112 protein-coding genes, 6 tRNA genes and 1 pseudogene (2 of these 119 running past the window's edge) are annotated in these 108,994 nt (G+C 67.4%); 77 read left to right on the top strand and 42 right to left on the bottom strand.

Features of this window, described 5'->3' with window-relative positions; genetic code table 11:
- Positions 1–20: the 3' portion of a PAS domain-containing protein gene (locus WFQ67_RS12875; protein ID WP_337057077.1), read on the top strand. 3,352 nt of this gene lie to the left of the window's left edge; the window shows 20 of its 3,372 coding nt (coding positions 3,353–3,372); the start codon falls outside the window, past its left edge; it ends in the stop codon at positions 18–20.
- Between the two features lie 115 nt (positions 21–135).
- Positions 136–630, top strand: coding sequence for a DUF1543 domain-containing protein (locus tag WFQ67_RS12870; RefSeq protein WP_173179140.1), 495 nt, complete (start codon positions 136–138; stop codon positions 628–630).
- On the opposite strand, the gene WFQ67_RS12865 is transcribed toward WFQ67_RS12870, so the two are convergent.
- Together WFQ67_RS12865 and atzF are read right to left on the bottom strand one after the other, a co-directional pair.
- Positions 617–1,348, bottom strand: coding sequence for a GntR family transcriptional regulator (locus tag WFQ67_RS12865; protein ID WP_442969587.1), 732 nt, complete (start codon positions 1,346–1,348; stop codon positions 617–619). The genes WFQ67_RS12870 and WFQ67_RS12865 overlap by 14 nt on opposite strands.
- On the bottom strand, positions 1,345–3,159 hold the full coding sequence (gene atzF / locus WFQ67_RS12860) for an allophanate hydrolase (RefSeq protein WP_337057075.1): 1,815 nt from the start codon (positions 3,157–3,159) through the stop codon (positions 1,345–1,347). The genes WFQ67_RS12865 and atzF overlap by 4 nt, the downstream gene beginning before the upstream one ends.
- A gap of 239 nt (positions 3,160–3,398) precedes the next feature.
- Here atzF and WFQ67_RS12855 point away from each other — a divergent pair, with 239 nt between their 5' ends.
- Together WFQ67_RS12855 and WFQ67_RS12850 are read left to right on the top strand one after the other, a co-directional pair.
- Positions 3,399–4,655: an HD-GYP domain-containing protein gene (locus tag WFQ67_RS12855; RefSeq protein WP_337057074.1), complete on the top strand. Its 1,257-nt coding sequence runs from the start codon at positions 3,399–3,401 to the stop codon at positions 4,653–4,655.
- 391 nt (positions 4,656–5,046) lie between these two features.
- The gene (locus WFQ67_RS12850; protein WP_337057073.1) at positions 5,047–6,639 is read left to right on the top strand and encodes a malate:quinone oxidoreductase; all 1,593 of its coding nucleotides are present in this window, start codon (positions 5,047–5,049) and stop codon (positions 6,637–6,639) included.
- A 171-nt stretch (positions 6,640–6,810) separates the two neighbouring features.
- On the opposite strand, the gene WFQ67_RS12845 is transcribed toward WFQ67_RS12850, so the two are convergent.
- From WFQ67_RS12845 to WFQ67_RS12835, 3 genes are all read right to left on the bottom strand, one after another.
- Positions 6,811–7,413: a flavin reductase family protein gene (locus tag WFQ67_RS12845; RefSeq protein ID WP_337057071.1), complete on the bottom strand. Its 603-nt coding sequence runs from the start codon at positions 7,411–7,413 to the stop codon at positions 6,811–6,813.
- An 82-nt stretch (positions 7,414–7,495) separates the two neighbouring features.
- Entirely contained in the window at positions 7,496–8,137 is a 642-nt protein-coding gene (locus WFQ67_RS12840; RefSeq protein ID WP_337057070.1) for a DUF1109 domain-containing protein, read from the bottom strand.
- A complete protein-coding gene (locus tag WFQ67_RS12835) occupies positions 8,134–8,700 on the bottom strand; it encodes a sigma-70 family RNA polymerase sigma factor (protein WP_173180247.1) in 567 nt (188 codons plus the stop codon). The genes WFQ67_RS12840 and WFQ67_RS12835 overlap by 4 nt, the downstream gene beginning before the upstream one ends.
- A 202-nt stretch (positions 8,701–8,902) precedes the next feature.
- On the opposite strand from WFQ67_RS12835, the gene WFQ67_RS12830 reads away from it, so the two are divergent.
- From WFQ67_RS12830 to WFQ67_RS12815, 4 genes are read left to right on the top strand one after another with little or no spacing between them, the layout of a single operon-like run.
- Positions 8,903–9,175 carry a BufA1 family periplasmic bufferin-type metallophore gene (locus WFQ67_RS12830; RefSeq protein ID WP_021217973.1) on the top strand — a complete coding sequence of 91 codons (273 nt, stop codon included), beginning with the start codon at positions 8,903–8,905 and terminating at the stop codon, positions 9,173–9,175.
- Between the two features lie 16 nt (positions 9,176–9,191).
- A complete protein-coding gene (gene bufB / locus WFQ67_RS12825; protein WP_337057069.1) occupies positions 9,192–10,031 on the top strand; it encodes an MNIO family bufferin maturase in 840 nt (279 codons plus the stop codon).
- Complete coding sequence (locus WFQ67_RS12820; RefSeq protein ID WP_337057068.1) at positions 10,028–10,813, top strand: DNA-binding domain-containing protein; 786 nt, start codon at positions 10,028–10,030, stop codon at positions 10,811–10,813. The genes bufB and WFQ67_RS12820 overlap by 4 nt, the downstream gene beginning before the upstream one ends.
- Positions 10,814–10,826: 13 nt before the next feature.
- Positions 10,827–11,291, top strand: coding sequence for a DoxX family protein (locus WFQ67_RS12815; protein WP_213625285.1), 465 nt, complete (start codon positions 10,827–10,829; stop codon positions 11,289–11,291).
- Positions 11,292–11,298: 7 nt separating this feature from the next.
- On the opposite strand, the gene WFQ67_RS12810 is transcribed toward WFQ67_RS12815, so the two are convergent.
- Together WFQ67_RS12810 and WFQ67_RS12805 are read right to left on the bottom strand one after the other, a co-directional pair.
- The gene (locus WFQ67_RS12810; protein ID WP_337057066.1) at positions 11,299–11,895 is read right to left on the bottom strand and encodes a chalcone isomerase family protein; all 597 of its coding nucleotides are present in this window, start codon (positions 11,893–11,895) and stop codon (positions 11,299–11,301) included.
- A 73-nt stretch (positions 11,896–11,968) separates the two neighbouring features.
- Positions 11,969–12,865, bottom strand: a complete 897-nt coding sequence (locus WFQ67_RS12805; protein WP_337057065.1) for an alpha/beta fold hydrolase — start codon at positions 12,863–12,865, stop codon at positions 11,969–11,971.
- A gap of 124 nt (positions 12,866–12,989) precedes the next feature.
- Between WFQ67_RS12805 and WFQ67_RS12800 the strand changes: the two genes are divergently transcribed.
- Together WFQ67_RS12800 and WFQ67_RS12795 are read left to right on the top strand one after the other, a co-directional pair.
- Complete coding sequence (locus WFQ67_RS12800) at positions 12,990–13,754, top strand: DUF2092 domain-containing protein (RefSeq protein WP_337057064.1); 765 nt, start codon at positions 12,990–12,992, stop codon at positions 13,752–13,754.
- A 91-nt stretch (positions 13,755–13,845) separates the two neighbouring features.
- Positions 13,846–14,478 (top strand): hypothetical protein, encoded by a 633-nt coding sequence (locus WFQ67_RS12795; protein WP_337057063.1) that lies wholly within the window; start codon positions 13,846–13,848, stop codon positions 14,476–14,478.
- A 180-nt stretch (positions 14,479–14,658) separates the two neighbouring features.
- On the opposite strand, the gene WFQ67_RS12790 is transcribed toward WFQ67_RS12795, so the two are convergent.
- Entirely contained in the window at positions 14,659–15,573 is a 915-nt protein-coding gene (locus WFQ67_RS12790; protein ID WP_337057062.1) for a LysR family transcriptional regulator, read from the bottom strand.
- A gap of 159 nt (positions 15,574–15,732) precedes the next feature.
- Between WFQ67_RS12790 and WFQ67_RS12785 the strand changes: the two genes are divergently transcribed.
- The 6 genes from WFQ67_RS12785 to hppD all read left to right on the top strand — a co-directional run bounded on the left by WFQ67_RS12785 (position 15,733) and on the right by hppD (position 21,651).
- Entirely contained in the window at positions 15,733–17,070 is a 1,338-nt protein-coding gene (locus tag WFQ67_RS12785) for a nucleobase:cation symporter-2 family protein (RefSeq protein WP_337057061.1), read from the top strand.
- A gap of 39 nt (positions 17,071–17,109) precedes the next feature.
- Complete coding sequence (locus WFQ67_RS12780) at positions 17,110–17,616, top strand: nucleoside deaminase (protein ID WP_337057060.1); 507 nt, start codon at positions 17,110–17,112, stop codon at positions 17,614–17,616.
- Positions 17,613–17,969 carry a hydroxyisourate hydrolase gene (locus tag WFQ67_RS12775; RefSeq protein WP_213625293.1) on the top strand — a complete coding sequence of 119 codons (357 nt, stop codon included), beginning with the start codon at positions 17,613–17,615 and terminating at the stop codon, positions 17,967–17,969. Before WFQ67_RS12780 ends, WFQ67_RS12775 begins: the two co-directional genes overlap by 4 nt.
- A gap of 231 nt (positions 17,970–18,200) precedes the next feature.
- Positions 18,201–19,517: an MFS transporter gene (locus WFQ67_RS12770; RefSeq protein ID WP_337057059.1), complete on the top strand. Its 1,317-nt coding sequence runs from the start codon at positions 18,201–18,203 to the stop codon at positions 19,515–19,517.
- A 257-nt stretch (positions 19,518–19,774) separates the two neighbouring features.
- Positions 19,775–20,410, top strand: a complete 636-nt coding sequence (gene maiA, locus WFQ67_RS12765; RefSeq protein WP_173180262.1) for a maleylacetoacetate isomerase — start codon at positions 19,775–19,777, stop codon at positions 20,408–20,410.
- 164 nt (positions 20,411–20,574) lie between these two features.
- Positions 20,575–21,651, top strand: coding sequence for a 4-hydroxyphenylpyruvate dioxygenase (gene hppD, locus WFQ67_RS12760; protein WP_213625296.1), 1,077 nt, complete (start codon positions 20,575–20,577; stop codon positions 21,649–21,651).
- A gap of 168 nt (positions 21,652–21,819) precedes the next feature.
- Here hppD and WFQ67_RS12755 read toward each other — a convergent pair whose 3' ends face one another.
- Complete coding sequence (locus tag WFQ67_RS12755; protein ID WP_337057058.1) at positions 21,820–22,608, bottom strand: IclR family transcriptional regulator; 789 nt, start codon at positions 22,606–22,608, stop codon at positions 21,820–21,822.
- Positions 22,609–22,710: 102 nt separating this feature from the next.
- On the opposite strand from WFQ67_RS12755, the gene hmgA reads away from it, so the two are divergent.
- On the top strand, positions 22,711–24,003 hold the full coding sequence (hmgA, locus tag WFQ67_RS12750; RefSeq protein ID WP_213625298.1) for a homogentisate 1,2-dioxygenase: 1,293 nt from the start codon (positions 22,711–22,713) through the stop codon (positions 24,001–24,003).
- Positions 24,004–24,006: 3 nt separating this feature from the next.
- Entirely contained in the window at positions 24,007–25,302 is a 1,296-nt protein-coding gene (gene fahA / locus WFQ67_RS12745; RefSeq protein ID WP_213625299.1) for a fumarylacetoacetase, read from the top strand.
- Positions 25,303–25,339: 37 nt separating this feature from the next.
- On the opposite strand, the gene WFQ67_RS12740 is transcribed toward fahA, so the two are convergent.
- From WFQ67_RS12740 to WFQ67_RS12730, 3 genes are all read right to left on the bottom strand, one after another.
- On the bottom strand, positions 25,340–25,954 hold the full coding sequence (locus WFQ67_RS12740; RefSeq protein WP_173180267.1) for a LysE family transporter: 615 nt from the start codon (positions 25,952–25,954) through the stop codon (positions 25,340–25,342).
- A gap of 78 nt (positions 25,955–26,032) precedes the next feature.
- A complete protein-coding gene (locus WFQ67_RS12735) occupies positions 26,033–26,824 on the bottom strand; it encodes an AraC family transcriptional regulator (protein ID WP_213625301.1) in 792 nt (263 codons plus the stop codon).
- 48 nt (positions 26,825–26,872) lie between these two features.
- On the bottom strand, positions 26,873–27,616 hold the full coding sequence (locus WFQ67_RS12730; RefSeq protein WP_337057057.1) for a sulfite exporter TauE/SafE family protein: 744 nt from the start codon (positions 27,614–27,616) through the stop codon (positions 26,873–26,875).
- Between the two features lie 109 nt (positions 27,617–27,725).
- Between WFQ67_RS12730 and WFQ67_RS12725 the strand changes: the two genes are divergently transcribed.
- Both WFQ67_RS12725 and WFQ67_RS12720 read left to right on the top strand, forming a co-directional pair.
- Positions 27,726–28,613: a LysR substrate-binding domain-containing protein gene (locus WFQ67_RS12725; RefSeq protein ID WP_337057056.1), complete on the top strand. Its 888-nt coding sequence runs from the start codon at positions 27,726–27,728 to the stop codon at positions 28,611–28,613.
- A gap of 210 nt (positions 28,614–28,823) precedes the next feature.
- Positions 28,824–29,834 (top strand): ABC transporter substrate-binding protein, encoded by a 1,011-nt coding sequence (locus WFQ67_RS12720; protein WP_213625304.1) that lies wholly within the window; start codon positions 28,824–28,826, stop codon positions 29,832–29,834.
- Between the two features lie 57 nt (positions 29,835–29,891).
- Here WFQ67_RS12720 and WFQ67_RS12715 read toward each other — a convergent pair.
- The 6 genes from WFQ67_RS12715 to WFQ67_RS12690 form a co-directional block, all read right to left on the bottom strand.
- A tRNA-Gly gene (locus WFQ67_RS12715) sits at positions 29,892–29,967 on the bottom strand.
- 7 nt (positions 29,968–29,974) lie between these two features.
- A tRNA-Glu gene (locus WFQ67_RS12710) sits at positions 29,975–30,050 on the bottom strand.
- A gap of 32 nt (positions 30,051–30,082) precedes the next feature.
- Positions 30,083–30,158 (bottom strand) — tRNA-Gly (locus WFQ67_RS12705).
- Positions 30,159–30,165: 7 nt separating this feature from the next.
- A tRNA-Glu gene (locus tag WFQ67_RS12700) sits at positions 30,166–30,241 on the bottom strand.
- Positions 30,242–30,273: 32 nt separating this feature from the next.
- Positions 30,274–30,349, bottom strand: a tRNA-Gly gene (locus WFQ67_RS12695).
- A gap of 28 nt (positions 30,350–30,377) precedes the next feature.
- Positions 30,378–30,453: transfer RNA gene (locus tag WFQ67_RS12690), tRNA-Glu, on the bottom strand.
- Between the two features lie 232 nt (positions 30,454–30,685).
- Here WFQ67_RS12690 and WFQ67_RS12685 point away from each other — a divergent pair.
- The gene (locus tag WFQ67_RS12685; protein ID WP_337057055.1) at positions 30,686–31,453 is read left to right on the top strand and encodes a hypothetical protein; all 768 of its coding nucleotides are present in this window, start codon (positions 30,686–30,688) and stop codon (positions 31,451–31,453) included.
- Positions 31,454–31,482: 29 nt separating this feature from the next.
- Positions 31,483–32,145 carry a glutathione S-transferase family protein gene (locus tag WFQ67_RS12680; RefSeq protein WP_213625306.1) on the top strand — a complete coding sequence of 221 codons (663 nt, stop codon included), beginning with the start codon at positions 31,483–31,485 and terminating at the stop codon, positions 32,143–32,145.
- 63 nt (positions 32,146–32,208) lie between these two features.
- On the opposite strand, the gene WFQ67_RS12675 is transcribed toward WFQ67_RS12680, so the two are convergent.
- Positions 32,209–32,691 (bottom strand): GAF domain-containing protein, encoded by a 483-nt coding sequence (locus tag WFQ67_RS12675; RefSeq protein WP_213625307.1) that lies wholly within the window; start codon positions 32,689–32,691, stop codon positions 32,209–32,211.
- Positions 32,688–33,575: an ATP-binding protein gene (locus WFQ67_RS12670; RefSeq protein WP_337057054.1), complete on the bottom strand. Its 888-nt coding sequence runs from the start codon at positions 33,573–33,575 to the stop codon at positions 32,688–32,690. The genes WFQ67_RS12675 and WFQ67_RS12670 overlap by 4 nt, the downstream gene beginning before the upstream one ends.
- 55 nt (positions 33,576–33,630) lie before the next feature.
- On the opposite strand from WFQ67_RS12670, the gene WFQ67_RS12665 reads away from it, so the two are divergent.
- Entirely contained in the window at positions 33,631–35,997 is a 2,367-nt protein-coding gene (locus tag WFQ67_RS12665) for an ATP-binding protein (RefSeq protein ID WP_442969585.1), read from the top strand.
- Here WFQ67_RS12665 and WFQ67_RS12660 read toward each other — a convergent pair.
- From WFQ67_RS12660 to msrB, 3 genes are all read right to left on the bottom strand, one after another.
- The gene (locus tag WFQ67_RS12660; protein WP_337057052.1) at positions 35,978–36,448 is read right to left on the bottom strand and encodes a MarR family winged helix-turn-helix transcriptional regulator; all 471 of its coding nucleotides are present in this window, start codon (positions 36,446–36,448) and stop codon (positions 35,978–35,980) included. The genes WFQ67_RS12665 and WFQ67_RS12660 overlap by 20 nt on opposite strands.
- Entirely contained in the window at positions 36,445–36,930 is a 486-nt protein-coding gene (locus WFQ67_RS12655) for a glutathione peroxidase (protein ID WP_173178228.1), read from the bottom strand. The genes WFQ67_RS12660 and WFQ67_RS12655 overlap by 4 nt, the downstream gene beginning before the upstream one ends.
- A 109-nt stretch (positions 36,931–37,039) precedes the next feature.
- Entirely contained in the window at positions 37,040–37,438 is a 399-nt protein-coding gene (msrB, locus tag WFQ67_RS12650; RefSeq protein ID WP_173178229.1) for a peptide-methionine (R)-S-oxide reductase MsrB, read from the bottom strand.
- Between the two features lie 147 nt (positions 37,439–37,585).
- On the opposite strand from msrB, the gene WFQ67_RS12645 reads away from it, so the two are divergent.
- The 4 genes from WFQ67_RS12645 (at position 37,586) to htpX (ending at position 40,968) form a co-directional block, all read left to right on the top strand.
- Positions 37,586–38,797 carry a pyridoxal phosphate-dependent aminotransferase gene (locus WFQ67_RS12645; RefSeq protein ID WP_173178230.1) on the top strand — a complete coding sequence of 404 codons (1,212 nt, stop codon included), beginning with the start codon at positions 37,586–37,588 and terminating at the stop codon, positions 38,795–38,797.
- Between the two features lie 11 nt (positions 38,798–38,808).
- A complete protein-coding gene (locus WFQ67_RS12640) occupies positions 38,809–39,555 on the top strand; it encodes an SDR family NAD(P)-dependent oxidoreductase (RefSeq protein WP_337057051.1) in 747 nt (248 codons plus the stop codon).
- A gap of 2 nt (positions 39,556–39,557) precedes the next feature.
- On the top strand, positions 39,558–40,010 hold the full coding sequence (locus WFQ67_RS12635; RefSeq protein ID WP_173178232.1) for a hypothetical protein: 453 nt from the start codon (positions 39,558–39,560) through the stop codon (positions 40,008–40,010).
- Between the two features lie 85 nt (positions 40,011–40,095).
- Entirely contained in the window at positions 40,096–40,968 is an 873-nt protein-coding gene (htpX, locus tag WFQ67_RS12630; RefSeq protein ID WP_213625311.1) for a protease HtpX, read from the top strand.
- Positions 40,969–41,032: 64 nt separating this feature from the next.
- Here htpX and WFQ67_RS12625 read toward each other — a convergent pair whose 3' ends face one another.
- Positions 41,033–41,689, bottom strand: coding sequence for a thiopurine S-methyltransferase (locus WFQ67_RS12625; protein WP_213625312.1), 657 nt, complete (start codon positions 41,687–41,689; stop codon positions 41,033–41,035).
- A gap of 100 nt (positions 41,690–41,789) precedes the next feature.
- On the opposite strand from WFQ67_RS12625, the gene WFQ67_RS12620 reads away from it, so the two are divergent.
- Positions 41,790–42,557, top strand: coding sequence for a DODA-type extradiol aromatic ring-opening family dioxygenase (locus tag WFQ67_RS12620; RefSeq protein WP_337057049.1), 768 nt, complete (start codon positions 41,790–41,792; stop codon positions 42,555–42,557).
- Positions 42,558–42,676: 119 nt separating this feature from the next.
- Here the strand turns inward: WFQ67_RS12620 and WFQ67_RS12615 are convergent, their stop codons facing one another.
- Complete coding sequence (locus WFQ67_RS12615; RefSeq protein ID WP_173178235.1) at positions 42,677–44,356, bottom strand: DEAD/DEAH box helicase; 1,680 nt, start codon at positions 44,354–44,356, stop codon at positions 42,677–42,679.
- Between the two features lie 360 nt (positions 44,357–44,716).
- On the opposite strand from WFQ67_RS12615, the gene WFQ67_RS12610 reads away from it, so the two are divergent.
- Together WFQ67_RS12610 and WFQ67_RS12605 are read left to right on the top strand one after the other, a co-directional pair.
- Complete coding sequence (locus WFQ67_RS12610; RefSeq protein ID WP_337057048.1) at positions 44,717–45,508, top strand: crotonase/enoyl-CoA hydratase family protein; 792 nt, start codon at positions 44,717–44,719, stop codon at positions 45,506–45,508.
- Between the two features lie 20 nt (positions 45,509–45,528).
- Entirely contained in the window at positions 45,529–46,263 is a 735-nt protein-coding gene (locus tag WFQ67_RS12605) for an alpha/beta fold hydrolase (RefSeq protein ID WP_244862909.1), read from the top strand.
- Here WFQ67_RS12605 and WFQ67_RS12600 read toward each other — a convergent pair.
- Complete coding sequence (locus WFQ67_RS12600; RefSeq protein WP_173178238.1) at positions 46,218–46,964, bottom strand: spermidine synthase; 747 nt, start codon at positions 46,962–46,964, stop codon at positions 46,218–46,220. The two genes, WFQ67_RS12605 and WFQ67_RS12600, sit on opposite strands and share 46 nt — an antisense overlap.
- 177 nt (positions 46,965–47,141) lie before the next feature.
- Between WFQ67_RS12600 and WFQ67_RS12595 the strand changes: the two genes are divergently transcribed.
- The 3 genes from WFQ67_RS12595 to WFQ67_RS12585 all read left to right on the top strand — a co-directional run bounded on the left by WFQ67_RS12595 (position 47,142) and on the right by WFQ67_RS12585 (position 50,636).
- Complete coding sequence (locus tag WFQ67_RS12595) at positions 47,142–48,470, top strand: flavin-containing monooxygenase (protein WP_337057047.1); 1,329 nt, start codon at positions 47,142–47,144, stop codon at positions 48,468–48,470.
- Between the two features lies 1 nt (position 48,471).
- Positions 48,472–49,206, top strand: coding sequence for a sulfite exporter TauE/SafE family protein (locus WFQ67_RS12590; RefSeq protein ID WP_337057046.1), 735 nt, complete (start codon positions 48,472–48,474; stop codon positions 49,204–49,206).
- Positions 49,207–49,274: 68 nt separating this feature from the next.
- A complete protein-coding gene (locus tag WFQ67_RS12585) occupies positions 49,275–50,636 on the top strand; it encodes a class II 3-deoxy-7-phosphoheptulonate synthase (RefSeq protein ID WP_263150078.1) in 1,362 nt (453 codons plus the stop codon).
- A 60-nt stretch (positions 50,637–50,696) separates the two neighbouring features.
- On the opposite strand, the gene WFQ67_RS12580 is transcribed toward WFQ67_RS12585, so the two are convergent.
- From WFQ67_RS12580 to WFQ67_RS12570, 3 genes are all read right to left on the bottom strand, one after another.
- Positions 50,697–51,305, bottom strand: a complete 609-nt coding sequence (locus WFQ67_RS12580) for an FMN-dependent NADH-azoreductase (protein WP_173178241.1) — start codon at positions 51,303–51,305, stop codon at positions 50,697–50,699.
- Between the two features lie 126 nt (positions 51,306–51,431).
- Positions 51,432–52,439: an alpha/beta hydrolase family protein gene (locus tag WFQ67_RS12575; RefSeq protein ID WP_213630615.1), complete on the bottom strand. Its 1,008-nt coding sequence runs from the start codon at positions 52,437–52,439 to the stop codon at positions 51,432–51,434.
- A 157-nt stretch (positions 52,440–52,596) separates the two neighbouring features.
- Positions 52,597–53,103: a DUF1993 domain-containing protein gene (locus tag WFQ67_RS12570; RefSeq protein WP_213625318.1), complete on the bottom strand. Its 507-nt coding sequence runs from the start codon at positions 53,101–53,103 to the stop codon at positions 52,597–52,599.
- A gap of 174 nt (positions 53,104–53,277) precedes the next feature.
- Here WFQ67_RS12570 and WFQ67_RS12565 point away from each other — a divergent pair, with 174 nt between their 5' ends.
- The 6 genes from WFQ67_RS12565 (at position 53,278) to WFQ67_RS12540 (ending at position 58,551) form a co-directional block, all read left to right on the top strand.
- Positions 53,278–54,186: a LysR substrate-binding domain-containing protein gene (locus tag WFQ67_RS12565; protein ID WP_213625319.1), complete on the top strand. Its 909-nt coding sequence runs from the start codon at positions 53,278–53,280 to the stop codon at positions 54,184–54,186.
- A gap of 114 nt (positions 54,187–54,300) precedes the next feature.
- Entirely contained in the window at positions 54,301–55,500 is a 1,200-nt protein-coding gene (locus WFQ67_RS12560; protein WP_337057045.1) for an MFS transporter, read from the top strand.
- A 10-nt stretch (positions 55,501–55,510) separates the two neighbouring features.
- On the top strand, positions 55,511–55,858 hold the full coding sequence (locus WFQ67_RS12555; protein WP_173178245.1) for an MmcQ/YjbR family DNA-binding protein: 348 nt from the start codon (positions 55,511–55,513) through the stop codon (positions 55,856–55,858).
- Between the two features lie 84 nt (positions 55,859–55,942).
- Positions 55,943–56,251, top strand: coding sequence for a DUF2834 domain-containing protein (locus tag WFQ67_RS12550; protein ID WP_111260384.1), 309 nt, complete (start codon positions 55,943–55,945; stop codon positions 56,249–56,251).
- Between the two features lie 3 nt (positions 56,252–56,254).
- The gene (locus WFQ67_RS12545) at positions 56,255–56,833 is read left to right on the top strand and encodes a putative glycolipid-binding domain-containing protein (RefSeq protein ID WP_337057044.1); all 579 of its coding nucleotides are present in this window, start codon (positions 56,255–56,257) and stop codon (positions 56,831–56,833) included.
- Between the two features lie 152 nt (positions 56,834–56,985).
- Complete coding sequence (locus tag WFQ67_RS12540; RefSeq protein ID WP_173178247.1) at positions 56,986–58,551, top strand: methyl-accepting chemotaxis protein; 1,566 nt, start codon at positions 56,986–56,988, stop codon at positions 58,549–58,551.
- Positions 58,552–58,605: 54 nt separating this feature from the next.
- Here the strand turns inward: WFQ67_RS12540 and WFQ67_RS12535 are convergent, their stop codons facing one another.
- The 5 genes from WFQ67_RS12535 to kynB all read right to left on the bottom strand — a co-directional run bounded on the left by WFQ67_RS12535 (position 58,606) and on the right by kynB (position 64,456).
- Positions 58,606–59,610 carry a virulence protein RhuM/Fic/DOC family protein gene (locus tag WFQ67_RS12535; protein ID WP_337057043.1) on the bottom strand — a complete coding sequence of 335 codons (1,005 nt, stop codon included), beginning with the start codon at positions 59,608–59,610 and terminating at the stop codon, positions 58,606–58,608.
- 74 nt (positions 59,611–59,684) lie between these two features.
- A complete protein-coding gene (locus WFQ67_RS12530) occupies positions 59,685–61,145 on the bottom strand; it encodes an amino acid permease (protein ID WP_337057042.1) in 1,461 nt (486 codons plus the stop codon).
- Between the two features lie 34 nt (positions 61,146–61,179).
- Positions 61,180–62,487: an OprD family porin gene (locus tag WFQ67_RS12525; RefSeq protein ID WP_442969584.1), complete on the bottom strand. Its 1,308-nt coding sequence runs from the start codon at positions 62,485–62,487 to the stop codon at positions 61,180–61,182.
- A gap of 68 nt (positions 62,488–62,555) precedes the next feature.
- The gene (gene kynU, locus WFQ67_RS12520; RefSeq protein WP_213625325.1) at positions 62,556–63,806 is read right to left on the bottom strand and encodes a kynureninase; all 1,251 of its coding nucleotides are present in this window, start codon (positions 63,804–63,806) and stop codon (positions 62,556–62,558) included.
- 8 nt (positions 63,807–63,814) lie between these two features.
- Entirely contained in the window at positions 63,815–64,456 is a 642-nt protein-coding gene (gene kynB, locus WFQ67_RS12515; protein WP_337057040.1) for an arylformamidase, read from the bottom strand.
- 130 nt (positions 64,457–64,586) lie between these two features.
- Here kynB and WFQ67_RS12510 point away from each other — a divergent pair, with 130 nt between their 5' ends.
- Positions 64,587–65,063 carry an Lrp/AsnC family transcriptional regulator gene (locus tag WFQ67_RS12510; protein ID WP_337057039.1) on the top strand — a complete coding sequence of 159 codons (477 nt, stop codon included), beginning with the start codon at positions 64,587–64,589 and terminating at the stop codon, positions 65,061–65,063.
- A 7-nt stretch (positions 65,064–65,070) separates the two neighbouring features.
- Here the strand turns inward: WFQ67_RS12510 and WFQ67_RS12505 are convergent, their stop codons facing one another.
- Positions 65,071–65,688 (bottom strand): alpha/beta family hydrolase, encoded by a 618-nt coding sequence (locus tag WFQ67_RS12505; protein WP_213625328.1) that lies wholly within the window; start codon positions 65,686–65,688, stop codon positions 65,071–65,073.
- Between the two features lie 111 nt (positions 65,689–65,799).
- Here WFQ67_RS12505 and ccoN (WFQ67_RS12500) point away from each other — a divergent pair, with 111 nt between their 5' ends.
- The 14 genes from ccoN (WFQ67_RS12500) to hemN all read left to right on the top strand — a co-directional run bounded on the left by ccoN (WFQ67_RS12500) (position 65,800) and on the right by hemN (position 79,620).
- Positions 65,800–67,224, top strand: a complete 1,425-nt coding sequence (gene ccoN / locus WFQ67_RS12500) for a cytochrome-c oxidase, cbb3-type subunit I (protein ID WP_111260392.1) — start codon at positions 65,800–65,802, stop codon at positions 67,222–67,224.
- A gap of 11 nt (positions 67,225–67,235) precedes the next feature.
- A complete protein-coding gene (gene ccoO / locus WFQ67_RS12495) occupies positions 67,236–67,847 on the top strand; it encodes a cytochrome-c oxidase, cbb3-type subunit II (RefSeq protein ID WP_173178255.1) in 612 nt (203 codons plus the stop codon).
- A 6-nt stretch (positions 67,848–67,853) separates the two neighbouring features.
- Positions 67,854–68,039: a cbb3-type cytochrome oxidase subunit 3 gene (locus WFQ67_RS12490; protein ID WP_111260393.1), complete on the top strand. Its 186-nt coding sequence runs from the start codon at positions 67,854–67,856 to the stop codon at positions 68,037–68,039.
- Positions 68,036–68,974: a cytochrome-c oxidase, cbb3-type subunit III gene (gene ccoP, locus WFQ67_RS12485; RefSeq protein ID WP_213625329.1), complete on the top strand. Its 939-nt coding sequence runs from the start codon at positions 68,036–68,038 to the stop codon at positions 68,972–68,974. Before WFQ67_RS12490 ends, ccoP (WFQ67_RS12485) begins: the two co-directional genes overlap by 4 nt.
- A 441-nt stretch (positions 68,975–69,415) precedes the next feature.
- The gene (gene ccoN / locus WFQ67_RS12480; RefSeq protein WP_213625330.1) at positions 69,416–70,855 is read left to right on the top strand and encodes a cytochrome-c oxidase, cbb3-type subunit I; all 1,440 of its coding nucleotides are present in this window, start codon (positions 69,416–69,418) and stop codon (positions 70,853–70,855) included.
- Positions 70,856–70,857: 2 nt separating this feature from the next.
- Positions 70,858–71,469, top strand: a complete 612-nt coding sequence (gene ccoO, locus WFQ67_RS12475; protein WP_111260396.1) for a cytochrome-c oxidase, cbb3-type subunit II — start codon at positions 70,858–70,860, stop codon at positions 71,467–71,469.
- Between the two features lie 5 nt (positions 71,470–71,474).
- Positions 71,475–71,663, top strand: a complete 189-nt coding sequence (locus WFQ67_RS12470; RefSeq protein ID WP_111260397.1) for a cbb3-type cytochrome oxidase subunit 3 — start codon at positions 71,475–71,477, stop codon at positions 71,661–71,663.
- On the top strand, positions 71,660–72,634 hold the full coding sequence (ccoP, locus tag WFQ67_RS12465) for a cytochrome-c oxidase, cbb3-type subunit III (protein WP_263150091.1): 975 nt from the start codon (positions 71,660–71,662) through the stop codon (positions 72,632–72,634). Before WFQ67_RS12470 ends, ccoP (WFQ67_RS12465) begins: the two co-directional genes overlap by 4 nt.
- Before the next feature lie 133 nt (positions 72,635–72,767).
- Positions 72,768–74,183, top strand: coding sequence for a cytochrome c oxidase accessory protein CcoG (gene ccoG / locus WFQ67_RS12460; protein ID WP_173178259.1), 1,416 nt, complete (start codon positions 72,768–72,770; stop codon positions 74,181–74,183).
- A 14-nt stretch (positions 74,184–74,197) separates the two neighbouring features.
- Positions 74,198–74,698 carry a FixH family protein gene (locus tag WFQ67_RS12455; RefSeq protein WP_173178260.1) on the top strand — a complete coding sequence of 167 codons (501 nt, stop codon included), beginning with the start codon at positions 74,198–74,200 and terminating at the stop codon, positions 74,696–74,698.
- Positions 74,699–74,707: 9 nt separating this feature from the next.
- A complete protein-coding gene (locus WFQ67_RS12450) occupies positions 74,708–77,107 on the top strand; it encodes a heavy metal translocating P-type ATPase (RefSeq protein WP_337057038.1) in 2,400 nt (799 codons plus the stop codon).
- Between the two features lie 60 nt (positions 77,108–77,167).
- Positions 77,168–77,398: a cbb3-type cytochrome oxidase assembly protein CcoS gene (ccoS, locus tag WFQ67_RS12445; RefSeq protein ID WP_173178262.1), complete on the top strand. Its 231-nt coding sequence runs from the start codon at positions 77,168–77,170 to the stop codon at positions 77,396–77,398.
- Positions 77,391–78,074, top strand: coding sequence for a sulfite exporter TauE/SafE family protein (locus tag WFQ67_RS12440; protein WP_337057036.1), 684 nt, complete (start codon positions 77,391–77,393; stop codon positions 78,072–78,074). The genes ccoS and WFQ67_RS12440 overlap by 8 nt, the downstream gene beginning before the upstream one ends.
- A gap of 163 nt (positions 78,075–78,237) precedes the next feature.
- Complete coding sequence (gene hemN / locus WFQ67_RS12435; RefSeq protein ID WP_213625335.1) at positions 78,238–79,620, top strand: oxygen-independent coproporphyrinogen III oxidase; 1,383 nt, start codon at positions 78,238–78,240, stop codon at positions 79,618–79,620.
- 6 nt (positions 79,621–79,626) lie between these two features.
- Here the strand turns inward: hemN and WFQ67_RS12430 are convergent, their stop codons facing one another.
- Positions 79,627–80,112 carry a hypothetical protein gene (locus tag WFQ67_RS12430; RefSeq protein ID WP_244862910.1) on the bottom strand — a complete coding sequence of 162 codons (486 nt, stop codon included), beginning with the start codon at positions 80,110–80,112 and terminating at the stop codon, positions 79,627–79,629.
- A gap of 149 nt (positions 80,113–80,261) precedes the next feature.
- Between WFQ67_RS12430 and fnr the strand changes: the two genes are divergently transcribed.
- The 4 genes from fnr to WFQ67_RS12410 all read left to right on the top strand — a co-directional run bounded on the left by fnr (position 80,262) and on the right by WFQ67_RS12410 (position 83,702).
- Positions 80,262–80,996: a fumarate/nitrate reduction transcriptional regulator Fnr gene (fnr, locus tag WFQ67_RS12425; RefSeq protein ID WP_111260405.1), complete on the top strand. Its 735-nt coding sequence runs from the start codon at positions 80,262–80,264 to the stop codon at positions 80,994–80,996.
- Between the two features lie 52 nt (positions 80,997–81,048).
- Positions 81,049–81,597 carry an adenine phosphoribosyltransferase gene (locus tag WFQ67_RS12420; protein WP_173178266.1) on the top strand — a complete coding sequence of 183 codons (549 nt, stop codon included), beginning with the start codon at positions 81,049–81,051 and terminating at the stop codon, positions 81,595–81,597.
- A gap of 158 nt (positions 81,598–81,755) precedes the next feature.
- On the top strand, positions 81,756–82,727 hold the full coding sequence (locus tag WFQ67_RS12415; protein WP_337057033.1) for a fatty acid desaturase family protein: 972 nt from the start codon (positions 81,756–81,758) through the stop codon (positions 82,725–82,727).
- A 138-nt stretch (positions 82,728–82,865) separates the two neighbouring features.
- Complete coding sequence (locus WFQ67_RS12410) at positions 82,866–83,702, top strand: metal-dependent hydrolase (protein ID WP_173178268.1); 837 nt, start codon at positions 82,866–82,868, stop codon at positions 83,700–83,702.
- Between the two features lie 131 nt (positions 83,703–83,833).
- On the opposite strand, the gene WFQ67_RS12405 is transcribed toward WFQ67_RS12410, so the two are convergent.
- Complete coding sequence (locus WFQ67_RS12405) at positions 83,834–84,565, bottom strand: TetR family transcriptional regulator (RefSeq protein WP_213625337.1); 732 nt, start codon at positions 84,563–84,565, stop codon at positions 83,834–83,836.
- 114 nt (positions 84,566–84,679) lie between these two features.
- Here WFQ67_RS12405 and WFQ67_RS12400 point away from each other — a divergent pair, with 114 nt between their 5' ends.
- From WFQ67_RS12400 to WFQ67_RS12365, 8 genes are all read left to right on the top strand, one after another.
- Positions 84,680–86,245 (top strand): flavin-containing monooxygenase, encoded by a 1,566-nt coding sequence (locus WFQ67_RS12400; RefSeq protein ID WP_213625338.1) that lies wholly within the window; start codon positions 84,680–84,682, stop codon positions 86,243–86,245.
- Entirely contained in the window at positions 86,242–87,129 is an 888-nt protein-coding gene (locus WFQ67_RS12395) for an SDR family NAD(P)-dependent oxidoreductase (protein WP_173178271.1), read from the top strand. The genes WFQ67_RS12400 and WFQ67_RS12395 overlap by 4 nt, the downstream gene beginning before the upstream one ends.
- A gap of 425 nt (positions 87,130–87,554) precedes the next feature.
- On the top strand, positions 87,555–88,463 hold the full coding sequence (locus WFQ67_RS12390; RefSeq protein WP_213625339.1) for a glutamate/aspartate ABC transporter substrate-binding protein: 909 nt from the start codon (positions 87,555–87,557) through the stop codon (positions 88,461–88,463).
- A gap of 194 nt (positions 88,464–88,657) precedes the next feature.
- Positions 88,658–89,404 (top strand): amino acid ABC transporter permease, encoded by a 747-nt coding sequence (locus WFQ67_RS12385; protein WP_213625340.1) that lies wholly within the window; start codon positions 88,658–88,660, stop codon positions 89,402–89,404.
- Positions 89,401–90,069 (top strand): amino acid ABC transporter permease, encoded by a 669-nt coding sequence (locus WFQ67_RS12380; RefSeq protein ID WP_173178273.1) that lies wholly within the window; start codon positions 89,401–89,403, stop codon positions 90,067–90,069. The genes WFQ67_RS12385 and WFQ67_RS12380 overlap by 4 nt, the downstream gene beginning before the upstream one ends.
- Complete coding sequence (locus tag WFQ67_RS12375) at positions 90,066–90,800, top strand: amino acid ABC transporter ATP-binding protein (protein WP_271103278.1); 735 nt, start codon at positions 90,066–90,068, stop codon at positions 90,798–90,800. The genes WFQ67_RS12380 and WFQ67_RS12375 overlap by 4 nt, the downstream gene beginning before the upstream one ends.
- A 94-nt stretch (positions 90,801–90,894) precedes the next feature.
- Positions 90,895–92,802, top strand: a complete 1,908-nt coding sequence (locus WFQ67_RS12370) for a sensor histidine kinase (protein ID WP_337057032.1) — start codon at positions 90,895–90,897, stop codon at positions 92,800–92,802.
- Entirely contained in the window at positions 92,799–94,121 is a 1,323-nt protein-coding gene (locus WFQ67_RS12365) for a sigma-54-dependent transcriptional regulator (protein WP_337057031.1), read from the top strand. Before WFQ67_RS12370 ends, WFQ67_RS12365 begins: the two co-directional genes overlap by 4 nt.
- Positions 94,122–94,257: 136 nt before the next feature.
- Here the strand turns inward: WFQ67_RS12365 and WFQ67_RS12360 are convergent, their stop codons facing one another.
- Positions 94,258–95,007, bottom strand: coding sequence for a 3-oxoacyl-ACP reductase family protein (locus WFQ67_RS12360; RefSeq protein WP_213625344.1), 750 nt, complete (start codon positions 95,005–95,007; stop codon positions 94,258–94,260).
- 144 nt (positions 95,008–95,151) lie between these two features.
- Here WFQ67_RS12360 and WFQ67_RS12355 point away from each other — a divergent pair, with 144 nt between their 5' ends.
- The 3 genes from WFQ67_RS12355 to WFQ67_RS12345 all read left to right on the top strand — a co-directional run bounded on the left by WFQ67_RS12355 (position 95,152) and on the right by WFQ67_RS12345 (position 96,972).
- A complete protein-coding gene (locus WFQ67_RS12355; protein ID WP_337057030.1) occupies positions 95,152–96,126 on the top strand; it encodes a LysR family transcriptional regulator in 975 nt (324 codons plus the stop codon).
- A gap of 88 nt (positions 96,127–96,214) precedes the next feature.
- Positions 96,215–96,457, top strand: a complete 243-nt coding sequence (locus tag WFQ67_RS12350; RefSeq protein ID WP_213625346.1) for a hypothetical protein — start codon at positions 96,215–96,217, stop codon at positions 96,455–96,457.
- A 47-nt stretch (positions 96,458–96,504) separates the two neighbouring features.
- Positions 96,505–96,972, top strand: coding sequence for an SRPBCC family protein (locus tag WFQ67_RS12345; protein WP_213625347.1), 468 nt, complete (start codon positions 96,505–96,507; stop codon positions 96,970–96,972).
- A 69-nt stretch (positions 96,973–97,041) separates the two neighbouring features.
- On the opposite strand, the gene WFQ67_RS12340 is transcribed toward WFQ67_RS12345, so the two are convergent.
- Positions 97,042–97,776 carry a siderophore-interacting protein gene (locus tag WFQ67_RS12340; RefSeq protein ID WP_337057029.1) on the bottom strand — a complete coding sequence of 245 codons (735 nt, stop codon included), beginning with the start codon at positions 97,774–97,776 and terminating at the stop codon, positions 97,042–97,044.
- A 72-nt stretch (positions 97,777–97,848) separates the two neighbouring features.
- Between WFQ67_RS12340 and WFQ67_RS12335 the strand changes: the two genes are divergently transcribed.
- Positions 97,849–98,289, top strand: coding sequence for a MarR family winged helix-turn-helix transcriptional regulator (locus WFQ67_RS12335; protein ID WP_213625349.1), 441 nt, complete (start codon positions 97,849–97,851; stop codon positions 98,287–98,289).
- 37 nt (positions 98,290–98,326) lie between these two features.
- Here the strand turns inward: WFQ67_RS12335 and WFQ67_RS12330 are convergent, their stop codons facing one another.
- Positions 98,327–99,598, bottom strand: coding sequence for an esterase/lipase family protein (locus tag WFQ67_RS12330; protein WP_337057028.1), 1,272 nt, complete (start codon positions 99,596–99,598; stop codon positions 98,327–98,329).
- A 101-nt stretch (positions 99,599–99,699) separates the two neighbouring features.
- Between WFQ67_RS12330 and WFQ67_RS12325 the strand changes: the two genes are divergently transcribed.
- The 3 genes from WFQ67_RS12325 (at position 99,700) to WFQ67_RS12315 (ending at position 101,819) form a co-directional block, all read left to right on the top strand.
- Complete coding sequence (locus tag WFQ67_RS12325) at positions 99,700–100,407, top strand: DUF1963 domain-containing protein (RefSeq protein WP_337057027.1); 708 nt, start codon at positions 99,700–99,702, stop codon at positions 100,405–100,407.
- 77 nt (positions 100,408–100,484) lie between these two features.
- On the top strand, positions 100,485–101,051 hold the full coding sequence (locus tag WFQ67_RS12320) for a DUF4291 domain-containing protein (protein ID WP_337057026.1): 567 nt from the start codon (positions 100,485–100,487) through the stop codon (positions 101,049–101,051).
- Between the two features lie 114 nt (positions 101,052–101,165).
- Positions 101,166–101,819, top strand: coding sequence for a peroxiredoxin (locus WFQ67_RS12315; RefSeq protein WP_213625353.1), 654 nt, complete (start codon positions 101,166–101,168; stop codon positions 101,817–101,819).
- A 49-nt stretch (positions 101,820–101,868) separates the two neighbouring features.
- Here the strand turns inward: WFQ67_RS12315 and WFQ67_RS12310 are convergent, their stop codons facing one another.
- Positions 101,869–102,513, bottom strand: coding sequence for a class I SAM-dependent methyltransferase (locus WFQ67_RS12310; RefSeq protein ID WP_213625354.1), 645 nt, complete (start codon positions 102,511–102,513; stop codon positions 101,869–101,871).
- Between the two features lie 147 nt (positions 102,514–102,660).
- Between WFQ67_RS12310 and WFQ67_RS12305 the strand changes: the two genes are divergently transcribed.
- The 3 genes and pseudogenes from WFQ67_RS12305 (at position 102,661) to WFQ67_RS12295 (ending at position 108,064) form a co-directional block, all read left to right on the top strand.
- Positions 102,661–103,782: an efflux RND transporter periplasmic adaptor subunit gene (locus WFQ67_RS12305; RefSeq protein ID WP_213625355.1), complete on the top strand. Its 1,122-nt coding sequence runs from the start codon at positions 102,661–102,663 to the stop codon at positions 103,780–103,782.
- Position 103,783: 1 nt separating this feature from the next.
- Positions 103,784–106,834: pseudogene (locus WFQ67_RS12300) on the top strand (efflux RND transporter permease subunit); the annotation flags it as partial.
- A gap of 18 nt (positions 106,835–106,852) precedes the next feature.
- Positions 106,853–108,064, top strand: coding sequence for a Bcr/CflA family efflux MFS transporter (locus WFQ67_RS12295; protein WP_337057115.1), 1,212 nt, complete (start codon positions 106,853–106,855; stop codon positions 108,062–108,064).
- Between the two features lie 236 nt (positions 108,065–108,300).
- Here WFQ67_RS12295 and WFQ67_RS12290 read toward each other — a convergent pair whose 3' ends face one another.
- Positions 108,301–108,906, bottom strand: a complete 606-nt coding sequence (locus WFQ67_RS12290; protein WP_337057025.1) for a glutathione S-transferase — start codon at positions 108,904–108,906, stop codon at positions 108,301–108,303.
- Between WFQ67_RS12290 and WFQ67_RS12285 the strand changes: the two genes are divergently transcribed.
- Positions 108,905–108,994 carry the 5' portion of a MarR family winged helix-turn-helix transcriptional regulator gene (locus WFQ67_RS12285; RefSeq protein ID WP_337057024.1) on the top strand. Its footprint extends 495 nt past the window's final position, so 90 of the gene's 585 nt are visible here — the first part of the coding sequence; it begins with the start codon at positions 108,905–108,907; its stop codon lies beyond the right edge, outside the window. The two genes, WFQ67_RS12290 and WFQ67_RS12285, sit on opposite strands and share 2 nt — an antisense overlap.

Below are 108,994 nucleotides of genomic sequence, written 5' to 3'. Positions count from 1 at the left end.
GCAACGCCCCCTGCGCCTGAGCCGACCCTTCGTCCAGGCGCCGGACGGCGCTACCACCCGGACGCGGCGGCGCCTTAACATGGCGACCCCGCCCGGCACAGGATGCCGGGCCCGACCGACCTGCCAGGACCGATAATGCTGTTCGTCGTGATGCTCGGGGGCAAACACCCCCGGGCCAAGATCGAAGTCCATGACGTGGTGTTCGCCTTCGCCGACACCATCGAAGAAACCCACCCGCAATTGCGCCAGGAATGGTTCGGCAGCCCCGCCGGCCTGCACATCGACTCCTGGATGGCCATCGAAGGCGTCGACGGCTACCGCGTCAGCCTGGGGGCCTGCGCTCCCGCCGCCGGTGCGCCGCGACTGTTCTTCATCAACCTCGGCGGCTACGAGCCCGGCGCCTTCGGCGAAGCCCACCGCTACCTCCTGGTGGTGGCACGGGACAAGGCCGAAGCCAAGGAGAAGGGCAAGCGACGCATGCTGGCGAACTGGGACAAGCCCCACACCGACGCCCTGCTGGACGTCGACGACTGCATCCCCATCGACCAGGTGGACGGCCGCTACGTGCAGCTGGTCGAGGGCGAGCACCGGGGCATCACCCAGCGCAGCGACTACGTCATCCTGTCCTGACCGGCGCCCCCGCCGCCTCGCGCTGGCGGGCCGCCCACAGGCGCTGCTGGGTGATGCCACGCACCTGTGCCTTGCTCCGCTCCACGTGCTCGCGCAGTAGCTGCTGCGCCTGCGCACAACACCCGTCGAGCATGGCGGCGAGGATGTGCCCGTGCTCCTCGTAGGTCGCCGCCACCCGCTGCGCCTGGGTGAAATCCAGGCGCCGGACGATGCGGATGCGCTCGCTCAGCTCGCGGTGCACGCGGGCCATCTCGGCATTGCCGGCGGCGGCCACCAACTGGCAGTGGAAGGCCTCGTCGAGCTCCGCCACCGCACGGCCATCGACCAGGCGCTCGCCCTCCTCCACCTGCCAGGTGCGGCAGAGCCCGGACAACGGGCCCGGCCGCTCGCCGGCACGCCGGCACAGGCGCTCCACCGCAGCCAGCTCGAGGACGATGCGCAGATCGTAGAGCGCCTCGAAGCGCTCGAAGTCGAAGGGCCTGACCTGCCAGCCGCTGCGGAAATGCACCTCCAGGTAGCCCTCGCGCTCGAGCCGGTACAGGGCCTGGCGCACCGGAGTACGGCTGGCCGCCATGCGCCCGGCCACCTCGCCTTCGCTGAAGCGGTCGCCGGGCAGCAGGCGGAATTCGGAGATGTCCTCCTTGAGCCGCTGGTAGATGCCGTCCACCAGGCTTTGCGGGCGACCGGCACGCCCTGGCGCAGCCTCCACGCGCCTCAGGCCGGCGCACGGCTGGCGATGTAGGCGCGCCAGCCACCGAAGGCGGTGATGTCCTCGGCATCGGCCAGTGCCCAGGGCTCGCAGATGAAGCCCTTGACCCAGCGCCCGTCCTCCAGCTGCAGGTTGCCGATGCCCAGCGGCGGCGGGATCTCGGCGACGAACTCGCCGAAGCGCGCCAGGGGGATGTCCCACAGCTCGACGATGATCGACGCGCCTTCGGCGGCGCGGGCCAGCCCCGGCTTGGGCGGCACCGAGCCGGGCAGCGCGTGGAGGCGGTAGGTCGGTGCGGTCAGGGTCTGCTCCACCAGCACCGCATCGCGGGTGGTGAGCTGGGCATTCAGCGGCATGCCGGTGAGGTGCGCGCCCACCACCGCCACGCGCACGCTGCCGGGCGCCTGGGTGGGCGCGGCGGCGGGTGCCAGGGGGCGGCCGGTGGCACCCAGGGGCAGGCCGAGGCTCGCCTGCCAGCGCTTGCCCAGGGACGCCAGGGCCCGGTCGTGCCAGGCCGGGGCGATCAGGGTGATGCCGGCCGGCAGGCCGTCGTCGCGGAACCCCGCCGGCAACGCCAGTGCGCTGAGGTCGGCGAGGTTGGTGAAGTTGGTGTAGGTGCCGAACTGGCTGTTGTAGAGCACCGGTTCCGCCTCCATCTGCGCCAGGGTGCGCAGGGTCGGCGAGGTGGGCACCACCAGCGCATCGAAGCCCTCCAGGGCCTGCTCGATGCGCCGCGCCAGTTCGGCGCGGCGGTATTCCGCGCGGTAGGCGTCGCAGGCGCTGTAGCCCAGGCCGTTGGCGACGATACCGCGCACCACCGGGTTGATCGCTTGCGGGGCGCGCTCCAGCATCCCCGCCAGCGCGACGGTGCGCTCGGCCACCCAGGCCCCCTGGTAGAGCTGCTCGGCCAGCTCGCGGAAGGGCGTGAAGTCGATGGGCACCAGCTCCGCCCCGAGCCCGGCCAGGTGCTCCAGGGCACGCTCGAACACCGCCTGGTTGGCGGTATCGCCGAAGAACTCCAACTGCTGCGGCACCGCCAGGCGCGGCCTGGCGCCGATGGCCACCGGGGCGCGCCCGGGGTTGCGCCGCGAATAGGCATCCGCCGCATCGAAGCCGCCGGCGATCTCGGCGACGCATTCGGCGTCCGCCACCGTCAGGGCGAACACCGAGATGCAGTCCAGGGTGCGGCACGCCGGCACCAGCCCGTGGGTGGAGAGCCAGCCCTTGGTCGGCTTGAGGCCGACGATATTGTTGAAACCGGCCGGCACCCGGCCGGAACCGGCGGTGTCGGTACCGAGGGAGAACGCCACCAGGCCGCGCGCCACCACCGAGGCGGACCCGGAGCTGGACCCGCCGCTGACGTAATCGGCATCGAAGGCGTTGGGCACCGCGCCGAAGGGCGAGCGGGTGCCCACCAGGCCGGTGGCGAACTGGTCGAGGTTGGTCTTGCCCACCAGCACCGCGCCGGCCGCCTGCAGGCGCGTGACCACGGTGGCGTCCTCTTCGGCCAGGTAGGCGAACTCGGGGCAGGCCGCGCTGGTGCGCCAGCCGGCCGCATCGATGTTGTCCTTGATGGCGAAGGGCACCCCGTAAAGCGGCAGACGGCTGCGGACGCCGCCCACGGCCACCAGCTGCGCCTCCAGGGTCGCCAGGCGATCACCGAGCTGTGCATCGCTGGCCAGCACGATCCAGGCGGGATCGTCAGCGCGCAGGCCCTGCAGCCATTCGAAGAGGATCTGCGGGGTGATCCGCTCGCTGGCGTAGGCATCGCGCCAGTCATCGAGGGTCCAGCCTTGGGGTTGCCGGTCGGGGGTCTGCATCGGGCGCTCCATCTTGTATCCAAGTTGTGGCGGCAGCCCTGCAACCCGCGGACCAACTATGCTGAACCCCATGAAACCGGGCCGTTCGAACGAGACAGGGAAGGATCGAGCCATGCCCGCGCCATAATTCGGTGCAATCCTGCATGTTTTTGGTGCCCGTCACCGAACGTGCGACGGGGCTGCCCCGGCGGAGGCAAACCGCTAGACTGCCATCACTTAGCCAGTACCCGAGCAACGGAATGACCGCAGCCCCCTCCTACATCACGCCGGACCAGCTTTGCGTCGGCCTCTACATCCAGCTCGAACTGGGCTGGTGGGAGCACGATTTCACCTTCAGCAACTTCAAGATCAAGGATGAAGCGCAGATCAAGGCGCTGCGCGAGCTGGGCCTCAAGCGCCTGCGCTACGACCCGGCACGCAGCGATTGCGAGCCCCTGGACCTGGAACCCGAGGCCCCGCCCGCCCCTCAGGAACCCGAAGTGCCCGCGCCCAGCCCCGAGGACATCGCCCGCCAGGAGCGGGTGGTCAAGCTCAGCAAGCTGCGCAAGCGCCTGGCGGAGGTGGACCGCAAGTTCATCCACGCCAGCCAGCAGGTGAAGCAGCTCAACCAGACCCTGCGCAGCCAGCCCGAAGAGGCCTTGAAGCAGGCCGGCCAGGTGGTCGGCGACCTGGTGGCCTCGGTACTCGGCGAAGATGGCGCGGCCCTGCACAGCATCAACGGCAAGCCCGCCGAGGACGCCTACTTCCACTCGCTGAACGTCACCGTGCTGTCGGTGATGCTCGGCCGCCAGCTCGGCTACGACAGCGAGGCCTGCCACAGCCTCGGCCTCGGCGCCCTGCTCCACGACATCGGCAAGATGGACGTGCCCAGCAAGGTGCTGCTCAAGCCCGAGCCGCTGACCCGCCCCGAGCAGCAACTGCTGCAGATGCACACCGACTTCGGCCTGCGCCGCAGCCAGCAACTGATGCTCGACGACGAGGTGCAGCGGATCATCCACGAGCACCACGAGCACTGCGACGGCAGCGGCTACCCCCGGCAACTGCACGAAGCCGGCATCGGCCGCCTGAGCCGGGTGGTGTGCATCACCAACCACTTCGACAACCTGTGCAACCCGCTCAACCCGCGCGACGGCCTCAGCCCCCACGAGGCCCTGTCGCGCATGTACGGGCAGTACCGCCAGCGCTTCGACGAGGTGATGCTCAAGGCCTTCATCCGCTGCATGGGCGTCTACCCGCCGGGCAGCCTGGTGCAGCTGCAGGACGATCGCTACGGCCTGGTGCTGGGCATGCACCCGACGCTACCGCTGAAGCCGACGCTGATCCTCTTCGAACCCAAGGTGCCGAAGGAGGAAGCGCTGATCGTCAACCTCGAGCACGAAGCGTCGATCGCCATCGCCCGCAGCGTCCGCCCCGCCCAGGTGCCGCCGGAGGCCCTGGAGTACCTCGACCCGCGCCAGCAGGTGACCTACTACGTGGACCCGCGCACCCGGGGCTGAACACCCCTGCGATCGCCGATCGTTCGTACGGCGCCCCGGGGGGGGGCCCGGCCACGACCGGCCGGGCGAAATTCCGCCCGGATTCCCCCAGGCCAGCCCCTGTAATGGCGGACTCCCGCCACTACATGCCGCCGCCAGGCCGCCGGACCCGCGTGGCGCCTGGCCTGCAGCCACCGGGCACGCTCCTTGCTCTATCGGCCGCCCACGGTGGCGAACAGCTACCGGATGCAGGGCGCCGAGGCGCCTGACCGGGGCGCCGCACACGCCCCGGCCACGAAGAATGCAGGGCCGCCAGCCCAGGAAGACGTCACTCCCGCCACCCTGGCCGAGAACCGTCGATCCGCGTGCCCCCGGGGCGGCAGGCCATGCTCGAAATCTGGACGGTTGGTATATGAAGAAACTACTGCTGGCGCTCCTGTGCCTGAGCGTCATGGGCTGCTCCCAGCCCGACTCCTCCGAGAAACCCCTGGACGTGCTGCTGATCGGCGGCGGCATCATGAGCGCCAGCCTCGGCACCTACCTGCACGAGCTGGAGCCCGACTGGAAGATCGAGACCTTCGAGCGCCTGGACCAGGTCGCCGAGGAAAGCTCCAACGCCCTGAACAACGCCGGCACCGGCCACTCCGCCTTCTGCGAGCTGAACTACACCCCCGAGACCGCCGACGGCGGCATCGACATCAGCAAGGCCGTGGCGATCAACGAATCCTTCGAGATCTCCAAGCAGTTCTGGGCCTACCAGATCGACCAGGGCGTGCTGAAGAACCCCCGCGCCTTCATCAACACCGTGCCGCACATGAGCTTCGTCTGGGGCGACGACAACGTCGCCTACCTGAAGAAGCGCCACGCGGCCCTGCAGCACAGCCCGCTGTTCCGCGGCATGCAGTACAGCGAGGACCACGCGCAGATCGCCCAGTGGGTGCCGCTGGTGATGGAGAACCGCGCCCAGGACCAGAAGATCGCCGCCACCCGCATGCCCATCGGCACCGACGTCAACTTCGGCGAGATCACCCGCCAGCTGTTCGGCTCGCTGTCCGAGTCGCCCAACTTCAAGCTCAACCTCGGCCATGAAGTGCGCGACATCGTGCGCAACGAAGACGGCACCTGGAAAGTGGTGGTCGCCGACCTGGCCAAGGGTGGCGAGGAGCGCGCGGTCAATGCCCGCTTCGTGTTCATCGGGGCCGGCGGCGGTGCCCTCAAGCTGCTGCAGAAATCCGGCATCCCCGAGGCCGACGGCTACGCCGGCTTCCCGGTGGGCGGCTCCTTCCTGATGACCCGCAACCAGGACATCGTCGCGCGCCACCACGCCAAGCTCTACGGCAAGGCCTCGGTCGGCTCGCCGCCCATGTCCGTGCCGCACCTGGACACCCGCGTGGTCGATGGCCAGGAGGTGCTGCTGTTCGGCCCCTTCGCCACCTTCTCCACCAAGTTCCTCAAGAACGGCTCGCACATGGACATGTTTAGCGCCATCACCACCGGCAACATCGGCCCGATGACCAACGCCGGCATCGACAACATGGACCTCAGCCAGTACCTGATCGGCCAGCTCATGCTCAACCAGGACGACCGCATGAACGCCCTGCGCGAGTACTTCCCCGATGCACAGGACGCCGACTGGGAGCTGATCCAGGCCGGCCAGCGCGTGCAGGTGATCAAGAAGGACGCCGAGAAAGGCGGCGTGCTGCAGTTCGGCACCGAAGTGGTGAGTGCCGCCGACGGCTCCATCGCCGCGCTGCTGGGCGCATCCCCGGGTGCTTCCACCGCCGCGCCGATCATGCTCAGCGTGCTGGAGAAGACCTTCCCCGAGAAGATGAAGAGCGACGCCTGGCAGGCCCGCCTGAAGGCGATCATCCCCTCCTACGGCCGCAAGCTGAACGATGACCTCGAGCTGACCAACGCCACCCGCGCCTGGAGCCATGAGCGCCTGCAGCTGGACTTCATCCCCGTCCAGCCGGAAGAAAGCACCCCGGCCGCAGCCGCCGAGTGATGCAACTGCCCCGCCCGCTCAGGGCGGGGTATCTCCCCCTGTGGGAGCGAATTCATTCGCGAATGGGTTACCCGGCCATTCGCAGCCAAGTGCCTGCTGAAGGTCTTTCGCGGCTGAAGCCGCTCCCACACCGGGTATCTTCACCTCGCCGCCCTACGGTGCTTGAAGCCCTCACCCCTTGTGCGGCAACTCCTTCCCGCCGACGCCTTCGCCGATCACCAGGTAATGCCCACCCGCCACATGGTGCAGGGTGCGCAGGTCGTCATGCCCCTCGAAATGCCAGCGGCCGTCGCTGAACACCCGCGAATCGGCCCAGGCGGCCACCACCTCGCCGAGGAACAGGTCATAGCGTTCCTGGATGTGCGGCTCTGGCAGCAGGCGGCATTCCAGCCAGGCCACGCAGCCCTCCACCAGCGGTGCCTCGACCTGCTCACCGGAAAAGGTGGCGATGCCATAGGCGTCGAACTTGTCGCGCCCCGCCTCGTCGAGGGTCTGCCCGGAGCTGGAACCGACCGTCTGCACCAGGTCGACCTGGCAGCGCGCCGGCACGTTGAGCACGAAGCTGCCGGAGGCTTCCAGCAGGCGGCGGGTCCAGGTGGACTTGTCGAGCACCACGGAGACCTTGGGCGGCTCGAAGTCCAGGGCCATCGCCCAGGCGGCCGCCATGACGTTGCGCTTGCCGCCATGAGCGGCGCTGACCAGCACGGTGGGGCCGTGGTTGATCAGGCGATAGGCCTTGGCCAGCGGAACGGGACGGCGGTGATCGACGGACATGGCAGGGCTCCGGAGGGCTGCGAAAGGGGACGGCGCAGCCTGCACCAGGGCGAAGCCGGAGAGCAAGCCCGGCGGTGCCGGATCACCAGCGCAGCAGGCGCGGCCCCAGCAGCCAGCCGGCGAGGGTCGGCAGCGCCATGCCCAGCACGTACCAGACGCCCCAGAACGGCACCGCCATCTCCGGGCAGTGCAGGCAGTAGACCAGCGTCGCCAGTGCCCCGGCGAGCAGGCCGCCGGCGGCCCCGGCGAGGCGCAGCCGGGTGGGTGCGAGGCCGCGCAGGGCCCAGTTCACCGCGATGAAAGCCGGCACCGAGAGCAGGGCGATGTTCAGCGGGCAGGTCCGCCACGTGCTGCCGAGCACGACCGCCAGCCTGTCCCCGGCGGGCAGCGCCGCCAGCAGCACCAGGCTCGCCCCCCAGACCAGCACCAGGGGCAACGCGATGGCGGCCCAGCGCACGCCCACCGGCACGCCCGGCCGCGCCAGCCGGCCACTGGCCCAGAGCGCACCCAGCGCCAGCACCATGGGCAGCGCCACCTTGGCCCAGAACAGGGGAGTGGCGGCCACCTCGGCCAGGTCCTTGCGCACGCCGAAGAAACAGGCCATCAGCACCAGCGCCCCCACCAGGCCGCAGCCGAGCGCCAGGGTGAAACGCCGGGCCGAGCGGGCCAGGGGCACCTCCGGGTTGCCGCTGGCGAGCATCGCAATCAGGTCATCGGTCTTCATCGCTTACCTCGAATCATGTCCGCGAGCACCTTGAGCCCGCGGTGTATGCCGACCTTGACGGCAGAACTGGAAAGCCCGGTGAGCCGGGCGGTTTCCTCCACCGAGAGACCCTCCAGCTTCACGTGGATGATCGGCAGGCGCTGCTTGTCGGGCAGCTGCTCCAGCAAGCGCCCCAGGTCACGACTGGCCTCGCCCGGCTCCGCGTCGGCCTCGTCGAACAGGCCTTCCTCGTCCAGCGGGTCGTGCAAGGCCTCGCGCCGGCCACGGGCGCGGAAATGGTCGGCCAGCTTGTAGCGTGCGATGGCCTGCACCCAGGCCGTCACCGGCTGGTCGGCACGGTAGGTGTGGCGGGCGTTGTGCACGGCCAGCAGCACCTCCTGCACCAGGTCCTCGCAATCGCTCGGCTGCCGTAGGCGACGCATCAGGAAGGCCCGCAGGTGGGCGCCGAGCTGGCCGAGGAAATCCCGGTACGCAGCTGCCTCGCCCGCAAGCCCCCTGAGCAGCAGCGCCTGCAGTCCGGCCTCCCGTGCTTCCAGTGCCTCTTGATCACTAGTTCGCTTCATCGACCGCCCTGGTTACACCCCGGATGAAATTCTCCCGCCGTCGGCATCCGCCGCGCTGCGGGCGACACACGTTAGGGCGCGGCGAAAAAAATCTCAAAAAAATTTCGGCGGGCTGTAACCGGAGGCGAGGTGCCGGCGAATTACCCCTCGAGCCACCGGTGAAAGGCCGGTCGCCACCCTCAATGGAAACTGGAGATACGACATGAACAACATCGCTCTCACCGCTGCCGCCCTGGCCCTCGCCACCCTCGCCGGCGGTGCCGTCGCCGCCGACGCCAAGCCCGGCGCCATGGAGAAGTGCTACGGCGTGGCCATGGCCGGGCAGAACGATTGCAAGGCCGGCGCCGGCACCAGCTGCGCGGGCACCTCGAAGAAGGACTACCAGGGCGACGCCTGGAAGAACGTCCCGGCCGGCACCTGCACCTCGATCAAGACGCCCAACGGCATGGGCTCGCTGACCCCGATCAAGTCCTGACCGCCGGCCGTCGACCATGCAACGCCATGCGCCGCTGGGCGCCGGACTGGGCCTCAAGCCCGAGCACTACGAACAGGCCCACGCCTGCACGGCAACGGGCTTGTGGTTCGAAGTGCATCCGGAGAACTACTGGGTCGACGGCGGCCCCCGCCTGGACTGGCTGCAGGCCATAGGCGCACGCCACCCGCTCTCGCTGCACGGGGTTTCGTTGTCCCTGGCGGCGGATTGCCCGCCCGACCCGGCCCACCTGCGGCGCCTGCGCGCCCTGGCGGACCGGGTACGGCCGGCCCTGATATCCGAGCACCTCGCCTGGTCAACCTGGCGCGGTGCCTACAACCCGGACCTGCTGCCCTTTCCCCGTACCGAGGCGGCGCTGGTCCGCATCAGCGACAACATCGCCCGTACCCAGGACGTCCTGGGGCGGCGCATCGCCATCGAGAACCCCAGCCACTACCTGCGCATGGACGGCCACCCGTACCCGGAGATCGACTTCCTCGCCGAACTCAGCCGGCGCAGCGGCTGCGGGCTGCTGCTGGACCTGAACAACGTGCAGGTGAGCGCGCACAACCTGGACTTCGACCCGGCGGGCTACGTGGATGCCTTCCCCGCCGAGGCCATCCTCGAGCTGCACCTGGCCGGGCACAGCCACGACGGGGGCGGTAGCGGGCTGCTGGTGGACTCCCACGACGCGCCCATCGACGAGGCCGTGTGGGCCCTTTACCGGCGCCTGATCGAACGCATCGGCCCACGCCCGACCCTGATCGAGCGCGACGACCACATCCCCCCGTTCGCCGAGCTGCTGGCCGAGCGCGACATCGCCCAGGCCGTGCTGGACGGCCACGGGGAACGGCCATGACGCTATCCCTCGGGGCCTTCCAGGACGCCTTCATCGCGGCGGCCCGTGGCACGCCCCTGGCCCCCGACAGCGCGGAAAGCCGACTGGTGGCCGACCTCGCCCGCCAGGCCGGTTTCGACCTCTACCGCAACACCCTGGCGAAGGGCTGCGTGGACGCCCTGCGGGCCAACTTCCCGGCTGTGGAACGCCTGGTGGGCGCCGACTGGTTCGGTGCCGCAGCGGCGCTGTACGCACGCCAATCGCCGCCGACCTCGGTGCAGTTGCTGGACTACGGCCAGGGTTTCGCCGACTTCCTCGACGCCTTCGAGCCGGCCCGCGAGTTGCCCTACCTGGGCGAGGTGGCGCGGCTGGACCGCCTCTGGGTGGAGGTCTTCGCCGCAGCGGAGCGGCCATCGCTCGCGCTCGGCGACATCGCCGGCCTCGCCCCCGAGGCGCTGGGTGAGCTGTGCCTGCAGCCGAGACCGGCACTGCGCTGGTTCTGGTGCGCCGACATGCCGGCCTACAGCATCTGGCAGCACCAGCGCGAGGAGCGGCCCCTGCCCGACACCCTGGAGTGGCGCGGCGAAGGCGCCCTGCTCGGGCGCAGCGGCGGCCAGGTGACCTGGCAGGCACTGGGCCCGGGAGGCTGCGCCTTCCTCGACGCCTGCGCCCGGGGCCAGACGCTGGATGAGGCCAGTGGCCTGGCCCTGGCCGCCGAACCGGCTCTCGACTTCATCGACCTGCTCGGCCGCCTGCTGGCGGCCGGCGCCTTCACGCCCCTGCTCGCCACGTGCGACACCTGACCGGAGCCCCCTCATGGATACCCCGCACACCCAGCCGATCACGACCGGCCCCATCGCCCCGCGCAGCCTGGCTGCGTGCCTGCACGCCCTGCTCCCCGACGCGTTGCTGTTGCTGGTGGCGCGCCTGGGCATCGCCGGGGTGTTCTTCCTCTCCGGACGCACCAAGGTGGAGGGGGTGCTGAGCATCACCGACAGCACCTACGAGCTGTTCCGCAGCGAATACGCCCTGCCCCTGCTGCCGCCGGAGCTGGCCGCACACCTGGGCACCTATGCCGAACACCTGTTCCCGTCGCTGCTGGTGCTGGGCCTGTGCACCCGCCTCTCGGCACTGGCGCTGCTGGGCATGACGCTGGTGATCCAGGTGTTCGTCTACCCCGACGCCTGGTCCACCCACCTCAGCTGGGCCGGCCTCCTGCTGCTGCTCGTCGGGCGCGGCGCGGGCGCCTGGTCGCTGGACAGCCGCCTGGGCCTGCGCTGACCGGCCGCTAGGGCTGCAGCCTGCAGCAGTCGGAGACCACCGCCGTGCCCGGCTCGAAGGGTGGACGCAGGCCGCCGAGCAACTGCTCGCGCAGCTCCGGGTCCTGGGTGCGGGCACCCAGCCAGATGCCGAAGAAGGTACGCGCGAACAGCGGGTCGCGAACCTCGTGGGGCGGACGCCCGTCGACGTAGAGGCGCCCACCGACACCGGGCAGGTAGACGCCGGTGATGCGCTGGCCGGGCTCGACATCGACGAAGGCGCGCTCCATCTCCGCCTGCCAGGCGCTCAGCCTGGCCGCATCCACCGCCTCGCCACCGAGCCGTTGCAGGTCATCGAGGCTGGCCTCCACCAGGGTCTCGCGGCTGATGGAGCGCCGGTAGGTCAGCTCCAGGGCGAAGGGACGGTCCTCGCCAAGCCCCGCCTCGGTGGCCCACAGCCTGGCGTCGTAGATGTGGAAGCCGTAGGCGCTGAAGGCGCCGCTGCCCACCAGCCGCGCGTCGGGCACGGCCTCGTGCCAGGTATCGGCCAGGGCCTGCGACAGGCCCAGCAGGCCGATGAGCGCGGCGACCAGAAGGCGGCATGGCGAGAAGAAATAGAGGGCCACGGTTGGCTGCTCCTGGGACGTGGATTCGAGCAGTCTCCTGAAGCCAGGTTGCAATATTCCGTTCGCGGCCAACCTAGCGTCGCAACAGCTCCAGCACCGCAGCGACCACATCCTCCGGCGCCTCCTGGGGGATGTTGTGGCCGACGCCGGGCAGCAGCCGGCGCTGGTAGGGGCCGGTGAAATGCACGGCGTCCTCGTCCTGCTCCGGTGGCGGGCCGACGCCGTCGTCCAGGCCGCAGAGGGAGAGGCTCGGTACGCCGATGGCCGGCTGCGCCGCCAGCTGCCGCTCGATGGACTCCAGCGCCGGGTCGCCCGGGGCGTAGCCATAGCGATGGCGATAGGAATGGATCACCACCTCGACGAAGTCCGGGTTGTCGAATGCCTCCGCCGTCGCGGCGTAGGTCGTCTCGTCGAAGCGCCAGGTGGGTGACCACAGCTGCCAGAGCAGCCGGCACAGTGCACGGCGGTTCGCCTCCAGCCCCAGGTGCCCGCGCGGCGTGTGGAAGTAGAACTGGTACCAGTAGCGGAACTCCTGCTCGGGGGCCGCCGGCGTGCCGGAGGCGGCGATGTCCTGGATGTTGTAGCCGTCCCCCGTCACCAGCGCCCTCACCCGCTGCGGCCAGAGCGCGGCGACGATGCAGGCCGCGCGCCCGCCCCAGTCGTAGCCCACCAGCGTCGCGCGCGGGATCGCCAGCGCGTCCATGAAATCCAGCAGGTCACGTCCCAGGGCCGCCTGCTGGCCGGAGCGCGGGGTGTCGCCGCAGAGAAACCGGCTGGGGCCGTAGCCGCGCAGGTAGGGCACCAGCACCCGCATCCCTTGCGCCGCCAGGGCCGGCGCCACGGCGTCATAGGCCCGTACCGAGTAGGGGAAGCCGTGGAGCAGGATCACCACCTCGTCCCCGGCGCCATGCTCTTCATAGGCCAGCGCGAGGCTGGGCGTGTCGACCCTGTGGATCGTCCTCGTCGCCATGAAACCGCTCCTTGCATCGATGATGGGGACAGCTTAGCCAGCCAACGCCCGATCGCCGCTGGAACCAACCTGGCGGCTGCCACACCTAAGGACTATCGACCAGCTCGCGACGAGGTCACCCGCCATGCCCGGCACCGTCCAACGCAGGCTCGCAGTCCTGGCCTTCACCCTGATCGCCTGCAACGCCGGGGCGGCGGATGGGGATGCGCCCGACCCCGGCGCCCTCGACGCCCTGGTGAAGATGGGCGAACACCTGCGCGGCCTGCAGCAGTACGCCCTGGACGCGGAAAGCGACAGCGACCAGTTGCTGGAAAACGGCCAGGCGCTGGTGGTGCATGCCAGCACCCGGTTGCTGGTGAGCGCACCGGACCGACTGCGCGTGGAGGTGACGGGCGCCGAGTACCAGCGCAGCCTGTTCTACGACGGCCAGCACTTCACCCTCTACGACAGCCGCCAGGGCTACTTCGGCCGTGACGTGGCGCCCACCAGCCAGGAGGAACTGCTGGCCCTGCTCGGCGAGCGCTACGGCATCCAGCTGCCGCTGGCCGACCTCATCCAGTGGCACCCGGATACCGCGCAGCGCGTCGGCCTCGACAGCGCCCTGCATATCGGCAGCGAACAGGTCGGCGACCAGACCTGCGAGCACTACGCCTACCGCCAGCCCGGCCTCGATTGGCAGCTATGGCTGCGCCAGGGCGACGAGCCCCTGCCCTGCAAGATGGTGCTGACCCGGCTCGACCAACCCGAACGCCCGCGCCACAGCGTGACCTACCGCTGGGACACCCTGCCGATGGTCGGCCCCGGCGACTTCGTCTTCACCCCGCCGGAGGGCGCGAAGCCGGTGCCGTTGCTGGAGTTGCAGGCGGGGATGGACGGCACGCCGCGATAAGCACGACCCGCCATGGACAGCCCGCAGGCCAAACGGTAATTTCTGCCGCCCGACGCCCTCCCGCCGAGGCGTCCCGACAAGGAGCGTCCCATTGAAATACCTGATCGCCCTGCTGCTGACCCTCGGCCTGTCGGGCTGCCAGACCGACCAGAGCAGCCAGTTCCAGCCCCAGGACATCCCGGCCGCCGGCCCCTACCGGCACGACGGCACCGGTATCGTCTTCCCGACCACCTCCGGCATCTTCCTCCGTGCCCAGATCCTGCGCTTCGACGAGCAGGCCCGGCACATCATGGTCGCCTACAACTCCGAGCTGATCGCCCAGCCCGTCATCCTCAGCGCCTATGTCTACCCGGCGCCGCAGGTCACCTCGTTCGGCTCGCCGGCGGACGTGATCGCCACAGCCAGGCGCCAACTGGCACTCGATCACCTGAGGCAACAGAAGGCGGAAATCCTCGCCTTCCATGAGAACGGCAAGCTGGTGAGCGAACAGCCCGCGACCCTGGCCTACAGGGGCCGGACGATCACCGGCCTGCGTGCGGACTTCGCGTTCGTCGAACCCTTCGCCGGCGAGGTACAGCCCATCCGCTCCTCGCTCTACCTCTTCGAACTGGGCGAGAACATGCTCAAGTTCCGCGTCTCCGCGCCCGCATCGGTGGACAGCGAGGCGGCGGTCAAGGCGATGATCGAAGAGATTGCGGGCAGCTCGGCTGGGGAGCCGCTTTAAGGTTCGGCACTCCACAGGAGGGGTGGACTGGACCCACATCGCTGCGTTGGGCTTCGCACCTCAGCCCGACCGACCGCATCGCCTAGCCTCGCCCCGTAGCCCGGGCTTCAGCCCGGGACGCGCACCGCACCGACGCGCGGCCCTATCAGCACCGAGCGCTGAACCGGGCTGCCGCGCACTTCACAGCGTCGTCGCCCGCCCCTGGCTGTCCAGCTCGAACACCTTGTTGCGCATCAGCCGCTCGCGCAGCCAGCGCTGTGCCTGGCCGCGCCCGTGGCGGCGCTGCCAGAGCAGGTCGACGCCCACCAGCCAGTCGGTGAAGGGGTAGGCGGCGAGCTGCAGCTCCACCAGTTCGCCAGCGGCCAACTCGCGCTGCACCAGTTGGCGCGGCAGGGTCGCCCAGCCGAGGCCGGCCCGCACCATCTCCACCAGCGCCATGTAGCTTTCCGCCTGCCACAGGCGCGTGGCACGCAGGTACTCGCTGCTGGGCAGCTTGCTGGCGTGGGCGCTGAAGGCCAGGCGGCGGTGGGCGTGCAGGTCGGCGAAGCTGACCCCGTCGCGTTGGGCCAGTGGATGTCCGGGATGGGTGACGTGGGCCATCACCAGCTTGCCCATCTGCTGGAACTCCAGCTCACGCGGGTATTCCGGCTGGGAGAAGGCGATGCCCAGCTCCACCTCGCCGCGCTGGAGCATGCCGGCGACATCGCCGCTGTGCGGGTGGCGGACGATCAGGTCGACATGGGGAAAGGCCTGCTCGAACTCGCACAACACCGGCATCACCGTGCTGTAGGGCACCTCGATGGCCAGGGTGAGGTGGGGTTCGGTTTCCCCCGCCAGGCTGTCGGCATGGCCCTGCAACGCCAGGCAGCGCTCCAGCACGGCCTCGGCCTCCAGTTGCAGTTTATGGCCGGCAGCGGTGAGACCGGGAATGCGCGTGGAGCGGTCGAACAGCTCGACGCCCAGGTCGGCCTCCAGGTTGGCGATGGCGGCGCTGACGGTGGACTGGGTGCGCCCCAGGCGCCGCGCCGCCGCCGAGAAGGACCCGGCCTGCACCACGGCGACGAACACCTGCAGCTGATCGAGAGAAAACCGCATCGCACCACCCCTCCAACCATCGATGAAGACGATGGTTATTCATTTGAACCATCGCCATCAAGCCCCTGAAGATGCGGGCGAGCCAGCACTGCCTCCTCGAAACGCTGGGCAACCCGAATCCCATAACAAGAAACGTTGCACCTTCAGGAGAACGCCCCCATGAGCCACCCCACGCCCCATCCCGTCGACCAGCTTCTGCCTGTGCGACAGCTCCTCACCTATGGCCTGCAACACGTGCTGGTGCTCTATGCCGGCGCCGTGGCGGTGCCGCTGATCCTCGGCAGCGCCCTGGGCCTGAGCAATGCGCAGATCGTCCTGCTGATCAACGCCAACCTGCTCACCTCCGGTATCGCCACGCTGGTCCAGACCCTGGGCTTCTGGAAGTTCGGCGCGCGCCTGCCGCTGGTGCAGGCCTGCTCGTTCATCGCCCTGGCGCCGATGATCATGATCGGCAAGGAGTACGGCCTGGCCCAGGTGTTCGGCGCGGTGATCGCCGCCGGTGCCATCACCATCGCCCTGGCGCCGGTGTTCAGCCGCCTGCTGCGCTTCTTCCCACCGGTGGTGATCGGCAGCCTGATCACCATCATCGGCATCTCGCTGATGCCTGCCGCCGCCATCTGGCTCGGAGGCGGCAACCCCGGCGCGGCGGACTTCGGCGCCCCGGCCAACCTGCTGCTGGGCCTGGCCACGGTGGCCATCACCCTGGTGGTGTACGCGCGCTTTTCCGGCTTCATCGGCAATCTCGCGGTGCTCATCGGCCTGCTGCTGGGCAGCCTGCTGGCGGCGGCATGCGACATGACCGACTTCAGCCGTGTCGGCGAGGCGGCCTGGTTCGAGCTCTCCGCCCCCATGGCCTTTGGCGTGCCGCAGTTCTCGCTGACTCCGATCCTGATCATGACCCTGGCGATGCTGGTGATCATGGCCGAGACCACCGGCAACTGCCTCGCCATCGGCCAGCTCACCGGCAGGACGATCGATGCACGCACCCTGGGCAACGCCTTCCGTGCGGACGGCCTGTCGACGGTGATCGGCGGGCTGTTCAACAGCTTTCCCTACAACGCCTTCACCCAGAACACCGGGCTGATCGCCCTGTCGCAGGTCAAGAGCCGCTTCGTGGTGGCCGCGGCCGGCGGGATCATGGTGGCGATGGGGCTGTTCCCCAAGCTCGGTGCGCTGATCGCCGCAGTGCCGACGCCGGTGCTCGGCGGCGGCGCCATCGTGATGTTCGGCATGACCACCGTGGCGGGCATCCAGGAGCTGTCGCGGGTGCGCTTCGAAGGCACGCGCAACGCCATCGTGGTCGCCGTCTCGGTGAGCGTCGGCGTGCTGCCGATGTCCTTCCCCGCCCTCTTCGCCCATGCCCACGGCGCCCTGAAGCTGGTGCTGGAGAGCGGCATCTTCCTCGGCGCCATCACCGCCATCGTTCTCAACCTGCTGCTCAACGGTCGCGAGCGCAGCGAGCCGCACGCCCAGGGCGCGGCCGACCTCGCCGACTGACTTCCCGCGCCCTGCGCACCCACTGCCAAGGAGTCACCCATGACCTTCACCCAACTGGTCCCTGCCGGGGTCACCGAGCTCGATCTGGAGCTGCTGCGCGAGTCCATCCGCCTTTCCCGGGAATCGCGCCAGCGCGGCCGCCATCCCTTCGCCGCCCTGGTGGCCGACCGCGACGGCAGGGTGATCGCCCGTGCCGGCAACAACTCGATGCCGCCGGAAGGCGACCCGACCCAGCACGCCGAACTGGTGGCGGTGGCCGAGGCCGCACGCCTGCTGGGCCCGGAGGCCCTGGCCGGATGCACCCTCTACACCAGTGCCGAGCCCTGCTGCATGTGCGCCGGCGCGGTGTACTGGACCGGCGTCGGCCGGGTGGTCTACGCCCTCTCGGAACATGCGTTGCTGGGGCTGACCGGGGCCCACCCGGAGAACCCGACCTTCTCCCTGCCCTGCCGCGAGGTGTTCGCCCGCGGCCAGCGCCAGGTCACGGTGCTGGGGCCGATGCTGGAACATGAAGCGGCGGTCCCCCACGAGGGCTTCTGGACGTGAAGGGCCTTTCCATCCATGTCGTCGACGTCGCCCGTGGCTGCGTCGCCGAAGGGCTGGAGCTGCGGGTGGAGCGCCTGGAAGGCGAGCGTCGCGAGCTGATCCACGCCGGGCGCATCGGCGCGGACGGCCTGCTCGCCGGGCTGGCCGACGAAGCCGGGCGTTGCAGCGCGGGCGTCTACGAAGTCAGCCTGCGGGTGGCGGACTTCTACCGCGCCCAGGGCATGGTCCTACCCGAGCCGGCCTTCCTCGACCTGCTCGTCTACCGCTTCGGCATCGCCGATACGGGGCAGCACTACCACCTGCCCTTCAAGCTCACCGCCTGGGGCGTCTCCTGCTTCCGGGGCGGTGCCTGAGCCTTTCCGCCACATGCACCGACACCCGCCATGGATATGCCGGCGCACCCCTGCACGAGGGTGCGCTGCGCTAGCTGCTGGAGTTTGACGAGTCGTGCCGACGTCGCTGCCGGCTGGTTGAGGGTCGCATCCGGGGGCTAATGCCACGGACAGGCCCGGTAGGTTGCCGTCAGGGGGACGCAAAGGCCCAGGCCCGATGCGTTTGCGACCATCGGCAGGCTCGGAGCGACCATGACCATCCAGGATATTTCCCACGCCACCTCGTCCGTCGATCCGGCGACCTTGCGCAAGGTCATCGCCGCCTCGGCCATCGGCAACTTCGTCGAATGGTTCGACTTCGCCGTGTACGGTTTCCTCGCGGTGACCATCGCCAGCCTGTTCTTCCCACCGGGCAATGCCTCCCTCGCGTTGCTGCAGACCTTCGCCGTGTTTGCCGTGTCATTCGCCCTGCGCCCGCTGGGCGGGATCGTCTTCGGCATCCTCGGGGACAAGGTCGGGCGCAAGCGCATCCTGGCCATCACGGTGTTGCTGATGGCCGCGGCCACCACCCTGATCGGCCTCCTGCCGACCTATGCGTCCATCGGCCTGCTCGCCCCGCTGCTGCTGGCACTGGCCCGCTGCATCCAGGGCTTTTCCGCCGGCGGGGAGTACGCCGGCGCCTGCGCGTTCGTCATGGAGCACGCGCCTCCCGAGCAGAAGGCCCGCTATGGCAGCTTCGTCCCGGTGTCGACGTTCATGGCCTTTGCCGCCGCCGCCGGCATCGTGTTCGGCATGGGGCTGCTCCTGTCCGAGGCCCAGATGCAGGGCTGGGGCTGGCGCGTGCCCTTCCTGGTCGCCGCGCCCCTGGGGCTGATCGGCCTGTACATGCGCCTGCACCTGGACGAGTCGCCGGCGTTCCGTGCCCTGGCGGCGGCCCCGCAGGCCGCCCACTCGCCACTGAAGGAAACCCTGCAGGGGCACGGCCGCACGATCCTCTGCCTGTCGGCCTTCATTTCCGCCACTGCGCTGTCGTTCTATACGTTCACCACCTACCTCACCACCTACATGCAGGTGGTCGGCGGTGCCTCGCGACCGACCGCCCTGCTCGCCAGCCTGATGGCCCTTTTGTTCGCCGCCTTGCTGTGCCCGCTGGCGGGGCGCTACTCGGACTGGGTCGGGCGTCGGCGCACCATCTTCACGGCATGCGCCTGCCTGGTTATCGCGGTCTATCCGGCTTTCATGCTGGCAGGCTCAGGCAGCCTGCTCGCCTCGGCACTGGGAGCGGCGTTGCTGGCGGTGGGCGCCGTGATCTGCGGCGTGGTGACCGCGGTGCTGTTGTCCGAACAGTTCCCGACGCAGGTGCGCTACACCGCCTCGGCATTTACCTACAACCTGGCGTACACGGCCTTCGGGGGCACCGCACCGCTGGTGGCGACCTGGCTGATCGAGCAGACCGGCGACCGCCTGTCACCGGCCCTCTACCTGATCGCCATTGCGCTGCTGGCGCTGGCCGGTGGCCTGGCACTGCCGGAGTCGTCCCGACGCTCCCTGGACTACCAGCCGGAATGACAGCCGCCGCGCCCCGGCACAGGCCGACGGCGCTCAGCCCCGCAGGCCCGCGCACGGGGCAGGCGCCCTGTCGCTGTCTTGCGGCGGAACATCCCGCCCGCCCGGGGACTCGAACGTCCGGATGCCCAGGCGAGCGGATTATTCGAACGCCGGACTTGCCGCAGCGTCAAAAATTACGCAGAGTGTAAATAAATTATGAAAACAACAGCGTCAGCGGTGAGCCTGCCGACCGACGCGCTGCCCTGCGAGTGCCTGCCATGGACCTGTACACCTACTACCGCTCCACATCGTCCTACCGCGTGCGCATCGCGCTCGCGCTGAAGGGGCTGGAGGTCCGGCACGTACCGGTCAACCTGATCCGCGACGGCGGCGAGCACCACCAGCCGGCCTACCGCGCGATCAACCCCCAGGGCCGCGTCCCCGCCCTGCGCACCGACTCCGGCGAGGTGCTGATCCAGTCACCCGCCATCATCGAATACCTCGAAGAGACCCACCCGCAGCCGCCCCTGCTGCCGGGCGATGCGCTGCAGCGCGCACGCCAGCGCCAGGTCGCCGCGCTGATCGGCTGCGACATCCACCCGCTGCACAACGTCGCGGTGCTCAACCGCCTGCGCAAGATGGGCACCGACGAGGACGGCGTGAACGCCTGGATCGGCCACTGGATCAGCGAAGGCCTGGCCGCCGTCGAAGCACTGATCGGCGACGACGGCTTCTGCTTCGGCGCCCAGCCGGGCCTGGCGGACGTCTATCTGCTGCCCCAGCTCTACGCCGCCCGACGCTTTGCCGTGGACCTGGCGAGCTACCCGCGTATTCTCAGGGTCGAGCGCCTGGCCCTTGAACATCCGGCCTTCCGCACCGCCCACCCGGACGCCCAGGCCGACAAGCCGGCCTGAGGAGCGCACATGCAGACCCTCGGTTTCAAAGTCACCATCGGCGATTTTCTCGCCCGCAGCGTGCGCGGAGTCTCCTGCGCGCCGCCATCGCACGCCTGAATCGCCGCCACACCGACTTTCATCCGATTCAGGCGCCGCCGCGCGCCACTGCAAGGAGCCAGAACATGGCCGACATCTTTGAAAACCCCATGGGCCTGATGGGCTTCGAATTCATCGAGCTGGCATCGCCCGTGCCGAACCTGCTGGAACCGATCTTCGCCAGCATGGGCTTCACCAAGGTGGCCACCCACCGCTCCAAGGACGTGCACCTGTATCGCCAGGGCGAGATCAACCTGATCCTCAACAACGAGCCCAAGAGCCTCGCGTCCTATTTCGCCGCCGAACACGGCCCGTCCGTATGCGGCATGGCCTTCCGCGTGAAGAATGCGCACCAGGCCTACGCCCGTGCCCTGGAGCTGGGCGCCCAGCCGATCGAGATCCCCACCGGCCCGATGGAATTGCGCCTGCCGGCGATCAAGGGCATCGGCGGCGCGCCGCTGTACCTGATCGACCGCTTCGGCGAGGGCTCGTCCATCTACGACATCGACTTCGAGTTCATCGAAGGCGTGGACCGCAACCCCAAGGGCGCGGGGCTGAAGATCATCGACCACCTGACCCACAACGTGTACCGCGGCCGCATGGCGTACTGGGCGGACTTCTACGAGAAGCTGTTCAACTTCCGCGAGATCCGCTACTTCGACATCAAGGGCGAGTACACCGGCCTGACCTCCAAGGCCATGACCGCGCCGGACGGCATGATCCGCATCCCGCTCAACGAGGAGTCTTCCAAGGGCGCCGGGCAGATCGAGGAGTTCCTCATGCAGTTCAACGGCGAGGGCATCCAGCACGTGGCCTTCCTCACCGACGACCTGGTCAAGACCTGGGACGCGCTCAAGGCCCTGGGCATGCGCTTCATGACCGCACCGCCGACCACCTACTACGAGATGCTCGAAGGGCGCATCCCCAACCACGGCGAGCCGGTGGAGCAGCTGCAGAGCCGCGGCATCCTGCTCGACGGCTCCGCCGATGCGAACGACCGCCGCCTGCTGCTGCAGATCTTCTCGGAGACCCTGATGGGCCCCGTGTTCTTCGAGTTCATCCAGCGCAAGGGCGACGATGGCTTCGGCGAAGGCAACTTCAAGGCGCTGTTCGAATCCATCGAACGCGACCAGATCCGCCGGGGCGTGCTCGCCACCGAGTGATTCACCGCCGCAACGAAAAAGCCCGCATCAGCGGGCTTTTTCCATGGGCATCACCCGCGACTCCAGAATGGGTAAGGCGGCATCCCGCGAGCTCTGCGAACTACCACCGCACAGCGCCAACCGCATGGGTTTCGCTTCGCTCTACCCATCCTACGGACCAGGCCTCGCTCACGCCGGGCGAACACCCGCCATGCGCGCGGTGATGGATTCGGCCGCCTGCTTCAGCAACTGCGCCGCCCGGCCGCTGGCTTCGGCCTGGAAGCCACTGGCGGCACCGACCACGGTGATCACCCCGGCGATCTGCTCGCCCACGGCGAACACCGGCGCGGAGAGCGCGTTCACTCCCGGCATCAGCAGCCCATGCACGTGATGCAGGCCGCTGGCGCGGATCTCGGCGATCTGCTTGCGCAGCGCCTTGGCGTCGGGCACGCCGGGCAGGCCGGCCTCCTCCTCGCGCAGCGGCGCCGTCTCGGCGTCAGGCAGGTAGCTGGCGAACACCAGGCCGGTGGAGGAGCCCAGCAACGGCAGCACCGAACCCACGCGGGTGACCAGGGTCACCGCGCGCAGCGGTTGCTCGACATGCACCACGGTCGGCCCCTTGTTGCCCCAGACGGCCAGGAAGCAGGTTTCGTTGAGCGCATCGCGCAGCTCCGACAGCTGCGGCGTGGCGGCCCGCACCACATCCAGCCGGCCGATGGCGGCGAGGCCGACGAACAGCGCCTCACGCCCCAGGCCGTAGTGGTTGGTGGCGGCGTCCTGTTCGGCGAAGCCGCTGGCGATCAGCGCCTGCAGGTAGCGGTGGACCTTGGCCGCCGGCATGCCGACATGCTCCGCCAGGCGTGACAGGGAAGTGGCCGGCGCCAGTTCGGCGAGCCCCTTGAGAATGTCGGTGCCGACTTCAGCCGCCTGCACCTTCTGCCGCTTGGGCGCCTCGGCATCGTCCCGTTGGATGGCCATCTACTACCTCGGTTGGCAATGGAGGCGCTGTTATAGCTTGACCCCCTCAGGCTTTCAAATTACGTTATCCGTAATTCAATTACATAAAACACAGAGGTTCTCATGAGCTCCTCGCTGCCCCTCGCCTACCAGTCCGGCTTCGACAACCAGTTCACCAGCGAAGCGCTGCCGGGCGCCCTGCCCGCCGGGCAGAACTCACCCCAGCGCGCGCCCTACGGGCTCTATGCCGAGCAGTTTTCCGGCACCGCCTTCACCGTGCCCCGCGCCGAGGCCCGCCGCACCTGGCTGTACCGCATCCGCCCATCCGCCGCGCACCCGCGCTTCCAGCGCCTGGAGCGGCAGATCCCCGGCCGCCAGTTGGGCCCGATCGACCCCAACCGCCTGCGCTGGGACGCCCACGACACCCCCGCCGAGCGCACCGATTTCATCGACGGCCTGCTGACCATCGCCGCCACCGCCGACCCCGAACAGGCGTCCGGCGTCAGCGTGCACATCTACCGCGCCAACACCTCGATGCAACGCGTGTTCTTCAACGCCGATGGCGAATGGCTGATCGTCCCCGAACAGGGCCGCCTGCGCCTGGCAACCGAACTGGGCCTGCTGGACGTGGAGCCCCTGGAGATCGCGGTGATCCCGCGTGGCATGAAGTTCCGCGTCGAGCTCCTCGACGAGAGTGCCCGGGGCTACATCTGCGAGAACCATGGCGTCGCGCTGCGCATCCCCGACCTCGGCCCCATCGGCAGCAACGGCCTGGCCAACCCGCGTGACTTCCTCGCCCCGGTGGCGCATTTCGAGGATATCGACGCCCCGGTGACCCTGGTGCAGAAGTTCCTCGGCGAGCTCTGGGCCACCGAACTGGACCACTCGCCCCTGGACGTGGTCGCCTGGCATGGCAACAACGTGCCCTACAAGTACGACCTGCGCCTGTTCAATACCATCGGCACGGTCAGCTACGACCACCCGGACCCGTCGATCTTCACCGTGCTGACCTCGCCCAGCGACACCCCCGGCATGGCCAACGTCGACTTCGTGATCTTCCCGCCGCGCTGGATGGTGGCCGAGAAGACCTTCCGCCCGCCGTGGTTCCACCGCAACCTGATGAACGAGTTCATGGGCCTGATCCAGGGCGCCTACGACGCCAAGGCCGGCGGCTTCACCCCTGGCGGCGCCTCGCTGCACAACTGCATGAGCGCCCACGGCCCGGACAACGCCAGCACCACCGCCGCCATCAACGCGGAACTCAAGCCGCACAAGCTCGATCACACCATGGCGTTCATGTTCGAAACCGGCCGCGTGCTGCGCCCCACCCGCTACGCCCTGGAATGCCCGCAGTTGCAGAACGACTACGATGCCTGCTGGAACGGCATGGCCAAGACCTTCAATGGCAGGAACTGACCGATGACCCAGATAGACCAACGCCGCAGCTGGATAGCCTCCGCCAACGGCCACCCCGACTTCCCCCTGCAGAACCTGCCCCTGGGCATCTTCAGCCCGGTGGGCGGCACCCCGCGCGGTGGCGTGGCCATCGGCGAGCAGATCCTCGACCTCAAGGTCGCCACCACCACCGGCCTGTTCGAAGGTGAAGCGGCGGACGCCGCGCGCGTCGCCGCCGGGGAAGACCTCAACGCCTTCTTCGCCCTCGGCGCCAACGCCCGCCGCGCGCTGCGCCGCCAGCTGCAGGAGCTGCTCGCCGAAGGCAGCCCCGCCCAGGCGCGCCTCGAAGCCCTCGGTGCCGAACTGCTGCCGGCCGCCGTCGACTGCCAGCTGCACCTGCCGGCACGCATCGGCGACTACACCGACTTCTACGTGGGCATCCACCACGCCAACAACGTCGGCCGCCTGTTCCGCCCGGACAACCCGCTGCTGCCCAACTACAAGTACGTGCCCATCGGCTACCACGGCCGCGCGTCCACCGTGTGCGTCTCCGGCACCCCGGTGCACCGCCCCAATGGCCAGACCCTGCCGCCGGGCGCCGAAGTACCCAACTTTGGCCCGAGCAAGCGCCTGGACTACGAACTGGAGCTGGGCATCTGGATCGGCCGGGGCAACGCCATGGGCGAGGCCATCGCCATCGGCGAGGCGGAGCAGCACATCGCCGGCTACTGCCTGCTCAACGACTGGTCCGCACGCGACCTGCAGGCCTGGGAATACCAGCCGCTGGGCCCCTTCCTGGCGAAGAACTTCGCGACCACGGTCTCGCCCTGGGTGGTGACCGCCGAGGCGCTGGAACCCTTCCGTACCGCCCAGCCCGCGCGCCCGGAAGGCGACCCGCAACCGCTGCCCTACCTGCTGGACGCCAACGACCAGGCCCGTGGCGCCTTCGACATCAAGCTGGAGGTGCTGCTGCAGACCGCCGCCATGCGTGAACGCGGCCAGCAGCCGCAGCGCCTGGCCCTGAGCAACACCCAGCACATGTACTGGACCGTGGCCCAACTGGTGGCGCACCACGCGGTGGGCGGCTGCAAACTGCAGCCGGGCGACCTGTTCGGCTCCGGCACCCTGTCCGGCCCCGAGGCCGACGCCTTCGGCAGCCTGCTGGAGAGCACCTTCGGCGGCAAGCAGCCGTTGTCGCTGGCCAGCGGCGAGCAGCGCACCTTCCTGGAAAGCGGTGACGAGGTGATCCTGCGCGCCTGGTGCGAAGGCGAAGGCCGTGTGCGCATCGGCTTCGGCGAGTGCCGCGGCCGGGTGCTCTGACCCCTCCCGACGCGGGCCCATCCGGGCCCGCGCCTCTTCAGGCCAGCCCGCGCAGGGCCAGCGCCGCCATCACCAGCAACAACACCCCGCACAACCCGTGGCTGACCCGGTGCCAGGTCGGCGAGCTGTTGCGCCGCAGCCAGTCCACCAGCGCCGCGCAGAGGAAGCAGCAGGCCAGCGAGGCCGTCATGAAGCCGGCGAAGAACACGCCGGTCTGGGCCATGTCCGGCGCACCGCCGATCATTCCCGCCATCGCCGTGCCCAGGGCGCCCCAGTAGACGATGTTCTTCGGGTTGGTCAGCGAGATCGCCGCGCCGGTGAGCAGCGCTCCGCGCCCTTCGTGCTCGGTGGCGTCCCCCTCCTCCGGCAGTTGCCAGGCATCGCGCAGGCTGCGCAGCCCGAGCCAGGCCAGGTAGGCCGCGCAGGCCAGGGTCAGCGGCACGCGCACCTGCTCCTGGCCGAGCAACAGGGTCAGGCCCGCCAGGCCCAGCACCGCCCAGACCGCATCCCCCACCAGGGAACCGAACTGCACCAGCAGCGCCGGGCGGAAGCCGTGCAGCAGGCCGCGACGCAGGGTTTCGGCGAGCACGGCGCCGGGAGACAGGCAGAAGACCACGCCGAAGGCGAAGGCCGAACAGAACAGCAGGAGCATGGGAACCTCGAGCGATGAACGAGACGGATGGGCGCATTCTGCCCCCGCCCCCGCCGGCGGACTTGGACAGGATTGCACTCAGGCGTTGAACAGGCGCTTCAGCTCGCCGGGGGTGATGCCATAGGCGGCACGGAAGTGGCGGTTGAGGTGGCTCTGGTCGGCGAAGCCCAGGGCATGGGCCGTATCGGTGGCCGACCAGCCGGCACGCAGCAACCCGCGGGCGCGACGGGTGCGCAACTGCATGGCCCATTGCCGGGGGCTGAGTCCGGTGTGCTTCTGGAAGGCGCGCAACAGGTGGAACTTGCACAGGCCCAGCTCGGCGGCCAGCTCATCGAGACTCGGGCTGTCCTGCAGCCGCTCGGCCAGCAACTCCTGCACCCGCGTCACCGGCCCCATGCCTACCGCCGCTGTATCCGGCAGGGGCCCGGCGCTGCGCTGCACCAGTTGCCCGAGCCACAGCAGGAGGCGTTCCTCCGCACGCTCGCGCACCAGGGCGTCGCCGCCCAGCGCCCGCTCCACCGCGTCGGCCAGGCTGGCGGCCAGATCGGGCTGGTGGATGCAGGCGCGCTGGAACTCCACCCGCGCCAGGCCCAGGTCATCGGCCAGTTGCCCGGCGGTCACGTAGAGGCCGACATAGCGCCAGGGCTCGCCCTCCTTCACCCCGCCGCCCTGGATCTGCCCCGGGTTGTAGAGGGTGATGTCGCCCGCACCGGCACGGAAGCTGCGCCGATCCAGCCACACCTGCTCCTCGCCCACCCGATTCACGCCGATGACGCACTCGTCATGGCTGTGCTTGGCGAAGGCGTGGCCGGTGCCGCTGTTGCTGGCGACTTCCAGGCGGCCGAGACAGGCCTGTCGGCTATGGAGCATGGAGGGAACTCGAGGGACGGGAGGCGCCGAGCATAACGCCCCGGCGATTCACCCGGCCAGAAGCATCAACCCGTGCAACAGCGAGTGCGCCCCCAGGGCCAGCAGGCCGAGGAAGAACAGCCGGCGGAACATGGCCTCGCTCAGGCGCCTGCGGATGCGCCGGCCGATTTCCAGGCCCAGCAGGGCCGGCAGCAGCATCAGCCAGGTGAGGCCGAGGTCCGGGCTCTGGCTGCCACCGTGGATGAACAGGCCCAGGCCCAACGCCAGGGCGGCGACGGTGAAGGACAGGCCGAGCGCCTGGATCAGCGCCTCGCGAGGCAGGCCCAACGCCTGCAGGTAAGGCACGGCGGGGACCACGAAGACGCCGGTAAGGCCCGTCACCAGCCCGGTGAGCAGCCCCACCAGCGCCGACCAGGCGCCCTCCCGCCGCTGCGGTGCCCGCGCGCGAAAGGACAACAGCCCGAGCCCGCCATAGACCAGCAGGCAGGCGCCGAGCGCAGCGGGAATCCAGGGGCTGGCCGATTCGACCAGCCAGCGCGTGGTCACCAGGGTGCCCAGGGCCAGCGCCAGCAGCAGCGGCCAGAGGCGACGCAGCAGCGGCAGCACCGCCGGCCCGCCGAACAGTTGCCAGAGGTTGGTCAGAAGCGAAGGCACGAGCAGCAATGCCGAAGCCTCGCCCGGCGTCATCACCACTGCCAGCAGGCCCATCGCCACAGTGGGCAGGCCCATGCCGAGCACACCCTTGACCAGGCCGGCGAGCAGGAAAACCAGAGAGGAGAAGAGCAGCAGCATGGCGGATACCGACAAGGAGGATGGCACCAGCTTGCGCGATGCCGCGCCAGGGCTGAATCTGTGATTCCCGAGCCCAGGCTACGCCCTGGACGAAGCCTGGAAGAACACGATGCGCTACGACCTGATCGACCTGAAGCTGTTCCTCGACATCCTCGACGCCGGCAGCATCACCCGCGGCGCCGAACGCAGCCACCTCGCCCTGGCATCGGCCAGTGCGCGCCTCAAGGGGCTGGAGGAAAGCCTCGGCACAGCGCTATTCGAGCGCCAGCGCCATGGGGTCAGCCCCACGCCGGCCGGCCACGCCCTGGCCCACCACGCCCGTTCGGTGATGCACCAGCTGGAGCTGATGGCCGATGAGCTGGGCGATTTCGCCAGCGGCCTGCGCGCACGGGTGCGACTGCTGGGCAATACCGCCGCCCTGGCCGAGCACCTGCCCGGCGTGCTGGGTGACTTCCTGCTGGCGCACCCGCAGATCGACCTGGATATCGAGGAAAAGCCCAGCCACGCCATCGTCGAAGCGCTCAGCCGGGGCCAGGCGGACCTCGGGGTCCTGGCCAACAACACCGACCTGGCCGCCCTGGAAGCACGCCCCCTGCGCATCGACCGCCTGCTGCTGGTGACGCGCCTGGACGACGCGAGCCTCGATGACGGCCAGCCGCTGCACTTCGAGCAGTTGCTGGACCGCGCCTTCATCGGCCTGGGCCGGGACAACCCGCTGCAGCAGCACATCGCCGGCAAGGCCCTGGAAGCCGGTCGCCACCTCGACCTGCGCCTGCGGGTCAGCGATTTCGACGCGGTGCTGAACCTGGTGGCCCGTGGCGTGGGCATCGCCCTGGTGCCCGAGGCCACCCTGCACCGCTCCCGGGATCGCCATGCGCTGCGCGCCCTGCCCCTGGCCGATGCCTGGGCCACCCGCCAGCTGCACCTCTGCGCACGGCGCTTCGATGCCCTGACGCCGCCCGCCGCCCGCCTGGCCGAGGCCTTGCTCGGCAGCTGACAGGCAAAGAAAAGGCCGCCCGAAGGCGGCCGCAAGTGAATCAGGAGCACGATGTGTAGGCGCAAGACTAGGGCCCCATGACGACCGATTCATGTCGACGAGGTGACCGTTGCATGACGAAAGCCGCGCAGGCGCACAGGGCGCGGGCCGTCTAACCTTCGTTCCCGTAGCGGCGGGCGATGCGCCCCCCGCAAGCGATTGGAGAACCCCATGCGATCGATCAAGCACCTGCTGGGCGGCGCCCTGCTCGCCGGCGCGTTGCTGGCCCAGGGCGCAACGGCGGACCCGCGCGAGCCGATCCACTTCGGCGACCTGACGTGGGAAAGCGGCAGCCTGATCACCGAGATCCTCCGCCTGGTGGTCGAGAAGGGCTACGGCCACCCGACGGACACCCTGCCCGGCAGCACCGTCAGCCTGGAAACCGCACTGGCCCAGGACGACATCCAGGTCATAGGCGAGGAGTGGCCGGGGCGCAGCCCGGTGTGGGTCAAGGCCGAGCAGGAGGGCAAGGTGTTCGCCCTGGGCGACATCGTCAAGAACGCCGACGAAGGCTGGTGGGTACCGGCCTATGTGATTGAAGGTGACGCCGAGCGCGGCATCGAGGCGGCGGCGCCGGGGTTGCGCTCGGTGCAGGACCTGCCGCATTACAAGGCGGTGTTCCGCGACCCGGAAGCGCCGGACAAGGGACGCTTCCTCAACAGCCCCACCGGCTGGACCTCCGAGACGGTCAACAGCCAGAAGCTCAAGGCCTATGGGCTCGAGGGCAGCTACGTGAACTTCCGCACCGGCTCCGGAGCGGCCCTGGACGCAGAGATCACCTCGGCCATCCGCCGTGGCCAGCCGGTGCTGTTCTACTACTGGTCGCCGACGCCCCTGCTGGGTCGCTACAAGCTGATCAAGCTGGAAGAGCCACCCTTCGACGCCGAAGCCTGGAAGACCCTGGCCGACGCCAGCCACCCCAAACCGCGTGGCACCCGCTCACTGCCGGCGCGCCTGGCGATCGGCGTATCCGCATCCTTCCGCCAGCGCTACCCGCACCTGGTGGAGATGTTCGCCAAGGTGGACCTGCCCATCGACGGCCTGAACCAGGCGCTGGCGACCATGAGCGAAAAGCGCCAGCCGCCCCGCGATGCCGCGCGTGACTACCTGCGCGCCCATCCCGATGCCTGGAAGAACTGGCTGCCCGAAGAAGCCCGCGCCAAGGTGGCTGCCGGGCTCTGAGGGGCAAAAGACGCACAAACGAAAACGCCGCTCGAATGAGCGGCGTTTTCGTTTAACTGGAGCGGGAAACGAGACTCGAACTCGCGACCCCGACCTTGGCAAGGTCGTGCTCTACCAACTGAGCTATTCCCGCATGAAACTGGCGTCCCCTAGGGGACTCGAACCCCTGTTACCGCCGTGAAAGGGCGGTGTCCTAGGCCACTAGACGAAGGGGACAGGTAAAACCTGGCAAGCATCGCTTGTGAAACTGGAGCGGGAAACGAGACTCGAACTCGCGACCCCGACCTTGGCAAGGTCGTGCTCTACCAACTGAGCTATTCCCGCGTGAAACTGGCGTCCCCTAGGGGACTCGAACCCCTGTTACCGCCGTGAAAGGGCGGTGTCCTAGGCCACTAGACGAAGGGGACAAACAACACTGGACAAGCATTGCTTGAAAATCTGGAGCGGGAAACGAGACTCGAACTCGCGACCCCGACCTTGGCAAGGTCGTGCTCTACCAACTGAGCTATTCCCGCATTGCAACTACAACGTAACGCCATGAAGTGGCGTCCCCTAGGGGACTCGAACCCCTGTTACCGCCGTGAAAGGGCGGTGTCCTAGGCCACTAGACGAAGGGGACGCGGCCCGGAGCTTACAACAGCTTTTACGCTTTCTTCCGGCCTTCGTCGCTTTTACCCTCAGGCTTCGCGTCGAAGTGGCGCGCATTCTAGGGAGCGTTTTAGCACCCGTCAACCCTTCGGCAAAAAACTTTTAAAATCAAAGGGTTCAGGTCAAAAACTGACACGGAGCTATCAGCAGGGTGGCCAACCCTCTACACTCCCGCAGAAAACGCACACGGGAGCTGTATAAAGATGTCGCCACTCGTGATCACCCTGATGGTGATAGCCGGCCTGGTCGTACTGCTGATCATCGGCTACGCCAACCATATGGTGGAGAACAGCAAGCTGGAGAAAGCGCGCCTGCGCGCCGATCTCAACGACAGGCTGCGCCGTACCAGCGCCCTCTCCGACAGCCTGCCCGGCCAGTTCATGACGCCTGAACTGAAAGTGCAGCTCACCCGCCTGCAACTGCTGTTCTGCGAGCGCCTGCTGCCGCTGGACAAGGGCAATGCACAGCTCAAGGTCAAGGCCGAGGAATTGCGCGGCCTGGTTGCCCAGGGCGAGGCGATGCCGATCCGCAACGCGCCCCTGAAGATCGCCAACGAAGCCCAGGCCAAGGAAATCCGCTTCCAGCTGGAAACCCTGCACGGCCAGCTGACCCGCTCCGCCAAGGATGGGTTCATGCCGGTGAACGATGCCAAGCGCTGGGTCAACGAGATCCGCGGGATGCTGGTGCAGCTGCATATCGAGTTCTTCACCAACCTCGGCCTCCAGGCCCTGCAGGAAGGCCAGCCACGCCAGGCACGCCTGGCCTTCGAGCGCGGCGTGCAGTACCTGCAGAAACAGCCGGAACCCGCCCGGTACCAGAACCAGCTGCAGCAGTTGCAGAACCAGTTGGCCCGCGCCAATGCCCTGGCCCTGGACAAGCAGCCGGCCGCCGACGAACCCAGCGAGCTCGGCGAAGCGCTGAAATCCCTGGACGATGAAGACACCTGGAAGAAGAAGAACATCTACGACTGACAGGCTCCGCTCAGACAAGGACCCCCACGATGAGCATCACCCTCTACGGCGCCCCGCTCTCCCCCTTCGTGCGCAAGGTACGCCTCTTCCTCCTGGAAAAGGGCATCGACTACCAGCTCGAGATCATCACGCCCTTCGGCCAGCCCGCCTGGTACCGCGAGCTGAACCCGCTGGGACGCATCCCGGCGATGCGCGACGGTGACTTCACCCTCGCCGACTCCAGCGTCATCTGCCAGTACCTGGAGGACAAGCACGCCGACCTGCCGCCGCTCTATGGCCGCGACGCCGAGCAGCGCGCCCGGGTGCGCTGGCTGGAGAAGTACGCCGATTACGAGCTGGCACCGCTGACCACCTTCTGCGTGTTCCGCAACCGCGCGCTCAAGCCGACCATGGGCCAGCCCTGTGACGAGGCGGCCGTGCAGGCGGCGCTGCAGGACAAGCTGCCGCAGCATTTCGATTACCTGGAAAGGACGCTGGGCGACGCCGAGTTCTTCGTCGGCGCCCAGCTGACCCTGGCGGACCTGGCCCTGTGCTGCCAGCTGATCAACATGGAGCACGGCACCGAGCTGCTGGACAGCGGCCGCTGGCCGGCCCTGGCGGCGCACTACCAGCGCATCCGCGCGCGGGAGTCGGTGCAGACGGTTCTGCCCGGCGAGCAACGGACCCTGGCCAAGCTCAGCGGCGCGGCCTGACCGCCCTGCCCCGCAGAAACGAAAAAGCCCGGCACTTGCCGGGCTTTTTCATGGCGCAGCCGATCAGCAGTCGGTCAGGCGCAGGAAGATCGCCGCCAGGTGCTCGATGCCGGCCTGGTCCTGCTCCTTGAAGCGGCCGATGCGCGGGCTGTCGAGGTCGAGCACGCCGATCAGCCTGCCGTCCTTCACCAGGGGCACCACCAGCTCGCTGTTGGACGCGCTGTCGCAGGCGATGTGGCCGGGGAAGGCATGCACGTCCTCGACACGCTGGGTCTCGCGGGTGCGTGCCGCAGCGCCACAGACGCCCCGGGTGAAGGGGATGCGCACGCAGGCGACCTTGCCCTGGAAGGGGCCGAGTACCAGCTCTTCCTGCTTGTTGAGGTAGAAGCCGGCCCAGTTCAGTTCGGGCAGCTCGTTATAGAGGAAGGCGGAAAACTGCGAGGCATTGGCGATGAAGTCGCGCTCGTCGGCGAGCAGCGACTCCAGTTGGGCCGCCAGCAGGGCGTAGCCCTCCAGGCCGGCACCGGCTTGTTGCAGGTCGATCATGGGGAAGTCTCCAGCAGCGCCCGGCCAACCCATTGGCGGGCGAATTGATAGGCGCAACGGCCATTGCGGTTGCCGCGCCCGAGGGCCCAGCGGATGGCCGCCTTCTCCAGCTCCTCGCTCCACTCCCAGGCCAGCCCGGCGGGGGCCAGGGACTCGATCCAGTGGCGCACCACGGCGAGGAAGTGCTCCTGGGTGAAGGGATAGAAGGACAGCCAGAGGCCGAAGCGGTCGGACAGGGCGATCTTGTCTTCCACCGCCTCGTTGGGGTGCAGCTCGCCGTCGACCATCTGCCAGTGCTCGTTGTCGCTCTCCTTCTCCGGCACCAGGTGGCGGCGGTTGGAGGTGGCGTAGAGCAGCACGTTGTCCGGTGCGCGCTCGAGGGAGCCGTCGAGCACGCTCTTGAGCACGCGGTAATCACCCTCACCGGACTCGAAGGAGAGGTCGTCGCAGAACATCACGAAGCGCTGCGGCAGCTTGGCCACCAGCTCCACTATGCGCGGCAGGTCGGCGAGATGATCGCGCTCGATCTCGATCAGGCGCAGGCCGACGCTCGCGTGGGCGGCCAGCAGCGCGCGCACCAGGGACGACTTGCCGGTGCCCCGGGCGCCCCACAGCAACGCATGGTTGGCGGGCAGGCCGTCGACGAACTGGCGGGTATTGCGCGCCAGCTGCTCACGCTGTGCATCGACGCCGATCAGGTCGGTGAGGTTGAGGTCGAGGCTCACTTCCAGCGGCTGCAGGTAGCCGCCACGCCCCTCGCGGTGCCAGCGCGCGGCGAGGCAGTCGCTCCAGTCGATCTCGGGGCGCAGGGCGGGCAGCAGGGGCTCCAGGCGCGCGAGCACGGCATCGGCGCGCTCGAGGAAGGCATTCAAACGGGAATCCACAATAAACTCCTTGATTCAGCTCGGAGAGCCGGGCTGTCGGCAGGTGGGATAGGCTATGCTTGGCAGGCCCACGGAACAAGGCCAAATCTTCTCGCCCATGGATATCCCGCTCACCCAACGCCTGTCGTTCAAGCAGGCCAGCATCACCGTGCTGGTGGCGTTCGTACTCGGGACACTCCTCAGCATCATCCAGGTCGGCATCGATTACGCCAGCGAGAACGCCTCGCTGGAGCGCGAGATCAATGCCCTGCTGGAAATCAGCCACAACCCTGCCGCCCGCATCGCCTACAACATCGACGCCGAACTGGCCCAGGAACTGGTGCTCGGCCTGCTGCGCTCCCCGGCGGTGATCCGCGCCGAGATCATCGACAACAGCGGCACCGTGCTCGCCAGCGTCAACCGCCCGCGCACCGAGAGCGACTACCGCATCTTCAGCGACTTCCTGTTCGGCGAGCGTCGCGACTTCCAGGACCCGCTGTACATCGCCCACGCCCCCTCGGAGACCCTCGGCCTGCTGCACCTGGAGGTGGACACCTTCGCCTTCGGCAACCATTTCCTGCGCCGCTCCATGCTCACCCTGCTGTCGGGCTTCGTCCGCAGCCTGTTGCTGTCGCTGATCCTCCTGGTGCTTTTCTACAGCATGCTCACCAAGCCCCTGGTGGGCCTGATCCGCGCCCTCAGCGAAGGCGACTCGCGCAATCCGGTGGACAACCGCCTGCCCTGCCCCCCCGGCCATGAACAGGACGAGATCGGCGTGCTGGTGGATGTGATCAACCGCCAGTTGGCCAACCTCTTCGCCGAGATGGAACAGCGCCGCGATGCCGAGGATCGCCTGACCCAGTACCTCGCCGAACTGGAGAACATCGTCTCGGCGCGTACGGCCGAGCTGAAAGCCACCAACAGCCGCCTCAGCCAGTCCAACCAGGAACTGGACATGGCCCGCACCCACGCCATTGAAACCGCCCAGGCCCGTGCCGCCTTCCTGGCCAACATGAGCCACGAGATCCGCACCCCGCTCAACGGCCTGCTCGGCATGCTCTCGCTGACCCTGGACAGCCCCCTGAACCCCGAGCAGCGCCAGCAGCTGACCATCGCCCACGACTCGGGCAACGTGCTGGTCGAGCTGCTCAACGACATCCTCGACCTGTCCAAGTTCGAGGCCGGCCAGCTTGAGCTGGAGGCCATCCCCTTCGACCTCGGCGTGCTGGTGGAAGACACCGCCAGCCTGCTCTCGCAGAACGCCGCACCCGGCGTGGAACTGAGCTGCCTGATCGACCCCCGCATGCCTTCGCTGGTGGTCGGCGACCCGACGCGGGTCCGGCAGATCGTCAGCAACCTGCTGTCCAACGCCCTCAAGTTCACCCGCTTCGGCCGCGTCGACCTGCGCGTCACGCCCACGGCCGAGGGCGTGACCGTCAGCGTGCGCGACACCGGCATCGGCATCTCCAGCGAGGCCATGCCCAAGCTGTTCCAGCCCTTCGCCCAGGCTGGCGCCGGCATCACCCGCCAGTTCGGCGGCACCGGGCTCGGCCTCGCCCTCACCCGGCGCCTCTGCGAAGCCATGAACGGCAAGCTGCACGTGCGCTCGGAAGAAGGCATCGGCAGCCTGTTCAGTGCCGAGCTGCCGCTGGCCAGCCATGCCAATGCCACGCCGGCACCGGCGTTGCAGGGGCGCGTCATCGCCCTGTGCGCCGCAGGCAGCGGCCTGGCCGAACTGCTGAAGACATGGCTGCCGGCCTGGGGCATCAACTACCAGCGACGCGACGTCGACACCAGCCTGGCGGGCCAGGTGTTCGACCAGGTCATCACCGACTCGCCGGAACACCTGCAGCGCCTGCGCGGCGAAAGCACGGCGCCGATCCTGCTGATCACCGGCTACGGCAACTTCATCCAGGGCGAACAGGCCACCCCGCTCGCCCCCCTGCAGCAGCTGGCCCGACCGCTGGCCCGCTCGGCGCTCTACCAGGCGCTGCGCCGCAGCCTGCAGGCCCAGCCGGACGAACCCGCACCCACGCCGCCCCCCAAGCAGCGCCTGGCGCGCTCGGCACGCGTGCTGCTGGTGGAAGACAACGCGGTGAACCAGTTGGTGGCCAAGGGCATGCTCGGCAAGCTGGGTTGCGAGGTGCTGATCGCCGCCCACGGGGGCGAGGCCCTGCAGATGCTCGCCGAGGAGCCCGTGGACCTGGTGCTGATGGACTGCAACATGCCGATCATGGACGGCTACGAGGCCACCCGGCGCATCCGCCAGAGCGGCAACTGGCCGGGCCTGCCCATCGTCGCGCTGACCGCCAACGCCCTGCCGGACGAACGCGAACGTTGCCGCGCCGCCGGCATGGACGACTACCTGGCCAAGCCCTTCCGCCGGGAAGAGCTGGTCGCCCTGTTGGACAACTGGCTGCCGGCTACCCAGCCAACCCAGTGAAGCGCCCGAGCAGTTCGGACAACCGGCTGCGCAGCTCCACCATCTCGTTGAGGTCCAGGCCGCTGCTGCAGATCAGCTCCGCGCGCAGCGCCGGCACCTGCTCGCGCAGCGCGACGCCGGACTCGCTCAACCCCAGATGCACCTCGCGCTCGTCATGGGCCGCACGACGGCGCAGCACATGGCCGAGCTGCTCGAGGCGCTTGAGCAGCGGCGTCAGGGTGCCGGAGTCCAGCATCAGACGCTCGCCCAGGGCCTTCACCGTGGGCTGCTCGGGCGGCGTGGCGTGCCACTCCCAGAGCACCAGCATGACCAGGTACTGCGGGTAGGTCAGGCCCAGCTGTTCGAGCAGGGGCCGGTAGCCACGGATCACGGCGCGCGAGGCGGCGTAGAGCTTGAAGCACAGCTGGTTGTCCAGCAGCAGGTCGGCGTCGGGCGATTCGGGCAGGGTCATTTCAGCAGCGCTTCGATCTCGGCGGTGAGCTCTTCTGGCTTGGTGGTCGGCGCGAAGCGCTTCACCTGGCGGCCTTCGCCGTCGATCAGGAACTTGGTGAAGTTCCACTTGATGCCCTTGCTGCCCAGGAGGCCGGGCGCGCGGTTCTTCAGCTCGACATAGAGCGGGTGGGCGTCGGCGCCGTTGACGTCGATCTTCTTGAACAGCGGGAAGCTGACGCCGAAGTTCAGCTCGCAGAATTCGGAGATGGCGCCCTCGTCACCCGGCTCCTGCTTGCCGAACTGGTTGCAGGGGAAGCCGAGCACCACCAGGCCCTTGTCCCTGTACTGCTGCCAGATGCTCTCCAGGCCCTTGTACTGAGGGGTGAAGCCGCACTTGCTCGCGGTATTGACCACCAGCACGGCCTTGCCGCCGAAATCGGCCAGCGTCTTCTGCTCGCCCTTGATGGTGGTGACGGGGATATCGAAAAGCTTCGCGCTCATGTGATGTGCCTGCAGTTGGGGGATGACGGCGACAAAAATAGCTCGCAATTGAATTGCATGCAATTTAAATACAGTAAAAAAGGCCCGCGCATCGGGCGGGCCCCTTCGATCAGCCTTCGCGAGGAACCAGCTTCAGCGACACCGAGTTGATGCAGTAGCGCAGGCCGGTCGGGCGCGGGCCATCCGGGAACACATGGCCCAGGTGCGCTTCGCAACGGGCGCAGCGCACCTCGATGCGGTGCATGCCATGGCTGAAGTCCTCCTTCTCCTCGATCGCACTGCCGTCCACCGGCTGGAAATAGCTCGGCCAGCCGCTGCCGGAATCGTACTTGGCATCGGAGTCGAACAGCGCCGCGCCGCAGCAGGAGCAATGGTAGATGCCCGGCGTCTTGGTGCCGTTGTACTCACCGGTGAAGGGACGTTCGGTGCCCCCCAGGCGACAGACGTGGAACTGGGCTTCGCTCAGCTCTTCACGCCAGGATTCAAGGGGTTTGTCCAGCTTTTCCATGGGTCACCTCGGCTACGGAAAAAAGCCCGACCAGTACCTTTTCCGGTCATCGGGCCGCACGTATCATGCGTGGCTTTAGACGCCAGTCTGGCAGCGGCGTTACAGGCTGCCAAGGCGCAGTTTCCTCAGATCGGGACACGAACCACCATGCAGGTCAGCAAATCGAACAAGCTCGCCAACGTCTGCTACGACATCCGCGGGCCCGTGCTCAAGCACGCCAAACGCCTGGAAGAGGAAGGCCACCGCATCCTCAAGCTGAACATCGGCAACCCGGCGCCGTTCGGTTTCGAAGCCCCCGAGGAAATCCTCCAGGACGTGATCCGCAACCTGCCGACCGCCCAGGGCTACAGCGACTCCAAGGGGCTGTTCAGCGCGCGCAAGGCGGTGATGCAGTACTACCAGCAGAAGCAGGTGGAAGGCATCGGCATCGAGGACATCTACCTCGGCAACGGCGTGTCCGAGCTGATCGTCATGTGCATGCAGGCGCTGCTCAACAACGGTGACGAGGTGCTGATCCCGGCCCCCGACTACCCGCTGTGGACCGCCGCCGTGAGCCTGGCCGGCGGCAAGCCGGTGCACTACCTGTGCGACGAGCAGGCCGACTGGTTCCCCGACCTCGAAGACATCAAGGCCAAGATCACCCCCAACACCAAGGCCATGGTGATCATCAACCCGAACAACCCCACCGGCGCCGTGTACTCCAGGGAACTGCTGGAGGGGATGGTCGAGCTGGCCCGCCAGCACAACCTGGTGCTGTTCTCCGACGAGATCTACGACAAGATCCTCTACGACGAAGCCGTGCACATCTCCACCGCTTCCCTGGCACCGGACGTGCTCTGCCTGACCTTCAACGGCCTGTCCAAGTCCTACCGCGTGGCCGGCTTCCGCTCCGGCTGGGTCGCCATCTCCGGGCCCAAGCAGCGTGCGCAGAGCTACATCGAAGGCATCGACATCCTGGCCAACATGCGCCTGTGCGCCAATGTGCCGAGCCAGCATGCGATCCAGACCGCCCTGGGCGGCTACCAGAGCATCAACGACCTCGTGCTGCCCAACGGCCGCCTGCTGGAGCAGCGCAACCGTACCTGGGAACTGCTCAACGACATCCCGGGCGTCAGTTGCGTCAAGCCCATGGGCGCGCTCTACGCCTTCCCGCGCATCGACCCGAAGGTCTGCCCCATCGTCAACGACGAGAAATTCGTCCTCGACCTGCTGCTCTCCGAGAAGCTGCTGATCGTCCAGGGCACCGCCTTCAACTGGCCGTGGCCGGACCACTTCCGCGTGGTCACCCTGCCCCGCGTCGACGACCTGGAGCAGGCCATCGGCCGCATCGGCAACTTCCTCAAGTCCTATCGCCAGTAAGGAACGCCAGCATGGGCCAGGCCAGACGCTACCTGCTCACCGGTGCCAGCTCCGGCATCGGCATGGCCCTGGCCCGGCGCCTCGCCAGCCAGGGGCATGACCTCGCCCTCGCCGCACGGCGCGAGGAGACCCTGCAGCAACTGGCCGAGGAACTGCGCAGCCAGTACGGCCGCACCATCGCCGTGCTGCCGCTGGACGTCACCGATTATGCCGCCTGCCAGGACGCCGTAGGCCTCGCCCGCAACGCCCTGGGAGGGCTCGACGGGCTGATCGCCAACGCCGGCATGGGCCTGGCGGGCAAGGCTGGCAGCGGCCGCTTCGAGCGCTACAGGCAGACCCTGGAAACCAACCTGCTCGGCGCCATCGCCTGCCTCGATGCCGCCACCGAACTGTTCCGCGAACAGGGCCACGGCCACCTGGTCGCCATCGCGTCGGTCGCCGGCAAGCGCGGCCTGCCCGCCACCGCCGGCTACTCGGCTAGCAAGGCCGGGCTGATCAGCTACATGGAATCCCTGGAGCTCGAACTGCACCGCAGCCCCATCGCCACCACCCTGATCCTACCCGGCTACATCGATACGCCGATCAACCAGGACGCCGGCCCACGCCCGTTCCTCATCGACGTCGAACGCGGCGCCGAACTGATCGCCCGACACATCGAGAAACGCACTCGCAGCGCCTACGTACCCGGCTGGCCCTGGGCCCTGATCGGCCGCCTGCTGCCCCTGCTGCCCACCTCGCTGATCGCCAGGGCGATGTGACCATGGACCTGCAGATCGACGACTTCTACAAGGACTGCGCGGCCGGCATGCTGATGCTCTACCAGGCCTTTCCGCGCAAGGTCGCCCTCTATATCGAGGACCTGATCGGCCACGAGGAACCCGACGAATTCGGTCTCCCCAGCAAACGCCACCAGGGCTGCCTGGGCGCCCTGATCTGGCTGGCCGAAGAGGGCTACATCCGCTACGAAAGCACCATCCGCTACGAGGCGCTGGACCAGGCCGTACTCAGCGAGAAAGGCTTCCTGCGCCTGTCCCGCACCCTGCCCCATGCCGTGCGCAGCGACGATGAACTGCCACCCAGCGTGCGCCGCGTCCACGCCACCCTCGCCCACCAGCTGCGCGAGGCCCTGGCCAGCCGCAACAGCGAACGCACCGCCCGCCTCACCCGGTTGCTCTTCGTCGGGACCGGCGGCACGACAGGCGACACAGTTTGAAATAGAGCCCAGGTTGAATAGGCATCTGGCGCACCTTATATAACCCCGCATTACACCGTCTTTCCCTGAGGAGACCGCTTTAACCATGATGCGCATCCTGTTGTTCGTGGCCACCAACCTCGCAGTCCTGGTGATCGCCAGCATCACCCTGAAGCTGCTGGGCGTAGACCGCTTCACTGGCCAGAATTACGGCAGCCTGCTGGTGTTCTGTGCCGTATTCGGCTTCGCCGGCTCCCTGGTCTCGCTGTTCATCTCCAAGTGGATGGCGAAGATGAGCACCGGCACCGAAATCATCACCCAGCCCCGCACCCGCCACGAACAGTGGCTGCTGCAGACCGTGGAGCAACTGTCCCGCGAAGCCGGTATCAAGATGCCGGAAGTGGGCATCTTCCCTGCCTACGAGGCCAACGCCTTCGCCACCGGCTGGAACCGCAACGACGCCCTGGTCGCCGTGAGCCAGGGCCTGCTGGAGCGTTTCTCGCCCGATGAGGTGAAGGCGGTGCTGGCGCACGAGATCGGCCACGTGGCCAACGGAGACATGGTCACCCTGGCGCTGATCCAGGGCGTGGTGAACACCTTCGTGATGTTCTTCGCGCGCATCTTCGGCAACTTCGTCGACAAGGTGATCCTGAAGAACGAGGAAGGCCACGGCATCGGATACTTCGTCGCGACCATCTTCGCCGAGCTGGTCCTGGGCATCCTCGCCAGCATCATCGTCATGTGGTTCTCGCGCAAACGCGAATACCGCGCCGACGAAGCCGGCGCCCAGCTGGCCGGCACCAACGCCATGATCGGCGCCCTGCAGCGCTTGCGCGCGGAACAGGGCGTGCCGGTGCAGATGCCCGACAGCCTCACCGCCTTCGGCATCAACGGCGGCCTGAAGAACGGCCTCGCCGGCCTGCTGATGAGCCACCCGCCACTGGAAGACCGCATCGAGGCCCTGCGCCGCCGCGGCTGATCCAAGCGCCACGAAAAAGGCGGCCAACCGGCCGCCTTTTTCATGTCCGCACGATATATCCCCGCTAGCGACGCTGCAGGCGGAACACCGGCTCGAACAGCTCATCCAGCCCACGGGAGGCAAACTTCCAGTTCTTCTCCAGCACGTCCTGGCGCTCCAGCAGCTCCACGCGCCAATCCGCCCCGAAGCGCTGCCGCACCTCCGCCTCCGGCACCGAGAACGGCGGGCCGTCGAGGCGTTCCTGTCCATATTCCAGGGTCACCATCAGCCCTTCGCAGCGAGCCGGAAGAATCGAACCCAGATGCGCCGCATAGCGCTCGCGCATATCCGGCGGCAGGGCGATGAGCGCCGCGCGGTCATAGAGCCCGGTACAGTCCGCGACCTCCCGCGCATCCAGGGCGAAGAAATCACCCAGGAGAATCTCGACGGCGCCCGCGCTGTAGCGGATCAGGGCGCCCTCATCGCGGATCTCGGGCTGCAACCCCTGCTCGGCGAAGAACCCGGTCACCGCCTTCTCCGCCAGTTCCACCCCCAGCACCCGATACCCCTGTGCGGCCAGCCAGGCCAGGTCCAGGGTCTTGCCGCACAAAGGCACCAGCACCCGCGAGCCAGGCGCCAGGCCAAGCGCGGGCCAGTAGTGCCGCAAATAGGTGTTGACCTCATCCAGATGAAAACCGATCTGGTCGTTGGCCCATCTGTCCTGCCAGAAACGCTCGTGCACGATCCACCTGCCGATTCGATAGGAACACTCAAGAATTTATGCTGGATGTCGATACGTCCAGCCCCGAAGATGGCGCTCATCCTAACGGAGGAAGCGCCCGATGTTACCCAGTCTTTTCATTTCCCATGGCTCCCCGATGCTCGCACTGGAACCTGGCGCCAGTGGCCCCGCGCTTGCGCGGCTCGCCCGCGAGCTGCCACGCCCGGAAGCGATCCTGGTGGTCTCCGCCCACTGGGAAAGCGAGCGCCTGGCCATCAGCGGCGGCACGCAGCTGGAGACCTGGCACGACTTCTACGGCTTCCCGCCCGAACTCTACGCGGTGCGGTACCCAGCCCACGGCGCCCCGGCGCTGGCCGCCGATGTGCAGCGTCTGCTGCGCGAACACGACCTGGACGCCGCCATCGACCCACAGCGCCCTATGGACCATGGCGTCTGGGTGCCGCTGTCGCTGATGTACCCGGAGGCGGATGTCCCGGTGCTGCAACTGTCCCTCCCCAGCCGTCTCGGCCCTGCCTTCCAGACCCGCGTCGGCCGCGCCCTGGCTGCCCTGCGCGAACGCGGCGTGCTGCTGATCGGCTCCGGCAGCATCACCCACAACCTGGGCGAGCTGAACTGGCGCGCCGGGCCGGAAGTGATCACCCCCTGGGCCCTGGAATTCCGCGACTGGATGGTTGAGCGCCTGGAGGCTGGCGACGAGGAAGCCCTGCACGACTACCGCGCGCTGGCACCCCACGCCCGCCGCAGCCATCCCAGCGATGAACACCTGCTGCCGCTGTATTTCGCCCGGGGTGCCGGTGGCGATTTCAAGGTGGAGCACAGCGGCTTCACCCTCGGCGCGCTAGGGATGGATATCTATCGGTTCGGCTAGACCTCAGGGGCAGCCCTGCAGCCTTGGGCGAATGAATTCGCCCCTACAGGAGTGCCGCCACCCAAACCATCGCCCATAAAAAAGCCCCGCGAGTGCGGGGCTTTTTCCTCAGGCGTGGATCAGTCTTCGCGATAGCGGCGCAGCTTCAGGGACTTGCCCGCGACGCGGGTGTCCTTGAGCTTGCCCAGCAGGCGATCCAGGCCGTCTTCCGGCAACTCGATCAGGCTGAAGGTCTCGCGGATCTGGATGCGACCGATGGCGTCACGTGCCAGGCCACCCTCGTTGAGGATGGCGCCGAGCAGGTTCTTCGCGGCGATGCCGTCGCGAGTCCCCAGCGCGGTGCGGCAACGCACGCGGCCTTCGGTCAGCGGCAGCGGAGCACGACGCTCGCGGTACTCGCTGCGCTCAGTGCTGCGCTCGCCATCACGCTCACGACGCTCGCGCGGCTGGGAGGCGCTCGGCACCAGCGGCTGCTCGCGCTCGACGTCGGCGAGGTTCAGCGCCTGACCGTTGGTGGCCTTGCGCAGCAGCGCTGCGGCCAGGGCACGCGGGCTGCAGCCGATGTCGGCGATCAGGCGATCCAGCAGCTCGCCATGGCTGGCCTCGGCATCGGCCACCAGGGGCGCGAGGCTGGCGGTCAGCTTCTTGATGCGCGCGTCCAGCACCTGCTGGGCGTTGGGCAGGCGGACTTCGGCGACCTTCTGGTTGGTCACGCGCTCGATCACCTGCAGCATGCGGCGCTCGCGCGGGGTGACCAGCAGCAGTGCACGACCATCGCGACCGGCACGGCCGGTACGGCCGATACGGTGCACGTAGGACTCGGGGTCGTACGGCATGTCCACGTTCACCACATGGGTGATGCGCGGTACGTCGATACCACGGGCAGCGACGTCGGTGGCGACGACGATGTCCAGGCGGCCGTCCTTGAGGGACTCGATCACGCGCTCACGCTGGTTCTGGGCGATGTCGCCGTTCAGCGCAGCGGCCTTGTAGCCCTTGGCTTCCAGGGCGGAAGCCAGGTCCAGGGTGGCCTGCTTGGTACGTACGAAGGCGATCAGGGCGTCGAATTCCTCGACCTCCAGCAGGCGCAGCACGGCACCGACCTTCTGGTCGGCATGGACCATCAGGTGAGCCTGCTCGATGCGGGCCACGGTCTGGGTCTTGGCGGCGATCTTGACGTGCTGCGGCTCTTTCAGGTGACGCTCGGCGATCGAACGGATCGACGGCGGCAGGGTGGCGGAGAACAGCACGCTCTGACGGCTTTCCGGCAGGGCCTGGAAGATCACTTCCAGGTCGTCCATGAAGCCGAGCTTGAGCATTTCGTCCGCTTCGTCCAGGACCAGTTGCTGCACGGTGGCGAGCATCTGCTCGTCACGGCGCAGGTGGTCGCACAGGCGGCCGGGGGTGGCCACGATCACCTGGGCGCCCTGGCGCAGGGCCTTGAGCTGCGGGCCCATGGGCGCGCCGCCATAGACGGCGACCACGTTCAGGCCGGGCATCTGCTTGGCGTAGGTTTCGAAGGCGGTGGCGACTTGCAGTGCGAGCTCGCGGGTCGGTGCCAGGATCAGCGCCTGCGGCTCGCGTTTGGCCGGATCGATACGGGAGAGGATGGGCAGCGCGAAGGCTGCTGTCTTGCCGGTACCGGTCTGGGCCTGGCCAATCATGTCGTGGCCGGCGAGGATCACCGGAATCGACTGGGCCTGGATGGGAGATGGCTCTTCATAGCCGACAGCCGAGATGGCTGCGAGAACGTTGGGATGAAGTCCGAGCGCGGCGAATCCGCCGATATCCTGGGTCATGGGTCTGCCTCATGTGCATCCGCAAAGACCCAAATCCCAGAGCTGCATATGCCGAAAGACCTTGTGGGTCACCCTGGCAGCCTGGGAGAGAATTTGCGAGTTGCTTATTGATATGGATGTAACGTCAAGGGTAGTCCGCGAAGCGGACGGTGCAGCCGAAGGCGAATGCCTCGAAAAATGCAGTTCCTGAACGGGGCCGGTTAAGGCCGGCGCAAATCATACCGGAAAAAGCTGACCGTCGCGCGTGTTTTTCACATGTTCGTCATCAACGCCGCCGGACGGTCATTCCTCGTGGACAACGACCCACGCCCCGGCTATATCCTCCATGCCCCCGCCCCTTCCACGCCAAAGGACCCACCCATGACCCAAGCCACCCCTGGCCGCGTTAGCCGTGAGAAACGCGGCCACGTCCTGCTGCTCGGACTGGACCGTACCGCCAAGCGCAATGCCTTCGACCGGGCGATGCTCGATGACCTGGTCACGGCATTGGGCGAATACGAGCGCGATGACGACGCGCGCTGCGCGCTGGTCTTCGCCCATGGCGAGCACTTCACCGCGGGGCTGGACCTGGCCAATGTCGCCGAGACCTTCAGGAACGGCTGGCAGTTGCCGGAGGGCGCGGTCGACCCCTGGGGCACCTTCGGCGGCGAGCGCCTTTCCAAACCGCTGATCCTGGCCGTACAGGGCTACTGCTTCACCATCGGCATCGAGCTGATGCTGGCCGCCGACATCAACCTCTGCGCCAGCAACACCCGTTTCGCGCAGATGGAGGTACAGCGCGGCATCTTCCCGTTCGCCGGCGCCACCCTGCGCCTGCACCAGGCCGCCGGCTGGGGCAACGCCATGCGCTGGCTGCTCACCGGCGATGAGTTCGATGCCCACGAGGCCTACCGCCTCGGCCTGGTTCAGGAAGTGCTGGCCAGCGAGGAGCTGATGCCCCGTGCGTTGTGGCTGGCAGAACGGGTCGCCGCGCAGGCACCGCTGGGCATCAAGGCCACCCTCGCCTCGGCGCGCCAGACTGTGAGCGAAGGCGAGCAGGTCGCCGCTCGCAACCTGCCGGCGGTGGCCAAGCGCCTGCTGGGCTCCGAAGACGCCCAGGAAGGCGTACGCGCGATGCTCGAACGCCGTCCGGGCGAATTCAAGGGGCGCTGATCCTGGCGACAATCACCCTGGTGCTGCTGCCGGGCATGGACGGCAGCGGCGAGCTCTTCGCTCCATTGATCCAGGCACTGGGTAGCGACCTGCACACGCAGGTCGTGCGCTATCCGGCGCAGCAACCGCTCGGCTATGCGCCATTGATGGATCAAGTCAGGCAGCAACTGCCCCTTGGCCGGCCATTCATCCTGCTCGGCGAATCCTTCTCCGGCCCCATCGCCATCAGTCTCGCGGCCGATCGCCCCGCCGGGCTGCGGGGACTGGTGCTCTGCTGCACCTTCGTCCGCAACCCTCACCCCCGCCTCGCGTGGCTGAGCGGCCTGCTGCCGCTTCTGTCTCCGCGGCAGGCTCCCCGCGCCCTGCTGAGCCAGTTGCTGCTCGGCAGGTTCGCCACCCCGGCACTGAACCAGGCCCTGGTCGACGCACTGGCGCCGTTGTCATCGGCGACCCTGCAGGCCCGGCTGCGCGCGGTGCTGGATGTGGATGCCACCGGGCACCTGCAGCGGATCCAGGTGCCGCTGCTGTACCTGCAGGCGGCGGAGGATCGGCTGGTGCCAGCTGACGCTGCCCGGCTCATCGAACGCTATTCAGGGGACTTTCGATGCCTGCGACTGGAGGCCCCGCACTGCCTGCTGCAAGCCAGGCCGCACGAAGCCGCCCAGGCACTGGAAGGCTTCGCTAAGACGGTCGGGATCGATCAGGGCGATCAGGTCGCCGGGCGCAGCACGTCCAGCAGGGGTTGCAGCGAGTAGCCCAGGCGCGGCGCCAATGCCTCGCAGCGGGCGGCCAGGGCCTCGACGTCCAGTTGCTGCTCGAGATCGGCGGGGACGATGAGGATGACGTTGCCCTCCTTCACCGGGCACTCCCAGTAGTGGCGGTGGTAGAGACCGCGCAGCAGGGCGGCGCCCAGCGGACGACCGTCGTTGCCGGCCCACTGGTTGATCACCAGCCAGCCACCGGGGTTGAGGCGCTTCTGGCAGTTTTCCAGGAAGCGCCAGGCGAGGTGGCCGACGCCGGGGCCGGTGTCGGTGTAGAGATCGACGAAGATCAGGTCGGCGGTCTCGGCGCTGTCCAGCAAATCAAGGGCATCACCGATGCGCACCGTGAGGCGCGGGTCGTCGTCGAGGCCGAGGTATTGCATGGCCAGGCGCGGCACCTCGGGACGCAGCTCGACCACTTCCACATCGTCCAGCGGCAGGAATTTCATGCACGCCTGGGTCAGGGTGCCGGCTCCCAGGCCGAGGAACAGTGCGCTCTCCGGGTACTCGTGGCACAGCGCGCCCAGCAGCATCGCGCGGGTGTAGTCGTACTCCAGCCAGCAGGGATCGGCAGTGAAGACGCAGCTCTGCTCCACCGCCTCGCCGAACTCGAGAAACCGGTACTCGCCCACTTCCAGCACGCGGATGACGCCGAACTCGTCATGCACCTCCGCCAGCAAACGCTCCTCGCGCATCGCCACTCCCCAGTCCGCCCCCCGTGACATTTCGCACCAGGGGCGCGCCACAAAGGCGCCGTTTGCCATTGAAGCGAGGTGCCCTCACCTCGCCATAATCCGGGCATGCCGCAGGCCCAGCCAGGCGCTGCCCGAAAAAACCCGAGAAGAATAACAGCCAAGAGGTGCATCCCACTCATGTACGCCATCATCGGCGCCGGCCCCATGGGCCTTTGCGCGGCCCGCCAGTTGCAGAAGCATGGAATCCCCTTCGTCGGCTTCGAATTGCACGAGGACGTGGGCGGGCTCTGGGACATCGACAACCCCCACAGCACCATGTACGAGTCCGCGCACCTGATCTCCTCCAAGCGCACCACCGAGTTCAGCGAATTCCCGATGGCCGACGACGTGGCGCCCTACCCGCACCACAGCGAGATGCGCCGCTACTTCCGCGACTACGCCGAGCATTTCGGCCTGCGCGAGCACTACCAGTTCGGCACCCGCGTCCAATCGCTGGAGCGCCAGGACAAGGGCTGGAGGCTCACCAGCGAGCGCAACGGCGAGCGCCGCGAATGGCAGGTGGATGGCGTGCTCATCGCCAGCGGCACCCTGCATGCGCCCAACCAGCCGGAACTGCCCGGCCGCTTCGACGGCGAGCTGCTGCATTCGGCCGACTACCGCTCCCCGGCGCTGTTCGAGGGCAAGCGCGTGCTGGTGATCGGCTGCGGCAACTCGGCCTGCGACATCGCCGTCGACGCCGTGCACCGCGCCCGCTCGGTCGATATCTCGGTACGCCGTGGCTACTACTTCCTGCCCAAGTTCCTCCTCGGCCGCCCAATCGACACCTTCGGCGGCGCGGTGAAGCTGCCACGCCCGCTCAAGCAACGCATCGACGGCGCCCTGATCCGCGCCCTCATCGGCAAGCCCTCCGACTACGGCCTGCCCGACCCGGACTACCGCCTCTACGAATCCCACCCGGTGGTGAACTCCCTGGTGCTGCACCACCTCGGCCACGGCGACATCAAGGCGCGGCCCGACCTGGCCAGCGTCGAAGGCCGCCAGGTGGCGTTCCGCGACGGCAGCCGGGCGGACTACGACCTCATCCTCCAGGCCACGGGCTACAAGCTGGACTACCCCTTCATCGCCCGCGAGGAGCTGAACTGGCCCGAGCGCGCCGGGGCCCCGCAGCTGTACCTGAACATCTTCCATCCGCAGTACGACGACCTGTTCATGATGGGCATGGTGGAAGCGTCTGGCCTCGGCTGGCAGGGCCGCGCCGAGCAGGCCGAGCTGGTGGCGCTGTTCATCCGCCAGTGCCGGGCCGGCAGCGCCTCGGCCGAGGGCTTCCGTCGCCTCAAGGCCAAGCGCGCCGGGCAGCGCCTGGATGGCGGCTACGCCTACCTGGAACTGGAGCGCATGGCCTACTACGTGCACAAGGACAGCTACCGCAGCAGCGTGAAACGGCATATCGACGAGCTGCGCCGCGACCTGCGCGAACAGCCCGCCGACGCCCCCGCGCTGGCCTGAGGTGGGCGACGATGCCTGGCTCTGGCTGGGCCTGTTCATCCTCTTCGCCTATGGCCTGGAAGCCGTCACCGGCTTCGGCAGCACGGTGGTCGCCCTGTCCCTTGGCGCCCTGCTGCTGCCGATCGACCGGTTGCTGCCGGTGCTGGTGCCGCTGAACCTGCTGATGAGCGGCTACCTGGCCTGGCGCTACCGGCACCTGGCGGACTGGCCGCTGCTGCTGGGCGGCATCCTGCCGGCCATGCTCGTCGGCACCCTGCTCGGCTACGCCCTGCTGCCCTGGCTCGATGGCGACGCGCTGAAACGGGGCTTCGGCGTGCTGATCCTCTGGTTCGCCCTGCGCGAGCTGTGGCGGCAGAGGCGCGAACGCCCCCGGGGCCGCACGCCCCTCTGGATGACCCGCCTGCAGATCGGCGCCGGCGGCCTCTGCCACGGCCTGTTCGCCTCGGGTGGCCCGTTGCTGGTCTACGCGCTGGCCGCGACGCCCCTGGGCAAGGCGCGCCTGCGGGCCACGCTCGCCTGTGTCTGGCTCGGCCTCAACGGCCTGCTCAGCCTGGCCTTCCTGGTGGACGGCCGCCTGGTTCCCGCCCTGCCCCACCTGGCGCTCTACCTGCCGCTGCTGGCCATCGGCGTGGTGGCGGGCGAGTGGCTGCACCACCGCGTGGCCGAACGGTACTTCCGCACCGCCATCCACCTGTTGCTGTGCCTCTGCGGCGCACTGCTCGCCTGGCGTGCCTGAAGCGCTGGCAGCGCGGGGCCTTTCGGTTACCATGCGCCATCCGCCACACAGCCCTGATCGAGACCCTGATGAGCAACTTGTCGTCCAGCGCAGACTGGAGCCCGGAAAGCTGGAGAACCAAGCCGATCCTGCAACAGCCGACCTACCCGGACGCCGCGCGCCTGGCCCAGGTCGAGCAGACCCTGGCCAGCTACCCGCCCCTGGTGTTCGCCGGCGAGGCGCGCGAACTGCGCCGCCAGTTCAGCGAAGTCACCGAGGGCCGCGCCTTCCTCCTCCAGGGAGGCGACTGCGCCGAGAGCTTCGCCGAGTTCTCCGCCGCGAAGATCCGCGACACCTTCAAGGTGCTGCTGCAGATGGCCATCGTCATGACCTTCGCCGCCGGCTGCCCGGTGGTGAAGGTGGGCCGCATGGCCGGCCAGTTCGCCAAGCCGCGCTCGGCCGATGACGAAACCATCGATGGCGTCACCCTGCCCGCCTACCGGGGCGACATCGTCAACGGCATCGGCTTCGACGCCGCCAGCCGCGCGCCGGACCCGGAGCGCCTGCTGCAGGCCTACCACCAGTCCACCGCCAGCCTCAACCTGCTGCGCGCCTTCGCCCAGGGCGGCTTCGCCGATGTGCACCAGGTGCACCAGTGGAACCTCGACTTCATCGCCAACTCGGCGCTGACGGAGAAGTACAGCCAGCTCGCCGACCGCATCGACGAGACCCTCGCCTTCATGCGCGCCTGCGGCCTGGACAGCGCCCCGCAGCTGCGCGAGGCGAGCTTCTTCACCGCCCACGAAGCGCTGCTGCTGAACTATGAGCAGGCCTTCGTGCGTCGCGACAGCCTCACCGGCGGCTGGTACGACTGCTCCGCCCACATGCTCTGGATCGGCGACCGCACCCGCCAGCTGGACGGCGCCCACGTCGAGTTCCTGCGCGGCGTCGGCAACCCCATCGGCGTCAAGGTGGGGCCGAGCATGCCGAGCGAAGACCTGATCCGCCTGATCGACATCCTCAACCCGGACAACGACCCGGGCCGCCTCAACCTCATCGTGCGCATGGGCGCCGAGAAGGTCGGCGAGCACCTGCCGCGGCTGATCCGCACCGTGCAGGCCGAGGGCCGCAAGGTGCTGTGGAGCTCGGACCCGATGCACGGCAACACCATCAAGGCCTCCAGCGGCTACAAGACCCGCGACTTCGCCATCATCCTTTCCGAGGTGAAGCAGTTCTTCCAGGTGCACCAGGCCGAGGGCAGCCATGCCGGTGGCATCCACATCGAAATGACCGGGCAGAACGTCACCGAGTGCATCGGCGGCGCCCGCCCGATCACCGAGGACGGCCTCTCCGACCGCTACCACACCCACTGCGACCCGCGCCTGAACGCGGACCAGTCGCTGGAGCTGGCCTTCCTCATCGCCGAGACGCTGAAACAGGTCCGCCGCTGACGACGCCACCCCGGAAACGACGAAGCCCCGCAATCGCGGGGCTTCGTGCTTTCAGCGGGCTCAGGCGGCGGCGAAGAGTTCGCCGATGCGCTGCTGGGCACCCTTGATCGCATTGCTGCGCGGGTCTTCGCCGTAGGCCAGGCCTTCGGCACGGACGATCTCGATGTCGGTGATGCCGAGGAAGTTCAGCACCTGCACCAGGTAGGCCTCATGGGCCTGGCCGCTGGGCTGGCCGGCGTGGATGCCACCGGCGGTGGAGACGATCACCACCTTCTTGCCACCGGCGAGGCCCTTGGGGCCGTTCTCGTCGTAGGCGAAGGTCTTGCCGGCGACGGCGATGCGGTCGATCCAGGCCTTGAGCTGGGTCGGCACGGTGAAGTTGTACATCGGGGCACCGATGACGATGGCGTCGGCGGCGAGGAACTCCTCGAGGGTTTCCTCGGCCAGCTTCACTTCGGCCTTCTGCGCGGCGTCGCGCAGTTCCGCCGGGGTGCCGCCAGCCACCAGGCTGGCAGCGGAAAGGTGGGCGTAGGCATCGGTGGCGAGGTCACGGTAGCTGAGCTGGACGCCGGCATTGGCGGCCTGCCAGGCCTGCACCACGGCGCGGCTCAGTTGGCGGGAGGCGGAGGCGTCGCCGAGGATGCTGGAATCGAGGTGCAGAAGTTTCATGGGTATCCCCTGATCTGGCGATCACCGGATGTGATCGAAGTGGGGAGAATCCTATCCACGAAGCGAAAGCCTTATTAGTCGGCAAAAATGCGATGCACCGTCCCACCCATGAGACGAAACGGCAGATCAGCGCGACGAGGTCTGCAGGTCGCTCAGGGTCTGGGTGAAGAAGCGCACCGCCTCGGCGTTCAGCTCGCGGTGGATGGCGACCCGGTCGACGCCCTCGGCGTCCTGGCACAGCCGCGGCAGCATGGCGTCCATCTCGGCCGAGCACGGGGCCATGAACACGAAGTGCCCCGCCCCCGGCAGCAGGCGGAAATCCGGGGGATTGGGCAACCTGCGCTGCAGGGCCCCGGCGTTCTGCTCCAGTTGCAGGGTGCGATCGTCGTCGCCGGAATAGAGCAGCACCGGAACCTGTACCGGCTCCAGTTCCTTGCGGCCGAACATCAGGCCCAGCGGCGCCATCAGCATCAGCGCGCTGACCCGTGAATCGGCGATGGCTTCCAGGTCATCGCGGTCGGAGATCAGTTCGCCGGCATGCCCGCAGGCGTCGCTGTCTTCGGGCCACTGCCGGCAGTAGGCGCGCAGGCGCTCGGGCTCGGGCTGCGCGCCGGCGAGGATCAGCGCCGTCTCGCCACCGGCCGAGTAGCCGATCACCCCGACCCGCTCGGTATCCAGGCTGCCGGCCAGCATCGCGTCCTGCTCGGCGGCATCGATGGCGGCGGTCAGTTGCAGCGGGCGACCGTAGAGGTTGCTCAGGGTGCCGCTGCGGCTCTGGTCCTTGTAGTTGTCACCGGTGTGCAGCACCGCCAGCACCACGAACCCGCGTCGCGCCAGTGCGGTGGCCAGGTCATGGTGGGCCAGGGGCGAGCCGCCGTTGCCGTGCGACAGCAGCACCAGCGGGAAATGGCCGCCGGCGATGGGGGCGTCCAGGCCGGCGTCGACCTGATAGAGGCCGAGCTCGGTACGCGTGGGCTCGCCCGCTGCCGGGTAGAAGGCGACCGCGCTCATCTCGCGCTGCTCGTCCACCGGGTCGGTGAGGACCAGGCGATGCACGCCGACCGCCTGTGCGCCGAATGCGGGGAGCGCCACCAGCAGCGACGCCAGGGCCAGTACTGCAGAAAGACGAACCAACATGGTGCTCACCTTCCGTTCCAGGTTCAGGAATCGGGCGTGCCTGCCATCAATTGCGCCTTGCTTCGTTCCTTGAGCCGGCAACGCCGACGGACCACTCCGCCGGCGCTACTCGCGTTGCATGGATCGCGCCACAGGAGCGTGACGCGGGCAGCCGTCAGATGCCGCCGAGGAAATCCATCTTGCCGATCTTCACGCCGTTGTGGCGCAGGATGTTGTAGGCGGTGGTGAGGTGGAAATAGAAATTCGGCAGGGAGAAATTGAGCAGGAAGTCCTGGCCGGTAAAGCTGACCTCGTTGCCGCGCATCTTCAACACCACGGTGCGCGCCGCACTGCCCTCCACTTGCTCCGGGCGGATCTCTCGGATGAAGCCCAGGGTGCGCGCGATGCGCTCCTGCAATTCCGGGAAGCTCGCCTCGGTATCGGCGAAGGACGGCACTTCCAGTTCCGCCAGGCGGGCCGCGCAGCCTTTCACGGAGTCGGTGGCGATCTGCACCTGGCGCGCCAGTGGGAACATGTCCGGCGCCAGGCGCGCGCAGATGAATACCCCCGGGTCGATGCCCTGCGCCTCGGCATGGGCCGCAGCCTTGTCGAGGATGACGGAGAGATTGCCGAGCATGCGGGTGAAGACCGGGATGGAAGCCTCGTACATGGACAAGGACATGAGTGCTGACTCCGTGATGGCAGGGGGATCGGCCGGGCGAAGTGCCGGCGACGCTCCACGATACACCCGCAGCGGGCGGTGTGTGCAGCGGCGCGCGATTGTCCCGCCGCTGAAATCCGTGGCGCGGAATTCCCCGCCGATGCCATAGTTCGTCCCTTCCACAGGACGACCTTCATGCAAGATCTCAACGACCTCTTCTACTTCGCCAAAGTCGTCGAGCACGGCGGCTTTGCCGCGGCCGGACGCCTGCTGGGCATCCCCAAGTCGCGCCTGTCCCGGCGCATCGCCGAGCTGGAAACGCGCCTCGGCGCCCGCCTGCTGCAGCGCACCACGCGCAAGCTGGCGCTGACCGATGTCGGCGAGCGCTACCTGCGCCATTGCCAGGCGATGCTGCTGGAGGCCGAACAGGCCGACGAAGCCGTGGCGTCGCTGACCAGCGAACCGCGCGGGCGTATCCGCGTGTCCTGCCCCACCGAGGTGGCACGCATGCGCCTGCGCCATGTATTCCCCAGCTTCCTCCAGCGCTACCCGCAGGTGCAGCTGGAAGTGGTGCTGAGCAACCGCCGCATCGACCTGGTCAACGAAGGCGTCGACGTGGCGCTGCGTGTGCGTGAACAGTACGACGAGGACCCCTCGCTGATCTGCCGCCAGCTGAGCCCCGCCCGCGCCATGCTGGTGTGTGCGCCGAGCCTGCTCGAGGGCGTGACCCTGAACGGCCCGGATGACCTGCACCGGTTGCCGGCGCTCGGCGCCCTGGAAACCGACCGCCGCCTGCACTACCTGCTGCGCGACAGCCGGGGCAATCGCCGTGACATCGTCCTGGAAGCACGCCTGAGCATCGAGGACTTCGAGATCCGCAAGCTCGCCGCGCTGCAAGGCCTGGGCATGACCATGCTGCCGCAGATGAACTGCCAGCAGGAACTGGAGGCCGGCACCCTGGTGCGCCTGCTACCGGGCTGGGAGCTGCCGGGCGGCAACCTGCAGGCGGTCTACACCCATCGACGCGGCATGCTGCCGGCGGTGCGTGCCTGGATCGAGCACCTGACCGAGGCCTGCCAGGCGGAGGGGCTGCAACCCATCTGATGCCTGCATGGGAGAGAAGCCGGGATAGAGAGGGATGGGAGATAGTTAGCTCGCTTTCATCCGCGCCCCGGCTGCGCGATGATGGCGCCACCCAGCCCCACCCGGACACGCCCCATGAGTGCCGCCGAGCAGTCTGCGACCGCCACCACCTTGCAGATCGTCTCCATCGTCTTCTTCACCTTCATCAGCTTCCTCTGCATCGGCCTGCCGCTGGCCGTGCTCCCGGGCTACGTGCACAACGACCTCGGCTACGGCTCGCTGTTGGCGGGCATCGTCATCAGCACCCAGTACGCCTCCACCCTGCTCTCACGCCCCGTGTCCGGCGGCGTGGCCGATCGCCAGGGGCCCAAGCGCGCCGTGCTCTACGGACTCGTCGGCTGCGCGCTGAGCGGCGTGCTGACCCTGGCCTCCACCTCGCTGCAGCAGTTCCCCACCCTGAGCATGGCGCTGCTGCTGGCCGGGCGCGTCGCCCTCGGCGTGGCCCAGGGCCTGGTGGGCACCGGCTCGATCAGTTGGGGCATCGGCCGGGTCGGCGCCGAGAACACGGCCCGGGTGATTTCCTGGAACGGCATCGCCTCCTACGGCGCGGTGGCCCTGGGCGCGCCGCTGGGTGTGCTGATGGTCTCGCGTCTCGGGCTGTGGAGCATGGGCGCGCTGATCGCCCTGCTCGGGCTCGGCGCCCTGGCGCTGGCCTGGAACAAGGCCGCCGCCCCCATCGTCCAGGGCGTGCGCCTGCCATTTCGCAATGTCTTCATGCGCATCGCCCCCAACGGCACGGCGCTGGCACTGGGCTCCATCGGCTTCGGCACCCTGGCCACCTTCGTCACCCTGTACTACGCCAGCCGCGGCTGGGACGGCGCCGCCTGGTGCCTGACCGCCTTCGGCTGCGCCTTCATCGGTGCGCGCCTGCTGTTCGCCGGCGCCATCAACAGCCGTGGCGGCTACCGGGTGGCCATCGCCTGCCTGGGCATCGAAAGCCTCGGCCTGCTCCTGCTGTGGCTCGCCCCGCAACCCTGGCTGACCCTCTGCGGCGCGGCGCTGACCGGCTTCGGCCTGTCGCTGGTGTACCCGGCACTCGGTGTCGAGGCCATCTCGCGCATTCCCGCTTCCAGCCGCAGCTCGGCCCTGGGTGCCTATGCGGTGTTCTTCGACCTCGCGCTGGGCATCGCCGGGCCGCTGATGGGCGCCATCGCCAGCGGTTTCGGCTTCGGCGCCATCTTCATGGTTGCCGCCGGCATGGCCTTGGCGGGTATGCTGCTCGGCCTCTACCTGCTGCGCGTCGACGAACGTGGCGCGCCGGATCGCCACCCCTGAAGGAACGCCCATGACTGCCGACGAAATAGCCGCCTTCTGCCTGCAACTGCCGGGCGCCCGGGAAGACCTCAAGTGGGGCAGCAACCGGGTGTTCTCGGTTGCCGGTAACAAGATGTTCGCGATCCTCGACTTCCTCGGCGACGGCCTGGCCTTCAAGGTCGATGCCGATCTCTTCCTCGGCCAGGTCGATCGCCCCGGCATCCGCCCGGCGCCCTATCTCGCCCGCGCCCACTGGATCACCCTGGTGATGCCGCCACCGATGGGCGACGAAGAGCTGCGCGCAGCGCTGACCCGCTCTCACCAACTGGTGGTCGCGAAACTGCCGAAGTACAAGCGCGCCGGCCTGCTGCTGGACTGATCCCCCGGCTGCGACAATCGGCCCGCTGCGCAGGCGACGCGGCCCCTCTATCGTCCGCGTTCAACTCATAACAAGGACGTCACCATGCTTGCGCGCCTGTCCGCTCTCCTCGCCCTGGTCGCCTTCGGCGGCTATACCCTCCATGTCATGTCCATCAGCGAACAACCGCTGCTGGAGTTCGGCGCCCAGTTGATGAGCCGCCCGGATACGGCACAGGTGGTGATCGATCTCTACCTCGCCTGCGGCCTGATCGGCATCTGGATGTACCAGGACAACCGCCGCCAGGGGCGCGGGCTGCTCTACCTGCTGCCCTTCTACCTGGTGACGGCCGTGTTCGCGTCCATCGGCCCGCTGCTCTACCTGGTGCTGCGCCGCCCCACCGCCAAGGAGTGAAGGATGAAGGCCACCGCGCTGTGGCAGCACATCTGGAACGACCAGGCCCCGGCCAGGGGGCTCGAACAGCTGCGCCTGGACGGAAGGCAGGCGGACGCCTCGATGCTGGCCTTCGATGAAGGGGGCGAGCCCTATCGCCTGGTCTATCGGATGGATTTCGACGAGCGCTGGCGACCCAGGCGCTGCCACATCCGCGTCGAAGGCGGGTTCGGCGTGCGCGAGCTGCACCTGCGCCGCAATCCCCGCAACGAATGGCGCGACGGGCCAGGCAATCGCCTGCGAACGCTGGACGGCTGCCAGGACCTCGACCTCTGGCCGACGCCGTTCACCAACAGCCCGGCCGCCTGGCGTCTCGGCCTGGCGCACGATCAGCGCGAAGAGATCGCCGTCGTCTTCATCGAGGCGCCCACGCTCGAAGTGCGCGTGATGCATCAGGCCTACACGCGCCTGGACGCACGCCACCTGCTGTACCAGAACCTCGACGGCAGCGGTTTCCATGCCGTGCTCAGGCTGGCCGCCGACGGCCTGGTGGAGGACTACCCCGGACTGTTCCAACGCCTGCGCAGAGCGCCTCCCTGCTGAGGCCGTTGCCACCGCGAAGGCTCTAGGGCGCCATTCGCGGGAAAAATTCCCGATCATGAACTGTAAAGTCTTAGATACACTTCACAGAAATTTTCGGCTCAACTTTAGTGCGTGCAGGCCGATACCCGCTCTAAGCCTTGCGGAAGAACAATATGAGAAACAATCAGCCAGTCACTCAACGCGAACGTACTTTCCCCGCCCAGCAACGCCTGATCTCGACCACGGACAGCAAGGGTGTGATCACCTATTGCAACGAAGCCTTCACCGATATCAGCGGCTACAGCCGTGACGAGCTGATCCGCTCGCCGCACAACCTGGTGCGCCACCCGGACGTCCCGCCCGCCGTCTTCGCCCACATGTGGACCACCCTGAAGAAGGGCCGCCCGTGGATGGGCATCGTCAAGAACCGCTGCAAGAACGGTGATCACTACTGGGTCAATGCCTACGTGACGCCGATCTTCGAAGGCAGCCAGGTCGTCGGCTACGAGTCGGTGCGGGTCAAGCCCACCGCCGAGCAGATCCGCCGCGCCGAGGCGCTGTACCAGCGCATCAACACCGGCAAGTCGGCCATTCCCGGGCGCGACCGCTGGTTGCCCGTGGTGCAGGACTGGCTACCCTTCATCCTCATCAGCCAGATCGGCTTCATGATCGGCGCCTGGCTCAACTCGCACTGGGGCTTCCTTCTCGCCGCGCTGCTTTCCGTGCCTCTGGGCCTCACCGGGCTGGCCTGGCAGAACCGCGGCATCAAGCGCCTGCTGCACCTGGCCGAACAGACCACGTCCGACCCGCTGATCGCGCAGATGTACACCGACAGCCGCGGCGCCCAGGCACGCCTGGAGATGTCCATCCTCAGCCAGGAGGCGCGCCTGAAAACCTGCCTGACCCGCCTGCAGGACACCGCCGAGCACCTCACCGAGCAAGCCAGGGAAGCCGATGCGCTGGCCCACAACAGCTCCGAGGGGCTGGAACGCCAACGCGTTGAGACCGAGCAGGTGGCCACAGCAGTGAACCAGATGGCCTCGACCACCCAGGAAGTGGCCAGCAATGTGCAACGCACCGCCGATGCGACCCAGGAAGCCAACCGCCTCACCGGCCAGGGCCGCAGCATCACCGCCGAGACCCGCGAGGCCATCCAGCGCCTGTCGCGCGCGGTGGGCGAGACCGGCGAGACCGTCACCCGCCTGGCACAGGACAGTAACGAGATCGGCGGGGTGGTCGATGTGATCAAGGGCATCGCCGACCAGACCAACCTGCTGGCACTGAACGCCGCCATCGAAGCGGCGCGTGCCGGTGAGATGGGCCGGGGCTTCGCCGTGGTCGCCGACGAGGTGCGTCAGCTGGCGCAGCGCACCGCCGAATCCACCGGGCAGATCCACCAGCTCATCGCCCAGTTGCAGAAGACCGCCGAGGAGGCCGTGCGCACCATGGAGGCCGGTCGCCGCCAGGCCGACGAAGGCGTGGAGCGCGTTCTGCAAGCCGACCAGGCCCTGGTGGGCATCAGCGAGGCGGTGGCCAACATCACCCAGATGACCGACCAGATCGCCGCCGCCACCGAGGAGCAGAGCGCCGTGGCCGAGCAGATCAACCAGAGCATCAGCAGCATCGCCCAGCTCGCCGACCAGACCTCCGGGGAGGCCCAGCGCACCGTGCTGCTCAGCGAAGAGCTGACCACCACCGCGCAAGGCCAGTACTCGCTGGTCGACCGCTTCAACCGCTGAGTCAACGGGTATGAAAAAGGGCGCCAGGGGCGCCCTTTTCCTTTGCCTGCCGGTTCACTCCATGATCAGGTTCATCACCAGGTGGACCATCAGCTCTTTCTGTCGCGGATCGCTCTGGGCCACCAACAGGGCGATGGCCGCGAGGGCGTTGTCGTTGATCTTCAGTTCGCCGTCCGTCTTCAGGTGATGTCGGTTTCGCCTCAGGAACCAGATGAACAGAAAGGCTCCGATGCGCTTGTTGCCGTCGGTGAAGGGATGGTTCTTGATCACCATGTACAGCAGGTTGGCCGCCTGTTCCTCGATGCTCGGGTAAAGGAACTGCCCGCCGAAGGACTGCACGATATTGCCCAGCAGCCCCTCGAAGCTGTCGTCCTTCGGCTGGCCGAACAGCTCGCTGGCCTCCCCCCTGTGCATCAGGTCGGCCTTCAGCGCGGCGATGCATTCGGCGGCCTCGCCCGGCTCGATCACATAGCGGATGTCCTCGGTGAAACCATCGCGGGCAAGGCGCTCGCCGTCGAACTGGTTGAGCAGCACGAAGGTACGCGCATAGCCGGCGATGACGCTCACCAAACCACGCGCCTCGGTCAGGCTGGCCCGATCCACCAGGCCGTCACGGAACAGCGTCAGGGTCTTCTGCAACTGCCCGATACGCGCCTGCTGCGCCTCCAGTCTTCGCCGGTTGAGGCTGTAGCCCTGGAGCAGGTGCTCCTTGAGCACGCCGCTGGCCCAGATGCGGAAACGCGTGCCCTGCCTTGAGTTGACGCGATAACCAACCGAGATGATCGCATCGAGGTTGTAGTGTTTCAGACGGCGAGTGACGTCCCGCTGCCCTTCCCGGCGAACAACCGAGTATTCCTCGGCAGTTGCCAGCTCCTCCAACTCCCCTGTCTGGTAGATGTTCTTGAGATGCAGTCCGATGTTGTCCGAGCTCGTATCGAACAGCTCCGCCATCTGCCGCTGGGTCAGCCAGACGGTCTCCCCCTCCATGCGTACCTCGGTAACGCTTTCCCCTTCCCGTTGGTAGATCAGAATCGGCAGGGATTCCTGCAAGGCATTCATGTCGTCGCCCTTCCTTGTGGTGATGGACTCCGCAGTCTGCTTGCACCCTGCCGGGTGATTGGCTCGCCGGCCTGTCAGGAACGTCCCTGTTCTGGCGTCCTGGCTCCGACGCCACTCAGTTGGACAGGGAGGTCGCCCGCTTCCGCGCCGATTGCCGGTGCAGCCCTGCGCAGGACCAACAGGTAGGCGATGGAGAGCAGCGCGAGGAATGGCACGCCGAATACCAGGGTCATGCGGAACGCCGGCACGAAGGCGGTGGTGACCAGGATGGCCAGCATCAGGACCAGGCCCAGCAGCGTGCCATAGGGGAAGCCCCACATGCGGAAGGCCAACGGTTCGCTGCCCAGGCGCTGGTGATGGCGACGGAAGCGGTAGTGGGTGAGGAAGATCATCATCCAGGCGAAGAGCGCACCAAAGATGGAGATGGCCATCATCAGCATGAAGGACTGCTCCGGGAACGCCAGGTTGACCAGGGTCGCCAGGGCGATGCCGGTGCAGGAGAGCGCCAGGGCATTGAGCGGCACTCCGGCCTCGCTCAGCCGCCCCATCGCCTTGGGCGCGTGGCCGGCGCGGGACAGGCTGAACATCATCCGCGTGGTGGTGTAGAGCTGGCTGTTCATCGCCGAGAGTGCCGCCACCAGGATCACGAAGTTGATCAAGCCCGTGGCCCCCGGAATCCCCACCTGCGCCATGACGCTGACGAAGGGGCTCCGGGCACCCTGCCCCGACTGGTCCCAGGGCACCATGGCGAGGATCAACGCGAGGGTGAGCAGGTAGAACACCACCAGCCGCACCATGGTCACCTTGAAGGCCTTCTTCACCGCCAGTTCGGGCTGTTCCGCCTCGCCGGCAGCCACGGCGATCATCTCGATGCTGAGGTAGCTGAAGATGGCGATGATCACCGCGATCCATACCCCCGAAAGACCGTTGGGCATGAAGCCACCGTGCTCGAGGTAGTGATGGAAGCCGTACTCCGGGTTCTGTCCTCCGAATACCAGCCAGGCACCCAGCAGGATGAAGGCGAGGATGGCGCTGATCTTGATGGCGGAGAACCAGTACTCGAAATGCCCGAACGCCTTGACGCTGATGGCATTGGTGAAGATCAGCACCGAGGAGAACAGCAGGATACACACCCACCCGGCCACGTCGGGGAACCAGTGCTTCATGTACAGGGCGATGGCGGTGACCTCGGTCCCCACCGCCAGGACGATGGCCGCCCAGTAGGCGTAGCGCACCAGGAACCCGGCCAGCGGGGAGATGTAGAACTCGGCGTAGGCGCCGAAGGAGCCGGAGGTGGGATGGGCCACGGTCATCTCCGCCAGGCAGCCCATGAGCAGCAGCGCGATCAAGGCGCCGAGGGCATAGCTGACGAGCACCCCGGGGCCGGCGAAACCGATGGCGAAGCTGCTCCCCATGAACAGCCCGGTGCCGATGGCGCCCCCGATGGCGATCATGCTCATCTGCGCCGAAGTGAGCTGGCGCTTGAGCCCCTGCTCGCGAGCCGCGATGGCGGCGAATCCAGTCTTGGTGGTCATTTCGTGCCTCGTCCTTATTGTCGTTGTGCAGGCGTCAGAGAAGTTGCAGCGGGTATTCGATGATCACCCGCAGTTCGTTGTTGTCCGCGGTATCGGCACGGGCCACCTGCTCGGTTGAGCGGATGCTGGCCTGGCGCAGGCGCACGGACAGGTCCTTGGCCGAGCCGGACTGCACGACGTAGCGCAGCTCGATGTTCCGCTCCCAGCGTTTGCCGGCCTCGCCGTAGCGCTGGTAGGAGCCCGGCCCCCTGTGATGGCTGTCGTCGATGTGGTCACCGCGGATGTAGCGGGTCATGAAGCCCAGGCCGGGTACGCCGAAGGGGGCCAGGTCGAGGTCGTAGCGCAACTGCCAGGAGCGCTCGTTCGGGGCGTTGAAGTCGAGCACCTGCACCGAGTTGGCGAGGTAGATCGATGTGCCGGGCTGGCGATCGAAGCCCAGGTAGTCGAATGGCTCGTCGCCTCGTACCCGCTGATGCGCCAGGGTCAGGGCGTGGGCGCCCTGGCTGTAGCGTGCGGAAGCGGACCAGGCGGTGGTGTCGATCTCACCCGCCAGTCGCCGCCCTTGGTCATGGGTGCGATAGAGGTTGAAACCGAACGTCAGGGCACGCGCTTCATCCAGCCCGATACGGTGGCTGGCTCCCAGGTAGTGCTGGCGCCAGACGTCATCGAACCGCGAGGTGTAGGCGGACAGCCCGGTACCTTCCGCCGGGGTCCAGTCGAAGCCGGCGTAGTCGACCCGACGCGTCTCCACCTGGGCGAACAGGACCTTGAGTGCGCCGTCGCCATTGGTGGAGTTGCCATCGTTGCCTGCGGTGAAATGACCGGCTTCCAGCAACAGGTCGTCGCGTTCGCGACTGGCCAGCGAAAAGCCGATGGCCATCGGCGTGAACAGCCGGGCGTTGCCGGTGCCGAACACGGGGTTCATCGGCGCCTGGCTGCCGTACTTCAGCTCGCTGCGCGAGATACGCAGCTTCAGCGCCGCGCCGGCCTCCGTGTAGTCGTCTTCGGGCCGCCCGGCCGAGTCGACGGGCAGCAGGTCGGTGCCGGTACGGGCGCGATTGCTGTCGAGCTTGAGCCCGAGGCTGGCGTACGCATCGACACCGACGCCCACCGTTCCCCGGGTATAGCCGGAGCTGTAGTCCAGCAGCATGCCGTGGGCCCACTCCTCCCGGTAGTTCTGCCCACCGGGGTTGTTGAGCATGTTGCGGTGGAAGTAGAAGTTGCGCTGGGTCAGCACCAGCCGGCTGCCCTCTAGGAAGCCTTCGGCCGGCTCCCCGGCCATCGCCTGGGGGCTGAGGGAAGCGCAGAGCAAGGCACACGCCATCGGAAAACGGGACTTCATCATCATCGACCTCTTCTTGTGGTTATGGGCTTGAGACTGGGCGCCCTTCCCGGAGCGCCCGGGCCGGGTCAGGTCACCTGCTTGCGGGCCATGAAGCGCTCTGCGCGCCAGGCATCGCTGTCGAGCACCTCACCGAGCGCCTCGGCGGCATCCCAGACATCGGTGAAACCGGTGTAGAGCGGGGTGAAGCCGAAGCGCATGATCCGCGGCTCGCGGTAGTCGCCGATGACGCCACGGTCGATGAGCGCCTGGATCACGGCATAGCCCTCGGGGTGCTCGAAGCTCACGTGGCTGCCGCGGCGGGCGTGCTCCAGCGGCGTCACCAGGGTCAGCGGGTGCTCGCCACAACGGGCACGGACGCGCTCGATGAAGAGGTCGGTCAGTGCCAGGGACTTCTCCCGCAGGGCCTGCATGTCGGTCTTCTCGAAGGCCTCCAGGCCGCACTCCACCATGGCAAGGGAGGTGATCGGCTGGGTGCCGCAGAGGTAGCGGCCGATCCCCGGGGCGGGCTCGTAGCGGGCCTCCATGCCGAACTGGCGGGCATGGCCCCACCAGCCCGTGAGCGGCTGCCAGACCAGCTCCCGCAGGTGCGGGGCGACCCAGACGAAGGCCGGCGAGCCCGGGCCGCCGTTGAGGTACTTGTAGGTGCAACCGATGGCGTAGTCGGCGCCGGAACCCTTGAGGTCGACCGGCACCGCGCCGGCCGAATGGCAAAGGTCCCAGATGGCCAGCGCACCGCACTCGTGTGCCAGCGCCGTGAGCGCGGCCATGTCGTGGAGGTGGCCGGTCTTGTAGTTCACCTGGGTGATCAGCGCGACAGCGGTGTCGGTGCCGATGGCCGCGGGCAACTCCTCCGGCGCATCCACCAGGCGCAGGCTGTAGCCCTGCTGGAGCATGTCGGCCAGGCCCTCGGCCATGTAGATGTCGGTGGGGAAGTTACTGCGCTCGGTGACGATCACCTTGCGCGACGGGTCCCGCTCGGCCTGCACACGAAGCGCTGCAACCAGCACCTTGAAGAGGTTGATGGATGTGGTGTCGGTGATCACCACTTCGTCCTCGCCCGCGCCGATCAGGCGAGCCAGCCGGTTGCCCAGGCGCTCCGGCAACGCGCGCCAGCCGGCGCTGTTCCAGCTGCCGATCAGGCCTTCGCCCCACTCCTTCTCCACCACGTCACGGGCCCTCTGCAGTGCGGACCTCGGCCGGGCGCCGAGGGAGTTGCCGTCGAGGTAGATAACCCCTTCGGGCAGGACGAATTCCTCGCGCAAGGGGCCGAGGGGGTCGCGGGCATCGAGGGCCAGGCAGTCTTCTCTTGTAGTCATGTCGATTCCTAGGCAGGCAGGCGACGCAGCACGGCGCGAACCGGGCTGGCATCGAGATGGGTGAACTTGAGCGGGAGGGCGATCAGCTCGTAGTCGCCCGCAGCGACGTCATCGAGCAACAGGCCTTCGAGGATCGCCATGCGCCAACGGCGAACGGCCTGGTGCGCTTCGAGCGTCTTGCTGTGCTGGGGGTCCAGCGACGGCGTGTCGATGCCCACCAGGCGCACGCCGTGGCGGGCCAGCAATTCGACGGCCAGCGGATCGATGGCCGCGAAGGCCTCGGGCCAGCTGTCGAGAGGCGCTTGCCGCCAGGTGCGGATCAGGGCCCGGGGCGGCAGATCAAGCAGATACGGCTCCAGGTGCGCGGGCCGTACCAGGCCGCCGGCATCCAGGCAGTGGATGACCCGGCAAGGGCCGAGGTAGGGCGCCAGGTCGACCGCGCCGATCGCCGCACCGGACGCGTCGTAGTGCAGCGGCGCATCGGCATGGGCGCCCGTGTGGGGCGACAGGGTGATGCGCCCGACATTGACCGGGCAGTGCTCGTCGATGTGCCAGCAGCGCTCTTCCTGGAAGGGCGTATCGCCCGGCCAGGTTGGCGTGCTGGCGTCCAGCGGTGGACTGATGTCCCAGAGGGACTGGCCGTCTTGCATGATCGGGCTCCCGTGAAAGGAGGATGATCATGAGTCAGGGGCCGAAGAATGTTCGTGCTATCTTCGTCTCGAAAGCGGCACTTATTCGAAGATAATTTCGTCAGATAACAATTTACTGAAAGAATATTCAATGACCCTGGATACTACCGATCTGCGCCTCCTCCTCTGCCTGCAGCAGAACGGACGCATCAGCAACCAGGAACTGGCGGAGAAGGTCGCGCTCTCGCCCTCCGCCTGCCTGCGTCGGCTACGCAACCTCGAAGACGGAGGGGTGATCCGCGGCTATCGACCGCTGCTGGATGCCGAGCGCATGGGAATCGAGCTGGACGCCCTGGTGCACATCTCCATGCGCCAGGACGAGGATGGCTGGCACGAGCGCTTCGTGGAGCAGGTGCAGAGCTGGCCCGAGGTGGTGAGCGCCTTCATCGTCACCGGCCACAGCAACTATGTGCTGCGGGTCCAGGCGCGCAACCTGAAACAGTTCTCCGATTTCATCGTCAATCGCCTGAATCGCGCCCGGGGCGTCACCGACATCCGCTCCGAGATCATCCTGCAGCAGATCAAGGATGGCGGCGGCGTGCTCGACCTGCTCGCCGCGCGAAAGTAGCGCGCACTCAACTCGCCAGGAAGGCCGCCACGGCATCCGCCGCTCCGTCCATGTGCTGCTCGTGGGTCAGTCCCGATGCCTTGAGTGGCTTGAGGTCATGATCGCCTGCGGCCAGCCAGTGCAGATGGATCGACGGGGATAACGCGTAGCCGGTGACGGCAGGGCGGTCGCCAAGGGCATCGCGCTCGCCCTGGACGACCAGGGTCGGGGTCTTCAGGTCGGCCAGGTGGGCGACCCGGGGCTTCTCCGGTTTACCGGCCGCATAGAAGGGATACCCCAGGCAGACCAGCGCATCCGCGCCCAGCTCGTCGGCCACCAGGCTGGCCATGCGACCGCCCATGGACTTGCCACCGATGGCCAATCGCCCCGTGACTTGCTGTCGCACCTCGGCATGCACGGCCCGCCAGTGATCGAGCAATTGCCCCTGCGGATTGGGCGGACGCCTGCGCCCGTCGTCGCGCCGTGCCGCCATGTAGGGGAACTCGAAGCGCACCACCGCCACGCCCCGCGTGGCGAGCTTCTGCGCCATTCCCTCCATGAACGCGCTGTCCATCGGCGCCCCGGCACCGTGGGCCAGTATCAGGGTGTTCTTCACAAGGCCTGAAGGCCTGGTCCACAGCAGCATCGGGAAATCTCCGGTGGGCGGCGTCTGTTGATCCAAATCAATAGCGCCAGTAAGGGCTTTCACCATGCTTCGCACGCAATTCCAAGAAACCGTGTACGGAAGCCCACAAACATGAACACAGCAGTCAGTACCGCCTACAACTACAAGGTGGTCCGCCAGTTCGCCATTATGACGGTGGTCTGGGGAATCGTCGGGATGGGGCTCGGCGTTCTCATAGCTGCCCAGCTAGCCTGGCCGGAGCTCAACTTCAACCTGCCCTGGACCAGCTTTGGCCGCTTGCGACCCTTGCACACCAACGCGGTGATCTTCGCGTTCGGTGGTTGCGCATTGTTCGCCACCTCCTACTACGCCGTCCAACGCACCTGCCAGACCCGCCTGGTCTCGGACAAGCTCGCCGCCTTCACCTTCTGGGGTTGGCAGCTGGTGATCGTCCTGGCCGCCGTGAGCCTGCCGCTGGGCTTCACCAGCTCCAAGGAATACGCCGAGCTGGAATGGCCGATCGACATCCTCATCACCATCGTCTGGGTCTGCTACGCCGCCGTGTTCTTCGGCACGGTGATGAAGCGCAAGACCAAGCACATCTACGTGGGCAACTGGTTCTTCGGTGGCTTCATCCTCACCGTGGCCATCCTCCATGTGATCAACAACCTGGAGATCCCGGTCACCCTGACCAAGTCCTACTCGCTCTACTCGGGCGCGACCGACGCGATGGTCCAGTGGTGGTACGGCCACAACGCCGTGGGCTTCTTCCTGACCGCCGGCTTCCTCGGGATGATGTACTACTTCGTGCCGAAGCAGGCCGGTCGCCCGGTCTACTCGTACCGCCTCTCCATCGTCCACTTCTGGGCGCTGATCGCGGTCTACATCTGGGCCGGCCCGCACCACCTGCACTACACCGCGCTGCCGGACTGGGCCCAGTCCCTGGGCATGGTGATGTCCCTGATCCTGCTGGCTCCGAGCTGGGGCGGCATGATCAACGGAATGATGACCCTGTCGGGTGCCTGGCATAAGCTGCGCGACGATCCGATCCTGCGCTTCCTGGTGGTCTCCCTCGCCTTCTACGGCATGTCCACCTTCGAAGGCCCGATGATGGCCATCAAGACGGTCAACGCCCTCTCCCACTACACCGACTGGACCATCGGCCACGTACACGCCGGGGCCCTCGGCTGGGTCGCCATGGTGTCCATCGGCTCGCTGTACCACCTGATCCCGAAAGTGTTCGGCCGCGAGCAGATGCACAGCGTCGGCCTGATCAACGCCCACTTCTGGCTGGCCACCATCGGCACCGTGCTCTACATCGCCTCGATGTGGGTCAACGGCATCGCCCAGGGCCTGATGTGGCGTGCGGTGAACGAGGACGGCACCCTGACCTACTCCTTCGTCGAGGCACTGGAAGCCAGCCACCCCGGCTTCGTGGTGCGCATGATCGGCGGCGCGATCTTCCTCAGCGGCATGCTCCTCATGGCCTACAACACCTGGCGCACCGTGAAGGCTGCCAAGCCGGCCGAATACGACGCCATCGCCCAGATCGCCTGAGGAATCGATAGATGAAAAAGCATGAAGTCATCGAGAAGAACGTCGGCCTGATGGCGTTGTTCATGATCCTGGCAGTCAGCATCGGCGGTCTGGTACAGATCGTCCCGCTGTTCTTCCAGGACGTGACCAACACCCCGGTCGAAGGCATGAAGCCCTACACCGCGCTGCAACTGGAAGGTCGCGACATCTACATCCGCGAAGGCTGCGTCGGCTGCCACTCGCAGATGATCCGTCCGTTCCGCGCCGAGACCGAGCGCTACGGCCACTACTCCGTAGCCGGGGAAAGCGTCTGGGACCACCCCTTCCTGTGGGGCTCCAAGCGTACCGGCCCGGACCTGGCCCGGGTTGGCGCCCGCTACTCGGACGACTGGCACCGCGCGCACCTCTACAACCCGCGCAACGTGGTACCGGAATCGAAGATGCCGGCCTACCCGTGGCTGGTGGAGAACAAGCTCGACGGCAAGGACACCGCCGCCAAGCTCAGCGCCATGAAGACCCTGGGCGTGCCCTACACCGATGAGGACATCGCCGGTGCCTCCGAGGCGGTCAAGGACAAGACCGAGATGGACGCCCTGGTCGCCTACCTGCAGGTGCTCGGCACCAGCCTGAAGAGCAAGAGGTAAGGCGCCATGGACGTTGGAATACTGCGCGGCCTCGGCACCTTGCTGGTGCTGGTCGCGATGATCGGGGTGTTCTGCTGGGCCTACAGCGGCCGGCGCAAGGCTGACTTCGAGCAAGCCTCGCTGCTGCCCTTCGGCGACGACGCCAAGCCCAGCCTGCAAGACCGGAACGTTTCTAGGAGCACACACGAATGACCACTTTCTGGAGCTGGTACATAACCCTGCTCACCCTCTTCACCCTGGTGGCGCTGCTCTGGCTGGTGTTCGCCACCCGCAAGGGCGAGGCCAAGGGCACGGTCGACAAGACCATGGGCCATGCCTTCGACGGTATCGAGGAGTACGACAACCCGCTGCCCAAATGGTGGTTCATGCTGTTCGTGGGCACCATCGTATTCGCCATCGGCTACATGGTGCTCTACCCCGGCCTGGGCAACTGGACCGGCCTGTTCCCCGGCTATGAAGGCGGCTGGACCCAGGAGAAACAGTGGCAGCGCGAGGTCGACAAGGCCAACGCCCAATACGGCCCGATCTTCGCCAAGTACTCCGCCATGCCGCTGGAGGCCGTGGCCCAGGATCCGCAAGCCCTGAAGATGGGCGGACGCCTGTTCGCCACCTACTGCTCCATCTGCCACGGTTCGGACGCCAAGGGCGCGGTCGGCTTCCCCAACCTGGCCGATAGCAGCTGGCGCTGGGGCGGCGACGCCGAAACCATCAAGGCCACCATCCTTCACGGTCGCATGGCTGCCATGCCGGCCTGGGGTGAAGTGCTGGGTGATGAAGGCGTGAAGAACGTCGCCGCCTACGTCCGCCAGGACCTGGCCGGCCTCAAGCTGCCGGAAGATGCGAAGGTCGATGTGGAAGCAGGCAAAGCCCTGTTCGCCACCACCTGCACCGCCTGTCACGGCCAGGAAGGCCACGGCACCGCAGCCATGGGCGCCCCGGACCTGACCCAGCCGGCCGCCTGGATCTACGGCTCCAGCCTGGCCCAGCTGCAACAGACCATCCGCTACGGCCGCAACGGCCAGATGCCTGCCCAGGAGCAATACCTTGGCCAGGACAAGGTGCACATCCTCGCCGCCTACGTGTACAGCCTGTCCCGCAAGGACGGGGAGAAAGTAGCCAGCGAGTGATCCGAACCGGCGACGCAAGGAGGCGTCGCCACACCGGCCGGACCGAAAGGTGCCGGACGGAGCCGCGCAAAGGCAGCCCAACGCAAGACGGGCAACACGGACACAAGGATGTGTCCACCCCTCAAGACCCCTCCCCACTCCCTCCTTATATATAGTGCGACCCAATGTCGCACCCATCCCGACCAGTAGCCTTCCCCCCCAAAGCCCATCGACTAAGCTGCTCGATAATCCTCACCCGTCATGAGGGCAAGGCGATTCCCCCTCCCGCCCCCGGCTCGGAGCACTGTCTCGGCCACCGGACGAACCGGCTGGAATCCTTGTCCAGAGGGCCCTGAAAGGGTGTTTGTGTCGGCATGTGTCGTTGCAATGACTACCCTCTTTCTCCATACTTGCGCCGCTTTTTTGTCCCCGAAAAACTCCATTAACCGTGGAACCCCTAGCATGAGCACAGCAATCAGTCAGACTGCTTATAACTATAAGGTGGTCCGCCAGTTCGCCGTTATGACGGTGATCTGGGGGGTCATTGGGATGGGTCTAGGCGTGTTCATCGCCGCACAACTCGTGTGGCCGGAACTCAACCTGAACCTTCCGTGGACCAGCTTCGGCCGTCTGCGCCCCCTGCATACCAACGCGGTGATCTTCGCCTTCGGTGGTTGCGCCCTGTTCGCCACGTCCTACTACGTGGTGCAACGTACCTGCCAGGCTCGCCTGATTTCCGATGGGCTGGCAGCCTTCACGTTCTGGGGCTGGCAAGCCGTGATCGTGCTGGCAGTGATCACACTGCCTCTGGGTTACACCTCCTCCAAGGAATACGCCGAACTCGAGTGGCCGATCGACATCCTCCTGGCGATCGTCTGGATCACTTACGCAATCGTATTCTTCGGTACCATCGTCAAGCGCAAGACCAAGCACATTTATGTGGGCAACTGGTTCTTCGGCGCCTTCATCCTGGTGACCGCACTGCTGCACATCGTCAACAGCATGGAAATCCCGGTCTACGCCTTCAAGTCGTACTCCGTATACTCCGGCGCGACCGACGCGATGATCCAGTGGTGGTACGGCCACAACGCCGTGGGCTTCTTCCTGACCACCGGCTTCCTCGGGATGATGTACTACTTCGTGCCGAAACAGGCCGAACGCCCCATCTATTCCTATCGCCTGTCCATCGTGCACTTCTGGGCGCTGATCACCCTGTACATCTGGGCCGGCCCGCACCACCTGCACTACACCGCGCTGCCGGACTGGGCCCAGTCCCTGGGCATGGCGATGTCGCTGATCCTGCTGGCTCCGAGCTGGGGCGGCATGATCAACGGCATGATGAGCCTGTCGGGCGCCTGGCATAAGCTGCGCAGCGACCCGATCCTGCGCTTCCTGGTGGTCTCCCTCGCCTTCTACGGCATGTCCACCTTCGAAGGCCCGATGATGGCCATCAAGACGGTCAACGCCCTCTCCCACTACACCGACTGGACCATCGGCCACGTACACGCCGGCGCCCTCGGCTGGGTAGCGATGATTTCCATCGGCTCGCTGTACCACCTGATCCCGAAAGTGTTCGGCCGCGAGCAGATGCACAGCGTCGGCCTGATCAACGCCCACTTCTGGCTGGCCACCGTCGGCACCGTTCTCTACATCGCCTCGATGTGGGTCAACGGCATCACCCAGGGCCTGATGTGGCGAGCTGTGAACGAAGACGGCACCCTGACCTACTCTTTCGTCGAAGCACTGGAAGCCAGCCACCCCGGCTTCATGGTCCGCGCACTCGGCGGCGCCTTCTTCGTCACCGGCATGCTGCTGATGGCCTATAACACCTGGCGCACCGTGCGTGCCGCCAAGCCGTCCGAATACGAAGCCGCCGCGCAGATCCCGCAAGGAGCTCACTAATAATGAAGTCGCATGAATTAGTTGAGAAGAACGTAGGTCTGCTGGCGCTGTTCATGGTCATCGCCGTGAGCATCGGTGGCCTGGTGCAGATCGTTCCGCTGTTCTTCCAGGACGTCACCAACACGCCGGTCGAAGGCATGAAGCCGCGCTCCGCGCTGGAACTGGAAGGCCGTGACATCTACATCCGCGAAGGCTGCGTCGGCTGCCACTCGCAGATGGTCCGCCCGTTCCGCGCCGAGACCGAGCGCTATGGCCACTACTCCGTCGCCGGCGAAAGCGTCTGGGACCACCCCTTCCTGTGGGGTTCCAAGCGTACCGGCCCGGACCTGGCCCGCGTAGGCGGCCGCTACTCCGATGACTGGCACCGCGCGCACCTCTACAACCCGCGCAACGTGGTGCCGGAATCGAAGATGCCGGCCTACCCGTGGCTGGTGGAGAACAAGCTCGATGGCAAGCACACCGCGGCCAAGATGGAAGCTCTCCGTACCGTAGGCGTGCCCTACACCGACGATGACATCGCCGGCGCCAAAGACGCAGTCAAGGGCAAGACCGAGATGGACGCACTGGTGGCGTTCCTTCAAGGCCTGGGCACTTCGATCAAGAACAAACGGTAAGCACGATGGATATCCAGACTGTCCGCGGACTGGGAACCATCCTGGTGTTCGTCGCCTTCATCGGCGTCGTGCTCTGGGCGTACAGCAGCAAGCGCAAGGGCAGCTTCGACGAAGCTGCCAACCTGCCCTTCGCCGACGACAAGCCAGCGAACACCAAGAGCGATGAAGAAGCTTCGAGGAGTAAGAGCGAATGACCACGTTCTGGAGTTGGTACGTAACCCTACTCACCAGCGCCACACTGGTGGCGCTGACCGTGCTGATCTTTGCCACCCGCAAAGGCCAGCGCCAGGAAAGCACCGAAGAAACCGTCGGCCACGCCTTCGACGGTATCGAGGAATATGACAACCCGCTGCCCAAGTGGTGGTTCATGCTGTTCGTCGGCACCCTGATCTTCGCCGTCGGCTACCTGGTCCTGTACCCGGGCATGGGCAACTGGAAAGGCATCTTCCCCGGCTACGGCGAAGTCACCGAGGGCAAGGCCTTCGCTGACGGCCAGCCCGGCTGGACCGGTGTCCACCAGTGGGAAAAGGAAATGGACAAGGCCGACAAGCAATACGGCCCGCTGTTCCAGAAGTACGCTGCCATGCCGATCGAGGAAGTGGCCAAGGACGAGAAAGCCCTGAAAATGGGTGGTCGCCTGTTCGCCTCCAACTGCTCGGTCTGCCACGGCTCCGACGCCAAGGGCTCCTACGGTTTCCCCAACCTGACCGACGCCGACTGGCGCTGGGGTGGCGAGCCCGAGACCATCAAGACCACCATCCTCGGCGGCCGCCACGGCATCATGCCCGCCTGGGGCGAAGTCATCGGCGAGCAAGGCGTACGTGACGTCGCCGCGTTCGTCCGCGTGACCCTGGATGGTCGTGACCTGCCGAAGGACGCCAACGCGAATCCGGAAGCCGGCAAGGCGATCTTCGCTGCCAACTGCGTGGCGTGCCACGGTCCGGAAGGCAAGGGCACCCCGGCGATGGGCGCTCCGAACCTGACCCACCCGGGCGCGTTCATCTACGGCAGCACCTTCGCCCAGCTGCAGCAGACCATCCGTTACGGCCGCCAGGGCACCATGCCGGCTCAGGAAGAACACCTGGGCAACGACAAGGTCCACCTGCTCGCCGCTTACGTCTACAGTCTGTCGCACAAGAACGCCGCAGAAACCGAAAGCAAGTAACGCAAAGCCTGCCATGCGCGACGCACTGTCGCACATGGCAGGCCGCCATCGGGCGTACCATATGCGGCAGGCAACAAGATCCCGTTCGGCAAGCATCGATCGGGGCAAGCCCCAACCGCCGTGGTATGAGTAGATGAGCGAACAGATCCCCGTCCAGAACATTACCCCTCCCCCGGCCAAGAGCGGTGCAAGCGCCGACCTCTACGCCAGCCGTGAAAAGATCTACACCCGCGCCTTCACCGGCATCTTCCGCAACCTGCGCATGGCAGGCGGCGCGCTGCTCTTCCTGCTTTATTTCGGCACCGTCTGGCTGAGCTGGAACGATCGCCAGGCCGTCTGGTGGAACCTTCCCGAGCGCAAGTTCTACATCTTCGGCGCCACCTTCTGGCCCCAGGACTTCGTCCTCCTGTCCTGGCTGCTGATCATCTGCGCCTTCGGCCTGTTCCTCATCACCGTCTTCGCCGGTCGCGTCTGGTGCGGCTACACCTGCCCACAGAGCGTCTGGACCTGGATCTTCATGTGGTGCGAAAAGGTCACCGAGGGCGACCGCAACCAGCGCATGAAGCTGGACAAGGCCCCCATGAGCGGCTCCAAGCTCATGCGCAAGTCGGCCAAGCACAGCCTCTGGCTGCTGATCGGCTTCGTCACCGGCGTCACCTTCGTCGGCTACTTCACCCCCATCCGTGAACTGGTATTCGACCTCTTCACCGGCAATGCCGATGGCTGGGCCTATTTCTGGGTCGGCTTCTTCACCCTCGCCACCTACGGCAACGCCGGCTGGCTGCGCGAGCAGGTGTGCATCTACATGTGCCCATACGCTCGCTTCCAGAGCGTGATGTTCGACAAGGACACCCTGATCGTCTCCTACGATCCGCGTCGCGGCGAGTCCCGTGGCCCGCGCAAGAAGAACGTCGACTACAAGGCCCAGGGCCTCGGCGACTGCATCGACTGCACCATGTGCGTCCAGGTTTGCCCGACCGGCATCGACATCCGCGACGGCCTGCAGATCGAGTGCATCGGCTGCGCCGCCTGTATCGACGCCTGCGACAGCATCATGGAGAAGATGAACTATCCCAAGGGCCTGATCAGCTACACGACTGAACACAACCTGAACGGGCAGCAGACCACCCTCCTGCGCCCGCGGCTGATCGGGTACGCTGCCGCTCTCGTCGCGATGATCGGCCTGTTCGGCTACGCCGTGGCCGCCCGCTCGCTGGTGGAACTGGACGTGATCAAGGATCGCGTGCTGTATCGCGAGAACGAGCAGGGCCGCATCGAGAACGTCTACACCCTGAAGGTCATGAACAAGTCCCAGAAGGACCAGGTCTTCGTGATCGAAGCCGATGGCCTCGACGGCCTCGTCTACGAGGGCAAGAGCCAGGTCATGACGGAAGCTGGCGAGGTGCTGTCGGTACCGGTGGAGCTGTCCATCGACCCCGAGAAGCTGCCCTCCAGCACCAACACCATCGTCTTCCGGGTCCGCTCGGCCGACGATCCCGGCATCACCACCGACGCTGACAGCCGCTTCATCGGCCCCAGCGTCCGCTGAAAAACGAGATCCCCATGCAGTCCGAATCTCCCGCAAGCCCCTGGTACAAGCAACCCTGGCCCTGGTTCATCCTCGGCCTCCTCGGCACCTCCGTTGTGCTGGGCACCTCGATGCTGGTGATCGCCATCAAGAACCCGCCGAGCCTGGTGGTCGACAACTACTACGACGTCGGCAAGGGCATCAACACCTCGCTCGAGCGCGAGGAACTGGCCAAGCGCCTGGGCATGAAGGCCCAGGTGCGCCTGGACGACCAGAGCGGCGTGGTCCAGGTCACCCTGACCGGCAACAGCCACCCGCAGCAGCTGGTGCTCAGCCTGCTCTCCCCCACCCAGCAGGAAAAGGACCGCCGCGTCGTCCTGCAGCCACAATCCGGCGACCTCTACAGCGGCCACCTGGAAGACTCGGTCAGCGGCCGCCGCTTCGTCGAACTCATCGGCCAGGAAGATGGCCAGGACTGGCGCCTGTTCGAGGAGGAAACCCTCGAGAACGGCAGCGTGACCCTGCTGGGCGAATAAGCACGCCCCATGTCCGCCCCCCTCTCCTGCTACCACTGCGGCCTGCCGGTGCCTGCCGGCAGCCCTTACGAGGCCCGCGTTCTCGGTGAGACGCGGGCCATGTGCTGTCCGGGTTGCCAGGCGGTGGCCGAGGCCATCGTCGCCGGCGGCCTGGAAAGCTACTACCGCCACCGCAGCGAGACCGCCGCCAACCCCGATGCCCTGCCCAGCGTGCTTCCCGATGAACTGGCCCTGTTCGATCGTGAAGACGTGCAGCGCCCCTTCGTCCAGCACCAGGGCGAACTCAGCGAAACCAGCCTGCTGATCGAAGGCATCAGCTGCGCCGCCTGCGGCTGGCTGATCGAGAAGCACCTGCGCACCCTGCCCGGGGTGGACGAAGCGCGCCTCAACCTGTCCAACCATCGCCTGCAGGTGCGCTGGTCCGATAGCCAGCTGCCCCTCAGCGAGCTGCTCAGGGAACTGCGCCGCATCGGCTACGCCGGCCACCCCTACAAGGCCGATGACGCCGCCGAGCGCCTCGCTGCCGAGAACAAGCGTGCCATGCGCCAGCTCGGCGTCGCCGGCCTGCTGTGGATGCAGGTGATGATGGCCGCCATGGCCACCTGGCCCGAATTCAACATCGACCTGAGCCCGGAACTGGACAAGATCCTGCGCTGGGTCAGCCTGTTCCTCACCACCCCCATCGTCTTCTACTGCTGCGGCCAGTTCTTCCGAGGTGCCCTGCGTGACCTGCGCACCCGCCACCTGAGCATGGACGTCTCGGTATCCCTGGCCATCGGCGGTGCCTACGTCGCGGGCATCTGGTCCACCGTCACCGGCATCGGCGAACTGTATTTCGACGCCGTCGGCATGTTCGCGTTGTTCCTCCTCGCCGGCCGATACCTGGAGCGGCGCGCCCGCGAACGCACCGCAGCGGCCACCGCGCAACTGGTCAACCTGCTTCCCGCGTCCTGCCTGCGCCTGGACGACAGCGGCCAAAGCCTGCGCATCCTCCTCGGCGAGCTGGCCGTGGGCGACCGCGTCCTGGTGCCGCCGGGCGCCCTGATGCCCGCCGACGGCCTGATCCTCGAAGGCCAGTCCAGCGTCGACGAATCCCTGCTCACCGGCGAGTACCTGCCCCTGCTTCGCGGCCGTGGCGACACCGTCACCGCCGGCACGCTCAACGTCGAAGGCCCCCTGACACTGGAAGTCCAGGCGCTCGGCGACCAGACCCGTCTCTCCGCCATCGTGCGATTGCTGGAACGCGCCCAGGCGGACAAGCCCCGCCTCGCCGAACTGGCCGACAAGGTCGCGCAATGGTTCCTGATCATCGTCCTGCTGGCGGCCGCCATCGTCGGCATCGCCTGGTGGCAGATCGACCCGTCTCGGGCCTTCTGGATCGTCCTCTCGCTGTTGGTCGCCACCTGCCCCTGCGCGCTCGCGCTGGCGACGCCCACCGCACTGACCACCGCCACCGGCAGCCTGCACAAGCTGGGCCTGCTGCTGACCCGCGGCCATGTGCTGGAAGGGCTGAACCAGATCGACACGGTGATCTTCGACAAGACCGGCACCCTCACCGAGGGGCGCCTCACCCTCAGCGCCATCCACCCCCTGGGCGCGCTCGACAACGACACCTGCCTGGCCCTGGCTGCGGCCCTGGAGAACCGCTCGGAGCACCCCATCGCCCGCGCCTTCGGTCGTGCCCCTCGCCCTGCCGAGCAGGTGGAGAATGTCCCCGGCAAGGGGCTCGAAGGTCGGGTGGACGGGCGTCGTTTGCGCATCGGCCAGGCCGACTTCGTCGCCGAGCTGGGTGACTGGCCGGCGCCGCAGATTCCCGGCACCAACGGCCAATGGCTGCTGCTCGGCGACGAGCACGGCCCGCTGGCCTGGCTGGTACTGGACGACCGCCTGCGCGAAGACGCACCGCTGCTGCTCGACGCCTGCCGTGCCCGTGGCTGGCAGGTGATGCTGCTGTCCGGCGACAGCTCGCCGATGGTCGGCGAGATCGCCTGCCGCCTCGGCATAGACGACGCCCGTGGCGGCCTCAGCCCCGACGCCAAGCTCGACGTGTTGCGCGAGCTGCACCAACAGGGCCGCCGCGTGCTGATGCTGGGCGACGGCGTCAACGACGTTCCCGTGCTCGCGGGCGCCGACATCAGCGTCGCCATGGGCAGCGCCACCGACCTGGCCAAGACCAGCGCCGATGCGGTGCTCCTCTCCAACCGCCTGGAGAGCCTGGTCCAGGCCATCACGGTGGCCAGCCGCACGCGCCGCATCATCATCCAGAACCTGGCCTGGGCGACCCTGTACAATGGCCTGGTCCTGCCCTTCGCGGCGCTGGGCTGGGTCACCCCGGTCTGGGCCGCATTCGGCATGTCGGTCAGCTCGCTGCTGGTGGTGGTCAACGCCCTGCGACTGGCCAGAAGCTAGAGACCGGCGGGGGAGCTCCCCCACCGGCCTTCCGCCAGGTTCCCAAACGAGATTCCCCCGATGCCCGCGCTATACATCCTGATCCCCGTCGCCATCGGCCTGGTCGGCTTCGCCATCTGGCTATTCTTCTGGGCCGTGGACAGCGGCCAGTACGACGACCTCGACGGCCCGGCCCACAGCATCCTCTTCGACGACGAGGACCCGGGCCACACGGGCGGGATCGCCGAAGCCGACAAGGTCGATGGGGATGGCGAGCGAGCAGACGAACCCGAGGACAAGCGCGGTGCTTGAACTGGCGCCCCTGCTGGTCTCGGCGATGATCCTCGGCCTGCTCGGCGGTGGTCACTGCATCGGCATGTGCGGCGGCCTGATGGGCGCCCTGACCCTGGCCATCCCGCCCGAGCAGCGCGCCCGGCGCTTCCGCCTGCTGCTGGCCTACAACCTCGGCCGCATCCTCAGCTACACCGCTGCCGGCCTGCTCATCGGCCTGGCCGGCTGGGCCGTGGCCAGCGGTCCGGCCGCGATGGTCCTGCGGGTGATCGCCGCGCTGCTATTGATCGCCATGGGCCTCTACCTCGCCGGCTGGTGGAGCGGCCTGACCCGCATCGAAGCCTTGGGGCGCGGCCTCTGGCGCCATATCCAGCCGGTGGCGGGCAAGCTGCTGCCGGTCTCCAGCCTGCCCCGTGCGTTGCTTCTCGGCGCCCTCTGGGGCTGGCTTCCCTGCGGCCTGGTCTACAGCACCCTGCTGTGGGCCGCCAGCCAGGGCTCGGCCAGCGAAAGCGCCTTGCTGATGCTGGCGTTCGGTCTCGGCACCTGGCCGGTGCTGCTGGCCACCGGGCTCGCCGCCGAACGCCTCACCGCCCTGCTGCGCAAGCGCGGCATCCGCATCGCCGGCGGCGTGCTGGTGATCCTCTTCGGCATCTGGACGCTGCCCGGCCCGCACCAGCACTGGCTGATGGGGCACTGACAACGCAGCCAGCTGGAAGCTGGAAAGCCTCTGGCGACGCATGGCGGGACTCAAGCATCGAACGCCGGGGCCGGGCGCTGCGACAGCATGACCCAGGTCAAGAAGCACGGATCAGGCGCCACCTAGACTGCCGGGCACTGACTGCTGAACCTGGAATACCCCCATGCTCGACGATATTCGCTGGGACGCTGGCCTGATCCGCCGTTACGACGCGGCAGGCCCTCGCTACACCTCCTACCCGACCGCCGTGCAGTTCAACGAACGCATCGGCTCGTTCGACCTGCTCCACGCGCTGCGGGAAAGCCGCAAGGCCCTGAGGCCCCTGTCGCTCTACGTGCACGTGCCGTTCTGCGCGAACATCTGCTACTACTGCGCCTGCAACAAGGTCATCACCAAGGACCGTGGCCGCGCCCTGCCCTACCTGGAGAAACTCGAGCGCGAGATCGAACTCATCGCCTGCCATCTCGATCCGCAGCAGCGCGTCGAGCAACTGCACTTCGGCGGCGGCACCCCGACCTTCCTCAGCCACGACGAACTGCGCCGCCTGATGGCCCATCTGCGCCAGCACTTCAGCCTGCTGGACGACGACTCCGGGGACTACGGCATCGAGATCGACCCGCGCGAAGCGGACTGGTCGACCATGGGGCTGCTGCGCGAACTGGGCTTCAACCGCGTCAGCCTGGGCGTGCAGGACCTCGACCCGGCGGTGCAGCGCGCGGTCAATCGCCTGCAGAGCCTGGAGGAGACCCGCGCCATCGTCGAGGCGGCGCGTACCCTGCAGTTCCGCTCGGTGAACATCGACCTGATCTACGGCCTGCCCCGCCAGACCCCCGAGAGCTTCGCACGCACCGTGGCCGAAGTGATCGCCCTGCAGCCGGACCGGCTCTCGGTATTCAACTACGCCCACCTGCCGGAGCGCTTCATGCCCCAGCGGCGCATCAAGGCCGAAGAGCTGCCGAGCCCCGGGCACAAGCTGGAGATGCTCCAGCGCAGCATCGAGCAACTGACCCAGGCCGGCTACCGCTACATCGGCATGGACCACTTCGCCCTGCCGGACGACGAACTGGCCATCGCCCAGGAAGACGGCCGCCTGCAGCGCAACTTCCAGGGCTACACCACCCACGGGCATTGCGACCTGATCGGCCTCGGCGTCTCGGCCATCAGCCAGATCGGCGACCTCTACTGCCAGAACGACGCCAACATAACCACCTACCAGGAGAAGCTGCAGAACGGCCTGCTCGCCACCCGTCGCGGCCTCGCCTGCGCCGAGGACGACCGCATCCGTCGCGCGGTGATCCAGCAATTGATCTGCGAATTCGAACTGGACTTCCAGTCCATCGAAGCGCTGTTCAATATCGAGTTCAGGGGGTATTTCGCGGATATCTGGCCACAGCTGGAGCAGATGGCAGCCGATGGGCTGATAGCCCTCAGCGATCGCGGCATCGACATCCTGCCCACCGGGCGCCTGCTGGTGCGCTCGGTCTGCATGCTCTTCGACCACTACCTCACGCCAGAGACCACCCAGCGTTTCTCCCGGGTGATCTGAAGCGCGTCATTTCATCAGCAACTGGGCGGCCTCGAGCATCTGGTCGCCGCTCAGGCCCGCTTCGCGCATGGCCTTCATGAGGCTGGCCGTGGCCTGACTGATGGCACCGTTGAGGCTGGCCACCTCGCTCTGCAGGCCTTCCATGCGCTGCATGCGCGTCTCGTCATCCAGCCCCTGGTCGGTGGCGACCGACTGGAGCTCGGCCATCTTCTCGCGCAGGTCCTCCTTCAGCTTGCGGATCATCTTGAGGATCTGCTTGATGCTGTCCGGAAGGCTGCTTTCGTCGATGTCCTGGTTCTTCTTCGCCTCCTCGCTCGCCTGGGCCTTGCCGGCCTCGGACAGGCTCACGCGGATGCCGACATGACCGATGCGCTCATCCAGCCCGCCGTCTTCCACGCGTTCGTCGCCCTGCCCCGCGTCCCTGGCCTCGCTGCTGCGCGCAGCGGCATAACGCTGGCCGATCTGCGGCCAGCCGGAGATATCCACCCTCATGATCACTCGCTCCATTGGGATCAATACCGGCATATCGGCAGCACACTGTTGAACTTGAACGTCATTGAAAAGGCCTTTTCCTAGCCCTCGGCGCGCCCCTGCGTTACCCTTACGCCCATTGTGTGTTTGCTTTTGCAAGGGATCCGTGGATGTCCGAGATCATCAAGGTACGCAACCTGCCTCAGGCACATTGCAAGGACTGCAGCCTCGCCGCCCTCTGCCTGCCCCTGTCGCTGAATATGGAAGACATGGACTCGCTGGACGAGATCGTCAAGCGTGGCCGCCCGCTGAAGAAGGGGGACTACCTGTTTCGCCAGGGCGACACCTTCGAGTCCGTATTCGCCGTCCGCTCCGGCGCGCTGAAGACGTTCGGTGTCACCGACTCCGGTGAGGAACAGATCACCGGCTTCCACCTGCCCAGCGAGCTGGTCGGGCTCTCCGGCATGGACACCGAGCTCTACCCGGTATCCGCCCAGGCGCTGGAAACCACCTCGGTGTGCGAAATCCCCTTCGAGCGCCTCGATGAGCTCTCCGTGCAGCTGCCGCAGCTGCGCCGCCAGCTGATGCGCGTCATGAGCCGCGAGATCCGCGATGACCAGCAGATGATGCTGCTGCTCTCCAAGAAGACCGCCGACGAGCGCATCGCCACCTTCCTGGTCAACCTCTCCGCGCGCTTCCGCGCCCGCGGCTTCTCGGCCAACCAGTTCCGCCTGGCCATGTCGCGCAACGAGATCGGCAACTACCTGGGCCTGGCGGTGGAGACCGTCTCCCGCGTGTTCACCCGCTTCCAGCAGGGCAACCTGATCGCCGCCGAAGGCAAGGAAGTGCACATCCTCGATCCCATCGAGCTCTGCGCCCTCGCCGGCGGCAGCATCGAAGACTGACCCCCGCGCCGGCCGCTCGGCCGGCGTTCCTCCCCTCTCCAGGTTCCGCACCATGATTTTCGACGAATTCGATATCAAGACCCTGATCCGCCCGGTGGTGGACTTCCCCAAGCCCGGCGTGGTCTTCCGCGATATCACCCCGCTGTTCCAATCGCCCCGCGCCCTGCGCCTGGTGGTGGACAGCTTCATCCAGCGCTACGTCGAAGCCGAGTTCAGCCACATCGCCGCCATGGACGCCCGAGGTTTCCTGATCGGCTCCATCGTCGCCTACGAACTGAACAAGCCGCTGGTCCTGTTCCGCAAGCAGGGCAAGCTGCCCGCCGATGTCCTCGCCCAGGGCTACCAGACCGAATACGGCGAAGCTTTCCTCGAAGTGCACAGCGACAGCCTGTGCGACGGCGACAAGGTGCTGATCTTCGATGACCTGATCGCCACCGGCGGCACCCTGCTGGCCGCCACCGCACTGGTGCGCCGCATGGGCGCCAGCGTGTACGAGGCCGCCGCCATCATCGACCTGCCGGAACTGGGCGGGTCCCAGCGCCTGCAGGACATCGGCATCCCCACCTTCTCGCTCACCGCCTTCGCCCTCGACGAGAAGTGATCCCCAGGGCCCGCACGCCGGGCCCCATCCCTCCAAAGTCTGAACCCATGGCATTTGCGCCAGGCTTGCGGCCACCCGCGCGAAAGCGCCGGGCGCCCCTGGCCGGGCCAGCGAGTGCGGGCAATGATGGCGACTCCTGCGCATGACAAGAGGTCGCCATGAACCCTCGCAGCAAGCTCTCCGACTGCTTCAGCCGTGAAGAAATCCAGCGCCTGAGCCAGCGCTCCGACGCCGCCGGCTGGTGGGCCATCGGCTCCACCTGGGCGATCATCGCCGCCGCCCTCGCCATGCTCGCCATCTGGCCGAACCCGGTGACCCTCGTACTCGCCCTGGTCATCCTCGGCGGGCGCCAGCTGGCCCTGGCCATCCTCATGCACGAGGCCGCCCATGGCACCCTGTTCCGCACCCGCTGGCTCAATGACCGCCTCACCGACTGGCTCTGTGCCCGGATCATCTGGGTCGACGTCGCCCGCTACCGCAAGCACCACATCCGCCACCACGCCCACACCGGCACCGACCAGGACCCGGACTGGAGCCTCTCGCGCCCCTTCCCCACCCACCGCGCCTCGCTGCTGCGCAAGTTCGCCCGCGACCTCTCCGGCCTCAGCGGCCTGCGCCGCCTGTTCGGCCAACTGCTGATGGACCTGGGCGTGCTGGAGTACACCGTCGCCGCCGACGTCAAGCGGCGCCCGCGCGACGGCCGCACCTGGCGCGACTACGCCCGCGAAGGCCTGCGCAACATGACCCCGATGCTGCTGGCCAACGCCCTGCTGGCCGGCATGCTCGCCGCCTGTGGCGAATTCTGGCTGTTCGGCGTCTGGTGGCTGGCCAACCTCACCACCTACAGCCTGTTCATGCGCATCCGCTCGCTGGCCGAGCACGCCTGCACCGAGCGTGGCCGCGACATGCTGCGCAACACCCGCACCACTCGTGCCGGCTGGCTGGCCCGTTCGACCGTGGCGCCGCTGCGGGTGAACTACCACATCGAGCATCACCTCATGGCCGCGCTGCCCTGGTTCCGCCTCCCGGAAGCGCACCGGCTGCTGCGCCAGCGCGGCCTGGTGGCGGCGCCCCCCGGCTACCTGGATGTGCTGCGCCGGGTCAGCGAGCCGGCCACGGAATCGTCATAACCCGCCGAAAGTTGGTCCGCGCAGCCAGGCGAAACCTGCGTTAATCCTCAACAGTTACATCGTTCGATGACACGGTTATCCGTGCCAGCAAGAGCCAGACAACAACAAGGGACGGCTCCCAACCACGAGGATTGCCCAATGACCGCCAGCGCCGCCGCCAACCTGCCCAAGGCCCACTTCCCCGTCCGCCGCATGGACTTCAGCTTCGATGCCACCCAAAAATACTGGTGGAGCGGCGATCCCTTCATGAGCCACTTCATGAACAACCTGTCGTCGCTCTTCCCTTATGGCGAGAAGTTCTTCGTCGACAGCGTGCGTGGCGTGCGCGACCAGATCGACGACCCGCAGCTGCAGAAGGACATCAGCGCCTTCATCGGCCAGGAAGCCATGCACTCCAAGGAACACGCCACCTACAACGACTATGCCGCCCAGCACGGCATCGATCTGGAACGCTTGGAGCTGCGCATCAAGGTGCTGCTCGAATGGGTCACCCGCTTCACCACCAAGAAGCAGCGCCTGGCTGCCACCTGCGCCCTCGAGCACTTCACCGCGACCATGGCCGAGCAACTGCTGCGCCGCGAAGACCTCAGCACGCAGATGGACGACCAGAAGATGTACCAGCTGTGGATGTGGCACGCGATCGAGGAAAACGAGCACAAGGCGGTCTGCTACGACGCCTACATGGCGGTCGGCGGCGGCTACTTCGAGCGCACCATCACCATGGCCCTGACCACCGTGATGTTCATTGGCGTGATCGGCGCCTTCCAGCTGCACCTGCTGCGCAAGGACGGCCAGCTGTTCAACCTGCGCAGTTGGGGCCGCGGCCTGAAGACCCTGTTCAGCCTGCGCACCGGCTACTTCCCGCGCATGATCAAGCCCTACCTGGACTACTACCGCCCGGGCTTCCACCCTTTCGACCATGACACCAAGGCGCTGGAAAAGCGCTGGAAGGAGCGTCTCGGCTTCAACGGCTGAGCACTATCGCGCCCAACGAAAAAGCCCGGCAATCGCCGGGCTTTCTGCTTGAGCGTTCGCAGGATGGCGTAGAGCGCAGCGAAACCCATGCTCTGTGCCTCTAGACCAATGGGTTCTACGCTGTGCCGGTCCTATCGCGCGCCGCCACCGACCGCCCCCATCGCCTCCAGGCCCTGCAACACGCTGGCGCCGGTGAAAAGGAACAGCACCTGCTCCTCGGCCTCCAGGCGGATCTCGGCGCGACGCGCAGGCTCGCCGATGAAATCCAGGGACATCTGGAACAGGTTGCGGCTGATCAGGCTGGAAACGCGCCGCACCACGGCCTCCGGCACCAGCGCCGGCAGCAGCTTGAACTCGACGATGTCCTCGGCCATGTCGTCGGCGAACTCGTCCATCACCTCGCGCAGCGCCTCGCGCATGGCAGGTGATGCGCCATGCAGCTCGCGCACGCCGATGATGAAGGCCTCGGCGTTATCGGCGACGAAGTCGAAGAACAGGTTCACCGTCTCATGGCACACGCGCTTGCCGCGCCCCATGTCGATGCCCATCAGCTTGGGCATCGACGCGTGATCGCCCTGTACCGCACGCGCCGCCGCCTCGCGACGCAGGTCACGCAACGGCTGGCGCAGCTGGGTGGAGATGTTGCGGATCATCGCCAGGCCCAGGTCGTCCACGTCCTTGAAATGGCGATAGAAGGTGTTCGGGTTGAGCCCCGCCTCCCGCGCCAGTTCACGCAGGCCCAGGCTGCTCAAGCTGCGGCTCTGGGAGGACAGGCGCAGGGCCGCCTCCATCAACAGGCGCTTGCCCGGCGCCTCGACCGCCCGCTCCTTCGACTGCTGCCCGTCGTCCGGCAATGAACTCATGGCTGACCCTACCTTAGGTTGGTTGTACCGCGATGGCTTGCTGGCGAGTATACATCTGTCTACATTGGTATACAGCTGTATACGCCACAAAATAAGCATAACAGGAGCTTGGCCATGAACGCGCCCGTATCACCCCCCACCCCTGCCCGCCACTGCAAGGTCGCCATCATCGGCTCCGGCTTCTCCGGCCTGGGCATGGCGATCCGCCTGAAGCAGAAAGGCGAGAACGATTTCCTCCTGTTCGAAAAGGAAGCCGGCGTCGGCGGCACCTGGCGCGTCAACAACTACCCGGGCTGCGGCTGCGACGTGCAATCGCACCTCTACTCCTTCTCCTTCGAGCCGAACCCCAACTGGACGCGGATGTTCGCCAAGCAGGGCGAGATCAAGAGCTACCTTGAAGGCTGCTGGGAGAAATACCGCCTTCAGGACAAGACCCTGCTCGGCACCGAGATCACCCGCGTGGCCTGGAGCGACAGCGAAGAGCTGTGGCACATCGACGACGCGGCCGGCAACCACTACACCGCGCAGTTCGTGGTGTCCGGCATGGGCGCCCTGTCCACCCCCTCCATCCCCCACCTCGACGGCCTGGAGAACTTCGCCGGCAAGCGCTTCCATTCCCAGCAGTGGGACCACGACTATGACCTGGCGGGCAAGCGCATCGCCGTGATCGGCACCGGCGCCTCGGCCATCCAGTTCGTCCCGCAGATCCAGAAAGTGGTCGGCCAGCTCGACCTCTACCAGCGCACCGCGCCTTGGGTCATGCCCAAGCCCGACCGCGCCATCAGCGAGAACGAGCGCTCGCGCTTCAAGCGCTTCCCCATCCTGCAGAAGCTCTGGCGCGGCGGCATCTACGCCGTCCTCGAAAGCCGCGTGATCGGCTTCGCCCTGACGCCCAAGGTGATGAAGCTCGCCCAGCTGGTCGCCAAGGGCTACATCAAGCGCAAGATCAAGGACCCGGCGCTGCGCGCCAAGGTCACGCCCGACTACACCATGGGCTGCAAGCGCGTGCTGATCTCCAACGACTACTACCCCTCGCTGACCCAGCCCAACGTCGACGTGATCACCGACGGCATCAAGGAAATCCGCGCCAACAGCATCGTCAGCCGTGACGGCCAGGAACGCCCGGTGGACGCCATCATCTTCGGCACCGGCTTCACCCCCAGCGACCCGCTGCCGCGCGGCGTGGTCTTCGGCCGCAACGGCGTCGACCTGCTCGACACCTGGCCGGAAGGCCCCGAGGCCTACAAGGGCACCATGACCGCCGGCTTCCCCAACCTGTTCTTCCTCATGGGCCCGAATACCGGCCTCGGCCACAACTCGATGGTCTACATGATCGAATCGCAGATCCACTACGTGCTCGGCGCCCTCGACCTGCTCGACCAGCGCAAGCTGCAGAGCCTGGAGGTCAAGCGCGAGGTGCAGGACAAATTCAACGGCAAGATCCAGGGCAGCCTGGGCAATACCGTGTGGAACGCCGGCGGCTGCAAGAGTTGGTACATCCACCCGGTCAGCGGCCGCAACTGCACCGTATGGCCCGGCTTCACCTGGCGCTTCCGCCTGCTGACCCGCAACTTCGACCCGGCCGCCTACCACTTCAGCCGCATCCAGCCCGTGCATGCCGCCCAGGGCCCGCTGACCTTCGCCGCCCCCGCCGAAACCGCAGAAGGAGTACCGGCATGAAGTCCTTCGAGAACAAGGTCGCCGCGATCACCGGCGCCGGCTCCGGCATCGGCCGCGCCCTCGCCTACGGCCTGGCCCGCCAGGGCTGCCACCTGGCGCTCTCCGACGTCAACGCCGAGGGCCTGGCGGAAACCGCCGCCCAGGCCCGCAAGCTCGGCGTGCAGGTCACCGACACCCTGGTCAACGTCGCCGACCGCGACGCCGTGCATGCCTGGGCCGACCAGGTCGTGCTCGACCACGGCCGTGTCAACCTGATCTTCAACAACGCCGGCGTCGCCCATGCCGGCACCGTCGAAGGCAGCGACTACGCCGAATACGAGTGGATCATGAACATCAACTTCTGGGGCGTGATGCACGGCACCAAGGCCTTCCTGCCGCACATCAAGGCCACCGGCGACGGCCATGTGGTCAACGTCTCCAGCGTGTTCGGGCTGTTCTCCCAGCCAGGCATGAGCGCCTACAACGCCACCAAGTTCGCCGTGCGCGGCTTCACCGAAGCCCTGCGCCAGGAACTGGACATCGAAGGCAACGGCGTCTCCGCCAGCTGCGTGCACCCCGGCGGCATCAAGACCAACATCGCCAAGACCGCGCGGATGAACGACAGCCTCGCCCGGGTCGTCGGCCAGGAAGCCGACCAGGCCCGCAAGCAGTTCAATGACCAGCTGCTGCGCACCACCCCGGACAAGGCCGCCTCGGTGATCCTGCGCGGCGTGCTCAAGGACAACCGGCGCATCCTCATCGGCGCCGACGCCTGGGCCCTGGACGGCATGCAGCGCCTGATGCCGACCTTCTACCAGCGCCTGGTCACCACCTCCATGCGCCTGGCCGCACGCTTCGCCCCCAAGCCCCGACGGGAGCGGGAAGCGCAGAACCTGGCGGACTGACCCAACCCGCGTAGCCCGCGCCCGACCCGGCGGCTCCCCGCCCCGGGCTGAAGCCCGGGCTACGCGGTGGTCGTATAGCCCTTATCGTCGGGTTGCACCCGACCTACCTGCACACCCCACGTAGGAGCGAGCTCTGCTCGCGAAGCCCTGCTCTTCCCTGTCACCCCTTCCCTCCTTCACTCCCGTCACGCCCCCATTCCCGCAAAATCCGTTCGGATATCCGAACGATAAAACCCACCAAAGCCGGAACCCCGAACACCCCGCCTCCAAGCCCCTCCAGCCATTAAAAATAAAACCTTATAAATCAATAAATTACAGACAAATCAGCACGACCATACAGATGGCACGCATCCTGCCATTACAGATCCCGACGGCGCCTTACCGCTGGCGTCGATAAGAACAAACAAAGTCGAGGACTGAAACACATGCGTATCCTTCCGAAGGTTCTGGCCGCCGCCATCGCAGCGACCCTGATTTCCGCTCCCGCAATCGCCGAAGAACTGACCGGCACCCTGAAGAAGATCAAGGACAGCGGCACCATCGTCCTCGGTCACCGCGACGCCTCCATCCCCTTCTCCTACCTCGGCACCGAGCCGGGCAAACCGGTCGGCTACTCCCACGACATCCAGCTCAAGGTCGTCGAGGCGATCAAGAAGGAACTGGCCCTGCCGGACCTGAAGGTGCGCTACAACCTGGTGACCTCGCAGACCCGCATCCCGCTGGTGCAGAACGGCACCGTCGACATCGAGTGCGGCTCCACCACCAACAACCTCGAGCGCCAGAAGCAGGTCGGCTTCTCCGTCGGCATCTTCGAAGTCGGCACCCGCCTGCTGTCGAAGAAGACCGCCGGCATCAACGACTTCGCCGACCTCAAGGGCAAGAACGTGGTGACCACCGCCGGCACCACCTCCGAGCGCCTGCTCAAGGCCATGAACGCCGACAAGCAGATGGGCATGAACATCATCTCGGCCAAGGACCACGGCGAATCCTTCCTGATGCTGGAATCCGGCCGCGCGGTCGCCTTCATGATGGACGACGCCCTGCTCTACGGTGAGATGGCCAAGGCCAAGAAGCCGGACGACTGGGTCGTGACCGGCGAGCCGCAGTCCTATGAGATCTACGGCTGCATGGTTCGCAAGGGCGACGAAGCCTTCAAGAAAGTGGTCGACAAGGCCATCGCCGATACCTTCGCCTCGGGCGAGATCAACGGCATCTACGACAAGTGGTTCACCCAGCCCATCCCGCCGAAGAACCTGAACCTCAACTTCCCCATGAGCGATGAGCTGAAGAAGCTGGTCGCCAACCCCACCGACAAGTCGGCCGAAGAAATCTGACGCCACCGCGCCTCCCCCTCTCCCATCGGAGAGGGGCCGGGAGTGACGGGAGCCGGTGCAGGTCGGAAATCCGGACGGCGCAGCTCCCCACCCCTCTTCCGCCAGGGAGAGGGCGGTAGCCGGGCATCCGGCAGCCACTCCCCATCCACTGCCTTCAACCGCAGAAAGACAAGAACCCTGAGGGGAAAACCCTGATGAACTACAACTGGGACTGGGGCGTATTCTTCAAGTCCACCGGCATCGGCAGCGAGATCTACCTGGACTGGTTCGTCACCGGCCTGGGCTGGACCATCGCCATCGCCCTCGCCGGCTGGATCGTCGCGCTCCTGCTGGGCTCGCTGCTCGGCGTGATGCGTACCGTGCCCAACCGCTGGGTGTCCGGCATCGCCACCACCTACGTGGAAATCTTCCGCAACGTACCGCTGCTGGTGCAGCTGTTCCTCTGGTACTTCCTGGTGCCGGACCTGTTGCCCGAGCCGCTGGAAATCTGGTTCAAGCAGGACCTCAACCCGGCCACCTCCGCCTACCTCAGCGTGGTCGTGTGCCTCGGCCTGTTCACCGCCGCACGCGTCTGCGAGCAGGTCCGCACCGGCATCCAGGCCCTGCCCAAGGGCCAGCTCGGCGCCGCCCGCGCCATGGGCTTCCGCCTGCCGGCGATCTACCGCTACGTGCTGCTGCCGCAGGCCTTCCGCATCATCATCCCGCCGCTGACCAGCGAGTTCCTCAACATCTTCAAGAACTCCTCGGTGGCCTCGCTCATCGGCCTGATGGAGCTGCTCGCGCAGACCAAGCAGACGGCCGAGTTCTCCGCCAACCTGTTCGAGGCCTTCACCCTGGCCACGCTGATCTACTTCACCCTGAACATGAGCCTGATGCTGCTCATGCGCCTGGTGGAGCGCAAGGTCGCGGTCCCGGGCCTGATCTCCGTAGGAGGCAAATGATGGACTTCAGCGCAATCATCCCCGCCCTGCCCGGTCTGGTCGACGGCATGCTGATGACCCTGCAGCTGATGGTGCTGGGCATCATCGGCGGCGTGGTCCTGGGCACCCTGCTGGCGCTCATGCGCCTGTCGCACAACCCGCTGCTGTCGAAACTCGGCGGCCTGTACGTCAACTACTTCCGCTCCATCCCGCTACTGCTGGTGATCACCTGGTTCTACTTCGCGGTGCCCTTCGTGCTGCGCTGGATCACCGGCGAGGACACCCCCGTCGGCGCGTTCACCTCGTGCCTGATCGCCTTCATGATGTTCGAGGCGGCGTACTTCTGCGAAATCGTCCGCGCCGGCATCCAGGCCATCCCCCGCGGGCAGATGGGCGCGGCACAGGCCCTGGGCATGACCTACGGCCAGACCATGCGCCTGATCATCCTGCCCCAGGCGTTCCGCAAGATGACCCCGCTGCTCCTGCAGCAGAGCATCATCCTGTTCCAGGACACCTCGCTCGTTTACACCGTGGGCCTGATGGACTTCCTCAACGCCGCCCGCTCCCGTGGCGACATCATCGGCCAGCCGCACGAGTTCCTCATCTTCGCCGGCCTGGTGTACTTCACCGTCAGCTTCGCCGCCTCGCAGCTGGTCAAGCTCCTGCAAAAAAGGTTAGCCGTATGATTTCGATCAAGAACGTCAACAAGTGGTACGGGGAATTCCAGGTGCTGACCGACTGCAGCACCGAAGTCCAGAAAGGTGAAGTGGTGGTCGTCTGCGGGCCGTCCGGCTCCGGCAAATCCACCCTGATCAAGTGCGTCAACGCGCTGGAGCCCTTCCAGAAGGGCGACATCGTCGTCGACGGCACCTCCATCGCCGACAAGAAGACCGACCTGCCCAAGCTGCGCTCGCGCGTCGGCATGGTGTTCCAGCACTTCGAGCTGTTCCCGCACCTGACCATCACCGAGAACCTCACCATCGCGCAGATCAAGGTGCTCGGCCGCAGCAAGGAGGAAGCCACCGCCAAGGGCCTCAAGCTGCTGGAGCGCGTCGGCCTCTCCGCCCACGCCCACAAGCACCCCGGCCAGCTTTCCGGCGGCCAGCAACAGCGCGTCGCCATCGCCCGTGCCCTGGCCATGGACCCGGTGGTGATGCTGTTCGACGAACCCACCTCGGCGCTGGACCCGGAAATGGTCAACGAAGTGCTCGATGTGATGGTGCAGCTAGCCAACGAAGGCATGACCATGATGTGCGTGACCCACGAGATGGGCTTCGCCCGCAAGGTCGCCGACCGGGTGATCTTCATGGACGCCGGCCAGATCGTCGAAGACTGCCCCAAGGAGGAGTTCTTCGGCGATGTCGGCCAGCGCTCCGAGCGCGCCCAGCAGTTCCTCGCCAAGATCCTGCAACACTGATGCGCCGCGCCCCTCTCCCTTCGCGGAGAGGGGCCGCCGCTGCCACCCGCCGCTCGGCGCCGCGCGCCGACTGGCAAGGCCCGGACCACTTATGATGCAATGCCCACCCGCCAGCCTCCGCGCCGTGCCGCCCGCATTGATCGTGAAACCGCGCCTGCTCCGCCACCTCTCGCTGACCCTGCTGCTGATCCTGGCCATGCTCGGGGCCGGCTGGATCGCCTACCACCTCAGCGAACTCTCCGGCATCCGCGCCCTGCGCGAGAACGGCGAGCGCCAGCTGGAACTCCACGCCCGCGCGGTGGAGAGCGAGATCAACCGCTACACCTACCTGCCCAGCCTGCTGGAGCTGGAGTCCAGCGTCAGCCACCTGCTGCTCAACCCCACGCCCTACCGGCGCAACCTGGTCAACGACTACCTCGAAGGGCTCAACCGCCGCAGCGGCAACCGCGCCATCTTCCTCCTCGACACCAACGGCCGCGTGCTGGCCACCAGCAACTGGCGCGACGCCGACAGCTTCCTCGGCGAGGACCTGGCCTTCCGCGCCTATTTCCAGCAGGCGGTGAAGGGCGAACCCGGGCGCTTCTACGGCATCGGCAGTACCACCGGCGAGGCCGGCTACTACCTCGCCCATGGCCTGCGCTACCAGGGCCGGATCATCGGCGTCGCCGTGGTCAAGGTGAAGCTCGAAGCCCTGCAGGAGCGCTGGGAAAAGGCCCGCCTGCAAGCCTTCGTCAGCGACGAGAACGGCATCATCATCCTCTCCAGCGACCCCATGCTGCGCATGAAGGCCGTGCGCCCCCTCTCCGCCGAAGACAAGGAGCGCCTGGCCCGCAGCCTGCAATACCACTGGTGGGCGCTCAACGAATGGCAGCCGCGCCACCGTGAGGAGCTCGGCGACGGCCTGGAAGCCATCAGCTTCGCCTCGCCCCTGCCGGGCGGTGGCGAACAGGAAACCGTCTACCTGGCGCAGAGCCGCCCGCTCAGCGATACACCCTGGCACTTCACCCTGCTCTCGCCCCTGGCCGACCTGCGCCGCGAAGCCATCATCCACGGCCTGCTCGCCGCCGCCGGGCTGGCCCTGCTGGCCTTCCTCGGCATCGCCTGGAACGAGCGGCGCAAGGTGCTCGCCACCCGTCTCGCCGCCCGCGAGGCGCTGCTGCAGGCCAACAACGAACTGGAGCGCAAGATCGCCGAACGCACCCAGGACCTGCGCGCCAGCAACCAGCGCCTGATGGGCGAGATCCGCGAGCGGCGGCAGACCGAGGAAAACCTGCGCAAGGCCCAGGACGGCCTGGTCCAGGCCGGCAAGCTGGCGGTGATCGGCCAGATGTCCACCAGCATCGCCCACGAACTCAACCAACCCCTGGCCGCCCTGCGCACCCTCTCGGGCAACACCGTGCGCTTCCTCCAGCGCGGTGCCCTCGACGTGGCCAGCACCAACCTCACCGCCATCAACGAACTGGTCGATCGCATGGGCCGCATCACCGCCAGCCTGCGCGCCTTCGCCCGGCGTGCCGACGACCACGGCCAGGCCAGCCTGGGCAAGGCCGTGGATGCCGCGCTGTTCATCCTCCACACACGGCTGGAACACACCCCGCTGACCCTGCACCGCACCTTCGCCGATGCCCGGCTGGCCATCGACCAGACCCGCCTGGAGCAGATCCTCGTCAACCTCATCGCCAACGCCCTTGACGCCATGAGCGGCCAGGCCGATTGCCAGCTCTGGCTCGACGGCCACGACGAGGGCGCCACCTACGTCCTGCGCGTGCGTGACAACGGCCCCGGAATCTCCCCGGCCGTGCGCGAGCACCTGTTCGAACCCTTCTTCACCACCAAGCCCGGCGAACACGGCCTGGGCCTTGGCCTCACCCTCTCCGCCAGCCTCGCCACCGCGGCGGGCGGCAGCCTCGGCGCGCAGCACCCGGAAGACGGTGGCACGGCGTTCGAGCTGCGCCTGCCCCAGGTCGCCCGCGCCACTCCCGAAGCGAGCCCCAGCCCATGACCGAGCCGCTCAGCGTCCTCATCGTCGAAGACGACCCCCACGTCCTGCTTGGCTGCCAGCAGGCCCTGGCCCTGGAAGACATCACCAGCATCGGTGTCGGCAGTGCCGAGGAAGCCCTCGAACGGGTGAGCGCCGACTTCGCCGGCATCGTCATCAGCGACATCCGCCTGCCCGGCATCGACGGCCTGGAGCTGCTCGCCCGCCTCAAGGCCCGCGACCGCAGCCTGCCGGTGGTACTGATCACCGGCCATGGCGACATCAGCATGGCGGTGGGCGCCATGCGCGACGGCGCCTACGACTTCATGGAGAAGCCCTTCTCCCCCGAGCGCCTGGTGGACGTCGCCCGCCGCGCCTTGGAGCAACGCGGCCTCGCCCGCGAAGTATCCGCACTGCGCCGCCAACTGGCCGGCCGGCAATCCCTGGAGCAGCGCATCATCGGCCGCTCGCCGGCCATGCAGGCACTGCGCGAGCTGATCGCCAACGTGGCCGACACCGCCGCCAACGTGCTGATCGAAGGCGAGACCGGCACCGGCAAGGAACTGGTCGCCCGCTGCCTGCACGACTACAGCCGGCGCCAGTCCAACCAGTTCGTCGCGCTCAACTGCGGCGGCCTGCCGGAGAACCTGTTCGACAGCGAGATCTTCGGCCACGAGGCCCACGCCTTCACCGGCGCCGGCAAGCGCCGCATCGGAAAGATCGAGCACGCCCACAACGGCACGCTGTTCCTCGACGAGATCGAGAGCATGCCCATGAACCTGCAGATCAAGTTCCTCCGCGTGCTGCAGGAGCAGACCCTGGAGCGCCTCGGCTCCAACCAGCCGATCCCCGTGGACTGCCGCGTGGTCGCCGCCACCAAGGCCGACCTCGACGAACAGGGCAAGGCCGGCCAGTTCCGCAGCGACCTCTACTACCGCCTCAACGTGGTGACCCTGGAACTGCCGCCGCTGCGCGACCGCCGCGAGGACATCCTGCTGCTGTTCGATCACTTCCTGCAGCTGGCCTCGCTGCGCTTCGACCGCGCCGTACCGGAGCTGGACCGCGCCACCGTTTCCAGCCTCATGGCCCACGACTGGCCCGGCAACGTGCGCGAACTGCGCAACGTCGCCGAACGCTTCGCCCTCGGCCTGCCCGTGTTCAAGAAGACCGGCCTGGCCCTGGACGGCAACGAACCCAGCTTCGCCGAAGCCGTGGAAGCCTTCGAACGCAGCCTCCTGGGCGATGCCCTCGAACGCCACGGCGGCAATCTCAGCCAGGCCGCCATCGCCCTCGGCATGGCCAAGACCACGCTGTTCGACAAGGTCAAGAAATACGGCCTGTGACCGGCTCCTGTGGGAGCGAATTCATTCGCGATGCTCTTCGCGAGCAGAGCTCGCTCCTACCTTCCAAGATCAGCTGGTCTACCCCACAAACGAAAACGCCGGCCCAATGGCCGGCGTTTCCCTTGCACCCGAAGCGTCAGGCCGAGAACCCCCCATCGATGGTCAGGTTGGCACCGGTGATGTAGCCCGCTTCCGGGCCGGCCAGGTAGGCCACGAAGCTGGCGATCTCCTCGGCCTGGCCGTAGCGCGGCAGGGCCATCAGTTGCTTGAGGGAGTCGGCGAAGTCGCCCTCGGCCGGGTTCATGTCGGTGTCCACCGGGCCGGGTTGCACGTTGTTCACGGTGATGCCGCGCGGCCCCAGGTCGCGGGCCAGGCCCTTGGTGAAGCCGGCCACCGCCGCCTTGCTCAGGGCATAGACCGAGCCACCGGCAAAGGGCATGCGTTCGGCGTTGGTGCTGCCGATGGTGATGATGCGACCGCCCTCGCCCATCAGCCGGGCAGCTTCCTGGCTGGCGATCACCACGCTGCGCACGTTCACCGACAGGGTGCGGTCGAGGTCTTCGATGGCGAACTCCTCGATGGGCGCCACCGCCAGCACGCCGGCGTTGTTCACCAGGATGTCGAGGCGCCCGAAGGTATCGACGGTATAGCGGATGGCGCCGCGCAGGGCCTGCTCGTCGCTGCTGTCGGCCTTGACCGCCAGGGCGCGGCCACCCGCCGCTTCGATGGCTTTCACCACCTCTTCGGCGGCCTGGCCGGAGGCGGCGTAGGTCAGTGCGACGGCGGCGCCTTCGCGGGCCAGGCGCTTGGCGATGGCGGCGCCGATGCCGCGGGAGCCGCCCTGGATGAATGCAACCTTGCCGCTGAGCGTTTGAGTCGAGGTCATGATGGTTCTCCAATCGTCTGTAGTGGGATTCGGCTTGGCCGGTTGGCCGCTGCTCGATGACGTGGCCAGTATCAGCGCCGGATTGCCAACCGATAAGCCATCAATCCGTCTATTCTTTCGATCCAAACGGTTTACGGCGGCGCCATGGAAACCCTCAACAGCATCGAATGCTTCGTCCGCAGTGCGGAGGCCGGCAGCTTCGCCGAGGCCGCACGGCGCCTGGGCCTGACGCCAGCGGCGGTCGGCAAGAACGTGGCGAAACTGGAAACCGGGCTGGGGGTACGACTGTTCCAGCGTAGTACGCGCAGCCTGAAACTGACCGAAGCCGGCGAGCGCTTCCTCGCCGAGGTCAGCGGCGGCCTCGCCACCATCCAGGGCGCAGTGGCCAACCTCTCCAGTGCCAGCGGCCAGCCGGCAGGCAACCTCAAGGTGAGCATGGGGCTGATGTTCGGTCGCGAATACATCGTGCCGCTGCTGGCCGACTTCCTCGCCCGCTACCCCGCCATCGTCCCCGACTGGCATTTCGACAACCGCCAGGTGGACCTCATCGGCGAAGGCTTCGACGTCGGCATCGGTGGTGGCTTCGAGCTGCCCCAGGGGGTGATCGCCCGGCAGATCGGCCCTGGGCATCGCGTACTGCTGGCCGCCCCCGGTTACTTCGACGATCGGCCACGTCCGCAGGTGCCGGCGGACCTCGCCCAGCACGACGGCATCCTCCTGCGCTCGCCGCAGACCGGTCGCGTGCGCAACTGGGTATTGCTCAACGAGGCCGGCGACCAGGCGCCCATCGACCTGCGTCCCCGCGCGCTGATGAGCGACCCGGAAGCCGCCTGCCACGCCGCGCGCATGGGCCTGGGCATCACTCTGGTGAGTACCGTCCACGCCGTGCACTTCATCGAGCGCGGCGAACTGCAGCGCGTACTGCCCGACTGGCACGTGCAGACCGACCCGCTGTGCATCTACTTCAGCGCACAGAAGCTGCTGCCGGCCAAGACCCGTGTATTCATCGACCATGTGGTCCAGGCCTTTCGCGAGCAGGGGCTGCCCGAACGCTTCTCCGCACCGAGCGCGGCCTGTGGCGGCCGGGGCCACCAGGCACCGTTGCCATCCAGGCAATAGTCATTATCGAAGTGGGTGATTTTTCCGCCCCAGGGGCCGCGGATAACCTTTGTTCATCAAAGGACAACGCCACCCCAGGGGGCCCGAAATGAATCGCCTGCTCGCCATCGCACTCGCCGCAACCACCCTCATCCTCGCCGGCTGCGCCAGCCAACCGGAGCCGCGCCCGTACACAGATGCCGAGGTCAGGCAGTTCTCCCTGGAGATGCTCAACCGCGCCGGCCTGCCCTACGAGGATTACGAGAAGGTCCGCTCGGCACTGATGAACCCCAAGGTCTCCAGCGCCAGCCGCGACTACGAGGGCGCCTTCATCCGCCGCAACGAGGGCTGATCGCGGGGCTATGCTTGCCGCTCCCCGACCGAGCGAAGGCCCGCCCCATGAGCAGCAGCGCATCCCCGACCGCCCACCGCGAATGCACCACCTCGCGGCTGATCGACGCACCGCCGGCCCGCGTATTCCGCGCCATCGCCGGGCCCGAGCACCTCGCCCGCTGGTGGGGACCCAACGGTTTCAGCAGCACCTTCGAGCTCTTCGAATTCCGCCCCGACGGCCACTGGCGCTTCACCCTGCACGGCCCGGACGGCACCGACTACCCCAATCACAACGTCTTCCGCGAGATCACGCCCGGCCGTGTGCTGATCGAACACCTCTCCGACGACAACCACCACTTCGTCCTCACCATCACCCTCGCCTCCGAGGGCAAGGGCACGCGCGTGGGCTGGCAGCAGGTGTTCGACACCGCGGAACACCGCGAACAGATCGCCGCCTTCGTGCTGCCGGCCAACGAACAGAACCTCGACCGGCTCACCGCCGAAGTGCACCGCGTCGACTGGCCCGAAGCCTGACCCGTTATCTGCTATCTGCTCTTCGTAGGATGGCGTAGAGCGCAGCGAAACCCATCGACAGGGCGCCCACTAGCCCTCCAGATCCTCATGGTGATCCGAGAAGCCTTGCCGCCAGTAGGCCGCGACGCGCATCGCCTCCTTCGGCTGGCCCTTCTCCACCAGCAGGGCGCGGGTGCGGGTCATCATCCCGTGCTCGCCGGCTCCCCAGGCGTAGCCTTCGCCTTCGGGCAGCTGCAGGGCGCGCACGGCGGCGACCAGCTCGTCCGGTGTCTCCACCCAGCGCAGGTCGAGGTTGGCAGCACTGCGCATGACGCGGCGATCGGCCTCGGCCAGTTGCACGATGGCGGTGACGCGAGCACCGCCCGGCAGCTCTTCCAGGCGGCGGTGGATCGCCGGCAGCGCGCTGGAATCGCCCACCAGCAGGTGCCAGTCGTAGTCCATGGGGATGATCATCGAGCCACGCGGGCCGCCGATCAGCGCGGAGTCGCCCGGCTGCACGCGCTCGGCCCATTCGCAGGCGCCGCCCTCGCCGTGCAGGGCGAACTCGAGGGTCAGCTCGCGGCGCTCGCGGTCGAAGCGGCGCGGGGTGTAGTCGCGGCGGATGAGTTCGCCTTGCTCGTCCACGAACATGAACTTGATGTGGTCGTCGAAGGAGGCGGAAACGAAGTCCACCAGTTCGTCACCGCCGAAGGTGACGCTCATGAAATGGGGGCTGATGCGCTCCACGCGGAGCACGTCCAGCTCGCGGCGGCGCAGTTCGTGGCGTATGCGCTGCACGCGGCGGGTCTGTACGGTTTGGTCCATGGGCTGTTGCTCGCAGGATATGGTTGATAACATCAACGATCATAAAAACCACTAGTTGATATTGTCAACCATATGAGTACCGATACCGCCGAGGACGTCTTCGAGTCCATCCACTCCGTCATGCACCTCTACCGCGCCCGCCAGTACCGCACGCTGCGCGACGGTGACCACGACCTCACCCACATGGAATTCAAGGCGCTGAATTTCTACGCCCGCCACCCGGGGGCGACCCAGAGCGAGCTGGTGAACCATTCCGGGCGCGACAAGGCGCAGATCGCCCGGCTGATCCAGGCGCTGCGCGGCAAGGCATTGCTGGAAGGCAAGGCCGACGAAGCCGACAAGCGCAGCATCCGCCTCTACCCCACCGCGGCGGGCACGGCCCTCCACCAGGAGGTGCGCCAGCAGGGCCGACGCCTGAACAAGGTCGCGGTGGAGGGCTTCAGCGCAGAGGAATGCCAGCAACTGCTCGACCTGTTGGCCCGGGTGCAGGCCAACCTCGACGCAGAGCCCTGATTCGGAGCCCGGGAAGCTGCGGTTGCATCCGCCCTGCCTAATCCGCGCAGCCCTGCTCCGGCAGCTCCCGCAATGCACGCTCCAGCAGCGCCGTGGCGCGGCGGCTGTGGAGGATGCCGGTGTGGCTCTCGTCGACCAGGTACAGCCGCTCGGCCTCATCCTGGGCGGCACTGCGCAGCTCGCTGGCCAACGGCACCACGCCATCGTTCGGCTCCGGCAGCAGGCGTCGGTTGCCACCGTAGCTGACCAGCATCCACTGGCGGATGTGCGCCGGCAGCGGCCTGGCGAACAGCGCCCGCAGGTAGGGGCTGCCCGGCGCCATGTCGCGCCACACCGGCACCTCGAACGGCACCCGCTGCACGCCGGTGGCCGCCGAGGGATGCCCGTCCCAGGGCGTCGAAAGGGTGGCGAACAGGCACAGGCGCCGCGCCTCGCTCTCGTCGAGGAATTGCAGCGCCCGCCGCGCCACCAGCCCCCCCATGCTGTGGGCGAACAGGTGCATCCGCCGGGGTGCCAGGCGCAGCAGCATGTCGCGCATGGCGATGCTGAGCATGTAGGCGCTGTTGCGCAGGGGCAGCCCGCTGGGATAGTGGAACAGCACCAGCTGGAAGCGCGTCAGGTCGAGGCTCGCGGCCAGTGCCTGCCAGTCACGGGGCGAGGCGTTGATGCCGTGCACCAGGATGATCGGCTCCTTGGCCGGGTCCCAGGGCGCCAGCAGGTACAGGCCGTAGCCCACCTCGCGCATGAAGCTGAGCGGCTGCCAGGCGCCCAGCTGGATGTGCCGGTCGTCGAAGCGCGGGTCGGTGAACGCCACCACCTGCAGGTAGTTGCGCTGCAGGCGCGGCTGCTCGCGGTAGAGCACCTCCAGGCGCAGGTCGAGCCTGGGCGGGTCGGCGTCGACGGCCACCAGGAGATCCAGCGTGTTGAGCCGCGCCAGGCGCTCGCGCTCGGCCAGGTCCGGCTGCACGGTGAGCGGCGCATGGCGGGCCTGGGGCAGCCAGTGGCGGGGCTCGTCTCGATCCAGGGCGAAATTGCCGTTGCGGTCGTCGAAGGCCAGCAACTGGTAGTCACCCGGCGCCTGGGTGAAGTAGAAGGCCTCGCCCGGCGCGACGATACGGTAGGCGACGAAGCCGCCCTTGCCATCCAGCAACGCCACCAGCGCGCTGCGCCCGGAATCCGTGGCCAGCAGCCGCCCCGCCACCACCACCAGCTCCTGGCGGGCCTGCTGCATTTCCCTGTCCACCTCCAGCAGGCTGCAACCGCCGCAGGCGAACGCCACCAGCACCAGGACCATCCGCAGAACGACCATCCGCTTCGCCTCATCCTCGTCCTGCAAGCAAGCCTAGTCGGATCGGCCCGGGCCACCGCAGAATAGGCGCCGCGAAATTCCCCAGCGGTCAGGGACGACAGATGCACGACAACGACGAAATCCAGGCGATCCGCCACCGGTTGGCCCGCCCCGCCACGCGCTTTGGCGCCGGCGGCTTCCGCCCCACCCAGGCCGACGACGAAAGCTGGCTGGGCCGCGTCTTCCTGTTCCGCCCCGACGAAGGTATCCCGCTCGACGCGGCAGGGGACGCGATGCTGCCGCTCGCCCAGTTCCACCTGCCCAGCCTGCCCACCAGCAGCCCGCTGCTGGCGGACGTACGGGTGCTGACCCTGTTCATCTCCGCCGAGTTCGGCGAGCCGCTGGAGCCCATGGGCGCCCACTGGCTCATCCGCGAATACGGTCACCAGGAAACGCTGCAGCGCAAGGAACTGGCCAATCCCGCCTCCTTCATCAAGCCCTTCCCGCTCAAGGCCGAACGCCTGGACGAGGACTACCCGCTGTGGGACGGCGGCGGCGTGCCCGGGGACCTGGAAGAGCGCATCCTCGAACTGGAACGCAGCGGCGTGATCGACAGCTACTACGACATCGTCAGCCACTGCTACGACCACAAGATCGGCGGCTACCCCTCCTTCTGCCAATCGGGCATCGAGCCGGGGGACGGTTTCGAATTCGTCTTCCAGATCTCCTCCGACGCGAAGATCAACCTCAACGTCGTGGACAGCGGCAGCCTGATGTTCTGGAAGCACCGCAGCAGCGGCGAGTGGGCGCTCTACTACGACTTCTACTGAGCAGCGCACCCAACACCCGTAGGATGGCGTAGAGCGCAGCGAAACCCATCACCCCAGCCCCCTCAACGCAGGACCCCATGCAGGCCATCCCACAAAAACAGATCAGGGCCCATTACGACGCCGACACCATCCGCGTCTACCAGGCCTATTCCGATGCCATCGCCGACAGCGCGCTGGCCCACGGCACCTTCGTCTCGCCGCCGTTCAAGCTGGAGCGCATGACCTGGATAAAGCCCTCCTTCCTCTGGATGATGTACCGCGCCGGCTGGGGCCTGAAGGACGCCGGGCAGAACCGCATCCTCGCCATCGACATCAGCCATGAAGGTTTCGCCTGGGCCCTGGCCAACAGTTGCCCCAGCCATCCGGAGCCGGGCCAGGGCAAGGAAGAGTGGGAGCGCATCAAGAGTGCCTCCCCCGTGCGCATCCAGTGGGACCCGGAACGCGACCTGCACCTCGAGCCCCTGCCCCACCGCGCCATTCAGGTCGGCCTGGGCCCGGAGGCTTCACGGCGTTACGTCGGCCAATGGATCCGGCGCATCACCGAGGTCACCGGCCTGGCCCATGACATCCACGCCCTGGTGCAGGCCGGGGAGCTGCAAGAAGCGCAGCGCAGGCTGCCCGCGGAGCGCGAGTACATCCCTTGAAACACCTGCGCCTCCAACCCGGCCGGCAGCCTGCGGCAAAGGCATAGCGCCTTCGTGAAACCCGTCTACGCTGACCCTCGACCTGCCCGCCATCCACTTCAGGAGGACACCCCCATGGCATTGCGCATCAACGATCTGGTCCCCGATTTCAAGGCCGAAACCGACCAGGGCGCCATCAGCTTCCACGACTGGATAGGCTCCGACTGGGCCATCCTCTTCTCCCACCCCAAGGACTTCACCCCGGTGTGCACCACCGAGTTCGGCGCCGTGGCGCAGCTCGCCGCCGAATGGGCCAAGCGCGGCACCAAGGTGATCGGCGTCTCGGTGGACGGGGTCCAGGCGCACCAGAAATGGAAAGGCGACATCGAGGCCTTCTGTGGCGCCGACGCCAGCTTCCCGATCATCGCCGACGAGTCCCTGGCCGTGTCCAAGGCCTTCGACATGCTGCCCGCCGAAGCCTACCTGCCCGATGGCCGCACCGCCGCCGACACCGCCACCGTGCGCTCTGTGTTCATCATCGGCCCGGACAAGAAGCTCAAGCTGTCCATGACCTACCCGATGTCGGTGGGCCGCAACTTCGCCGAAGTGCTGCGCGCCCTCGACGCCCTGCAACTGACCTACAACGTGCCCTTGGCCACCCCGGCCAACTGGACCACGGGCCAGGACGTGATCGTCGCCCTCGCGCTGAACGACGACCAGGCCCGCGAGAAGTACGGCGCCATCGACATCAAGCTGCCCTACCTGCGCACCACCGCCGCACCCAAGTAAGCCCGCCATACGGTGGGCCGCACCCGTCGGCCCACCCGTAGCCCGGGCTTCAGCCCGGGGCCACCGCCTCGCTCCTGCGCCACACACTCGCTACCCAGGGCTGCTGCTCCCGCGGCAGGCCCGCCGGGCGGTAGTAGTGCTCCAGCTCCACGAAACCCGCCGCCTCCACCAGGGCCTTCCAGGCCGGGAAGTCGTGCCAGGCGCCATAGCGGTTGCCGCTCCAGCCTTCCTGGTTGTCCCCGCGCGGGTTGGAGCTGAACAGCACCCCGCCCGGCTTCAGCGTCGCATGCAGCTGGCGCAGCACCCGTGGCAGCTCCTGCCCCGGCACGTGGAACAGCGTGGCATTGGCGAACACGCCATCGAAGCGCCCAGCCGGCAGTTGCAGGTCGAGGAACGACTGCTGCCACACCTCGCACCCGGAATCCGCCCGCGCCATCGCGACGAAGCGCTCGGCACCGTCCAGCCCCACCGGCTCGTGGCCCAGGGTGCGGAAGGTGCGCAGATCGCGCCCCGGCCCGCAGCCGAAATCGAGGATGGCCAATGGCGCGGCCCCCTGGATATGGCGCAGGAACGCCTCGATGTTCTGGCTCACATCGTGGTCGCGGGTGTTCTCGCGAAAGCCTTCGGCGTTCTGGTTGTAATCGTCCAGCGTGGTGGCGCTGAGGCTGGCGAGTTCGTCGGGCTGCAGGGGCATCGGGGCGTCTCGTGGAAAGGACCGGGGATTCTACCCGTCCCGGTCCGGAGCCTCACGGCCCTTTTAAATGACGAACGACATCTATGCGAACAATAATATTACAAATATCATCTAAACCATCGAAGGCATCCCCGAGAGTGCAGGACCATGAACCGACACGCGCAGAACCTCCGCCCCCTGGCCCTGCTGGCAGCGCTGCTGGCCGTCGCCGGCTGCAACAGCCAGGCCGACACCCGGGCCGCCGCCAGCGGCCCGCAGCCTCGTCCGGTCCTGGCCGCGCAGGTGGAAAGCACCAGCCGCCACGAGGCCGCCTACACCGGCGTGGTGGCGGCGCGCACCGAAAGCGACCTGGGCTTTCGCGTCGGCGGCAAGGTGATCGAACGCCGCGTCGACCCCGGTGCCCGCGTGGCCAAGGGCGACACCCTGCTGGTGCTGGATATCGAGGACTTCGACCTGGCCCTGCGCGCCGCCAACAACCGCGTCAGCGCCGCCCGTGCGCAACTGCGCCAGGCCCGTGACGACGAAAGCCGCTACCGCCGCCTGTCCACCACCGGTGCCGTGTCGCGCCAGGTGTTCGACCAGGCCGCCACCAACCTGCGCGTGGCCGAGGCCGAACTGGCCGCCGCCAGCTCCGAAGCCAGCCAGGTGCAGAACCGCCGCAGCTACTCGACCCTCAAGGCCGACGGCGACGGCATCATCACCGACGTGCGCGCCGAGCGCGGCCAGGTCGTCGCCGAAGGGCAGATCGTCGCCCGCCTGGCCCACGACGGCGCCCGCGAAGCGGTGATCGACCTGCCGGAAACCCAGCGCGCCCTGGCCGGCAACAGCGCCCTCGCCTACCCCTTCGACGCGCGCGAGCAGGCGGTCAAGGCCACCCTGCGCGAGCTCTCCGCCTCCGCCGACCCGGTCACCCGTACCTACCGCGCCCGCTACATCCTCGACGGCACGGCCGAGCGCTTCAGCATCGGCTCGACCATCACCGTGCGCCTGCAGAGCGAGCAGGCCGAGTTGCTGCGCGTGCCCATCGGCGCCCTGCACAACCCGGGTGTCGGCAGCGGCGTCTGGGTCATAGGCGAGGACGACAGCGTGCACTTCGCCCCGGTGAAGGTCGCCCGCCTCGGCCAGGAATACGCCCTGCTGGAAGGCGGCGTGAGCAGCGGCCAGCGCATCGTCGCCCTCGGCGCGCACCTGCTGCACGAAGGCGACAAGGTGCGCCTGCTGCCCGGCCAGGCCCTGGCGCTGGCCCGCCAGAACGACGAGGTACGCTGAGATGCGCGGCCTCAACCTCTCCGAGATCGCCGTACGCAACCCGGCAGTGACCCTGTTCCTGATCATCGCGGTGATCCTTTCCGGGGTCTTCGCCTTCGGCAAGCTCGGCCGCGCCGAAGACCCCTCCTTCACCGTCAAGACCATGACCGTCACCGCCGCCTGGCCCGGCGCCACCGCGCGGGAGATGCAGGAACAGGTCGCCGACCGCCTGGAGAAGCGCCTGCAGGAGCTGGATTTCTACGACCGCGTGGAAACCATCGCCCAGCCCGGCTTCGTCTCGATGAAGGTGCAGTTCCTCGAATCCACCCGTCCCGGCGACATCCAGGAGCTGTTCTACCAGACCCGCAAGAAGCTCAGCGACGAGGCCGCCCGCCTGCCACGCGGCGTGCAGGGCCCGTTCTTCAATGACGAGTATTCCGATGTCTACTTCGCCCTCTACGCCCTGGAAGCCAAGGACCTGCCCCACCGCGAGCTGGTGAAGATGGCCGAGGACCTGCGCCAGGGCTTCCTGCGACTGCCGGGGGTGAAGAAGGTCAACATCCTCGGCGAGCAGGCCCAGCGCGTGTTCGTCGAATTTTCCTACCAGCGCCTGGCCACCCTCGGCATCAAGCCGGAACAGATCTTCGCCGCCCTGGCCGCGCAGAACGGCGTCTCCCCCGCCGGCTTCGTCGAAACCGCCGGGCCGCGTGCCTACATCCGCATCGACGGCGCCTTCGACACCCTCGCGCTGATCGAGAACGTGCCCATCGCCGCCGGCGGCAAGGTGCTGCGCATCGCCGACGTGGCCACCGTCAGCCGCGGCTACGAAGACCCGGCCAGCTACCGCATCCGCCACCAGGGCGACCCGGCGCTGATGCTCGGCGTGATCATGGAGCCGCACTTCAACGGCCTCGACCTGGACCGCACGCTGCAGGCCGAGGAAGACCGGATCCACGCCGACCTGCCCCTGGGCGTGAGCGTCGACAAGGTCTCCGACCAGGCGAAGAACATCCGCCTGGCGGTGGACGAGTTCATGCTCAAGTTCTTCGTCGCCCTGGCCGTGGTGATGCTCATCAGCCTGCTCGCCCTGGGCTTCCGCGTCGGCCTGGTGGTGGCCGCGGCGGTACCGCTGACGCTGTCCATCGTCTTCGTGATCATGCTCATGACCGGCCGCGAGTTCGACCGCATCACCCTCGGTGCGCTGATCCTCTCCCTCGGCCTGCTGGTGGACGACGCCATCATCGCCATCGAGATGATGGTGGTGAAACTGGAGGAAGGCTTCGACCGCATGAAGGCCGCGACCTTCGCCTGGAGCTCCACCGCCGCGCCCATGCTCACCGGCACCCTGGTGACCATCATCGGCTTCCTGCCGGTGGGCTTCGCCCGCTCCGGCGCCGGGGAATACGCCGGCAACATCTTCTGGATCGTCGGCTTCGCGCTCATCGCCTCCTGGCTGGTGGCCGTGGTCTTCACGCCCTACCTGGGAGTGAAGATGCTGCCGCGCATCGCCCCGGTTGCCGGCGGCCACGACGCCCTCTACGCCGGCCCCTGGTACGCGCGCCTGCGCCGCCTGGTCAGCGCCTGCGTCGAACACCGCTGGCGGGTCACCGTCCTGGTGCTCGGCGCCTTCGTCCTCTGCGTGCTGGGCATGGGCGCGGTGAAGAAGCAGTTCTTCCCCAACTCCGACCGCTCCGAGCTGATCCTCGAGGTGTACATGCCGCCGGGCAGTGCCTTCAAGGCCACCGAGGCGGTGGTCGCCCAGGTTGAAAAGGCCCTGCTGGAAGAGCCGCAGACGAAGATGGTCGACGCCTATGTCGGCGGCGGCGCACCGCGCTTCTTCCTCTCGCTGAACCCGGAGCTGCCGGACCCGGCCTTCGCCAAGCTGATCGTGCAGACCGCCAGCGCCCACGACCGCGACGCCCTCAAGGCGCGCATGCGCGAGCGCATCGCCGCCGGTGAATTCCCCTCGGCGCGGGTACGCGTCACCCAACTGCTGTTCGGCCCGCCGGTGCCCTTCCCCGTGGTGTTCCGCGTGGCCGGGCCGGATGCCGACGTGCTGCGCGGCATCGCCGAAGACGTGCGCCAGGTGGTGGCCGCCAACGCCCTGACCCGCGACAGCTTCCTCGACTGGGGCGAGCGCACCAGCGCCTACCGCCTGGTGCTGGACCAGGACCGCCTGCGCCTGCTCGGCTTCACCCCTGACCAGGTGCGCAGCCAGGTCAACGCCCTGCTCACCGGCAACAACGTCACCGAAGTGCGCGAAGGCACCCGCAACGTGCTGGTCATCGCCCGGGCGCTGGACGACCAGCGCGAGAACCTCGGCAACCTCGCCGACCTGACCCTGACCAACGCCGCTGGCCAGTCCGTGGCACTGGAACAGGTCGGGCGCTTCCAGGCGGTGATGGAGGACCCGGTGCTCAAGCGCCGCGACCGCGACATCACCTTCGAAGTGCGCGCCGACATCGTCGACGGCACCCAGCCGCCGGACGTGGAAATGGCCGTGTGGCGCGACCTGCAGCCGCTGCTGGCGCAACTGCCCGCAGGCTACCGGGTGGAGATCGCAGGCCCGGTGGAGGAAAGCGCCAAGGCCAACAAAGCCCTGGCCGCGCTGTTCCCGATCATGATCCTGCTGACCCTGGTGGTGATCATGTTCCAGGTGCGCTCCTTCGGCGTGATGTTCATGGTCTTCGCCACCGCACCGCTGGGCCTGATCGGCGCCGTGCCCACACTGCTGCTGTTCGACCAGCCCTTCGGCTTCAACGCCATCCTCGGGCTGATCGGCATCGGCGGCATCCTCATGCGCAACACGCTGATCTTCACCGACCAGATCCGCCAGAACCGCGAGGCCGGTCAGGAAGTGCGCGAGGCCATCATCGAAGCCACGGTGCGCCGCGCCCGCCCGGTGGTGCTCACCGCCCTGGCGGCGGCGCTGGCCTTCATCCCGCTGACGCTCTCGGTGTTCTGGTCGTCCCTGGCCTTCGTGCTGATCGGCGGCGTGCTGGTCGGCACCCTGCTCACCCTGCTGTTCCTGCCCGCGCTGTGCACCCTGGTGCTCTCGCGCAAGCCCCGTCGCCCCCAGGAGGACGCCCCCATGGACGCCACCCGACGCTCCGGCCTGTTGCTGACCCTGCTCATCGTCCTCTGCGGCCTGGGCGAGATTTCCACCCAGATGCTGCTGCCCAGCCTCGCCGCCATCGAGCACACCCTGGCGGCCGGCCCCGGTTCGTCCCTGGTGGCGCTTTCGGTATTCGTCGGTGCCTTCGGCGTCGGCCAGCTGTTCTTCGGCCCGCTGTCGGACCGCATCGGCCGCAAGCCGGTGCTGCTCGCGGGGGTCGCCACCTACGTGCTGGCCTCGCTGTGGATGGCCTTCGCCCACTCCATGCCGGAGTTCATCGCCGGGCGCGCCCTGCAGGGCCTCGGCGCCTGCGCCGCGCTGGTGGTGGCACGGGCCATCGTGCGCGACGTCTGGCGCGAGAAGGCCGGCCCGGTCATGGCCCTCACCGTGATCGGCATGCTCTGCACCATCATGCTGTCGCCGGTCATCGGCGGGCTGATCGCCACCCGGTTCGGCTCATGGCGCGCCGTCGTGGTGGCCACGGTGATCATCGGCATCCTCGCCCTGCTCGCCTGCGCCCTGCTCTACCGGGAGAGCAACCAGGCCCGCGACCCGCTCGCCGGCCGCATCGCCACCCTCGCCGGCAACTACCGCGCCCTGCTCAAGGGCGCCGAAGTGCGCGCCTTCTCCTTCGCCATCGCCGGCACCTATGGCGCCATGTTCTGCGTGATCGCCGGCTCCTCGCGGGTGTTCGTCGGCCAGCTCGGCCTGAGCCCCACCCAGTACGGGCTGGTCTTCGGCGGCATCGTCTCCGGGCTGATCGCCGGGGCCATCCTCAGCAACCGCCTCATCCTGAAATGGGGCCCGGCGCGCCTGGTGGGCGTGGGCACCGCGCTGGTGGCCACCGGTGCCGTGCTCACCCTCGCCATCCTGCTCGCCACCGGCCCCTCGGTGCCGGGGCTGCTGCTGCCGCAGGTGCTGCTCACCCTCGGCGCCGGCATGGTGCTGCCCGGCTCGGTGGCCGGTGCGGTGATCCCCAACCCGACCCGCGCGGGGCTCGCCGCCGGCTTCATCGGCTTCGCCCAGATGGCCGGCGCCACGCTCTCGGGCCTGCTGCTCAGCGCCCTGCAGAACGACAGCGCGCTGCCGATGATCGGCCTCAACGTCACCTTCGCCCTCGCCGCCTTCGGCCTGTTCCGCCTGGCCCGTGCGCACCAGGCGCGCGCCGTGGCGCTGGCGACGGACTGAAGGCGATTCGCGAGCAGAGCTCGCTCCTGCGGGAAGCATCAAGACCGTGGGAGCGAATTCATTCGCGATCGGACATCGCCGGATTGCACTCGACCTACCAGGGCTACGGGCTTCCATGTGACTCCGCTGGTGGATGATGGAGCGCCATCCACCCTACGCAGCGGTGAGCCAAGGCGCTCGGGTTGAGGCCGCGCCGTAGGTTGGCGCCGAGCGCAGCGAGGCCCAACGCGGCGGTATCAGGCCGGTACCGTCGCCTTCATCGACTCGCGCTCGGAGAAGGCGGCGAAGAAGCGCTCCAGCCCCGGATGGCCCTGGCGCCAGCCAAGGTGGGAGAGGCGGAAGTCGAGGTAGCCGAGTGCACACCCCACGGCGATCTGGGCGATGTCCAGCGGGCCGTGGAGCTGGTCGGCGATGGCTTCCAGGGCATCCAGCGCGCGGTGGATCTTGCCCAGCTGGCCGTCCTTCCAGTCCTGCCACTGCAGCGCCTCGGGGCGGATGGCGCCCTCGTAGCGCACCAGCAGCGCGGCATCCATCAGGCCGTCGGCCAGGGCCGCGCGGGTCAGGCAGGTCCAGCGCTCGGCGCCGTGGGGGAAGAAGGCGTCGCCGCTCTGCAGGGCATCGAGGTATTCGCAGATGACGCGGCTGTCGAACAGCGCCTCGCCCTCGGCGGTGATCAGCACCGGGATCTTGCCCAGCGGGTTGGCGCGGTTGACCTCGGCGTTCTCCTTGATCGGCAACACGGCGGTGTCGAGCATCTCGATGCCTGCCGCCAGGCCGGCTTCCAGCGCCAGCACCCGGACCTTGCGAGCGAAGGGGGACGCCCCTGCGTAGATCAGTTTCATGTCTTCAATGCTCCTGTTCGCGGGCCGGCCCAATGCCGGCGCCCGCTGTTCCTGCAACTGGACCCCCACCAGCGGCGCCGGTAGCATC

Source organism: Pseudomonas sp. USHLN015, from assembly GCF_037153275.1.
GTDB lineage: Bacteria > Pseudomonadota > Gammaproteobacteria > Pseudomonadales > Pseudomonadaceae > Metapseudomonas > Metapseudomonas tohonis.
This window is presented reverse-complemented; position numbering and strand designations above follow the sequence as displayed.

Excerpts from the sequence above, each read along its gene's own strand:
- WFQ67_RS12355 (WP_337057030.1), top strand. The coding sequence starts at position 95,152 with ATGGAAACCCTCAACAGCATCGAATGCTTCGTCCGCAGTGCGGAGGCC.
- WFQ67_RS12595 (WP_337057047.1), top strand. The coding sequence starts at position 47,142 with ATGTACGCCATCATCGGCGCCGGCCCCATGGGCCTTTGCGCGGCCCGC.
- WFQ67_RS12740 (WP_173180267.1), bottom strand. The coding sequence starts at position 25,954 with ATGCTCCTGCTGTTCTGTTCGGCCTTCGCCTTCGGCGTGGTCTTCTGC.
- WFQ67_RS12290 (WP_337057025.1), bottom strand. The coding sequence starts at position 108,906 with ATGAAACTGATCTACGCAGGGGCGTCCCCCTTCGCTCGCAAGGTCCGG.
- WFQ67_RS12540 (WP_173178247.1), top strand. The coding sequence starts at position 56,986 with ATGAGAAACAATCAGCCAGTCACTCAACGCGAACGTACTTTCCCCGCC.
- WFQ67_RS12655 (WP_173178228.1), bottom strand. The coding sequence starts at position 36,930 with ATGAGCGCGAAGCTTTTCGATATCCCCGTCACCACCATCAAGGGCGAG.
- ccoO (WP_111260396.1), top strand. The coding sequence starts at position 70,858 with ATGAAGTCGCATGAATTAGTTGAGAAGAACGTAGGTCTGCTGGCGCTG.
- WFQ67_RS12530 (WP_337057042.1), bottom strand. The coding sequence starts at position 61,145 with ATGACCACCAAGACTGGATTCGCCGCCATCGCGGCTCGCGAGCAGGGG.
- WFQ67_RS12335 (WP_213625349.1), top strand. The coding sequence starts at position 97,849 with ATGAGTACCGATACCGCCGAGGACGTCTTCGAGTCCATCCACTCCGTC.
- WFQ67_RS12385 (WP_213625340.1), top strand. The coding sequence starts at position 88,658 with ATGAACTACAACTGGGACTGGGGCGTATTCTTCAAGTCCACCGGCATC.
- WFQ67_RS12415 (WP_337057033.1), top strand. The coding sequence starts at position 81,756 with ATGAACCCTCGCAGCAAGCTCTCCGACTGCTTCAGCCGTGAAGAAATC.
- WFQ67_RS12430 (WP_244862910.1), bottom strand. The coding sequence starts at position 80,112 with ATGAGGGTGGATATCTCCGGCTGGCCGCAGATCGGCCAGCGTTATGCC.
- WFQ67_RS12365 (WP_337057031.1), top strand. The coding sequence starts at position 92,799 with ATGACCGAGCCGCTCAGCGTCCTCATCGTCGAAGACGACCCCCACGTC.
- WFQ67_RS12325 (WP_337057027.1), top strand. The coding sequence starts at position 99,700 with ATGCACGACAACGACGAAATCCAGGCGATCCGCCACCGGTTGGCCCGC.
- WFQ67_RS12680 (WP_213625306.1), top strand. The coding sequence starts at position 31,483 with ATGAGCATCACCCTCTACGGCGCCCCGCTCTCCCCCTTCGTGCGCAAG.
- WFQ67_RS12390 (WP_213625339.1), top strand. The coding sequence starts at position 87,555 with ATGCGTATCCTTCCGAAGGTTCTGGCCGCCGCCATCGCAGCGACCCTG.
- WFQ67_RS12370 (WP_337057032.1), top strand. The coding sequence starts at position 90,895 with ATGCAATGCCCACCCGCCAGCCTCCGCGCCGTGCCGCCCGCATTGATC.
- WFQ67_RS12510 (WP_337057039.1), top strand. The coding sequence starts at position 64,587 with ATGACCCTGGATACTACCGATCTGCGCCTCCTCCTCTGCCTGCAGCAG.
- WFQ67_RS12730 (WP_337057057.1), bottom strand. The coding sequence starts at position 27,616 with ATGCTGCTGCTCTTCTCCTCTCTGGTTTTCCTGCTCGCCGGCCTGGTC.
- msrB (WP_173178229.1), bottom strand. The coding sequence starts at position 37,438 with ATGGAAAAGCTGGACAAACCCCTTGAATCCTGGCGTGAAGAGCTGAGC.
- WFQ67_RS12855 (WP_337057074.1), top strand. The coding sequence starts at position 3,399 with ATGACCGCAGCCCCCTCCTACATCACGCCGGACCAGCTTTGCGTCGGC.
- WFQ67_RS12755 (WP_337057058.1), bottom strand. The coding sequence starts at position 22,608 with ATGGCCATCCAACGGGACGATGCCGAGGCGCCCAAGCGGCAGAAGGTG.
- WFQ67_RS12305 (WP_213625355.1), top strand. The coding sequence starts at position 102,661 with ATGAACCGACACGCGCAGAACCTCCGCCCCCTGGCCCTGCTGGCAGCG.
- WFQ67_RS12400 (WP_213625338.1), top strand. The coding sequence starts at position 84,680 with ATGAACGCGCCCGTATCACCCCCCACCCCTGCCCGCCACTGCAAGGTC.
- WFQ67_RS12850 (WP_337057073.1), top strand. The coding sequence starts at position 5,047 with ATGAAGAAACTACTGCTGGCGCTCCTGTGCCTGAGCGTCATGGGCTGC.
- WFQ67_RS12330 (WP_337057028.1), bottom strand. The coding sequence starts at position 99,598 with ATGGTCGTTCTGCGGATGGTCCTGGTGCTGGTGGCGTTCGCCTGCGGC.
- hemN (WP_213625335.1), top strand. The coding sequence starts at position 78,238 with ATGCTCGACGATATTCGCTGGGACGCTGGCCTGATCCGCCGTTACGAC.
- WFQ67_RS12770 (WP_337057059.1), top strand. The coding sequence starts at position 18,201 with ATGACCATCCAGGATATTTCCCACGCCACCTCGTCCGTCGATCCGGCG.
- WFQ67_RS12640 (WP_337057051.1), top strand. The coding sequence starts at position 38,809 with ATGGGCCAGGCCAGACGCTACCTGCTCACCGGTGCCAGCTCCGGCATC.
- WFQ67_RS12410 (WP_173178268.1), top strand. The coding sequence starts at position 82,866 with ATGACCGCCAGCGCCGCCGCCAACCTGCCCAAGGCCCACTTCCCCGTC.
- WFQ67_RS12340 (WP_337057029.1), bottom strand. The coding sequence starts at position 97,776 with ATGGACCAAACCGTACAGACCCGCCGCGTGCAGCGCATACGCCACGAA.
- kynU (WP_213625325.1), bottom strand. The coding sequence starts at position 63,806 with ATGACTACAAGAGAAGACTGCCTGGCCCTCGATGCCCGCGACCCCCTC.
- WFQ67_RS12665 (WP_442969585.1), top strand. The coding sequence starts at position 33,631 with ATGCTTGGCAGGCCCACGGAACAAGGCCAAATCTTCTCGCCCATGGAT.
- WFQ67_RS12600 (WP_173178238.1), bottom strand. The coding sequence starts at position 46,964 with ATGCGCGAGGAGCGTTTGCTGGCGGAGGTGCATGACGAGTTCGGCGTC.
- WFQ67_RS12780 (WP_337057060.1), top strand. The coding sequence starts at position 17,110 with ATGACCTTCACCCAACTGGTCCCTGCCGGGGTCACCGAGCTCGATCTG.
- WFQ67_RS12555 (WP_173178245.1), top strand. The coding sequence starts at position 55,511 with ATGACTGCCGACGAAATAGCCGCCTTCTGCCTGCAACTGCCGGGCGCC.
- WFQ67_RS12295 (WP_337057115.1), top strand. The coding sequence starts at position 106,853 with ATGGACGCCACCCGACGCTCCGGCCTGTTGCTGACCCTGCTCATCGTC.
- WFQ67_RS12395 (WP_173178271.1), top strand. The coding sequence starts at position 86,242 with ATGAAGTCCTTCGAGAACAAGGTCGCCGCGATCACCGGCGCCGGCTCC.
- WFQ67_RS12870 (WP_173179140.1), top strand. The coding sequence starts at position 136 with ATGCTGTTCGTCGTGATGCTCGGGGGCAAACACCCCCGGGCCAAGATC.
- bufB (WP_337057069.1), top strand. The coding sequence starts at position 9,192 with ATGCAACGCCATGCGCCGCTGGGCGCCGGACTGGGCCTCAAGCCCGAG.
- WFQ67_RS12405 (WP_213625337.1), bottom strand. The coding sequence starts at position 84,565 with ATGAGTTCATTGCCGGACGACGGGCAGCAGTCGAAGGAGCGGGCGGTC.
- WFQ67_RS12470 (WP_111260397.1), top strand. The coding sequence starts at position 71,475 with ATGGATATCCAGACTGTCCGCGGACTGGGAACCATCCTGGTGTTCGTC.
- WFQ67_RS12585 (WP_263150078.1), top strand. The coding sequence starts at position 49,275 with ATGAGCAACTTGTCGTCCAGCGCAGACTGGAGCCCGGAAAGCTGGAGA.
- ccoP (WP_213625329.1), top strand. The coding sequence starts at position 68,036 with ATGACCACTTTCTGGAGCTGGTACATAACCCTGCTCACCCTCTTCACC.
- WFQ67_RS12610 (WP_337057048.1), top strand. The coding sequence starts at position 44,717 with ATGACCCAAGCCACCCCTGGCCGCGTTAGCCGTGAGAAACGCGGCCAC.
- WFQ67_RS12315 (WP_213625353.1), top strand. The coding sequence starts at position 101,166 with ATGGCATTGCGCATCAACGATCTGGTCCCCGATTTCAAGGCCGAAACC.
- WFQ67_RS12615 (WP_173178235.1), bottom strand. The coding sequence starts at position 44,356 with ATGACCCAGGATATCGGCGGATTCGCCGCGCTCGGACTTCATCCCAAC.
- WFQ67_RS12545 (WP_337057044.1), top strand. The coding sequence starts at position 56,255 with ATGAAGGCCACCGCGCTGTGGCAGCACATCTGGAACGACCAGGCCCCG.
- WFQ67_RS12835 (WP_173180247.1), bottom strand. The coding sequence starts at position 8,700 with ATGAAGCGAACTAGTGATCAAGAGGCACTGGAAGCACGGGAGGCCGGA.
- WFQ67_RS12675 (WP_213625307.1), bottom strand. The coding sequence starts at position 32,691 with ATGATCGACCTGCAACAAGCCGGTGCCGGCCTGGAGGGCTACGCCCTG.
- hmgA (WP_213625298.1), top strand. The coding sequence starts at position 22,711 with ATGAGCTCCTCGCTGCCCCTCGCCTACCAGTCCGGCTTCGACAACCAG.
- WFQ67_RS12620 (WP_337057049.1), top strand. The coding sequence starts at position 41,790 with ATGTTACCCAGTCTTTTCATTTCCCATGGCTCCCCGATGCTCGCACTG.
- WFQ67_RS12535 (WP_337057043.1), bottom strand. The coding sequence starts at position 59,610 with ATGAATGCCTTGCAGGAATCCCTGCCGATTCTGATCTACCAACGGGAA.
- WFQ67_RS12345 (WP_213625347.1), top strand. The coding sequence starts at position 96,505 with ATGAGCAGCAGCGCATCCCCGACCGCCCACCGCGAATGCACCACCTCG.
- ccoO (WP_173178255.1), top strand. The coding sequence starts at position 67,236 with ATGAAAAAGCATGAAGTCATCGAGAAGAACGTCGGCCTGATGGCGTTG.
- WFQ67_RS12550 (WP_111260384.1), top strand. The coding sequence starts at position 55,943 with ATGCTTGCGCGCCTGTCCGCTCTCCTCGCCCTGGTCGCCTTCGGCGGC.
- WFQ67_RS12580 (WP_173178241.1), bottom strand. The coding sequence starts at position 51,305 with ATGAAACTTCTGCACCTCGATTCCAGCATCCTCGGCGACGCCTCCGCC.
- WFQ67_RS12360 (WP_213625344.1), bottom strand. The coding sequence starts at position 95,007 with ATGACCTCGACTCAAACGCTCAGCGGCAAGGTTGCATTCATCCAGGGC.
- WFQ67_RS12375 (WP_271103278.1), top strand. The coding sequence starts at position 90,066 with ATGATTTCGATCAAGAACGTCAACAAGTGGTACGGGGAATTCCAGGTG.
- fnr (WP_111260405.1), top strand. The coding sequence starts at position 80,262 with ATGTCCGAGATCATCAAGGTACGCAACCTGCCTCAGGCACATTGCAAG.
- atzF (WP_337057075.1), bottom strand. The coding sequence starts at position 3,159 with ATGCAGACCCCCGACCGGCAACCCCAAGGCTGGACCCTCGATGACTGG.
- WFQ67_RS12790 (WP_337057062.1), bottom strand. The coding sequence starts at position 15,573 with ATGCGGTTTTCTCTCGATCAGCTGCAGGTGTTCGTCGCCGTGGTGCAG.
- ccoN (WP_213625330.1), top strand. The coding sequence starts at position 69,416 with ATGAGCACAGCAATCAGTCAGACTGCTTATAACTATAAGGTGGTCCGC.
- WFQ67_RS12310 (WP_213625354.1), bottom strand. The coding sequence starts at position 102,513 with ATGCCCCTGCAGCCCGACGAACTCGCCAGCCTCAGCGCCACCACGCTG.
- WFQ67_RS12645 (WP_173178230.1), top strand. The coding sequence starts at position 37,586 with ATGCAGGTCAGCAAATCGAACAAGCTCGCCAACGTCTGCTACGACATC.
- ccoG (WP_173178259.1), top strand. The coding sequence starts at position 72,768 with ATGAGCGAACAGATCCCCGTCCAGAACATTACCCCTCCCCCGGCCAAG.
- WFQ67_RS12735 (WP_213625301.1), bottom strand. The coding sequence starts at position 26,824 with ATGCTCCATAGCCGACAGGCCTGTCTCGGCCGCCTGGAAGTCGCCAGC.
- WFQ67_RS12725 (WP_337057056.1), top strand. The coding sequence starts at position 27,726 with ATGCGCTACGACCTGATCGACCTGAAGCTGTTCCTCGACATCCTCGAC.
- WFQ67_RS12845 (WP_337057071.1), bottom strand. The coding sequence starts at position 7,413 with ATGTCCGTCGATCACCGCCGTCCCGTTCCGCTGGCCAAGGCCTATCGC.
- WFQ67_RS12635 (WP_173178232.1), top strand. The coding sequence starts at position 39,558 with ATGGACCTGCAGATCGACGACTTCTACAAGGACTGCGCGGCCGGCATG.
- WFQ67_RS12830 (WP_021217973.1), top strand. The coding sequence starts at position 8,903 with ATGAACAACATCGCTCTCACCGCTGCCGCCCTGGCCCTCGCCACCCTC.
- WFQ67_RS12420 (WP_173178266.1), top strand. The coding sequence starts at position 81,049 with ATGATTTTCGACGAATTCGATATCAAGACCCTGATCCGCCCGGTGGTG.
- WFQ67_RS12380 (WP_173178273.1), top strand. The coding sequence starts at position 89,401 with ATGATGGACTTCAGCGCAATCATCCCCGCCCTGCCCGGTCTGGTCGAC.
- WFQ67_RS12455 (WP_173178260.1), top strand. The coding sequence starts at position 74,198 with ATGCAGTCCGAATCTCCCGCAAGCCCCTGGTACAAGCAACCCTGGCCC.
- ccoP (WP_263150091.1), top strand. The coding sequence starts at position 71,660 with ATGACCACGTTCTGGAGTTGGTACGTAACCCTACTCACCAGCGCCACA.
- WFQ67_RS12685 (WP_337057055.1), top strand. The coding sequence starts at position 30,686 with ATGTCGCCACTCGTGATCACCCTGATGGTGATAGCCGGCCTGGTCGTA.
- WFQ67_RS12800 (WP_337057064.1), top strand. The coding sequence starts at position 12,990 with ATGCCCGGCACCGTCCAACGCAGGCTCGCAGTCCTGGCCTTCACCCTG.
- ccoS (WP_173178262.1), top strand. The coding sequence starts at position 77,168 with ATGCCCGCGCTATACATCCTGATCCCCGTCGCCATCGGCCTGGTCGGC.
- WFQ67_RS12560 (WP_337057045.1), top strand. The coding sequence starts at position 54,301 with ATGAGTGCCGCCGAGCAGTCTGCGACCGCCACCACCTTGCAGATCGTC.
- kynB (WP_337057040.1), bottom strand. The coding sequence starts at position 64,456 with ATGCAAGACGGCCAGTCCCTCTGGGACATCAGTCCACCGCTGGACGCC.
- WFQ67_RS12490 (WP_111260393.1), top strand. The coding sequence starts at position 67,854 with ATGGACGTTGGAATACTGCGCGGCCTCGGCACCTTGCTGGTGCTGGTC.
- maiA (WP_173180262.1), top strand. The coding sequence starts at position 19,775 with ATGGACCTGTACACCTACTACCGCTCCACATCGTCCTACCGCGTGCGC.
- WFQ67_RS12785 (WP_337057061.1), top strand. The coding sequence starts at position 15,733 with ATGAGCCACCCCACGCCCCATCCCGTCGACCAGCTTCTGCCTGTGCGA.
- WFQ67_RS12570 (WP_213625318.1), bottom strand. The coding sequence starts at position 53,103 with ATGTCCTTGTCCATGTACGAGGCTTCCATCCCGGTCTTCACCCGCATG.
- WFQ67_RS12720 (WP_213625304.1), top strand. The coding sequence starts at position 28,824 with ATGCGATCGATCAAGCACCTGCTGGGCGGCGCCCTGCTCGCCGGCGCG.
- WFQ67_RS12525 (WP_442969584.1), bottom strand. The coding sequence starts at position 62,487 with ATGAAGTCCCGTTTTCCGATGGCGTGTGCCTTGCTCTGCGCTTCCCTC.
- htpX (WP_213625311.1), top strand. The coding sequence starts at position 40,096 with ATGATGCGCATCCTGTTGTTCGTGGCCACCAACCTCGCAGTCCTGGTG.
- ccoN (WP_111260392.1), top strand. The coding sequence starts at position 65,800 with ATGAACACAGCAGTCAGTACCGCCTACAACTACAAGGTGGTCCGCCAG.
- WFQ67_RS12505 (WP_213625328.1), bottom strand. The coding sequence starts at position 65,688 with ATGCTGCTGTGGACCAGGCCTTCAGGCCTTGTGAAGAACACCCTGATA.
- WFQ67_RS12840 (WP_337057070.1), bottom strand. The coding sequence starts at position 8,137 with ATGAAGACCGATGACCTGATTGCGATGCTCGCCAGCGGCAACCCGGAG.
- WFQ67_RS12565 (WP_213625319.1), top strand. The coding sequence starts at position 53,278 with ATGCAAGATCTCAACGACCTCTTCTACTTCGCCAAAGTCGTCGAGCAC.
- WFQ67_RS12820 (WP_337057068.1), top strand. The coding sequence starts at position 10,028 with ATGACGCTATCCCTCGGGGCCTTCCAGGACGCCTTCATCGCGGCGGCC.
- fahA (WP_213625299.1), top strand. The coding sequence starts at position 24,007 with ATGACCCAGATAGACCAACGCCGCAGCTGGATAGCCTCCGCCAACGGC.
- hppD (WP_213625296.1), top strand. The coding sequence starts at position 20,575 with ATGGCCGACATCTTTGAAAACCCCATGGGCCTGATGGGCTTCGAATTC.
- WFQ67_RS12815 (WP_213625285.1), top strand. The coding sequence starts at position 10,827 with ATGGATACCCCGCACACCCAGCCGATCACGACCGGCCCCATCGCCCCG.
- WFQ67_RS12350 (WP_213625346.1), top strand. The coding sequence starts at position 96,215 with ATGAATCGCCTGCTCGCCATCGCACTCGCCGCAACCACCCTCATCCTC.
- WFQ67_RS12805 (WP_337057065.1), bottom strand. The coding sequence starts at position 12,865 with ATGGCGACGAGGACGATCCACAGGGTCGACACGCCCAGCCTCGCGCTG.
- WFQ67_RS12450 (WP_337057038.1), top strand. The coding sequence starts at position 74,708 with ATGTCCGCCCCCCTCTCCTGCTACCACTGCGGCCTGCCGGTGCCTGCC.
- WFQ67_RS12660 (WP_337057052.1), bottom strand. The coding sequence starts at position 36,448 with ATGACCCTGCCCGAATCGCCCGACGCCGACCTGCTGCTGGACAACCAG.
- WFQ67_RS12320 (WP_337057026.1), top strand. The coding sequence starts at position 100,485 with ATGCAGGCCATCCCACAAAAACAGATCAGGGCCCATTACGACGCCGAC.